Source organism: Ruegeria sp. G2, from assembly GCF_056533505.1.
The window spans coordinates 1-110,945 of sequence record NZ_JBQFON010000010.1; the positions used below are offsets into that span (position 1 = coordinate 1).

Consider the following 110,945-nt stretch of genomic DNA (forward strand, 5'->3'; position numbering starts at 1 on the left):
CCGCGCATTTGGCGCGGCGCCAGGCCCAAGTCTGTAAAGCGTCCTTTGGAAAAGGACGCTTTCAGAGGTGGAAGTGCTCTTAGTTTAGCAGAGTTGTCGGATCGACAGAGTCGATGTTGAGGGCGGTGCCTACCGCTTCGTAAGTCAGCTTGCCGGCGTGGACGTTCAGACCTGCCAGCAGGTGTGCGTCGTCCTTGCAGGCCTGCTTCCAGCCCTTGCTTGCCAGCGACAGCATGAACGGCATGGTTGCGTTGCCCAGTGCGATAGTTGAGGTTCGGGCAACCGCGCCGGGCATGTTGGCGACGCAGTAGTGCATGATGCCGTCAACTTCGTAAACCGGATCTGCGTGGGTGGTGGCTTTCGAGGTTTCGAAGCAGCCGCCCTGGTCAATCGCAACGTCTACCAGAGCCGCGCCGGGCTTCATGGTCGACAGCTGTTCGCGCGAGATCAGCTTCGGAGCTGCTGCACCCGGGATCAGAACCGCACCGATGACAAGGTCGGCATCCTGAATCAGCTCGGCTGTCGCACCGGCAGTCGAATACTGGTTCTTGAAAGTTCCGCCGAATACATCGTCCAGATACCGAAGACGCGGCAACGAGCGGTCCAGCACGGTGACATCTGCGCCCATACCCGCCGCGATTTTGGCGGCGTGAGTACCGACAACACCGCCACCAATGACGATTACCTTTGCAGGGCCAACACCCGGAACGCCGCCCATCAGAACGCCGCGGCCACCGTTGGCCTTCTGCAAAGTCCAGGACCCGACTTGCGGTGCCAAACGACCGGCAACTTCCGACATCGGGGCCAGCAGAGGCAGGCCGCCATTTGAGTCAGTAACAGTCTCATAGGCAATCGCAGTACAGCCGGATTCCAGCAGGTCGTGGGTCTGATCTGGGTCGGGCGCCAGGTGCAGATAGGTGAACAGCAACTGACCTTCGCGCAGCATTTTACGCTCGACCGCCTGAGGTTCCTTGACCTTGACGATCATGTCGGCGGTGGCGAACACCTCTTCTGCAGTGTCGACGATGCGAGCTCCTGCCGCGACGTAGGCATCATTGTCAAAGCCCGAGCCCATCCCGGCACCGGTTTCGATGATGACTTCGTGACCACGGGCCACAGCCTCGCCAGCCGCGTTCGGGGTCATCCCGACGCGGAACTCCTGGGGTTTGATTTCCTTGGGGCAGCCGATTTTCATGTGAGACTCCATTCATAAACTGCCTAAATTATGGGCATTATGCTGTGCAATTTTTGTGAAACCCTGCTTGCCAAATGGTGGAATTGTAGGAAATTATCCGAAGATAGTTAAATACTACGCAATGGATGTGCGCCGATGATGATAGATGCGACCGATCGAAAGATTCTGGCAGCCCTTCAGCGCAAAGGTCGGATGTCTAATTCAGAGCTATCCGAACAGGCCAACCTGTCACCATCGGCGTGCCACCGCCGTGTTCAACGGCTTGAGGCAGAAGGTTATATCAAAGATTACGTCGCATTGCTGGATGCACGTAAAATGAATGTGCCAACAACTGTGTTTGTCGAGATTACTTTGCAGGGACAAGCGGAAGAGGTGCTTGAATCCTTCGAAAAGGCAGTAGCCCGAATTCCCGATGTACTAGAATGTCATCTGATGGCCGGAACAGCGGATTATATTCTGAAGGTGGTTGCTGAAAATACCGAAGATTTCGCGCGCATACATCGGCAGTACCTGTCTCGCTTGCCCGGCGTGGCGCAGATGCAAAGCTCTTTTGCTTTGCGCACGGTTTTCAAAACGACGGCCCTGCCAGTTTGAACTCTTCCGCACCCGATGGCCGCGTTTCATCCTGACCGCTTGTATCTGCCTTCAGACCGGTTCAAAATCTATAGTTCCGACCATAAGTGAAACATTGGCAATGCGCGCTGACATCCGATGGTTACACTGGCCCTGTATGGTCCGAACCCGAAGACGATAAGGAGCAGACTTTGGTTTACGAACATGACAGCACCCCTAAAGATTGGCTGGAAGCCGAACTGGAAGATTCGCTGGATGAAGATTTCGAGATCGAATTCAGCGAACCAATGCTCTCGGTCGAGGTGCGTAAGATCTACAAGGATCAGCATCCTGATATGCTGGATCGCAAGGTCTATTTTCGTAACCTTTTGCGTCTGCAGGCCGAACTAATCAGGGTACAGGATTGGGTGGTTCACACCGGGGCCAAGGTTTGCATCCTGTTCGAAGGCCGCGACAGTGCTGGCAAGGGTGGGGTGATCAAACGCATAACACAGCGCTTGAACCCGCGGGTCGCGCGCGTGGTCGCCTTGCCTGCGCCTAGCAGACGGGAACAAAGCCAGTGGTATTTTCAGCGCTATGTGCCCCATTTGCCTGCGGCGGGTGAGATCGTGTTCTTCGATCGGTCCTGGTACAACCGAGCGGGTGTGGAACGCGTGATGGGGTTTGCCGACGAAGATCAGGTTGAACAGTTTTTTCAGGACGTTCCCGAATTCGAGCGGATGCTGGTGCGGTCGGGGATTATTCTGCTTAAGTACTGGTTCTCGATTACAGACGAAGAACAGCAACTGCGATTCCTGATGCGCATTCACGACCCAATGAAGCAGTGGAAGCTGTCGCCCATGGATCTGGAATCCCGCATCCGGTGGGAGGCATACACCAAGGCCAAAGAGGATATGTTCTTTCGCACCAACATATCCGAGGCGCCATGGTATATCGTTGAAGGCAATGACAAAAAGCGCGAACGGCTTAATTGTATCGAGCACCTGTTGACCAAGATCCCCTATGAGGATGTGCCGCAAGAAAAGGTCAACTTGCCGGATCGGCGCTATAATCCCGAATACGAACGGCGTATTCTGCCGGATGAGCTACACGTGCCAAAAATCTACTGATTTGGCTGGCATGTGGTGCGGGAGAGTGATCCCCCGCACCTGAACGGTTTGATTAGCCCCAATCAAATCCGCAGTTCATTTCAAATACAAACATGCCGCACATATCGTCATTCGTGTCTTCGATTGTGGTTTCAACGGTTTCAATCATGTCGTCAGCGACGTCGGTGTCGAACACAAGATCGAAATCATCCATTTCCGGGGTCGTATCGGCCTGCTGCACCGGAGACCAATCGAACTGGTCAAAATGGGCCTGCAGTGCGTTAACAAACGCTTCGATCCCGGCAAGGAAGGCCTGAACGTCAAAGCAGTCCGCGCCCGGTGCACCATTGTCAACGACAACCTCAGGTAATTCTGGCTCTTCGACCTCGGTGACGTCGGTATCCGGCACTTCAGGTTCCGGGTCTTCAACTTCAGTCACGTCGGTATCAGGCGTTTCCGGCTCTTCAGTTTCGGTGACATCAGTTTCCGGTGTCTCCTCGACTGGGTCGTCGGTCTCAGTGACGTCAGTGTCCGGCGTTTCGTCCGCAGGTCCCTCGGTCTCTGTCACATCGGTGTCCGGAGTTTCGTCCGTTGGTTCTTCGGTTTCAGTAACGTCCTCGTCTGGGGTCTCTTCAGCCGGTTCTTCGGTTTCAGGAACTTCCGCCACCGGTGTTTCGTCAACTGGTTCCTCAGTCTCGGTGACGTCGGTATCCGGCGCTTCAGGTTCGGTAGGAGTGGTGACCTCTTCTTCCTCCGGCTCAACAACCTCTTCGGCCGGTGGGGCCACTGGCGGGGTGGTGCCGCCGTTATCAAGATCGACCTCGCCTTGTGTCGCGGCAAAGTTCTGCGTCACCATGACTGCATCGAACCCCTGCATGTCGCCTTCTTCGATCCCGATGCCGATATACTTAAAATCGGGGTTCAGAATGTTGGCTCGGTGGCCGGGACTGTTCATCAGGTTCTGGTGCAATTGCGCGACATCATCGCTGATGCCTGGTGCGCCGCGCTCGGATTGCCAGGCGATGTTTTCTCCGGTGCGCCAACTGCCGGACAGGTCAAACCCTGCGGCTTGCATCCGTTGGGTCGCGGATGAACCACCCTGACCGGTGTGGCTGAACCGGTCGGTGTCCAGCATCCAGCTGCTGTGGTCCTCGGATGATTCATTCAGGTTGCGTTCAAGTTCCAGGGGATCAAGACCGCGGGATGTGCGCTCTTGGTTGATCAGCGCGAGCATTTCGCGCTCAACCGTACTTGCTGTCGACATCAGTGCCTCCGTTTTTGGTTATGTCTGAGTGGACGGCCTCACTTACAGACGATCAAAGAACGCTGAACAGGGTAGGTGCGGCGTTGGGCGATTTTCGGCGGCAGAATGCAACCGAGCGGCGATTCGCTGCGCTGTAAAATGCCGACATAGGCGATTGCATCAAAATCGGCAGGTTGCCGCGAGGGTAAAGCCGGGAATGGGCGAGAATATCCGCCCTAAAAAACGACAAACCCCCGGGCGGGGCCTCGGGGGTCGTCAAATAGTGTCATCCAAAGCTGGACGAGTCGCGGTAGGCTCTTAGAGCAAACCTTCGCGCTGTGCTTTCTTACGTGCCAGTTTACGGGCACGGCGGATCGCTTCAGCTTTCTCGCGCGCTTTTTTCTCGGACGGTTTCTCGAAATGTTGCTTCAGCTTCATTTCACGGAACACGCCTTCGCGCTGCAGCTTTTTCTTCAGGGCACGAAGCGCCTGATCGACGTTATTGTCGCGAACACTAACCTGCATGTGGTTGTCACCACCTTTCTAGATAGAGTTGCAAGGAAATTGCAGGAGGTGGCCGTATAGCAAAGCGCGCCTAACTTGTCTAGTACTGGACCCGCAGCCTCGGAGAGCCGAAATGACCGCTACCTATGAAGATACCAAAGAACAACTTCTGAACGCGATTCTCGACCATGTGCCCTTTGACGGTTGGTCGGAAACAAGTTTTCGTGCAGCGATTTCCGATTGCGGTCTGGGTGCTGGACTGGCCCGTGCCATCTGCCCGCGCGGTGCTGTCGATCTGGCACTGGCCTTCCATGCGCGCGGTGATGCGGCAATGCTGGATCGTGTCAATACTGAGGATCTAAGTGGGCTGAAGTTTCGTGACAAGATCGCCGCCGCTGTCCGCTTTCGTTTACAGGCAGTCGAAGACAAAGAGGCCGTGCGCCGGGGTGTGACTCTGTTCGCGTTGCCAATCTATGCCGCAGATGGGGCCAAGGCGGTCTGGGGCACCTGTGACCAGATCTGGACAGCGCTTGGCGATACTTCGGATGACGTGAACTGGTACACCAAACGTGCCACTCTGTCGGGCGTCTATTCTTCAACACTATTGTATTGGCTGGGCGATGACAGTCCGGATTATCAGGCGACATGGGAATTCCTCGATCGCCGGATCGAGGGCGTGATGCAGTTCGAAAAGCTCAAGGCGCAGGTGAATGACAATCCGCTGCTGAAGCCGTTTCTGGCTGTGCCCAACTGGCTTGCGGGTCAGGTGAAGGCTCCGGTGAAGATGCCAGACAACTTGCCCGGTTCGCTGTCATCGGGGAAATAGTCGCAACGTTTCCACTTGTTGCTGGGCCTCTACGCTACTGACTGCTAGGCAAGAGGCAAAGGAGATATGCCCATGACCCAGACGATGCGCGCTGTTGAGATTACCGAAGCGGGTGGCCCGGACGTTCTGCAATTGACCGAACGCCCGATGCCGGAACCGGCGGAGGGTCAGGTGGTTCTGAAAGTAGCCTATGCCGGGGTGAACCGTCCTGATGCGCTGCAACGGGCGGGGGCGTATGATCCGCCTCCGGGTGCGAGCGATCTGCCGGGTTTGGAAGCCTCAGGAGAGGTTGTCGCGATTGGCACGGGTGTTGAGGGGCTGGCGACTGGCGATCAGGTCTGCGCCCTGCTGCCAGGTGGCGGTTATGCCGAATATGTAGCCGCTCCTGCCGCGCATTGCTTGCCTGTTCCTACGGGCATGGGTTTGAAAGAAGCTGCCTGCTTGCCAGAGACCTTCTTTACCGTCTGGTCCAATGTATTTACGCGGGGTGGCCTGAAAGCGGGGGAACGTTTTCTGGTCCATGGTGGTTCAAGCGGGATTGGCACGACCGCGATCCAGTTGGCCAATGCATTTGGCGCTCGGGTTTTTGCCACGGCCGGATCGGCTGAGAAATGTGCGGCTTGTGTCGAATTGGGGGCTGAGAAGGCGATCAATTATCGCGATGAAGACTTCGTGGCTGCGATGCGTGCGGAGGGTGGCGCAAACCTAATCCTCGATATGGTGGGCGGCGATTACATCCCGCGCAACGTCAAAGCGCTGGCCGAAGATGGTCGTTTGGTTCAAATCGCATTCCTGCAAGGTCCGGTGGTCGAACTGAACTTTGCGCTGATGATGGTCAAGCGTCTAACCCTGACCGGCAGTACTCTGCGTCCGCAAAGCGATCTGGCGAAGGCACGCATTGCGCAAGACTTGCGTGAAGCCGTCTGGCCCTTGCTTGAGGCCGGGAAGGTTGCGCCTGTGATGGATTCCGAATTCGATTTGGCTGAAGCCGCCGCTGCGCACGCGCGGATGGAAGGATCGGGCCATATCGGCAAGATCGTTCTTAAAGTCTCCGGCTAAGCTGACGCCGCGCGGTCAGGCGACCGCCCGGCGATACAGATGCCAAGTGGCGTGACCCAGAATGGGCATCACTACGATCAAGCCCAGCAGAATCGGTATGGCGCCCAATATCAGAAGCGTCGCCACGATCGCACCCCAAGTCAGGATCACGCCCGGGTTTTGACGCAAGACCCGAACCGAGGTCACCACGGCCACTGGAACGCCCACTTTGCGATCAAGCAATAATGGAAAGCTGACCACGCTCAGCGCCAACGCGACCAGTGCGAACAGGAAGCCGATGGCGGTGCCGATGATGATCATGCTCCAGCCAGCTCCGGTGGTAAATACCTCGGTGATAAAGGCTGTTGCCGAGGCTGGGGGCTCTGGCCCAAGTGTCTGCGCGTAGATTCCTTGCGCTACCATCAGCCAGATCAACAACAGCATGACCAGATAAAAGCCCAGTGCCAATATCGCGCCGAAGGAAGGCGAGCGGAACACGCCAAACGCATCCAGCCAATGGACGTCTCCGCCCTGTTCCCGCTTGCGACTGATCTCATAAAGCCCAACCGCGGCGACAGGTCCGATCAGGGCAAAGCCCATGACCAGCGGGGCCAGCAAAGGCACCATGTCTTTGTTGAGCCCAATACCGAACATCAGCAGGCCTGCGATCGGATAGATCAGAACGATAAAGATCGCATCGGCTCGAGTTTCGAGAAAATCGTTATATCCGGCTTTCAGGCATTCGCGCAGATCCTGCAGGGTCAGCGTGTGCACTGTTGGCAGGGTGCGGACATCCGCGCTGCCGATTTCGGATACTGATTCCGACACATGATCGCTGGTCGCCCGCAGATTACGGGCGACCCAGGTAATTGGGTTACCGATTGTCTTGTCCATGTTCATCCCCTTCTCTGGCGTGGGTGCGCCGCGGGATGCATCCGGTACGGCAAATTCGTGTGACCGGATCAGCCGGCAACGTCTGCCCATTTACAACGTCCACCCGCATTATAGCACATATTGCAAAATCTTGCCCGAACATGCTTGAGGGATAACAACGATTGCCCTGTCGAACAGGCATGTTAGCTTTGTTTCAACAGGCAACGGAGGGTATCATGCAGCAAACAGCGCGCACTGTCGTCATTCACGAACACGGCGGGCCAGAGGCCCTGCGGATTGAGGATCGTCCGCTTGGGGATCCGGGGCCGGGAGAAGTACGCATTCGCCACCATGCCTGCGGATTGAATTTCATTGATGTGTATCAGCGCACCGGTCTCTATCCGCTTGAATTGCCTCACGCATTGGGGATGGAGGCAGCCGGCGTGATTGAGGCTGTGGGCGAAGGTGTCACGCACCTTTCCACTGGCCAACGCGCGGCCTACGCTGCAGGCCCGTCCGGGGCCTATTCCGAAGCGCGTGTGATGCCTGCCGCACAGGTATGTCCGCTGCCCGAAAGTATCTCGTTCCGTACCGCTGCGGCCATGATGCTGAAAGGCATGACGGTCGAGTACCTGTTTCACCGCACAACGCCTTTGCGTCGGGGGGACACCGTTTTGTTTCACGCCGCCGCTGGAGGCGTCGGCCTGATTGCCTGCCAATGGGCGAAATCCGAAGGCATCAAGCTGATTGGCACCGCGGGAACGGATGAAAAATGCAGCCTGGCGCAGTTCAACGGCGCGTCGCATTGCATCAACTACCGAACCGAGAACTTTGTCGAACGTGTCGCCGAGATCACCGGCGGCAAAGGTGTAGATGTGGTGATGGATTCCATTGGCGCAGACACGTTCGAAGGGTCGCTGGATTGCCTGAAACCCTTGGGTATGATGATTTCATTTGGCAATGCGTCGGGACCAGTACCACCGGTTGACTTAGGCATGCTTGCGCAACGAGGATCCTTGAAGATCACCCGCCCAACCCTGTTCACCCATATCTCGGATCACGCTACTTGTCAGGCAATGGCGCGGCGTCTGTTTGGCAAAGTGGATGGGCGCGAGGTTAAGATCCACGTCGATCAGGAGTTTCCGCTGGATCAGGTTGCTGATGCACATCGCGTATTGGAAGCGCGTCAGACCACCGGCAGTACAATCCTGGTGCCCTAACAGGAGAGGCCCGGCAATGACCGCCGGACCCGTACATTTGTTTAGAACCGGTACGCGACACGCAACTGGAGCGTCGTGGCATCAACATCGACGCCCGATGAATTGAAATCATCAAACTCATGATACAAAAGTTCGCCGCCTACGCTGATGTTGGGGGCGACGATCTGTTCATAGCCAGCACCAATAAACCAGCCATTGTCGCTGCCCAGATTATTTGTGTCCGCGTCGGCATAACCAGCGGTTCCGTATAGCAGACCCTGTGGGTTCACCTTGTAGCCAGCGCGCGCTTTGATGCGCCAGACTTTCTCGACCGTGGTAGCGCTGCCCAGGTCGATGTCGCTCCAGTCATAGTCAAAGCCACCGCCAACTACCCAGTCGCCCAGATCATAGTCATATCCAAGGATGATACCACCAATGGCACCATCGCCATCAACGCCTGAGATGTTGGTGTCGATATCCGCATAGCCGATCTGCGCGCCGCCATAGAAGCCAGTCCAACTGCCCGAGGATTGAGCCATCGCTGAACCCGCCGCTAGCGTCACGATAGAGGTGAACAGTGCAAGTTTACCCGTCATCTTCTGTTTCCTTTCGCTCGAAATCTGCTGACCGGTAATCGGCTGGCAGCCTTATGCCCAGCACTACGAACCAGCCCAAAAGCCGGATCAGTGATGCTTTGTCTATTCCGAACCATCCTGATGGCTAGCCGGTGTCCCCGGCGCGGGCCCATTTGATCTGGGCGCTTGTCTTTGATTCTAAATAGGCCGCGGCACGGCGCCTTCAAACGAAGATCGGCGGCAGATACGATCTGCCGCCGATATACAAAGGTCTTGTCAGCGAATTATTGCTGCAGTTCAGCCGGGTCTTTGTCGGCGATGTCTTCCCAGTTTGCGCTAGCCTGCTCAACAAAGCCCGGAATGTCGCCTTCCCAACGCTCCTGAATGTCCTGCGACAGGTTCAGGTACAGCTTGTTGTCGACGATTTTCCAGTAATTCGGGTCACCGTCAAACTTGAAGCCCATTGCGGTGCCAAATGCGCAGTAGCCACCGTAAGCGGGCAGGTATGCCTCAGGGTTGGCTTCAAAGGCGGCTTTGTTCTCTTCCGATGCGAAACGGTACAGCGCGTCGTTGTGCAGGGTGGAAATGCGGTAGTCGCCCTTGGTGGCTTCACCAACGGTGAAATAGGCAACTGGGTCATAGCCCTGCATTGCCAAGCCGGTTGAGCTTGCATTGATTTCAACACCTGCGGCCATGGCCGAGCTTGCAATGGCAACAGACAGCGCGACTCCGCTGATTATGGATTTGAACTTGTTCATGACTTCACCTTTCGTGAATAGGCTCGCTTAAGAGCACGGTAATTTTGCCCGGGCGATCCGGATTTGATTGTCGCGACGCCGGTAATTGGTCGTCACAAAATCCCAGTTGGGGAATGGCCTGTTCACGTTCAAAGCAATCAATTGTGATTGTGCGATCACAAAGACCTGTTGTTCATTCCTGCACGTCAGGCACGAGCGCCAGAACAAAGGCAACCACTTTCTCAGCGGGCATCTCACAGGGGCGCAGCAGCGCACCGCTCTTGCGGGTGAGATAAAGGTTTAAGCTGATATAGTCCGGTCCGCCCAGTTGATAGGCCACTAGCTTGTGCGATTTCCCACCTGCCATGATCTGATGCGAAACCAAATATCTACGCGGGCCAGCGGCCCCCGTGAATGTGCCGATGGGCAGATCATCGATCGCCTTCAGGAAAGCGATGGACGCCGTCACGATTTTCCGATTTTTGGCTCGGTGCCCGCCTTAATCCGCGCGAGGTTGGCGCTGTGCCGCCAGTAGACCAGTAATGTCAGAGCAATCCCGAGGAAAAACGTACTGCCATCAGTCAGGACCATAATCCATGTTGTGGACAGAGCGGCGGCGGCCAGCGCCCCAACAGATGAAATACGCCAGATCAGCACTGCAACCAGCCATGTCAAACAACAGGCGACACCCACGCGCCAGTCAAGCGCGAGCCAAAGGCCCAGAAAGGTTGCTACGCCTTTGCCGCCTTTGAAGCCCAGCCAGACCGGGAAGCAATGACCAAGAAATGCGGCAAGCGCTGCGATTTGCGCAGCGTCTTCACCGGCCAATACGCGCGCCAGCAAAACGGCAGCGGCGCCTTTGGCCGCATCAAACAACAATGTCAGCGCCGCCGCTCCCTTGTTGCCGGTGCGCAGAACGTTGGTTGCCCCGATATTACCCGACCCGATTTGCCGCAGGTTTCCCAGACCCATCACGCGCGCGACGATCATGCCAAACGGGATTGACCCAAGCAGGTATCCCAACGCGGCCCACAGGATGAGCTGAGTTATTGTGCTATCGATCAAGGGCATCAGGCTCTCCGGTACACTTCTTGTCCAGCGACATAGGTTGCGGTGACCTTACCCTGCATCCGCTGGCCGTCAAACGGTGTGTTCTGCGATTTCGATTTCAGCGTAAAGCGGTCCAGAACAAAGGGAACATCCGGGTCGAACAGGACCAGATCAGCGGGCGCGCCTTGGGACAGGCGACCACTCTCCAAGCTCAGCCGTTTGGCCGGGTTCAGGGCCATGGCGCGGAACAGGGTCGGCAAGTCCAGCTGTTCGGAATGGTATAGGCGCAGCGCCGCAGGCAGCAGCGTTTCCAGCGCCACCGCGCCCGAGGCCGCCTCTTCAAACGGCAGGCGCTTGCTTTCCTCATCCTGCGGGGTGTGCATGGAGCTGATCGTGTCTATCAGACCGGTTCGCACTGCTTCGATCACGGCTTGCCGGTCATCTTCGGATCGCAGTGGGGGCTTGATTTTGAAGAAGGTGCGATAATCGGACACGTCCAATTCGTTCAGTGTCAAATGGTGGATCGACGTGCCTGCCGTGATGTCCAGCCCGTTGCGCTTGGCGCGTTCCAGTGCGGGCAGGGCGCGGGTCGTGGTGATCTGATCGGCGTGATAGGCGGCTCCGGTCATTTCAAGCAAGGCGATGTCACGATCCAGTCCCATCCGCTCAGCCATAGGCGCTACGGCGGGCAAGCCTCGCAGAGCGGCGAACTTGCCGCTGGTGGCTGCAGCTCCAGCGCTGAGCCCCGGCTCCTGCGGATGCGCAATGACCAGTGCGCCGCAGGATTTAGTGTAAGTCAGAGCACGAGAAAACACCTTGGTGTTGGTCACGACATGATCGCAATCGGTAAACGCCACGGCGCCTGCGTCCTGCAGGAACCCGATCTCGGTCATCTCACGCCCTTCGCGTCCTTTGGTCAGGGCGGCCATCGGCAGGACGTTGACCGGAGCGTCCGCTTGCGCGCGGCGGGTGGCAAACTCCAGCGTCTCGGGTGTGTCGACGGCAGGTAGGGTATCAGGGCGCGTGACGATGGTTGTCACACCCCCCGCGGCTGCTGCAAGACCTGCAGATTTATAGCTTTCCTTGTGCCGTTCACCGGGTTCGCACACCTTGACGCCAATGTCGACAATGCCGGGGGCAAGGCATTGCCCACCGCAATCGACCACCTGCGCGTCAGCGTCTGGGGCCGCGCCTTCACCAAGCGCCGCGATCCTACCGTCGGCAACCTTCAGCCAGCCGATGCTATCTGTGTCCGCTTCGGGGTTGATCAGGCGGGCATTGGTGAAAATCAGATTGCTCATGCCATGGCCCTTTCGATTGCGGCTTTGGTGGCGGCGGGGTCCGCCTGGTATTTGATAAGGTGTTTGTCGCCGCCTTTGGTGACGATCTGGACAAAGCTGCCAATCGTGTTGACCGCCTGAATCTGGTTCAGCGCCACCTTGCGCGAACCGGGACCGGTGAGGGTGGTGTCTGTCATTTCCCACGTGGCGACCAGTTCTTCCGAGGCCAAATACCACGCGCGGATCCCGATGGCAGCCAACCCGGCAGGCGCGCCGGTCCAGACGTAGGGATTGCCGATCGACCATAGCACGACCATCGCGGCCGCCATTGCAAAGGCGGCGAGCCATGCATTGGTGCGGACATAAGCGCCCTTGTCCGAGGAGAATGTCACAGGATCAGCCACAAGGCACCTCCGATGGCGATCAGAATCAGCAAGGCAATGACCGCTGATCCGATGCGGCTTGGATTGGTATCCGCTGGCGGGCTTTGCGGGGCCGAGTATGGCTTTGCGCTTTCCGTCTCGATCACGTCGCCGGTCCAGTTCGTGGCCTCTTCAGTGTACAGGCCAATCAGATGCAGGCGGGGATCGGGTGAAAGGGTTACTGATTGACCGCCGAAAGCTGCACTGCGCAGGACCATCACCCAGCCTTCAATGGCGTCCAACTTCGCGCGATCCAACTGGTCTTCCGAGACACCACAGCCTTCGCTGAGATAGCCATAAAGCCCAAGGTCTTCGAGGTCGGATACCGGAAAAATGTCGATCTGTTCTGGATCCAGCCCCTCGACACCCAACACCTGATCAACAGCCCCCGGTTCGCGCAGGAATTTCACCTCTTCCGGGCGCATATCCAGCGAGAACAGGCGGATCACGCCGCGCTCATGGGGGGCGATGATCAGATCGTTCATGCGGCTTCTCGCACGTTGCGCGCCAGCAGGTCCATGGCGGCCATGCGGACGGCAACGCCCATCTCGACCTGTTCCTGAATGACGGACCGGTTGATGTCATCGGCCAGAGTGCCGTCGATCTCGACCCCTCGGTTCATGGGGCCGGGGTGCATGACGATGGCGTCGGACTTTGCCAGCGCGAGTTTCGCGGCATCCAGCCCATAGCGGTGGTAGTATTCGCGCTCTGAGGGGATGAAACCGCCGTCCATGCGTTCTTTCTGAAGGCGCAGCATCATGACTACGTCGACGTCTTTCAGGCCTTCGTTCATGTCGTCATAGATTTCGGCCCCGAATTCGGCGAACTGAGACGGTACCAGCGTCGGCGGGCCGATCAGGCGGATGCGGTTCTCCATCTTGCCCAGCAGGATCAGGTTCGAACGCGCGACGCGCGAATGCGCCACGTCTCCGCAGATCGCGATGTTCAGCCGGTGCAGTCGGCCTTTGGCCCGGCGGATGGTTAGCGCGTCCAGAAGGGCTTGCGTCGGGTGCTCATGCCGCCCGTCACCCGCATTCAGCACGGCGCAGTTTACTTTCTGCGCCAGCAGGTCCACCGCGCCGGAATGAGGATGCCGTACTACAAGCAGATCGGGATGCATCGCGTTCAACGTCATCGCCGTATCGATCAGTGTCTCACCCTTTTTGATCGAACTGGCCTGCATTGCCATGTTCATCACGTCAGCCCCCAACCGCTTGCCCGCCAGTTCAAAACTGGCCTGCGTGCGGGTTGAGTTCTCGAAGAACATGTTGATCTGGGTCAGGCCTGACAGCACATCGGAATGCTTCGTCGATTGCCGGTTCAGATCGACATAGGTTTCGGCCAGATCGAGGATAGCGGTGATATCGGATTGCGACAGATGCTCGATGCCAAGAAGGTGACGATGGGCGAAACGCATTGGGCGGGCTCCTGTCTGACAATCGGACCGCTTATAGGAAGCCATGCAGGCCAAGGCAACCTAAGGTTCCGACCCTTCAAGCAGTTTCTCGCATCCGCCTTCGGGCAGGCATTGTTCGCCGGGTTTGCACCACTTGCCATAGCCGCAATCGATAGCCTTGATCGGCACGCAGCCCTGATGAGCCGAGCATTTAAAGCCGGGTCGGCATTGCGAACCGGTTTCTTCACACAGAAACCAGCCGGGGCGTGAGCATCCGCCGCCCGGCAAGCAGGATGAGCCGGCTCCGCAGGTCCGGCCATCCGCGCAAGTTGTGGATGGAGCTGGAACCAAATCTGGTCCGGTGCGCTCGCATTCACCGCGTCCGTTGCAGAAGCTGTCACTGGGGCAATCCAAGCGTGAGATACATTTATTTAAACCCGCAGGGGCGCAGCGCGTGCCGCCTGCGACGCAGCGTTCAAACGGGCCGCAGGTGCGTCCGCCGCCGCAATATGTGTGTCCCGGAGGGATACAACGGCCATCAAAGCTACAGCGTTGGCCAGCGGGACAACAACTGCGACCGCATTGCAATTGACCGGGGCGGCATTGAGTATTCCGGTCAAACAGCTGCGCGCTCGCCGAACCGCCAGAGGTTGCTAGCAATAGAGCAATCAGAAGGAATCGCAGAAATGACAGCATGACCCCGCCATGGTCAGTGCGACCCTATGCCATGGCAAGGTCTATTCGCTTTCCCTCGGTCAAAAGCTGGTTAGATTGAGGGTTATGGAATCGGGCTTGGACCATCATACCGCGCGGGCGCTGCTGGAATGGCAGATCGAGCTGGGCGCAACCGAGGCGATCGGCGATGCGCCGGTGGATCGCTATGCGTTGCCGGACAAAGCGTCCAAGGCGAAGAAACCCGCTGCGATTGAACCTGCAAAAAAGCCTGAACCCGTCGATGCCGCAGCTGTTGCAATACAGGCGGCAAAGACCGCCGGATCGCTCGTCGATTTGCGTGCGGCGATGGAGGCGTTTGATCTTTGCGACCTCAAACGCGGCGCACGGCAGTTGGTGTTTGCCGACGGCACTCCCGGCGCACGGGTCATGATCATCGGCGAAGCGCCCGGTCGTGATGAGGATCGCGAAGGCAAACCCTTTGTCGGGCGCGCCGGGCAATTGCTAGACCGGATGCTGGCCGCGATTGATCTGGATCGGCGCGAGAATGTCTACATCACCAATGTGCTTCCATGGCGGCCACCGCAAAACCGCGATCCCAAGCCGGAAGAGATCGGCATGATGAAGCCGTTTCTGGAACGGCATGTGGCCTTGGCCAAGCCCGAGGTGCTGGTGGTGATGGGCAATATCAGCTGTCAGGCCGTGCTGGGCAAACGCGGTATCACGCGGCTGCGAGGGAAATGGGATCAGGCGCTGAACCTGCCGGTCATCCCGATGTTTCACCCGGCCTACCTGCTGCGTCAACCGCAGATGAAGCGACAGGCCTGGGCCGATCTGCTGGACCTGCAAGCGCGGCTGAGGGGCGGGGCATGAGGGTGCTGGCGTTCTCTGACCTGCACATGGCGCGCAACCGCGCCTCCGACTTGGTGGCCGCCAGTGCCGAGGCTGATCTGGTCATTGGGGCCGGAGACTTTTGCAATGCGCGACGGGGATTGAATGAAGCGATGCAGATGCTTTCGGGCATTGCGGCTCCGCTGGTTCTGGTGCCGGGCAATGCGGAAAGCGCCGAGGAACTGACAGAAGCCGCGCCTGATGGTGCACATGTTTTGCACGGGACAGGTATGACGCTGGACGGTCTGCGCCTGTTCGGGCTGGGCTATGGCGTGCCGGTCACGCCCTTCGGCAGTTGGTCCTGCGACCTGACCGAGCCTGAGGCCGCAGAACTGCTGGATCGGTGCGAGGCCGCAGATATCCTGATCGTGCATTCTCCACCGAAAGGGCATGGCGATACTACCTCGCAAGGCCAATCGGTTGGCTCAGTCGCCGTTCGAGACGCAGTCGAACGGCTTCAGCCCAAATTTGTCTTTTGCGGGCATATCCATGACAGCTGGGGTTACCGAGGCACCATTGGCCGTACACAGATAGCGAATCTGGGGCCCAAAGTGCATTGGTTCGAGGTGAGTTTATGATCGACACGGTAACGCTGCTGGCTTTTATCCCGGCAGCGCTGGCGCTGAATTTCACACCCGGCGCGGATATGATGTTCTGTTTTGGTCAAGGCTTGCGCGCAGGTCCGCGCCCTGCGATTGCCGCAAGTGCCGGGGTCTCTGCAGGCGGTATGGTGCACGTTCTGATTGCCGGTCTCGGCCTTGGCGCGGCGGTCGCTACCCTGCCGTGGCTGTTCGATGTGATCCGCTGGGTCGGGGTGGGTTATCTGCTTTATCTCGCGTGGGGTGCGATCAGGAATGGTGCAGTCGCCGCCGACGTACCGAACAGACCCACCCGTTACGCGTTTCGGGACGGGATGCTAGTCAACCTGACCAATCCCAAAGTCATTCTGTTCGTGCTCGCCTTCATCCCGCAATTTATCGATCCAGGGAAGGGTTCGGTATTGGCGCAGTTCCTGATCTATGGCGCAATTCTTGGTGTCGGCGGGTTTGTTGTGAATGGGCTGGTCGGCATTTTCGCTGGCGGCGCAGGTCGGATACTAATCGGCAACCCGCGTGCCTCGCGTATTCTAGGTTGGGTGTCAGGGGGGATCTTCACCGCTTTGGCCCTCCGGCTTGCTATTATGGAAAGGGCCTGACACCGCATGTCACGCATTGACGAAAGCAAGAAGTTCATTCCCGTCCGGATCGCTGTCCTGACTGTTTCTGACACGCGGTCTCTGGACGAGGATCGCTCGGGCCAGACGTTGGTGGATCGGATCGAAAAAGCGGGCCACTCAGTGGCGGATCGCAAGATTATACAAGATGAGCGCGCTGAGATAGCAAAACAATTGCGTGCTTGGATCGCTGATCCTGAGATCGACGTTGTGATCTCGACCGGCGGCACAGGTCTGACGGGTCGCGATGTGACAGTCGAGGCACATCGGGATGTTTATGAAAAAGAGATTGAGGCGTTTGGCACCGTGTTCACCATCGTGTCGATGGAAAAGATAGGTACTTCTGCCGTGCAGTCCCGCGCCACAGGCGGTGTAGCGGGCGGAACCTATCTGTTTGCGCTGCCGGGCAGCCCGGGCGCGTGTAAAGACGCGTGGGATGCGATTTTGGAGAAACAGTTCGATTATCGCCACCGCCCCTGCAATTTCGTGGAAATAATGCCCAGATTGGACGAACATCTGCGACGGAAGTAGACTGGTCCTGCGTTTAACGCATCATAACCGCTTTGTGGCTTGGCATTTTTTGCGACCCGGCTACCTTTGCGGAAGGCAGCATGTGCGACCAAAGGTGAGTGACCGATGCGATTTCTGCGGCAAAGCCTTGTAGGTGTGTTCCTGGCGTTTCTGACGCTGGGCCTGTTGATCGTGGCTGTACAGATGATCTCGGGTGCGGTGCAGGATGTGCTGACGCGGGACAATCAGACCCCCGAGGTGCGGGAACGCATTTTCGCCGTCAGTGTCCGCGCCGCCGAACCAGAAACCGTTACGCCCTATCTGGAGGCATTTGGTCAGATCCAAAGTCGCCGTCGGCTGGAGCTGCGCGCAGCCTTGGGTGGGCGCGTTGTGTCGCTGGCGGATGATTTCGAAGATGGTGGCTCCGTGACGGCTGGTGAGTTGCTGGTTGAGTTGGATCCAGCTGATATGCAGTCAGCCTTAGACCGCGCCAAATCCGATCTTCTGGATGCCCAGTTTGAAGAACGAGATGCAGAACGCTCGCTGCTGCTGGCGCAGGATGAATTGAAATCAGCCGAAGCGCAGGCCGAGCTACGCGACCGGGCTCTTCAGCGTCAACAAGACCTACAGACACGAGGCGTTGGTGCGGCTGCCAGTGTTGAAGAGGCGGAACTGTCTGCAACATCTGCTCATCAGGCAGTTCTGGCGCGCAGGATTGCGTTGGCGCAGGCTGAGTCTCGGGTTGATCAGGCTACCACACTGTTTGCCCGCGCCCGCATCGCGCTGGAAGGGGCCGAGCGTGATCTGGAAGACATGACGATCCACGCCGGATTTGACGGGACGTTGACTGAGGTCACTTTGGTTGAAGGCCGGTTGGTTGCGGCCAATGAAAAGCTGGCTGAACTTGTGGACCCCAACGCGCTAGAGGTCGCGTTCCGGGTCTCGACCGCGCAATATGTGCGATTGTTGGACGCTCAAGGCGGCTTGATTTCCGCATCAGTCACCGTATCGCTAGAGGTCACTGGGACCGATCTGATCGCCAAGGGCCAAATCAGCCGCGACAGCGGGGCTGCGGGTGAAGGGCAGACCGGGCGTCTGATCTATGCCCGCCTTGATGACGCGCCAGGTTTCAAACCAGGGGATTTCGTCACCGTTTCGGTTGAGGAACAACCGCTGGAGAATGTTGTGCGTCTGCCGTCCTCTGTTCTGGATGCAGCGGGCAACGTGCTGGTGCTTGGTCCGGACGATCGGTTGGAGCCTTTGGCGGTACAACTGATCCGTCGTCAAGGAGATGAAGTATTGCTGCGCGGTGAAGGTCTGGAGGGTCGAGAAGTAGTGATCGGACGGACGCCTCTGTTGGGTTCGGGCGTTCGTGTCCGGCCTCTGCGGGTTGAAGCCAGCACCGAAATTGATCCCGGCATGGTAGAACTCTCCGACGAAAAGCGGGCTCAACTTGTCGCACAGGTCGAGGCCAGCGATGGGATGTCACAGGCGGATAAGGACCAGGTATTGGGTCAACTGAGCGAGGCAATGGTACCTGCCGCTCTTGTACGCCGTCTTGATGACAATCGGGCCGGGGGTTAGGCGCCATGATCCGCGAAATTCCCAGCGCGGCAGGCGGTATCCTGAGTTATTTTACCAGGCATCGGACAGCGGCCAATCTGTTGCTGCTGGTCATGTTGGTGTTGGGCATCGCGGCGATCCCCAACATGCGGGCGCAGTTCTTTCCTGATGTGATCCTTGAACGCGTCGATGTGAATGTCGAATGGGAGGGCGCCGGCCCCGAGGATGTCGACAATGGCATAATCCAACTGCTCGAACCTGCGCTTTTGGCTGTCGAGGGTGTGGCCAGTACCGAATCAACTTCGCGGGAAGGATCGGCACAGGTCCGGCTTGAGTTCGAACCCAACTGGGATATGTCCCGCGCAGTCGAAGAGGTTAGGACGGCAGTCGACAGTGTCACCAACCTGCCCGAAGACGCCGAGGAGCCGACAATTCGGCGCGGGGCCTGGCGTGATCGTGTCACGGATGTGGTCATCACTGGCCCCATCGAGGCCGAGCAATTGGCTAAGTTCACCGATGAACTGATCAGCCGCCTCTTTGCCGCCGGGGTCACGCGCACTACGATCCGCGGCTTGGCCGCACCGCGCGTGGTGGTCGAGGTGCCCACAGTGCAGCTGATCGCCAATGACATTTCACTCTCGGATATCGCGGCGGCCATCGCTGCCGAAGTCACGGCTAACCCTGCAGGCGATGTCTCGGGCGCCAACGCGCGCATCCGAACGGGGGTAGAAAAACGCACCCCGGAAGAAATTGAGGGCATCGCCCTACGCAATTTCGCAGACGGCTCAAAGCTTGTTGTAGGCGATGTGGCTGAAATCAGGGTCGAGGGCGTTACTCGCAATCGCAGCTATTTTGTGGGTGAAAATCCTGCAATGTCGATCCGCGTAGATCGTTCCAATCTTGGCGACGCCATTGGCATCCAGCGCGATGTTGAGGATGTAGTGGCCCAGATGCAGGCGAGCTTGCCCGAAGGCATCACGATCGAGCTGATCCGCACTAGGGCGCAAGCCATCACCGACCGTCTGGATATTCTGGTGGACAACGGCCTGTTGGGCCTAGGACTGGTGGTGTGCCTGCTCTTCCTGTTCCTCAACGCGAGGATCGCTTTTTGGGTGGCCGCCGGCATTCCGGTTGCAATGTCAGCGGCTATTGCTCTGATGTATCTGGGTGGGCTGTCACTGAACATGGTGTCTCTGTTTGGCCTCATCATCACGCTGGGCATTGTGGTCGATGACGCCATTGTGGTGGGCGAACATGCCGATTTTCGTGCTCGCCGGCTGGGCGAAGCACCGATGGTTGCCGCCGAACGCGCAGCCCGGCGCATGGCGATGCCGGTGTTTGCCGCAACCGTCACAACCGTCATCGCATTCTTTGGGTTAACCGCGATCGGTGGCCGGTTCGGAGAGTTGATCCGCGACATTCCGTTCACCGTTATTGCGGTCCTGATTGCCTCGTTAATCGAGTGTTTTCTGATCCTGCCGAACCACATGGCGCATGCCATCGCACATTCGGCCAAGGAACATTGGTATGACTGGCCAAACCGGTTCGTGAATAGAGGTTTCCGCTGGGTGCGCGATCACCTGTTCCGCCCGCTAGTCGCGTGGGTGATCTGGGCGCGCTATGTGGTGGTTGCGCTGATGGTTGTCGTTCTGGCCAGCCAGATCGCTCTGTTCATACGGGGGGACGTGAATTGGCGTTTCTTCAATGCGCCGGAACGCGGTTCGGTCACCGGCAATTTCATCATGGTCGAAGGTGCCACACGCGCCGAGACGCTTGAAATGATGCACATGGTCCAGCGGGCAACCGAAGAACTGGGCCAGATCTACGAAGAGCGTCATGGCCGCAATCCCATTGAATATGTTCTGGCGGAAGTTGGTGGATCGGCCGGATGGGGGTTGCGTGCGGCGGATGGGAAGGACAGCGATCTGCTGGGCGGTATCTCGATTGAGTTGATTGATGCCGACCTGCGCCCCTATTCCAGTTTTGAGTTTGTGGGTGAGCTACAGGACTTTGTCCCCCGCCATCCGAAGGTCGAATTGCTCAGTTTCCGCGGCTGGCGCTCGGGCCCCGGTGGCGATGCAATTGACGTGCAATTCTACGGCGCCGATGTGAACACGTTGAAATCCGCGTCCGAAGATTTGCAGGTGGCGCTGTCGAAATACACTGAAGTTTCGGCGCTTGAGGATAATCTGGCGTATGACAAGGAAGAGTTCATTCTGGATCTGACGGCACAGGGCCAGGCGCTGGGCTTCCGCATCGAAACACTTGGCCGCGTATTGCGAAACCGACTGAACGGTATCGAGGCCGCTACTTTCCCGGATGGACCGCGCAGCACCGAGATTCGGATCGAACTGCCCCAGGGCGAACTGACAGCTGATTTTTTGGAACGCACGCTGATGCGGACGCCCGATGGTGTCTACGTTCCGCTGGCCGATATCGTCTCGGTCGAGCGAAAGTCGGGGTTCTCGACGGTCCGGCGCGAAAATGGCCTGCGCGTGATCTCGGTGAACGGCGACATTTCCGAGGATGATCCGGCGCAAGCCGCCGAGATTGCTCGTGCGATGCAGGAGGAAATCCTGCCCAACATTGCCTCCGAACGTCAGGTTGAATGGCGCATGGCAGGTCTGAGCGAACAGGAGGACGAGTTCCTCTCAGAGGCGCGCACTGGGCTGATCCTGTGTCTGACCGGGATTTATCTGGTTCTGGCATGGGTCTTTGCCAGCTGGACGCGGCCTTTGGTGGTCATGGCGATCATACCCTTCGGCCTCGTGGGTGCGATCTGGGGGCATTACCTTTGGGATGTGCCGCTGAGCATGTTCACCGTTGTTGGCCTGCTGGGTATGACCGGGATCATCATCAACGACTCGATTGTGCTGGTGACCACAATTGATGGGTACCAACAAGAGCGTGGCTTGGTACCGTCGATTGTTGAAGGCACCGCAGACCGGCTGCGACCGGTGATGCTGACCACTTTGACCACTGTGCTGGGCCTGACGCCTTTGATGTACGAAAGCTCACAACAGGCACAGTTCTTGAAGCCAACTGTGATCACGCTGGTCTACGGGCTGGGCTTCGGGATGGTGCTGATCCTGTTGCTGGTACCCGCGCTGCTGGCGATCCTGAACGATGTCTCACGTCCGATGACTGCGATGCGGCGTGCCTTACGAGCGCCGGATAGAGTGGTGCGCATAGCCGTTCGCGCAACAGGCGCAGCGCTGGCGGTTTGGTTAGGGGTATCAATGATCTGGCCCGCCGTTACGGGTGAACCGATGGTGCTGCTTTCAGACTTCTACCCAGCCCCGGATGGGCCAATTGTGTTGCAATTGGGCTTTGGCGTCTTTGCCGCCGGAGCGACGGTGATCCTGTTGTTGGGAGTGCTGCTGTCGAGCTTGCTATACGCACGATTGTCAGGTCGCGCCGAGGCTTGATCGCAAGATCGCAAGCTGCAGAAGATCGGGTACGCGGCTACTCATGGGAAGGTCACGGGCTTTGATCTGATCGACGGGGAACCACTGCGCGTCCCGCGCGTCATCTGCAGCAACCGGCGTACCCGAAGTGTAGCGACACGCGACACCAACCAACAGATAATGCGCCCGGATGAGCCCTTCGCCGTCGCGCAGAAGCAAATCCAGATTATCGAGATACTCCATCGGTTCGGCAATCACGCTCGTCTCTTCCCGCAGCTCACGGGCAGCGGCGGCCAAAACGGTTTCACCCCATTCCACATGGCCACCGGGAAAACCCCACAACCCTGCGTCGGGTTGCTTGTTGCGCTGAACCAACAGCACCTGATTTTCATGAACAACTACGGCCAACGCGCCAATCTTAGGAGTTTGACTCATCCGATCAGCCTGCGCTGCATCCCTGTATGTCTACAGCGTGGTTCGCCCCGAGCACAGTGATTCGCACTTCAGACCGATCCAGCGCAAACGGCACACCCGAGGCGCTGATGACCTCGGAACTGGTGATTAAGGTTTTGCCCTGGCGATGTGTTTCGGGTTGCGAAGCCCAGAGCATCGGGTTTCCCGGTTCGATTATGGCGAATTCGGACCCGCCTGCAGAGGGCATGGTGATATGCGCTTCGATCCGCATTCCATCCGAAGTGGGTGTCAGGTGGCAGGTTGCGTTCACCACGCCAGCCTCACGTTCGGAAAACGGGCGCTGGGCAAGGGCTGCTGCTATAGCCGGATTGCGACCGGCTTTTGCATCCAGTGTGTGGTCAAAATCCAGCTTACCCGGTACACAGACATCTTTGCAGACACCCAAATCCATCTCACCGCGCAAACGAACGGGTTTTGCAGGGTTCTTGGGCGTGATTTCAACGGGAAGTACCAGTTGATCCTCATACCCGACCGAGCGCAGCCCATTTTGATCGAACACATGCGGTGCGGGCCACGTGATCGCGATATCCGCTATGTTGCCAGAGCCTGTCCAATTGAACTGCGGCGGAATGCCCGCATCACCCGGCGCACGCCAATAGGTTTTCCAGCCTTCCTTCAGCGTCAGATGCAAAGCGCCTTGATAGGTGCCCTTGGCGGTCCGGCCACCGTCCAGAACCTCAAGCTGCACCAGGCTACCAACCCCTTGAGCCATCGCAGGCAAGCCAAAGCAAAGAGTGGCCGTCAGACCGGCTGCGGCGGATTTCGAAAGCAGTTTCATGTGCAGAACATGCGCATTCTGAGCTTAAATGCCAAGTCACGTTCCGGTCACTTAGGTGAAATGCCCAGAAATCCCAGCTGGTCCCTTGCCATTCCCCGGCATGCGGGTTCATTCTGGTGTCATCCTATGGCGCAAGAGAAGTTTGCTGATGGACCTTACGGGAAAACTGTTGATTGCTATGCCCGGCATGGGCGACCCACGATTCGAACATTCGGTCGTCTATATCTGCAGCCATGGCGAAGATGGCGCGATGGGTTTGATTGTCAACAAGCCTTCAGATTTGCGGATCAAGACCTTGCTGGAACAGCTCAACATCCCGTGCCGCATTCCGGTTATCGGGGAGCGTCTGGTTCAATTCGGCGGCCCGGTCGAGATGTCGCGTGGCTTTGTGCTGCACAGCGCGGACTACGATGCGAATCTGCATTCGATGCAAATTGCGGAAGATTTCAGCATGACCGCAACGCTCGATGTGCTTGAAGATCTGGCATCAGGCAAGGGGCCGCTGAATTCGATGCTGACTCTGGGCTATTCTGGTTGGGGGCCGGATCAGCTTGAGGATGAGATCGCCATGAATGGCTGGTTGACGACCGAAGCGTCCTCGAAACTTGTTTTCGATGTTCCGGATGACGAGAAATGGGAGGCCGCTTTGGCCACGCTGGGGGTTGATCCACTGACACTCTCTGCCAGCGCAGGCCGCGCCTAATCGCGGGGGGCCGCCGCGCGGCGAAGGCGGTCGTTGATGGCTGTACCCAACCCATGATCTGGGATCGGTGAAACAGCAATCGGTCGGCCTGTTTCATTCAGCTTGTGTAGCGCCGCGAACAGGTTGGCGGCGGCTTCGGCAAGATCGCTGCTATCTGAAAGGTTCAGATCACAGGAGACATCTCCGAAGCCCAACAAAACTTCGGCGCCTTGTGTGGCTTGTGCGTTCAGGCGAACGGGCGCATCCGGCGCGTAGTGGGATTGCAGTTGCCCCGGCGCAGTCAGCAGATCGCCCGGCTGGTGATGATGCAATTCCGTTTGCAAAACTTCTTCGATTCGTTCCAGCGCCACACCACCTGGCCGCATCAGAGCAGGGGCTCCGGCCAGACCGACAATGGTGGATTCAAGCCCAACACCGCAGGGACCATCGTCCAGAATGGCAGCGATCCGCCCCTCGAGCCCGGTTCGGACATGGGCCGCTGTGGTCGGACTGATCTGACCAGACGGATTAGCCGAGGGGGCCGCCACTGGGCCATCAAATGAGGCCAGCAAGGTGCGTGCGGTGGGATGGGCGGGCACCCGAACGGCCAGAGTATCCAGCCCCGCCGTGACGAGTGATGAAATCCCGTGATCATCCCGCAAGGGGAGAACCATTGTGAGTGGCCCGGGCCAGAAAGCCTGCGCCAGTTGCTCGGCCTGATCGGTCCATTCAACGAACCTTTTTGCTGTTTCGGTTGAGGCTACATGGGCGATCAGGGGGTTGAAGCTGGGCCGCCCCTTGGCCTCATAGATCGCGGCCACGGCCTCTCCGTTCCGTGCGTCACCGCCCAGGCCATAGACGGTCTCGGTCGGGAAGGCGACCAACAGCCCATGCCGCAACAGGTCGGCGGCCTTGGCGATGCCGTCGGCTTCTGCTGATAAGTCTTGAGTGCCGAGAAGGGTCATAGGTCGTGACGCCGCGTTTTGGTTGCTTGCAGTTCAGGTCACGGTAGGTAATCGTGCCAGCCCAGATGAATACCGGCGTGGGGCCGGGATTCCAACCCCACGCTGAAAACCTGCCAGACTCAGAGGGAAACCATGCCCTATCGTGCCCCGATCTCAGACTATGAATTTCTGTTTCGCAACGTGATCGGTTTTGACCAGATCGCTGCGACGGAGAAATTCTCGGAAGCCAGCGATGACGTTGTGAGCGCAATTCTGACCGAAGCCGGGAAGATGTGCGAAGAGATCATGGCCCCGCTTCAACGTCCCGGCGATCTGGAACCCGCGCGGTTGGAGAACGGCGTATTGCGTACGCCTCCGGGTTACGCAGAAGGGTGGAAAGCGATTGCCGAAGGCGGATGGATCGGGATGAGCGGCGATCCCGAATATGGTGGTATGGGCCTGCCCATGACCATGACCACCGCCGTGAATGAGATGATGAGCGCGGCCTGCCTGTCGTTGCAACTAGCACCCCTGATGACTCAGGGCCAGATCGAGGCGCTGGAGCACCACGCGAGCGACGCGTTGAAAGCGCTCTATCTGCCCAAGATGATGGCGGGCGAATGGTCGGGCACCATGAACCTGACGGAACCGCAGGCCGGATCGGATGTGGGGGCGCTGACCTCGAAAGCCGAGGATAACGGCGACGGCACATATTCGGTGACCGGCCAGAAAATCTATATCTCATGGGGCGATAACGACTTTACCGAGAATGTCTGCCATCTGGTTCTGGCCCGTCTGCCCGATGGTGTGCCGGGGACCAAGGGGATTTCGCTGTTTCTGGTGCCGAAATACATCCCCGATGAAAATGGCAATCCTGGCGTTGCCAACGATTTGAAAGTTGTCTCGCTGGAACACAAGATGGGCCTGCACGGGTCGCCCACCTGCGTGATGCAGTATGACGGTGCCAGAGGCTGGCTGGTCGGCAAAGAACATGGCGGGATGGCCGCGATGTTCACCATGATGAACAACGCACGTTTGGGCGTTGGTGGTGAGGGTGTCGGTGTGGCCGAAGGGGCCTATCAGCACGCGCTTGCCTATGCGTTGGAACGCAAGCAAGGCAGGACGCCCTCGGGCACGATCATCGACCACGCGGATGTACGGCGGATGCTGATGTCCATGCGCGCGGATGTATTTGCGGCACGAGCAATCATGCTGGCCAATGCAGCTGCGATCGACATGGCGCAGGCCACGGGTGAGGCCGATTGGGCTGCACGGGCTGCTTTGCTGACACCAATATGCAAGGCCTTCGGGACGGAAACCGGAATGCGCGTGTCCGAGACCGGCGTTCAAGTGCATGGCGGCATGGGCTTCATCGAAGAAACCGGCGCTGCGCAGTATTACCGCGATGTCCGGGTGACGGCGATCTATGAGGGCACCAACGGCATTCAGGCCATGGACCTTGTGGCGCGCAAGATGATGGACGGGGGCGAGGCGGCTTCGAACCTGCTGGATGAGATCGAGGATCAGGCCGAGAAAGCCCGCGCCACGATGCCCGAGCTTGCCGGTCCTGTGTGGGAGGCATCTGAGTCACTGCGTGAAGCCACCGAGTGGATCGTCGCGCAATCAGACATGAATAACCGCTTTGCCGGGGCGTCAGCCTATCTCAAGGCCTTTGCGCGGGTGCTGGGCGGGCATTACCACCTGTCGGCGGCTTTGGCCGACCCCGACGGACCGCGCGCAAAACTGGCGCGCTACTATATCAACGCGCTGTTGCCCGAGCATTCAGGCTTGCTGGCACAGGCGCAGAACGGGGCTGATGACCTTTATGCGCTCAGCGCTGAGGAGTTGGCGGTTTGATGGATGGCGAGGGGCCTCAGGTGATGCGTTATCCGTGGGCTGAACCGCCTGCACCCGGCGAATGGGTCGAGGTTGCAGAAGGTGTTCTGTGGATCAGGCTGCCTTTGCCCATGGCGCTGGATCATGTGAATGTATATGCGCTGGATGATGGCGACGGCTGGACAATCGTCGACACCGGGCTTTCTTCGAAGAAAACACGTGCCATCTGGCAGACCCTGATCGAAGGGCCTCTGGCCGGAAAGCCCGTCCACCGGGTTGTGGTCACGCATCATCATCCTGACCATGTCGGCAATGCGGGCTGGTTCCAGTCCGAACATGGCGCCGAGCTTGTGACCAGCCGCACTGCTTGGTTGTTCGCCCGCATGCTGACGCTGGATGTGCAGGAGAACTGGCCGAAGGAAACGCTCGACTACTACCGCAGCGCCGGGATGGATGCGGATGTGCTGGCGGGCCGGATGGCTGAACGTCCCTTCAACTTTGCCGACACCGTCTACCCCATGCCGCTGGGCTTTACCCGTGTCAAACAAGGCGACTTGATCCGCATGGGCGCGCGAGACTGGGACGTCCACATGGGCAACGGCCACGCACCTGAACACTGTACCTTTTGGAGCCGCGACGACAATCTGGTGTTGACCGGAGATCAGATTCTCAGCTCGATCAGTTCGAACCTGGGTGTCTATGCGACCGAACCGATGGCCGACCCGGTTGCCGATTGGCTGGAAGCCTGTGAACGCCTGCAACCTTTGGCTCGTCCCGATCATCTGGTTCTGGGCGGGCACAAGCTGCCCTTCACGGGATTGCCGATCCGGATGCATCAGCTTATCGAAAACCATCACGGCGCGCTCGAACGTTTGCTAAGCGATCTAGATCAGCCCAAGACCGCAGCCGAGTGCTTTGCCCCGCTGTTCAAACGTCAGATCAAAGGCGGCGAATACGGCCTCGCGCTGGTCGAGGCGGTTGCACATATGAACCATCTCTACCACATTGGAACCGTCACCCGGACGCGCCGCGCGGACGGGGCGTGGGAATATCAGCGCAAAGGGTAAAGCAATGGACAAGATCGAAACATCGGCGGAAGCCGCCGAATCCGCAGCATTACCCCGTTGCTATGAGGTACATGCCAACCCCGATGCGGCATCGGGTAACAAAGATTTGCCTAAGCCGTTGCAAAAGCCGGTCGAAACCAAGAGCCCTGCTCAATGGGCCTATGAGAGGCTGATCATGTATATCCAGAATTTCGAAAAGACATTGGATGGCGATCACGAGGTTGCCATGGGCTTTACCGGGGGTGACGCGGGTGTCATGCGGATCGAGGGCATGGGCTACTTTGATCCCGATATCATCACCTTTTATGGCTCGGACGGCGGCGGGGCCAAAACCCAGCTGGTTCAGCATGTCAGCCAGTTGAATGTGATGCTGCGCGCATTGCCCAAGACGGTCGAAGACAAACCGGCCAATCGCATCGGATTCCGGCTGGCGGCTGATCTGGAAGACAGCTAACGCGCACCCTTGCAATTCACGCTTTCGCAGCCTTGAATGAGTTCACCATTCAGGAGGGCGCCGCGTGACCAATTTCTCAGCCGTAACAACCGCCTATCGCGGTGCTTGGGCCCAGCGGCGTGTTTTTGTGCCTGTCTATGTTGCTGTGCGGTTGTTGCTGGTTGCATTGATCGCCCCCGGCGTTGCCATTGCCGTCAATCTGGCCGTTTCACTGTCGGATCAATCCGCATTGACAGATCAGGACATTGCTATGTTCTTGCTGTCGCCTGCAGGGTTCATCGCGGCGGTTGCGGTGCTCAGCCTGTTCCTGCTTGCTGAAGTCTTTGTTTTCTCTGTCATGGCAGGATCGCTGCGAATGGGTGAGAACGACCCCTGGCGCGCGGGCAGCGCTTCGATCCGCCTGATCTTGACGCGCGTACCTGCGCTTTTCGGATTTGCTGCGCGGTTTATTCTGAGGGTGCTCTTATTGGCTTTGCCGTTTGTAGTTGTGGCCGGTGTGATCGCGTGGTGGACGCTGACGGAATACGACATCAACTATTACCTCACCTTCCATCCGCCTTCGTTCTGGGTGGCGGTGGTTCTGATCGGCTTTGTGGTGCTCTGCCTGGCCTGGGTTCTGATCCGCAGGCTTTCGGCCTGGGCGCTGGCTCTGCATCTTGTGTTGTTTGAAGATTGCGAACCTGCCGAGGCTTTCTCAGTTAGTACTGATCGGATGGAGGGTAAACGCGGCCGCCTTAAGATTGAACTGGCCCTGTGGCTTGCGATTCGTCTGTTCATTGCGGCGCTCATCGCGGGTGCCGCCGGGGTGCTGTTTGATCTGGTGCCGTTGCAAGAAAGCGCGAACCTGCGTTTTGCGCTGATTTTCAGTTTTATTGTCGCGGGCTTATGGTCATTGGCAGGGCTTGTGCTCGCTGCAATAGCACTGGGTGCACTGGCGGTATTGTTGGATGGGTTCTTCGAAACGCAAGCCAACGAGGTTCCCCACCCGGAGCCGGGCAACCTACGCGCGCCGCTCTATGCGGTTGTGGGTGGCGCAACTATTGCTTTGCTGATCGGCCTATGGTCCGGGCAGGAATTGCTCGAGCGAATTCAAGCGCCCGACCATGCCGATGTCATCGGGCATCGGGGCGCGGCGGCGATACGGCCGGAAAACACCATGGCTGCGGTGTTGAAGGCGATCGAAGATGGCGCCGACTGGGTCGAGATCGATGTTCAGGAAACAGCAGACGGTGTGGTTATCATCGCGCATGACAGTGATTTCATGAAATTGGCCGGTGTGCCGCTCAAGGTCTGGGATGCGACGATGGAGGATGTGGCCGAGATCGATGTCGGCAGTTGGTTCGGCCCGGAATACGCCTCGGAACGGACGCCGACGCTGTATGATGTGCTTGAGGCTGCCAAAGGTAAGTCCAAAGTCATTATCGAGCTGAAATACTACGGCCATGACGTCGATCTGGAAAACCGCGTCGCTGCGATTGTCGAAGAACTTGAGATGCAGGACGATATCGCCACCATGTCCCTGAAGTATCCTGCGGTGCAGAAAATGAAAGCGCTGCGCCCGGATTGGCGCGCAGGAGTATTGGCCGCCACCGCGATTGGCAATTTGTCGGGGCTTGAGGGCGATTTTGTAGCTGTGAACGCAGCAACGGTTTCGCCGGGTCTGATCCGATCGGTCCACGATGCGGGCAAGGATATCTATGTCTGGACGGTGAACGACCCATTGCAAATGTCGGCCATGGCCTCGATGGGGGTCGACGGGCTGATTACCGACCGTCCCGCGATGGCCCGCGAAGTGTTGCGCGTCCGCGCTGAAATGGGACCGGGGGAGCGGTTGATGTTGTGGCTGGCAACGACCTTTGGCCTGTCGATCGAAACCTCCGAGATGCGCGATGCAAACCCATAGACTCGCCGCCCTTTTGGCCTGCTGCGTGCTTCCCGCCAATGCGCAGGACTTGATGCGCAGCGTTGAAATGCCCGCGCACAGGGCGTTAGTCGAGTCGATGGAAGGCGCTGAGTTGACCCCGTTTGAAACCGATGGCTGCTCGGGTGGATTATCGTCAAGTTGGCGACTAGTCGCTGAGACCTTCCCCAAGTTCAGCTTGCTGTACGAAGAGCATCCCCCGTGGGAGTATTGCTGCGTCACACATGATCGCGCCTATCATAACGCGGGTGGTGCGTCACAGGCCGAAGCCAGTTTTGATGCGCGTCTTGCTGCTGATGAAGGACTGCGCCTTTGCGTCGAAGCCCACGGTGATACCCATGCCGAGGACTATGCTGCGCGCTATGATATGACGCCGGATCAGATTCGCTCGGTCCATTCGATTACATCCGAGGCAATGTTCCTTGCGGTACGCTTTGGTGGTGGTCCGTGCAGCGGTCTGCCCTGGCGCTGGGGGTTTGGTTATCTCGGCTGCACGATCTTTGGCCCAACTGCGCGCGAATGACGTCGTGACAGGCCCTGATTTTTACATTATTCAGCATTCCAAACACGCGAATTGGGATTCTTTGAAACATGGCTGAACATAAGCACGGCGAGATGGACATCACCGTTCAAACCAAAACCTTCGACGGGTTCATCAAATTCACCACCTGGTTTGTGGTGGCAAGTATCTTCCTTTGCATTTTCCTGGCGGTATTTGCTGCCTGATCATTTTCTGCGGCGTACCACCCATGTTCAGGATTTTAATAGCCTGTCTGCTGGCGGCGACAGTTGCTGGGTGCGCTGGTTCACAGCGCCCGCAGGCTGAGTCCTCTGAAATCGCATCCCGGTCCTATCGTGATCCGGGGCCGTCGACACTGACGCTCTATACAATGATCAGCACGCGCACCGGGTCGGGGGCGCATACGTCGCTGATGATCAGTGGTAGCGAGAGGGTGATTTTTGATCCTGCGGGATCCTTTCGTGCCGACGTAGTACCGATAAAGAACGATGTGCTTTATGGCATTACGCCAAATGTCGAGCGTGCCTATCGCAGCAGTCACGCGCGCGAGACGCATTATGCCCGTATCCAAACTATCCAAGTGACGCCGCAACAAGCGGAAATCGCGCTTCAACTGGCCAAACAGATGGGTCCAGTTGCCGGGGCATTCTGCGCGAATTCAACGGCACAGCTTTTGCAGCAGGTTCCAGGGTTCGAGCAAATCAGAACCACATTCTATCCGGTGAAACTGTCCGACCAGTTTGGTCAGATATCGGGTGTTGTCACGACGGAGTATCGCGAAAGTGACTCGGCCGATCTGCAGCAGGGTCTGGCCGAAAACAACGCGCGCCTGAACCAGATTGAAGCAGCCTCAACCAACTAGGTAGAGCAAACCATAAAGCGTGGCGGCGCCCGTAAAAATCGCCGCCAGAACGTTCTTTGTGACGTACCCGACTGTTAACGCAACAGCAGCAGCTGACATGCGCGGCAAATCAGGCTGGCCGTCGGTGGCGGATGGCCAGACCACAAGTGGCGCGATCAGGGCAGGAATAATCGCGACTGCCGTATAGCGCAGGTGGCGCAGCAGCCAGGGCGGCATCGGGCGATCCCCAACCAGACCGATAAATGTGAATCTTAGAAGGTAGCTGCCAATCGCAAGGCCGATGATTATGATCCAGATGGTGGTGCTATCGATCTGCGTCATGACTTATTCCGTTCCAGCATCAGTTCGACCTGTGCACCGGCGGCCATTCCTGCGGCACCTGCGATTAGAAGGCCTAGATTGAAGGGCACAGCAACCGTCAGCAAGGCCACCACGATCGCAACCAATGCCGCCACCACATGGGCCAACGTGCGCATCATTGGCCCGATCATGGCTAGAAAGGTGATTGGCAATGCGAAATCCAAGGCCCAACTTTCTGGTATCTGCGTTCCCAGAACCGCGCCCAGATACGTGCCCAAGACCCAAAGCGGCGTAATCGGTGTGACCGAGCCAAAGAAATAGATCATGCGCTGTGGCACGGTCATATCGGGTTCTTTTTCAAACCGGATCATCGAGCAGGCATAGGATTGATCGACGATCAGATAGGCCGCGCAGGCGCGCTGCCACAGTGGCGCTGCGCCCAGATAGGGCGTTAGCGAGGCCGAATACATTGCAACCCTCAAATTCACCGCCAGTGCAGAAATCAGGACGATCACGGTGGGCGTATTGTCCTGCAGCAATTGCAACGCGGTGAATTGCGCAGCACCCGCAAATACGGTGGCGGAAAAGGCCATGGTCTGAATGATGTTCAACCCCGCCTCGGTTGCAAAGACTCCGAACAGCAGGCCGAACGGCATGGCAACGAAGACGAATGGTGCCCCGTCGCGAAAACCTTTCCAGAAGTATGACTTGGGTGTGGCAGAGGCCATGGCTAAATCCTATGGTGTTGCGAGCAGCAGTAGCCGTCTTGGGAAGGGGTTGCAATTGGCCAAGGAATTCGACCTGTCAGACTACCTAATTGCCCCTGATCCGGGCGCGGCGCGACTGACCCGCGCGGTTGAAGGCGTAGATCAGAATGGAGAGGTCAGCCAGATCTCGGTAGTCGAGGAGCGCCCGTTGACGATCTTTCTGAATTCGCAGGAAATCGTGACCGCGATGACCATTGGTGACTACCCCGAATATCTCGCACTGGGGTTTCTGCGTAATCAGGGCATGCTGCTGGCCGATGATCAGATCACGCGGGTCGATTACGACGATGATCTGGAAACCGTTGTCGTGCGTACCGAGCGTGAGACTTCGTATGAGGACAAGCTGAAGAAGAAGACGCGGACAAGTGGCTGCGCAGTGGGTACCGTTTTTGGCGACATGATGGAGGGGTTGGAGGACGTGCTTTTGCCGCAGGCCTCGGTGCGCACCTCGTGGCTCTATGATCTGGCAGCCAAGATCAATCGCACACCGTCGCTGTATCTTGAGGCCGGGGCGATCCATGGCACCGTGCTGTGCCGTGAGAGCCGCCCGCTGGTCTATATGGAGGATGTGGGCCGTCACAACGCCGTCGACAAGATCGCGGGCTGGATGTTGTCCGAGGGAGAGGGAGCCGCAGACAAGATCCTCTATACAACCGGTCGCCTGACCTCGGAGATGGTGATCAAAACGGCAATGATGGGGATCCCGGTACTCGCTTCGCGGTCGGGCTTCACCGCCTGGGGCGTTGAAATCGCGCGAGAGGTCGGCCTGACGCTGATCGGTCGCATGCGCGGGCAGCGGTTTGTATGTTTGTCTGGCGAAGACCGTTTGGTACGTGACGTTGATCCCGCATCCGTGGCTGCCGAGGACACGAAGCATCGCAGGAAAAGTGCCAATGGCTGAACGGACACCAAAACTGTTGGGCGTTATTTTGGCAGGTGGCCTGGCGACCCGCATGGGGGGAGGCGACAAGGGGTTGTTGCAGATCGGTGGGGTTAGCCTGCTGGATCGTGTGATCAATAGGCTCTCGCCTCAGGTCGAGGCTCTGGCTCTGAATGCCAACGGGGATGCATTGCGATTTAATGAACTGGGATTGCCTGTGATTGCGGATTCGATCGATGGCTTTGCGGGACCACTTGCCGGTGTTCTCGCTGGACTTGATTGGGCTGCAGAACAGGGTGCCCAATTCATTGTGACAGTCGCCGCTGATACACCGTTCTTTCCGCGAGATCTGGTGGCGCAACTGGTGCGGGCTTCCGAAGGGCAAAAGCACCCTCTTGTTTTGGCAACCACTTCGCGAACCGGCGAAGAGGCTTTGAAATCCGGCGGGTCCAGGCGAGTGAACAGACACCCGACATTTGGTCTCTGGCCTGTTGCGTTGCGCGATGATCTGCGGGCGGCACTTGAGGGTGGTTTGCGCAAGGTCGTCCTTTGGACTGACCAGCATGACGGGCGAGAAGCGCTGTTTTCGGCCCAGCCGTTTGATCCCTTCTTCAACGTCAACACACCTGATGATCTGGCCCGCGCTGAAACTCTGTTGGAGCTGGCATGAGACTCTACGGCGTCATCGGTTGGAAAAACGCGGGCAAAACCGGGCTTGTGGAGCGACTGGTGGCCGAAATCACTGGACGTGGGTTTACCGTCTCTACCATTAAACATGCCCACCACAGTGTCGATGTCGACCAGCCGGGAACAGACAGTTACCGGCATCGCGTGGCTGGGGCGTCCGAAGTGCTTTTGGCATCGGGTCAGCGTGTTGCTCTGATGCAGGAATTGCGCGGAGCACCAGAGCCAAAACTGGATATCTTGTTGGCACGCTTGTCTCCGGTTGATCTGGTGCTGATTGAAGGGTTCAAGCGTGAACACCACCCCAAAGTGGAGGCATTTCGTACAGCGCCTGGAAACCCGCTGATCGCGACGGAAGATGACTCGATCCGTGCGGTTGCCAGTGATACGCCATTGAAGCTGGATCGCCCTGTTTTTGATTTGAACGATACGGCGGCAATTGCTGATTTCATTCTTGGGGAGGTCGGACTTTGAGCAAGCCGGACATATCGCCTCCACCCCTGCGCAATGATTGCTTTGCCTTGCCCGCCGGGGTGAGTTGGACGCCGGTCGACGACGCACTGGCATTGCTACGGGACAGATTGACCGTGGTAACAGGGGTCGAAAGCGCACCGCTGATGCAGGCCGCCGGTCGCATTCTGGCAGAAGATGTGCAGGCCAAACGGTCAAACCCACCACAGCCCAACACCGCTGTTGATGGATACGGATTTGCCGGACCAGTGGCGGATGGCCCTTGTGTCTTGCCCTTGGTTGAAGGTCGCGCAGCGGCCGGTGTTCCGTTTGGCGGTAAGGTTCCCTCGGGCCATGCCGTACGCGTGTTGACCGGGGCTGCGCTTCCTGAGGGTGTTGATACGGTTATTCTGGAAGAGGATGTGACCCTCGATCAGGGTCACATTGCGTTCCGAGGTCCATTGAAAAAAGGTGCAAACGCACGAAAAGCTGGCGAAGACGTGGTCGAAGGTGCGCTGGCCTTGCCTGCAGGGCGACGGCTGACACCCGCTGATTTGGCACTTTTGTCGGCAATTGGGTTGGCCGAAGTGTCGGTGTACAAAGTGCTGCGCGTCGGGGTGCTGTCGACCGGGGACGAATTGGTCGAGCCCGGTGACATTGCCGCACCAGGGCAAATCTACGACGCCAACCGTCCGATGCTGTTATCGCTGGTCGAACGAATGAGGTTTGAACCGGTTGATCTTGGCAGCGCCGAGGACAGCCGGGAGGCGTTGGAGGATCATCTGGATCAAGCCGCTCGGCGGGTGGATGTGATCCTGACCAGCGGTGGGGCCTCTGCCGGGGATGAAGATCACGTCTCAGCCCTGTTGCAAGAGGCCGGGGCGATGCAGGAATGGCGCATCGCGCTGAAACCCGGACGGCCTTTGGCGTTGGGCATGTGGGATCAAACGCCGGTGTTCGGCCTGCCCGGCAATCCGGTGGCCGCAATGGTCTGCACGTTGGTATTCGCCCGCCCCGCGCTGAGCTTGATGGCCGGAGCAGGTTGGCAGGAACCGCAAGGGTTCGACGTGCCTGCCGCATTTGAAAAGCGCAAGAAACCGGGTCGCCGCGAATATCTGCGCGCCCGCATCCGTGAGGGACGGGCCGAGGTGTTTCATTCAGAAGGGTCCGGCCGGATAAGCGGGCTGAGCTGGGCCGAAGGGCTGGTTGAAATCGAGGACGGTGCGCGTGATATTCAGCCGGGCGATCCAGTACGATTTATCCCCTACGGAAGCTTTGGGCTCTAATCAGTCGAACGTCCCTGCAACCCGTCCCAGCAGCATAAAAGCGCGCGCGGTACGCGTCTCACCCAATGCGTTCAGTTCGGCGTCGCTGGCGTCGGGTTCGAACTCAACGATCATGTGATCGAAGCGCCGCAGGAAATGGTGTGCCGCATCGCGAAAGATCGGATCCTGTTTCATCCGCGCCGCCGTCAGCGCCAGCGAAGACCGGTCCCGGATACCGCCCAACGCAGCCACCGAACGCCCGCGGGCGCCTTGCGCAAACTGCCGCCAGATCTCGGGCCGGGCCATATCGGGGCGCAGGTCATCCATATAGATGCCTTCCTGACTAAGCAGGGTCAGAACATCCTGTGAGGCCTGAACAAGTTGCGATGCCTTGCGATCCTTCAACGCAAGACGCAGCGCGTCGAAACCCGCCTCGTCGCTCTGCGTTTCGGGGAAGTTCAGGGCGCGGATGAAGATGTTGGTTGGCAACGGGGCCGCAATCTCTTCCGCAGGCGTGCCAAGTTCCAAGGTGGTTTGATTTGCAGGTTCGGATGCAGGCTTGCTGGCGCGTGCAGGTTCGCTGCGATTGGTTGAGAATGTGGCTAATGCGCTCTCGGTCTTTTTGGCACTTTCGGCGATCTCATCCAGTTTCTTGCCGACCGTCGGTTCATAGGTGCTGGTCGCGCGCTGTTGTTGCACCACATAGCTGTTGCGGATTGCGTCGATAGCGGTTTGCAGACGCGCGCTTTCTTCGCGCATAACGCGACTGGCGCGCATCGCCAACGCTGCAACCCAGATCATCGCCACCGGCATAAACACTGCCAGAAATGTGACGATAAATCCGCCTTCCTGTGCCCCGGGTAGCACCAGAAATACTACTGACACCACCAGCCAGATCAGGCTGAGCACAACAGCCGCGATCTCGATCTCGGTAATCGAGGGATGCGCGGGCCGATCGTAGATTCCCAGCGAGGTCGGTTTCTCGGGTTCTTGCTCGGGCTCAGACCCTGACATGATAAATGCTCCGGTCAGGCGTATTCGATACTCAGAACTTCGTAAGAGCGTACACCGCCGGGGGTGCGAACCTCGACACTGTCGCCTTCTTCTTTGCCGATCAGGGCGCGGGCGATCGGGGATTTGATGTTCAGGAGGCCATTTTCAATATTGGCTTCATACTCACCGACGATCTGCCAGGTCTTTTCTTCGTCGGTATCTTCATCAACCAATGTCACCTTGGCGCCAAACTTGATCGCCCCCGACAGCTTGGCGGGATCGATGACGTCGGCAAGCGACAGGATGCCCTCAAGCTCTTTGATGCGGCCCTCGATAAAGCCCTGCTTTTCACGAGCGGAATGGTATTCCGCGTTCTCTTTCAGGTCACCGAGTTCGCGGGCTGAGGCAATCGCCTCGATGATCGCCGGGCGCTCGACGGATTTCAGGTTTTTCAGCTCTGCCTCGAGCGCGGCATTGCCCGAAGGCGTCATGGGGATCTTTTCCATAGTCTTGTCGTCCACGCATAAATGTTACGCCCCGCCGCACAAAAGCGTCGGGGCGAAGGATGGGTTGGCAATTACCTGACCCAAATGGAGCGTGAATTGCAAGAGGGGAGGCGCGGGTTGTCAGTAAACTCGCAACTTAGCGCCGCCGTTTAGGAGGTTGATTGCGCCGGTGGCGCTGCCCCAACAGCTCCCCGCGTCGCCAACGGCTGGCATCGTGCCCAAGCCACAACATCTCAATCATACTGAACCACCTCGAATTCGATGCCGTTGTCGTCGCGGAAATAGAAGCGCCGCCCGGGCTCATAATCAGCGTGGTTGTGAGGTTTGAACCCTGCTTTGCGGACCTTTTCTTCGGTGGCGTCGATATCTTCGACCAGCACGCCCACATGGTTCAATCCGCCCACGATATCATAGCTGCTTTCACTTAATGGCTTAGGATCATCGGGGGCGTAGAGTGCCAGATAGGTGTGAGCGCTGCCCACATGCACTGTGTAGCCACCGGCAATGGCCGGGCCTTCCCAGCGTGTTTTCCAGTCAAAGACTTTCTGCATCCACGCCGCAGATGCCTTTGGGTCGCGGACCGTGAAGTTGGTATGTTCCAGAGTCGCCATCATAGGATCTCCTTCCTGATTTAAGGCTTGTCCCGACTCACCGTAGTTTCTAAACCTAACTTTAGGTCAAGGGATTTTATTGGAGAATGTTATGGCTGTTTCCGAAGGATTAGCGATTGGTGCTTTGGCTCGACGGACGGGGTTAGCTGTGTCGGCGATCCGGTACTATGAAGCGCAGGGTTTGATATCTCCGTGGCGAAACGCGGGTGGGCAGCGACGGTATCAGCGTGCCGATATTCGACGGCTAAGTTTTGTGATGATCGCACAGCAGTTCGGCTTGACCCTGCCAGAAATACGAGAAGTGCTTTTGGAACTGCCCGGTAATCGAACACCGACACCGCAGGACTGGAAAAACATCAGTGAAGGGTTGCGCACCCGGCTGGATCAGCGAATCGATACGCTGATGCGGTTGCGCGACAATCTGGACGGCTGTATCGGCTGCGGCTGTCTCAGCTTGCCTAAATGTAAGCTCTACAACCCCGATGACAGGGCAAAATACCATGGTAGCGGTCCCAGATACCTGATGGGCGATGCGCCAGAGGCTTGATGTGTCGAATAGCGTCATTGTTACGCCGTGTTTCGATTGACCAAAGTCTTTCCGACCATGTAATCAGCCGTGAAACAATATTGCGCCGACCAAGCGGTGAAAGCGCCAATTCGGAAAGTTAGCTAAGGAGCCCGCGATGGCCGAGATTGAACGCGAAGCGATGGAATACGACGTGGTGATCGTGGGTGCAGGCCCCGCGGGCCTGTCAGCGGCCATCCGTCTGAAACAGCTGGATGCCGAACTGAATGTCGTGGTTCTCGAGAAGGGCTCGGAAGTGGGTGCACATATCCTTTCGGGTGCTGTGCTGGACCCTTGTGGTCTGGACGCGCTGATCCCGGACTGGAAAGAAAAAGGCGCGCCGTTGAACGTACCTGTGCACGAAGACAACTTCTTCATGCTGGGTGAGGCGGGTCAGATCCGTATCCCCAACTTCCCGATGCCGCCGCTGATGAACAACCACGGCAACTACATCGTTTCGATGGGCAATGTCTGCCGCTGGATGGCGGAACAGGCTGAAGAGTTGGGCGTCGAAATCTTCCCCGGAATGGCCTGTTCCGAGCTGGTCTACGGTGAAAACGGTGAAGTCAAAGGCGTCGTGGCCGGTGTTTTTGGTCTAGAGGCCGACGGTTCTTACGGTCCGAGCACCGAACCGGGCATGGAGCTGCACGGTAAATACGTCTTCCTGTCGGAAGGCGTGCGCGGTTCACTGTCCAAGGAAGTCATCGCCAAATACGACCTGTCTGCCGGTAAAGAGCCGCAGAAATACGGCGTTGGCATGAAAGAGATCTGGGAGATCGACCCGGCCAAGCACAAGGAAGGCAGCGTCACGCATACGATGGGCTGGCCGCTGGGCAGCAACGCGGGTGGCGGGTCGTTCATCTATCACCTTGAAAACAATCAGGTCTATGTCGGCTTTGTGGTGCACCTGAACTACAAGAACCCGCACCTGTACCCCTATATGGAATTCCAGCGCTTCAAGCATCACCCGATGGTGGCTGAACTACTGAAAGGCGGCAAGCGTGTGGCTTACGGTGCCCGCGCGATCACCGAAGGCGGCTATCAGTCGATGCCGAAACTGGTGGCTCCGGGCGTGGCGCTGCTGGGCTGTTCGGCGGGCATGGTCAACGTGCCGCGTATCAAAGGCAACCATAACGCGATGTTGTCCGGCAAGGCGGCGGCCGAGGCCGCTTTTGACGCCATCAAGGCCGAGCGTTCGGGCGATGAACTGACCGCCTATGAGGTCGACGTTCGCGATGGTGCCATCGGTGCGGATCTGAAGAAGGTGCGCAACGTCAAGCCGCTATGGTCGAAATACGGCCTGACCGCCTCACTGGTGCTGGGTGGCATGGACATGTGGACCAACACGCTGGGCTTCTCGCTGCTGGGCACGCTGGGCCACGGCAAGAACGACGCGGAATCGACGGAAGATGCCAGCAAACACCAACCGATCGACTACCCGAAACCCGATGGCACGCTGTCCTTTGATCGCCTGACGAACGTATCGTTTGCGGCCACCAATCACGAGGAAAGCCAGCCTTGCCATCTGAAACTGGCCGACCCGGAGATTCCGGTGAAGGTCAACCTGCCCAAATTCGACGAACCTGCGCAGCGTTATTGCCCCGCGGGCGTCTATGAGATGGTTGAGGATGAAGAAGGTCCGCGATTCGTCATCAACTTCCAGAACTGCGTCCACTGCAAGACCTGCGACATCAAGGACCCCAGCCAGAACATCACCTGGACCACGCCGCAGGGCGGCGACGGACCGAACTACCCCAATATGTAGGCAAGAACATGGGCGTTGGCAGGGTCGTGAAGGCTCTGCCATTGCCCTTCGCCCACCAAAGCCCTAGCTTATCCTTCAGTCAACGACAGTAAGGCAGGCAATCGGTGGTTTCCCTGGTAAGACGTACGGCACTGGCCGTCATTCTCAGCTCAGCAATAACGCTCCCGGCGGTAGCCGATACCGGGTCGGGGTCGTATTTGGCGGGGCGGCAGGCGATTTATCAAAGCGACTATCCGGCCGCCGAGCGGTATTATTCACAGGCGCTTCAAGCAGATCCTAAAAACGCAAAACTGTTAGAAAACGTTGTTGTAGCGCGGTTGGCTCTGGGTGAAATCGAGCGTGCCTTGCCGGTTGCGAATGCCATCGAAGAACAGGATTTACCCAGCCAGGCTGCCCGGATGGTGATCTCGGCGAATTTGCTTGCAAGCGGAGAGCTGGATGAATTTCTGGCCCGTGACCCTGAGACTCAGGGGGTTGGTCCTTTGGTCGATGGTCTGTTGATCGCTTGGACACACATGGCGCAGGGTGCCATGTCCAAGGCGATGGAAGAATTTGATGCGGTTTCTACGCAGGAAGGGCTTAAAGAATTTGCGCTCTACCATAAGGCTATGGCCTTGGCATCGGTCGGGGATTTCGAAGGGTCCGAAGCGATTTTTGAGGCCGAGAACGGTGCTGTTGCCCGCTTCTCGCGCCGCGCGGCGTTGTCACGAACCGAAGTTTTGTCGCAACTCGACCGCAACGAAGATGCGCTTCAATTCCTTGATGATGTGTTCGCTGCAGGAAGTGACCCGACCATTGAAGGGTATGTAAGTCGCCTGACTAACGGCGAAACGTTGCCGTTTACACATGTGCGATCTGCACAGGACGGCATGGCCGAAGTGTTCTATTCAGTGGGTGCGGCACTGAGCGCCGAGGCCGCGCCTGACTATGTGCTCCTCTATATTAGGGCCGCGACGTTCCTGCGCTCAGACCACATCGACGCGATCCTGTTGAGCGCGGAGCTGCTGGACGGGCTGGAGCAATATGATCTCGCCGTCGATGTCTATCGGCAGGTGCCGCCGACAAGCAGCGACTATCACGCTGCCGAGTTGGGGCGCGCCGAAGTGCTCAGCCGTTCCGATCGCAAAGATGCGGCCGCTGAAGTGTTGCAAAACCTCGCAGCGCAGAGCCCCGATTTGCCGGGCGTACATGTGGCTTTGGCAGATCTCCGGCGTCAGCAGGAAAATTATACAGCAGCAGTCACGTCATATGACAAGGCCATTGCTCTGACCGAAGAAGGCGCGGGCAGCAACTGGTTCCTGCACTATGCACGCGGGATATCCCATGAACGTCTCAAGAACTGGGAGATGGCCGAGGCCGATTTCCGACGCGCGCTTGAGTTAAATCCGGATCAACCGCAGGTGCTGAATTACTTGGGGTATTCGTTGGTTGAACGAAAAGAGAAGCTGGATGAAGCGCTTGAGATGATTGAACGCGCCGTCGCTGCGCGACCGGACAGCGGCTATATTGTCGACAGTCTTGGGTGGGTGCTATTCCGCCTTGGCCGCTATGACGAAGCGGTTGATCATATGGAGCGGGCTGTTGAGCTGATGCCTGTCGATCCGGTGGTGAATGATCATCTGGGCGATGTTTATTGGGCTGTCGGTCGTGCTCGCGAGGCGGAGTTTCAGTGGAAACGTGCCCTGTCCTTCATCGACCCCGAAGACACCGATGGAGAGGCCGATCCTGAGCGTATTCGTCGTAAGATTGAGGTAGGGCTGGATACTGTCTTGCACGAAGAGGGCGCTGAGCCATTGAAGGTCGCCAATGAAGGCTGAGGCATTTGCCCCTGCCAAAATCAACCTGACACTGCATGTAATCGGCCAGCGAGATGATGGCTATCATCTGCTGGATTCGATGGTTGCCTTCGCAGATGTCGGGGATCGACTTAGCTTTTCTTCGGGACCCAAGCTGGCGTTGTCGGTAGAAGGCGAGTTCTCGAGCGGTGTGCCAATCAACCATAGCAATCTGGTCTGGCAGGCTGCGGAGGCGGCAGGCTGGGCCGGCAGCATTCTTCTAGACAAGCAACTGCCCCATGGCGGCGGTATCGGAGGCGGGTCTTCGGACGCAGCCGCGGTCCTACGCGCGGCGACCGCTCAGGGGTTCAATAACGCCAATGATATTGCGTTGTCGCTGGGGGCAGATGTCCCGGCATGCCTATACGCTGCCGCGGCGCGAATGCGAGGTATTGGTGAGCAGATCGAACCGATTAATTTGCCGCCATTGCCAGCTCTTCTTGTTAATCCGGGGATCGCAGTTCCAACCGGGCCGGTGTTCTCTGCGCTTCAAAGTCGAGAGAACGCGCCTATGCCAGCGAGAATTCCTACGTTCAAAACGCCAGTAGATTGTGCGGCGTGGCTACGGAATCAGCGCAATGACCTTGAAGCACCAGCGATGACGGTAGCCCCGGGAATTGCAGCTGTCCTTGATGCACTGAGGGATACACGCGACGTGTTACTGACCCGCATGTCAGGTTCAGGCTCTACCTGTATGGCGCTTTATCCAACCCTGAAAGCGGCCCATTTCGCCGCCTACGAGATCGGAGCCGCGCAACCCAACTGGTGGTGCCGCGCGACAATGCTTAGTTGAGGCGCGAAACAACATAGTCCGCCAGATCGCCTAGCAATGTGCGGATTTCGTGATCAGGAACGGCTTCCAATGACGCCTTCGCCTTGGCTGCCCAGCCGAACGCATCTGCGCGGGTAGCTTCCAGCGTGCGGTATTTGGCCATCAGCGATAGGGCGTAGTCCAGATCGCCTTCTTCCTGACGTCCGCGCCCTATCGTGCGTTCCCAGAAAGCATGTTCATCCGCTGTGGCTTGCGCCACAGCTTTGATGACGGGCAGTGTTAGCTTTCGCTCGCGGAAGTCATCACCGACATTCTTGCCGGTGACCGCGCTATCACCTTGATAATCCAAAAGATCATCAGCGATCTGGAAGGCAACCCCAAGCGCATCACCATAATCATATAGCGCTTTGACTTGAGCATCGTTTGCGCCGGCAATGACACCACCAACCTCGGTTGCAGCCGAGAAAAGCGCGGCAGTCTTCCCACGCACGACTTGCAGATAGACACCCTCATCCGTGCCCAGATCGGTGGCTGCTGTCATCTGCAGCACTTCACCTTCCGCGATTGTGGCCGACGCGTTAGCCAGAATATCCAGAACCCGTAGCGAGCCTGTTTCAACCATCAGCTGGAAACTGCGGGAAAACAGATAGTCGCCAACCAGAACGCTGGATTTATTGTCCCATAGCAAGTTTGCGGTGGGCCGCCCACGCCGCTGCCCGCTTTCGTCCACGACGTCGTCATGCAAAAGGGTCGCGGTGTGGATGAATTCGACAGTCGCGGCCAGCTTAACGTGATGGTCGCCGGAATAGCCAAATAACTGTGCAGCAGCCAGCGTCAGCATTGGGCGCAGGCGTTTGCCACCTGCCTCAACCAGATGTGCAGTCACTTCGGGGATACGTGGAGCATGTTCCGACGCCATTCGGGTCCGAATCAGCGTATTCACCGCTGCCATTTCACCCGCCAACATCTCAGCCAGACGCTCATGCGGTTTCGAGATCGTGCTGACGCTCATCACACTCCTGATACAAGGCTCGACATCCCAGTCACCTTGCCCTTACATCCATCCCCATGAAAGAACTATTGCGCAGCACCGATCCGACAATCCTGGCTTTTGCAACGGCTCTCCTTGAGGGCGAGGATATAGACTGCTTTCAGATGGACGTAAATATGAGCATCCTCGAAGGGGGCATAGGAATTTTCCCTCGTCGCTTGATGGTGCGCGCCGATGACCTGACCCGCGCCGAGCGTGTTATGCGTGATAACGAGATACCGCTGGGGCGATGAGCTTGTTTTTCGACAATGAGCTGACGCTGAATGATTTTCTGGGTGGTCGTGTGCGATTATGGCAACCAAAGACAGGGTATCGCGCTGGCGTTGATCCTGTCTTGCTGGCCGCTTCGGTTCCTGCCCTCAAGGGTCAGTCGGTGTTAGAGCTCGGATGTGGCGCGGGAGCCGCTATTTTGTGTTTGTTGGCACGTGTTCCGCAATTGCAGGCGACAGGGGTCGAACTGCAACCCGCTTATGCGGAACTGGCGCGTCGAAATGCCACTCAGAACGCTATGGACCTGTCGGTGGTCGAGGCTGATCTGAGCGCGCTACCCAGAGACCTGAAACAAGCACAGTTTGATCACGTCATCGCTAATCCGCCTTATTACAGGCCGGGTGCACATAGCCCATCGACTGATCCGGGACGGCAGATTGCTTTAGGTGAAAACACCCCACTAACGGAGTGGATAGATGTCGCGGCCCGGCGGTTAGCACCACGAGGATACTTGCACATGATCCAGAAAGCGGATCGCTTGCCAGACATGCTGGCTGCCTGCAGTGGCCGCTTGGGGTCGGCCGAAGTGTTGCCGCTTTCTGCACGCGTGGGCCGCCCGGCCGAGTTGGTGATTCTACGAGCTCGTAAGGGAGGTCGTGCCAGCTTTCGGTTACAATCTCCGCTGATAATGCATCAGGGGGATCGGCACCTTAAAGATGGTGAAAGCTATACTCCCGAGGTTTCGGCGGTGCTGCGCGATGGCGCCGCATTGGCCGGATTCGCTTCAGATCGGCAATGACCAGCCGAATTTGTCGGATTTATTACAGATTCTGTGCGTCTGCAGCGTGACAGCCTGGAAATGATGTGATCAACTTCTTACGTCATACTTACCAAACCAGAGAAGGAGGACCGCCATGAGCGTGAGCGCGCATCTGACGGAGTTGAAGAAAAAACACGAAATTCTCGGTCTTGAAGTAGAAGAAGCTCAACGCTCACCTGGTATTGACGATCTCCATATTGCACAGCTCAAGAAGCAGAAACTGAAGCTGAAAGAAGAGATCGAGCGCCTGTCGGCCTAAGCCTTCAGGCTGGCGCGGGCAGCGATTGCAGCGCCACCGGTGACAAGCAAGGCCGCGATCGCCAATCCCCACGACGGGGCGGCGATCCCGGCCAGAACCAATACCAGCGTCGATAGCAAAGGTGCCGCGTATGAAGCGGTGCCGAGGATTTGAATATCCCCGCGTTTAACTCCGATATCCCAAACATAGAACGCCAGCCCGACCGGGCCCAAACCCAAGGCGAGGGTTGAGGCCCAGCCTATTGCGCCCTTCGGCCAGACTGTTTCTTCAATTGCAAAATGCAGCGCCCAAGAGGCTATTGCAGTGATGATGCAGAACACCGCAACCGAACTTGTCGGTACATCGCCCAACCTTCGCGACAGTACCGAATAGCCTGACCAAGTCAGCGCACACAAAAGGGCCAGCCCATAACCGGGCAGATGTTGCGCCTGAAACCCTGCACTGCTGCCACCTGTAATGATCACTGCAGCCCCGGCAAAGCCAAAGCTAGCGCCGATCAGGTGGCCAGGTTTCAGGTGTTCGCCGGGGAGCAGGCCGGACAGCAAAACAATGAGCAAGGGCCAGAGATAAGCAATCAGCCCCGCCTCAGCGGCGGGTGCCATACGCAGGGCTGAGAAATACAGAGCGTGATATCCGAAAAGCCCAATTGCACCGAACAGATACGTGGTCCATGCGATCTGGCCCAACTGCTTCAGACCGCCATTTGCTATAGTCCAGATCAGGCCCAAAGTTCCACCGATCGTAAAACAAATTGCGTTCAGCAACAGAGGTGGTGTGGGGGCTGAGCCCACGGTAAACAAGGCCAGCAGGGACCACAGCAAGACGGCGACAAAGCCGATTGCGGTCGCACGGGAACGAGTCATGGGCGTCCAAGTTCCTTTTCTGGGATGATCTCAAAGTCGTCCCACATATGCGCGGTTTTTTCGATCTCTGCAAAGAACCATTCTCGGAAAGCAGCGATTTGTGGACGGTCTTTGGCTTCGGGCAGGCAAATGAATCGGAACCGCGCTTCGGTCTGCACCGCCACTTTGAACGGGGCGACAAGTCGGCCTTCGCTCACATCCTTGATGATTAAAGGCCGCCGCCCCAGTGCAACCCCCAACCCGGCGCAGGCTGCATCTATCGCGTGATCAGGTTGAGAAAAATGGGTGCCAGTTGCAGGTGAATACGACATGCCAACGGCGCGGAACCAGGACGGCCAATCGCAACCAGGGGCGACCTTGAAGAGGGAATCATCAAATATCAGCGGTGCGTCACGCAGCGATTCCGGTGTCTGGAACCTCTCATGCAGTTCAGGTGTCATGATCGGCGTCACCCAATCTGGTCTGGCGGCGTAAGAAGCCAAGTCTGCGTCGTCAGATATTCCAAATCGGATCGCCGCGTCCACATCATCGCGCCGCAAATCGACAACCTTTAGTGATGCGGATAGCCGCAGTTCGATGTCTGGATGGAGTCGTGCAAACTCGAACAAGCGGGGGGCCAACCACTTCGCGGTCAAGGCTGGTCCGGCAGTGAGAGTCAGCGTCCCGCTGCTTTGCAACCTTCGTGTTGCAGCCCATGCTGTCTGTAGTGTCGTAAATCCCTCTGCTGCGCCGGGTGCTAAAGTGCGCCCTGCCTCGGTTAGTTCAACGGCGCGGTTCAGGCGGCGAAACAGCGGTTGCCCGAGGTGCTCCTCAAGCGATTTGATCTGAAAGGACAGTGCAGCGGGGGTGACGTGTAGCTCTTCCGCGGCCTTGGCAAAAGACATGTGCCGCGCGGCTGCATCAAAGGCACGCAATGCGGTCAATGGTGGCAGGCGGTCGCTCATTCAGTTAAAAATTCCTTAACTGATTATACGAAAAAGCTCGTTTGTAGGCCAGAGAAATATGCCTCATCATCGGAGTAAGTCAAATGAAACTGATCTGAGAAAGAGGCAAACATGATTGAGATGACAACCCATCCTTCGGTTCAGCGTGCCTTTCAAAAGGCGCATTGCGAGCGCGGTAAAGCGGTCAGGAGCATCTGGCGAATGATTTTTGGTTCCCGCTGACCGCAGCGCGCGCGGACTTACGGGATAAAAGAAGGGCCGGTCCTTGATGGACCGGCCCGCTTTCGTTCCAATGCCGTCGGTTCAGACGAAGAACTGTGCACCGTTGGCCGAAATGGTCGAGCCGTTGATGAACTGCGAATCGTCCGAGGCAAGAAAGGCGACGCAACGCGCAATCTCTTCCGGCTCACCCAGGCGACCTGCGGGGATCTGGCCAATGATCGATTCGCGCACTTTTTCCGGCACTGCCATGACCATCTCGGTCGCGATATAGCCGGGGCAGATTGCATTGGCGGTGATACCGGCCCGCGCGCCTTCCTGTGCCAGCGATTTTACAATACCCAGATCGCCTGCTTTTGTTGCGGCATAGTTCACCTGGGCAAACTGACCTTTCTGGCCGTTGATTGAGCTGATCACGATGATCCGGCCAAATTTACGCTCGCGCATGCCCGGCCATACAGGGTGAACAGTGTTGAAGACACCCGTCAGGTTCGTGTCGATCACCTGATGCCACTGCTCGGGCGTCATCTTGTGGAATGGCGCGTCACGGGTGATGCCTGCGTTGGCGACCACAATGTCGATCGGGCCGAGCTCGGCCTCGACTTTTTCGATGCCCGCTTTGGATTCGTCGTAATCCGCAACATTCCATTTATAGGTCTTGATACCGGTTTCTTCGGTGAACTTTGCGGCGGCTTCGTCATTGCCTGCATAAGTGGCGGCAACATTATATCCTTCGGCCTTCAACGCCTTGGAAATTGCTGCGCCGATGCCGCGGGAACCGCCGGTTACGAGTGCTGTACGTGCCATTTAGGACTCCTCCAAATTTAGTCGTCTTGGTAATTCTGTTACTCTGAGAGTTACGGGTGCGCAATATCGTTTCGTGATCGAATTAATCTTTCTGTCCGGCGATATTGTCGCATCTAAGGGATGTGATCCGATTGTAACAAAAAAGGGCGCCCTGTGGACGCCCTTTTGTAATTAGTTTTCAGCGCAATTAGTCGCGCTCCACGCACAATGCGACACCCATGCCACCACCAATGCAAAGGGTCGCAAGACCCTTCTTCGCGTCGCGGCGTTTCATTTCGAATAGCAGGGTGTTCAGAACCCGACAGCCCGAGGCACCGATCGGATGACCGATGGCAATTGCACCGCCGTTCACATTTACGATCGACGGATCCCAACCCATGTCTTTGTTCACAGCGCAGGCCTGTGCAGCAAATGCTTCGTTGGCCTCGACCAGATCCAGATCGTCAACCGACCAGCCTGCTTTCTCCAGCGCTTTGCGCGAAGCGTAGATCGGGCCGACACCCATGATTGACGGGTCCAAGCCGGCGGTCGCGTATGAGGCGATACGGGCCAGAGGCTCAATTCCGCGCTTTTCGGCGTTCTCGGCCGACATCAGCAGGGTGGCTGCGGCACCATCGTTCAGGCCCGAAGCATTTGCCGCCGTGACCGAGCCATCCTTGGTGAAAGCTGGGCGCAGTTTGGCCATCGCCTCCATGGTCGCGCCATGGCGGATGTATTCGTCCTTGTCCATCACGATGTCGCCCTTGCGGGTCTTGATGGTGAAGGGCACGATCTCGTCGGCGAATTTTCCAGCGTTTTGGGCTGCTTCGGCCTTGTTCTGCGAAGCAACAGCGAATTCATCCTGCATGTCGCGGCTAATCTGCCATTTCTCGGCCACGTTTTCGGCGGTCTGACCCATGTGATAGCCGTTGAAGGCATCCCACAAACCATCGCGGATCATAGTGTCGATGTATTTCATGTCACCCATCTTGTGACCGGCGCGTAGGGCGGCGGCGTGAGGTGATAGGGTCATGTTCTCTTGTCCACCTGCAGCCACGATCTCGGCGTCGCCCAACTGGATGTGCTGAGCGCCCAGAGCGACAGCGCGCAGACCCGAACCGCAAACCTGATTGATGCCCCATGCCGCGCTTTCCTGCGGCAGACCTGCATTGATATGCGCCTGACGGGCGGGGTTCTGCCCTTGTGCGGCGGTCAGGACCTGACCCATGATGGTTTCGCTTACCTCACCCTTGTCGACCCCGGCGCGCTCGACAACGGCCTCCAGGACGGCAGCGCCCAAATCATGTGCGGGGGTGTTCGCAAACGAACCGCTAAAGCTACCGACGCCCGTACGTGCGGCGGATGCGATTACTACGTTGGTCATACAGTCAATCCTTTACCGTCATGGTCTTGTGGGAAATCTGACGGCGCAGGTCGTGGAGAGGCTTTCTCCGGATACAAGAGCGCCTCGGGTTCCCCGCTCCAGCACCTTCTGCAATACCGCAATGCTGCATCTGCAGCAACGGGCAGCTTGTCTCAGAGTTGACTGCGGTGTATCTTTGCGCGGCTTCTTTCTATCAACTGCCTGTTTTTGAGGATTTTTCTTTGACCCAAGGTGGGGAGACCGAAGGTGCGCCGTACAAGAAGCCCTGCAGGCAATCGACCCCATTTTCGATCAGAAAAGCAGCATCTTCAGCGATCTCGACCGATTCGGCGGTCACGAGAATTTCAAATTCACGTGCCACGGCGATCAGCGCGCGCACCAGCGCCTGATTGTCAGAGTTCTTACTGACGCCACGTATGAACTGCCCGTCGATCTTGGCGGCGTCGAACAGAAACTCGCGAAAATGGCGAAAGCTGAAGTTGCTGGCTCCGAAGTCATCCAGCGCGAAGGCGATCCCGCGGGCTTGTTGCTGATCCATGAAGTCAACCACCAGCTCGGGCACCTGCATGGCTGACGCTTCGGAGATTTCCAGAATCAACCTCTCGCCCAGGCTTGCGTCTTGTTTCAGGAACCTATCCAGTACACGCGACCAGTTGGAATAACCGATGGATCGGGCGGACATGTTGATGGACAAGCGAATGCCGGGATTTCGGATCAGGGTGCGCAATCCCATCTCGAGCGCTATGCAATCCAGATCACGACCGATGGGCGTGTTTTCAACCTGTGGCATGAACTCGCGTGCGGGTATGACGCGACCGGTTTCATCTAATACGCGGATGAACCCTTCGTAAAAGGCGATCCCTTGCGGGGGGTGAGCCTGAATAACGGGTTGAAACGCCAGCCTGCATTGCTTGTGCTTTACCGCTTCAGTGGCCATCTGAACGACGGATTGGTCCCGAGAGGTGACGGCAGCGCTCAACGGGTTGCCCGACCCTTCAGGCAGGTCCGCGCGCTTCCTGTTTCCCATGTTCTACCATTCCTCTGATCCCGACGATTACGGTCCGGACAACAGTTTCAGGTAAGACAGGTAAAACCGGAGTTAACGAGCGTGTATTTATCTGTAGGTGTTGGGCCGGTGATCAGTTTGTGGACTGCCGGGCGTGCCGCAGCGAAGCCGCCGCGCCAACCAGTGCTCCGAACAGTCCAAGCGCAGCCATAACAAACCCGAGACCCAAAATTGTCGGGACAGCTCCGTTGAGCGCAGCGGCCATGGTTATGACAAGACCCAGCAAACCAGTAACGGTAGAAATTCTCAGCAATTTTGACATGCGGGTCTCCGGAGAATACTTACTTAAATCACCTCTCGGATATGGAGCACCTGTGCCAAAAATCAAGCAGAGAAAAGGTCTTTTTGAGACTTAAGCCCGCTTTGGCGCGGTGGCGGACGCCTGCGGGTCGAATTGCTCAAACCCCGGTGTTCCGCAATCTTCCGGATGGCGGACAAGATGTTTGGCCTTGATCTGCTCGGAATTGTCTCGGCTACCATCATGGCTGTAGCCCGGAGGCGCAAAACAATAGGCTAATCGTTGGCGCAATGTCAGCCCAGGCTGGGTCGCATCCTTCCAAATTTCGACCCATTCATGAAACGCCACGCGCAGTGGATTGAAGGTGCCGATATTGTGTACGAGGCCATAGTCGACCTTGTCATCCTCTTGCTCGGGAACGAACGTGCCGAACAGCTTATCCCAGATGATGAACACACCGGCATAATTGCAATCCAGATAGCGTGCATTGCGTCCGTGATGGGCGCGGTGGTGGCTGGGGGTGTTCATCACGGCCTCGAACCAGCGGGGCAATTTGCCAATCGCTTCGGTGTGAATCCAGAATTGATAGATGAGGTTCAGGCCGCCGACAAACAGCACCATTGCGGGATGAAAGCCCAGCAGGATCAGCGGCGCGCGCACCACCATCATGAAGGTGAAAGTATAGGTCCAGGTCTGACGCAACGCAGTGGTCAAATTATAGTGCTGCGAGCTGTGGTGGTTCACGTGGCTGGCCCAGACCCAGCGGATACGGTGCCCGAACCGGTGCACCCAATAATAGCGCAGATCATCCAGCACAAAGCAGAGGATGATGACCGGGATCGAAGTGCCCAGGTTCAGCGGCGTGATTTGCCAAAGCCACATGAAAAACGCATACGCGATGAAGCCCAGCAAAAAGCCTGAGGCAATGTTGCCCGCCCCCATGATCAACGAAGTCACGGCATCGCGCGTCTCATACCGACCGCCCCGACCTTTGACGGCGATCCATAGAAATTCCGCCAGAATGGCGGCGATGAAGAACGGTACGGCCCATTGCACCGCGTCGGGAAAGCTTACGTGATCAGTCATGCGGGTTCCATCAGAGGTTGCCAGTGGCGGCACTCGGTTTCGTCGAGATGGATAAGTACGCGCGGAGTGCTGAAATCGTGAAATTGAACCTCAAACCCATCGGGATGGTCGATCCTGTCGAAATCCAGCAGGTGCCGGGCTACGGTGTCAGCCCCGAAGGACCACAGCAACCCGGCGCCTGTCTCGGTTCGTACAAGGGCGGCATGACCGTCATGGGCGACCGTGACATCAATGACTATGTCATCAGGGAAGTGTCGAAGCCATTGGATTTGTGCGGTTTCAGGCGTCAGTAGGCGCAAACGAGATCTACCCGTCAGATGCAACAATAGCGTGATCCCGGCAATGCCGCCGACGACAAGTCCCAACAGAATTTCCAGCGGCATCCGATCCTCCTGCGGACAAACTGCAAGAGGTCGAATTGCCTGTCAAAGGTGGCGTGGCGTCAGCCGTGCTCCAGGCCGTCCAGAACTTCGTGTTGCACCACCCGTTCGACAAAGGGCACCAAACCCTCGGGGCCCGATGTGCGATCTTTTAAATGGATGCAGATATCGGGACGGCGCGCGGCAATGATGCCGACCATTTCACCGCGAATGTTGTCATCCAGACCGGCGCCCATGATGGCGCAGGCGATGCGGGGTTCGGTGTCCAGTTGTCGCCGGACCTCATTCTGATCATGTGCGCCTAGCCATTGGATAGGCAAATGATCCAACTGCCGTGCAACGTCACCGATTACATTCGGCAAACGGCCGATCAGTAATACTACTGGTTTCATATGGCCTCCATTTTGCTGATCACAAACGAAAACCGGCCCAACGGGGCCGGCTACAGTCTAACACAAAATGAAGCAGGCGGCTTTAGCTATTGCCGTCAACCAGAGTCGAAATGATTGACTTCGCGCTTTCTGAGTTCCATTCCGCATCGCCGATCAGGCGTGCAATTTCCTGTCCTTCGGGGTTAAGAATGACGGTAATCGGCAGAGCGATGACACCGAATTCGCGTGCGGCAGCAGAGTTGGGGTCCTGATGGCGTGGCAGGTTGTCGATGCCGTTCTCGTCAAAGAACTTCTTGATCCCGGCGGGCGTGTTACGGCCAGTGGCCAATGTCAGCACCTGGAACTTGTCGCCGCCAAATTCTTTCTGAAGCTCGGCAATCTGCGGCATTTCCTTGCGGCAGGGGGCACACCATGTGGCCCAGAAGTTCACCAACACGTATTTGCCGGCATAATCTTCCAGCGTGCCGACACCGCCATCATCTTCCAACTGGAACTCGATCATTTTGGCCTCTTTCGGTTCCTTGTGCAAGATCAACCGCTTCAGGGTTCCGTCACGCAGCGGACCCAGCGTCTCGGCATCCGTTGCCAAAGCGGCGTTTGCACCCAGCGCAAGGGCCATATAAAGGGGGATCAGACGAAATAGGCGCATATCAACTCCGGGTTTTCTTACATGACCGATCAATCTTCGAACCAGATGTGGGGCGGCCGCTTTGCCGCCGGTCCAGACGCGATCATGGAGGCAATCAATGCCTCGATCGGGTTCGATCAGCGGATGGCAGCCCAGGACATTGCAGGCTCGCGCGCCCATGCCGCCATGCTGGCTGCCACAGGCGTTATAACTGATAGTGATGCGCAGGCTATTCGGGAAGGGCTGCTCACCGTTTTGTCAGAAATCCAGAACGGTACGTTTCAGTTTTCGACCGCGCTGGAAGACATTCATATGAATGTCGAGGCGCGGTTGAAAGAGGTGATCGGAGAGCCAGCAGGCCGATTACACACGGGTCGCAGCCGGAATGATCAGGTCGCGACCGATTTCAAACTCTGGGTCCGCGATCAGCTGGACGCGGCAGAAACCGGTCTTCTGGCCTTGATCCGCGCGCTTTTGGCGCAGGCCGAGGCTGGTGCCGATTGGGTCATGCCAGGCTTTACCCATCTGCAAACCGCGCAGCCAGTGACTTGGGGCCACCATATGATGGCCTATGTCGAGATGTTTGGCCGCGACCTGTCCCGCGTCCGCGATGCGCGTGCGCGGATGAACGAATCCCCCTTGGGCGCTGCTGCGCTAGCGGGGACTTCTTTCCCAATCGATCGACATATGACCGCTGAAGCACTGGGCTTTGATCGCCCCACAGCCAACTCGCTGGATGCTGTCAGCGACCGCGATTTCGCGCTGGAGTTCCTGTCGACCGCTTCGATCTGTGCGGTCCACCTGTCGCGCTTCGCCGAGGAACTGGTGATCTGGTCTTCGGCCCAATTCCGTTTTGTCACTTTGTCCGACCGGTTCTCGACCGGCTCGTCAATCATGCCGCAGAAAAAGAACCCCGATGCCGCGGAATTGATCCGCGCCAAAGTGGGTCGCATTTACGGCGCCAATACAGCGTTGATGATGGTGATGAAGGGCTTGCCGCTGGCCTATTCCAAGGACATGCAGGAAGACAAGGAACAGGTCTTTGATGCCGCCGACAACTGGATGCTGGCGCTTGCCGCAATGGAAGGGATGGTCAAGGACATGACCGCCAACCGCGACAGCCTTGCAGCTGCTGCAGGGTCCGGTTTCTCAACTGCAACCGATCTGGCCGACTGGCTTGTCCGTGTGCTAGGCCTGCCGTTCCGCGATGCGCACCACGTAACCGGTTCGCTGGTTGCCATGGCCGAGAGCAAAGGCTGCGACCTGCCTGACTTGACGCTTGAGGACATGCAGTCGGTTCATGCTGACATCATTGATGATGTCTATTCTGTTCTTACGGTCGAAAATTCGGTAAACTCGCGCCAGTCCTATGGAGGCACCGCACCGGATCAGGTGCGAGCCCAAATCAAGCGATGGAAGGCGCTGGTGTAATGCATATACGACGCGTGGTGCTGTTGATTGCGGTTGCAGCGGCTCTGGCTGGCTGCGGCGCTGACGGCGAACCCATCCAACCCACCATGAGCGCAAGTGTTGGCGTTGGCAGCAGCGGCACTTATGGCGGTGTCGGGGTTGGTGTGCGTCGCGGTGGTCTGGGCGTATTTCTGGGGCTCTGAGACATTGCCATTCGTATTTGTCATTCCCATGTGAGCAGAACAACCGGCTGCACGCTGCTCCTCTGGACGTAAGGTGGCAACATGAAGTTCTTTGGCCTGATCTTGGCACTTGTCGTTCTTGCAGCTTGCGAGCCGGCATACAAACCACAACCCAAACCTGAGCCCGAAGCCCGCTCGACAGGAATTTCGGTATCTGGATATGCGCGGATCGGTGCATCGAAGACCTTCTAGATAGCGATGGGATTTCTGCAGTTGGCTGGAATCATTTGATCCACATACCTCTTTTGGTCTAAGCGCGCGGTATGGATCATTTTCTCTACCGCGACGGCGCGCTTTTCGCCGAGGATGTGCCAATCTCCGAAATCGCAGCCGCGGTCGGAACCCCGTTTTATGTTTATTCGACGGCTACTTTGCTGCGGCATTTCAAGCTGTTCGATGACGCGCTTGAGGGCACCGACCACCTTGTCTGCTACGCGATGAAAGCGGCCAGCAATCAGGCAATCCTGAAGACGTTGGCTCAGGCAGGTGCGGGGATGGATGTGGTTTCTGGCGGAGAATACCGGCGTGCCAAGGCTGCAGGCGTGCCCGGCGACAAGATCGTCTTCTCGGGCGTTGGCAAAACTGCAGATGAGATTCGCACGGCATTGACTGGCGGAATTCGGCAATTCAACGTCGAATCAGAGCCTGAAATGCAGGTGATCAGTGCGGTCGCGCTAGAATTGGGCGTGAATGCGCCGATCACCGTTCGGGTGAACCCGGATGTCGATGCCAAGACCCATGCCAAGATTGCTACTGGAAAGTCCGAGAATAAGTTTGGCATCCCAATCTCGCGCGCTTCCGAGGTTTATGCGTTGGCTGCAAGCCTGCCGGGCCTCGAAGTGATCGGGATTGACGTCCATATCGGCTCGCAACTGACCGAATTGGAGCCGTTCGAGTTGGCATATAAAAAGGTCGCGGAACTCACTGAGCGTTTGCGCTCCGAAGGGCACAATATTCGGCGCCTTGATCTTGGGGGTGGATTGGGCATTCCCTATACGCGTTCCAATGACGCGCCGCCCTTGCCAGTTGAATATGGCGCGATGATCAAGAAAACGCTGGGCCATCTGGGCTGTGAGATCGAGATCGAGCCCGGCCGACTGATTGCGGGTAATGCGGGTCTGATGGTGTCCAAGGTCATCTACGTCAAATCCGGTGAGGACCGCGATTTCCTGATCCTTGACGGGGCGATGAACGACCTGATCCGCCCCGCTATGTATGAAGCGCATCATGATATAGTCGCCGTCGACGAACCTGCTGCAGGGGTCGAACAAAGGCCCTATGACATTGTCGGTCCTGTTTGCGAATCCGGCGATACATTTGCCAAGCAGCGCAACATGCCGCCGCTGAAATCAGGTGATCTGATCGCTTTCCGCAGCGCGGGGGCCTATGGCGCGGTCATGTCCAGCGAGTACAATACGCGCCCCCTGATCCCAGAAGTTCTGGTGAACGGGGATCAATTTGCCGTAATTCGTGAACGCCCAAGCTTTGACGAAATCATAAACCGCGATACCATGCCAGAGTGGCTCTGACGCGATAGGCGCGCGGGCCGGATCAGGAGGCCCGCCTTGCGCGAGAACCAGACCCTGCCGATTCCAAGACTGTCCCTGTGGCTGACGCATGGGGGCATGCTGGCCGAACAGGTGATGCGCGCCTTCTGGCCGCTCTTTTCTATTCTCATGGCGCTGCTGGCGGCCCTGATGCTGGGGCTGCACGATCTTGTGCCCATCGAAACCGTTTGGATTTCTGCGGCTGTCGGATTGGTTGCGTTGATTGCGACCGCGATCTTGGGGATCAGGCGGTTTCACCTGCCGACCCGGTCTGAGGCGTTGGTTCGGCTGGATGAGACCCTGCCCGGTCGCCCGATTCAGGCATTGATGGATGATCAGGCAATCGGTGCGATGGATGCGGATTCGGTGGGGCTGTGGCAAGCACACCAGGCGCGCATGGCAGACCGTGCTTCAAATGCCGATCCGGTGAAACCCGACTTGCGGCTGGCCTCTCGCGATCCCTATGCGCTTCGCTATGCTGCATTGTTGGCGCTCGTCGTTGCAGCTCTGTTTGGTTCGTTCTGGCGGATTGGCTCGGTGGCGGACATGACGCCGGGGACCGCTCAGGCGGGGCTGGGACCGACCTGGGAAGGCTGGGTCGAACCGCCACGCTATACGGGCTTGCCGACGCTTTACCTTGCTGATCAAACCGATCCAACACTTACGGTGCCCAAAGGCAGCCGCATCACGCTGCGGTTCTACGGGGAGATTGGTGCACACAGCTTGACCGAGACGACGACGCCGCTTGGAACCGAGGCCGCAACCGAGGCAGAGCAGGACTTTGTTGCCGATCGCTCGGGCCAGTTGCGGATCGAAGGTCCGGCTGGACGCGATTGGGCGCTGGACATACTCGCGGACACTAAACCACAGATCGAGGTGGCGGGCGCTGCTGAGGCCGAAGCTGGCGGACAGATGAAACTACCGTTCGCGGCGTCCGACGACTATGGCATCATTTCAGGCACGGCTCGGATCGAGTTGAATCTGCCTGCTGTGAATCGCGAATTTGGCCTGGCGACTGAACCGGAGCCGCGCGAGATCATCACGGTCGAGCTTCCGATGCCGATCACCGGCGACAGGACGGATTTTGCCGAAGACCTGATCGAGGATTTCTCGCAGCACCCCTGGGCGCATTTGCCGGTGAAAATTACCCTCTTGGCCGTTGATGCGGCAGATCAGGAATCGGTGGCCGAGCCTTATTTGGCCGATCTGCCTGCCCGGCGTTTCTTTGATCCACTGGCTGCCGCGGTCGCTGAACAACGGCGCGATTTACTCTGGTCGCGCGACAATTCGCTGCGCGTTGCACAATTGTTGCGTGCCGTCTCGCATCTGCCCGAAGATTTGTTCCGCTCGGACACCGCCTACTTGCGCCTGAGGGTGATCTTGCGTCGGTTGGAAACCTTTGATCGGCACGGTGCGCTAAACCTCAAACAGCAGGAAGAGATCGCGCAGGCGCTATGGGATCTCGCTGTTCTGATCGAGGACGGAACACTGGCTGACGCTTTGGAGCGGATGCGCCGCGCGCAAGAGCGTTTGACCGAAGCAATGCAGAACGGTGCCAGCGATGAAGAAATCGCTGAGTTGATGCAAGAGCTGCGCGAAGCAACGCAGGATTATATGCGACAGCTTCAGCGTCTCGCCCAAGAAAACGGCGAAGATGGTCAGAACCAACAAGGTCAGAACGGCGAAACGCTGCAGATGACGCAAGATGACCTGCAGCGGATGATGGATCGCATTCAGGAGCTGATGGAACAGGGCCGCATGGCCGAAGCGCAGCAGGCGCTGGAAGAGTTCCAACAGATGATGGAAAACATGCGCGTCACACAAGGGCAAGGCCAGGGTGGCCAATCCGAAGGTCAGCAGGCCATGGAGGGGCTGGCGGAAACTCTGCGGGAACAGCAAGGGTTGAGCGATCAGGCCTTCAGAGATCTACAGGAACAGTTCAATCCAGGAGCCCAATCCGGCGAAAGTCAGGGCAATGAAGGCAGCAGCGGCGGGCTCGGGCGTGGACAAAGCCACGAAGGTCAGGGCGGACAGGGCCAGGGTCAGGATCAGGCAGGTGAGGGGCAGCAAGGTCAGGGATCTCTGGCGGATCGGCAACAAGCGCTGCGAGATGAACTGGGACGGCAGGAACAAAGCCTGCCGGGTGGCGGCACGCCTGAAGGTGATGCCGCACGTGAGGCGCTGGGCCGTGCAGGGCGAGCGATGGACGAGGCCGAAGACGCCTTGCGCAGCGATGATCTGGCCGAGGCGATCGACCGGCAGTCCGAAGCGATGGAAGCGCTGCGCGAGGGGATGCGATCACTGGGTGAGGCCATGGCGCAGAACCAGCAAAACCAGCCGGGGCAGGGTACGGAAGCGGGTGATATGCAAGCCAACAACCGCGACCCGTTGGGCCGCGCGCCGGGATCGGCAGGGTCGATCTCGACCGATGATAACCTGTTGCAGGGCGAAGACGTCTATCGCCGAGCGCGCGAGCTGCTGGATGAAATCCGTCGCCGCACTGGCGAACAGGATCGGCCTCAGATTGAGCTGGAGTACCTCAAGCGCTTGCTCGAAAGGTTTTAGTTCTGTCCTGCGCCACCGGTCTGTGATTCTAACCACAAACGCGCCTGATCGACCATTGATACATAAGATTTCAGCACCGGATCAGCTTGCGGTACCGCTTCGCTGATCTGGCTAGCATTGCCATAGATCAGAAACAGAATAACGCCGATGATCAGTATCAGCGCGAAGCCACGTAAAAATCCACCGGATTTGCGAGTCGGTGCATCTGTTTCAGCCTCGTCCGAGCTGAGATCGCTGCGCAGGCCGGAATTGATTGCCTCAACATCAGGTAGTTCATCGCGCTGACCTGCATCGGCTGCTGATTCAGTGGCGGAAGGTCGATTGGGTTTGACCTTTGGCTCTTCGGGTGGGTCAAGGGCCAGATCAGGCTGGCTTTCTAGACTACTGCCTTCACGCTCTCGCAGATCAGCCTCGCGCGCGGCTTCTTCCTTTAGGATGTTAGAAACCGCGGGATCTATGTTGCTGGCGCTCTCATCATGAGACGCTTCAGCCGCTGTTTTGACCTCTTCAGGATCTGGCGAGTCTAATTCCTGCGTTGCCTCGGCCTCTGTTTCGACGGTGGCAGGGTGTTTTTCCTGAAACCAGGTCTTTTCGCAATTGGAGCATTGCACTTCGCGCCCGTCTTCTGGGATCACCTCGTCCGGGACTTCGTACTGGGCGCTGCAATTCGGACACGTTAAACGCATTCTGCCTCCTGGCCTTCAAGGCTGGCCTGATAATAGTTTTTTCAGGGATGATATTCCGTTAAGACCCAACAGCAAAGCGTGTTTTCGGTTTCGCGGGCCAAGTGTCGCCAATTGGCCCCGCCCGAGGCATTGAATCCAGCGCTGCGCTCGGGCAAGAGGTGAGCAGAACAATGGGGGCAGGCGTGATTGAGCTGGACAATATCAGCTATACCTACGGCGGCGGCGAATTGCTGAGCGATGTTTCGCTGCAGTTGCAGCCGGGTTCGTTCCACTTCCTGACCGGCCCTTCCGGCGCGGGCAAGACCACATTGCTGAAACTCTGCTATGGCGCGTTGCTGCCAACCTCGGGCAAGTTGATGGCCTTTGGCGAAGATATCGCCAGCATGGACCGTGACCAGATGGCGCTGCTGCGCCGTCGGATCGGCGTGGTGCATCAGGATTGCCGCTTTCTGGATCACATGACCCTGGCCGAAAATGTCGCGCTGCCGCTTATGGTCTCGGGGCGCTCAGAAAATGGACAGCAAGACGACCTGACCGAGCTGCTGAGCTGGGTCGGACTTGGAAGCAGACTCGAAGCACACCCGCCCGAATTGTCGGGTGGGGAACGCCAGCGTGCCGCCTTGGCCCGCGCGGTCATTTTGTCGCCTGACTTGGTGCTTGCGGATGAGCCCACCGGCAACGTGGATTGGGAGATGTCTCAACGTCTGCTGCGCCTGCTGATCGAACTGAACCGGATGGGTAAAACCGTGCTGATCGCCACCCATGACCTAAGCCTGATCCGCGCCGCGAAAAGCCAGGTTCAGGCCCGTGTTCTGCGCATCGCGCAGCGCCGGGTGCAACTTGCGGGGGCGGATCTATGAGCAAGGGCATGATCCGAAATTTGCTGCGCCGCGACACTCGCGCTGATCGCGTTGTGCCACCTACTGGTTTCACTGCTCAGCTGACCCTGTTTGTCTCGGGCGCGATGGCATTTCTCGCAGTATTTGCACTGGCCCTGTCGCTGGCCTCGGGCCGTGTGGCGGATCGCTGGGCCTCGGAACTGGCAGGGGCTGCGACATTGCGGATCAATGCCCCTGCGGATCAACGTGCGGCGCAAACCGAGGCAGCTTTGAACGTTCTCCAACAGACGCCGGGGGTCGCTTCGGCCCGCGCGTTGACGAGCGAAGAACAGGCCACACTGCTGTCGCCCTGGTTCGGACCGGACTTGCCTCTGGACACATTGCCAATCCCGCAGCTGATCGAGATTGTCGAAGGGGAGCCCGGCCTGGATGCGGCTGGTCTGCGCCTGAGATTGGGGGCAGAAGTGCCGGGCGCGGTGCTGGATGATCACACCCGCTGGCGCGAGCCGTTGGTTGATGCGGCCAATTCACTGCGGCGTCTGGGCTGGATTTCGATCCTGCTGATTGGTGGCGCTACTGCCGCCATGATCACCCTTGCCGCCAACGCCTCACTTGCCGCCAACGCGCAGATTATCGAGGTTCTGCGTCAGGTCGGCGCGCGGGATCGGTTCATCGCCGGAGCGTTCGTGCGGCGCTTTACCTTCCGCGCGCTTTTTGGGGCGGCCGTTGGAACCCTGTTAGGTATGTCTGGTGTTTTACTGCTACCCGAGGCCTCAGATACTGGTGGATTTCTTACAGGGCTTGGGTTTCAAGGGATTGGATGGCTACTGCCGGTGCTGATACCAGTGTTGGGTGCCGCCGTTGCATTTCTGGCCACATGGTCGGCAGCACAGCGCAAGTTAAAGGAGCTTTCGTGATGTTCATGGCCATTCAGTGGGTCCGGTCACTGATCTTCATGATCACTATCTACGTCTGGATGCTGATCCTCGGGATCATCTTTGCCCCTTATGCGCTGTTTGCCAAACGTGGCGCTTTGCGCGCCTGCAAGACCTATGCGCGCACAACTAAATGGTTGGCCCGCTGGATGGTTGGCATACGCTGCGAAGTGCGCGGAGAGGTGCCTCATGGCGAGGTCGTGATCGGTGCCAAGCACCAGTCGTTTCTGGACATCATCATAATCTTCGACGCCATCCCGCACGGCAAATTCATCATGAAGCGCGAGCTTTTGTGGACGCCGGTCATTGGCATGTATGCGCGCCGTCTGGGCTGTATCCCGGTCAATCGCGGCAAACGAGGGGCAGCGGTGGCCAAGATGGTCAAAGATGTTGCGCGCGAGTTCAGCGAACCCGGACAGTTGGTGATCTACCCGCAGGGAACGCGCGTCGCGCCGGGTGTGCACAAGCCCTACAAGGTCGGAACGGCGGTTCTGTATGAAGGCCTCGGGTTCCCGTGCGTGCCCGTTGCTACCAATGCAGGCGTATTCTGGCCCAGAACCGGTGTCCTGCGCAAGCCGGGCAACGCGATTGTCGATTTCCTTAATCCAATCGAGCCCGGCGTTGCAAGAAATGACTTTCTTGAGCGGCTGGAATACGTGATTGAGACACGGTCGAACGAATTGATGCAGGAAGTGGGGTTTGATCCGGATGGAGTTCATTAAGGACATCGCTACGCTCGAAGCGCTCTACGGGACGCCCGGTGCGCCATCTATACGCAAGGTGGCGCGGCAACTTACTCCGCTCTATCGCAAGTGGATTATGGCCTCGCGCCTGTGCATTCTTAGCACCGTCGGCCCCGAAGGTGTCGATGGCAGCCCGCGCGGAGACGACGGATCAGTCGTATTGGAACTGAATCCGGGCACTTTGGCCCTACCGGATTGGCGAGGAAACAACCGTCTGGATTCACTGCGAAACATCGTTCGAGACCCCCGAGTGTCGCTGATGTTTTTGGTGCCCGGCTCGAACAACGTGGTTCGGGTAAATGGGAATGCTCAGTTGACCGATGACGACGACCTGCGCGCCCGTTTCGAGAAAAACGGAAAGCGCCCTGCGACCGTGATTTTGATTGAGGTATCCGAGATCTACACCCAATGCGCCCGCGCCCTGATCCGGGCCGGAACCTGGAGCGGTCGTGATGAAACCGATGGCCTTCCGAGTGTTGGCGAGATTTTGTCTGAAATGACATCGGGTGAAGAGGGCGGCGCGCAATATGATCAGGAATGGGGTGCCCGCGCCGCAAAGACTATGTGGTAGCAGCTTTCCCACGTAGTAACTTCAAAGCGCGGCGGCTCCCATTCTGGCCACTTTGCCGATCCAACGTTCAACGCTTCCGGGCTTCGGATAGCTTGCGCTGGCAAAATAGGTAAAGCGGGTAGGCTTGAACCCAACAAAGCCTAGAACCTGATCGCGAAGCTGCCGCAGCAGCGCCTGCCGATAGATTAAACGCATGAACCAGCCTGGCGTATCTGACGTCAGGATCACCCTTGCGGTGCGTCCGCTCAGCATCGGCGCTGGCAAACCGATCTTTGTTGTGTTCCGCGTATCGAACGTCCGTCCTGGGATGAATGTCCGGTCGATCAGGCCCTTCAGCTTGGCTGGCAGACCGCCCCACCACATCGGTGTCGTCAGGACCAGGTGCTCGCTCCACTCGATGTCCTGCAATACCTGTTCAAGCACGGGCTCAAGCGGTTTGAAATCTTCATAATTTCCCTGACCAAAGTCGTGATCGAACTGCAGATCACTCAGATGCACCATGCGAACCTCGTGACCTTTGGCAATGGCTGCGTCTGCGTAGGTTTGTGCAAAGGTGCGCGACAGGCTGCTTTCGGCAGGGTGCCCATTGAGGACGAGTATCTTCCTAGCTGGCATTGCGAATCTCCTAAAATTGACCATGGTCACTTTGTAAGCGAAAAAAATGACCGCGGTCAATAATAAATTTGACCACGGTCAAATAATATGCAAGCAAGCATTATGCAGAGACCAATTCAAAAACGAACCTTTAAAACCCGAGCACGCCTGATCTCAGCCGCCGAGGACGTAATTCAGAAGAGCGGGTACGAAGCTCTGCGCGTGGAAGAGGTGGTTCAGGCTGCAGGCGTGGCCAAGGGAACATTCTTTGCGCATTTTCGCGACAAGGATGCACTGATGGAAATCCTTCTGGCGGAAAAACTGAATGCCTGCCTTGATCAGGCAGAGGCCGGAAAGCCCCCAAAATCAGTGCCACAGATCATCGCGGCCCTAGAACCCGTACACAGTTTCATGACGGTTGAGCGCTATGTATTCGACCTGCTCATAAGGTATTCTGGCGCTACCGCAATCGCCGAAATCGGCCCAATCGCCTATTTCTTTGAACGATACTTCCGCGTTGTGATGATGTGGCTCGAAGATGCGGATGTTCGCCACGACGTTCCTTCAGAGCTTTTGGCCGAAGGAGTGCAGGCATTTGCAATTCAGGCCATGTCGCTGAGGTTTTGCGCGCTGCACGCTTCAACAAGCTTCAACGACAGGCTTAAGGTTTATCTTGAGGCGTGGTTGACCCCGGCGAGATAACCACCGGGGTCGTTTATTCAGCTATGAATTGGTCCGTCGCCACAGGCTAGAGCGGCCTCGCGCACCGCTTCGGAATAGGTCGGGTGCGCATGGCAGGTCAGGGCTAGATCTTCGGCCGAGGCGCCGAACTCCATCGCCACGCAGACCTCGTGGATCAGGTCGCCGGCCGCAGGACCGATGATATGTGCGCCCAGAATTCGATCAGTATCTTTGTCGGCCAGAATCTTGACGAATCCGTCGGCCGCAAAATTCGCCTTGGCTCGGCCATTGCCCATGAACATGAACTTGCCGACCTTGTAGGCGCGGCCCTGTTCCTTGAGTGTCGCTTCGGTCTCACCCACATTGGCCACCTCGGGCCAGGTGTAGATGACCCCTGGAATGACCCCATAGTTTACGTGACCGTGTTTACCCGCGACTTGTTCAGCTGCGGCCATGCCCTCGTCTTCAGCCTTGTGCGCCAGCATCGGGCCTTCGGTCACGTCGCCGATGGCATAGATGCCCGGCACATTGGTCTGCCAATCACTACCGACCTTGATCTGGCCGCGCGGGGTCATCTCGACGCCCAGAGCGTCCAGCCCCAGACCGTCCGAGTACGGCTTGCGCCCGGTTGCCACCAGCACGGTATCGGCGTCGATCACATGCTCGCTGTCATCCTTCAGCAGCTTGTACGTCACCTTGGCTTTGGTCTTGGTCGCTTCGGTCTTTTGCACCGCAGCGCCCATGACGAATTTCAAACCCTGTTTCTTGAGAATACGCTGAAAGGTCTTCTGCACCTCAGGGTCCATGCCCGGCGTGATTTCCTTGAGGAATTCGATCACCGTCACCTCGGCGCCCAAACGGTTGTAGACCGAACCCAACTCAAGCCCGATCACACCGGCACCGATCACAATCATTTTCTTGGGAACTTTGCCCAGAGACAGCGCTCCGGTGGAAGTCACTACGACCTTTTCGTCAACTTCGACGCCGGGCAGCGCCGACGGCTCAGAGCCCGACGCGATGATGATGTTCTTGGCCTCATGTACCTCTTCGCCAACCTTGACCTTGCCCGCAGCGGGGATCGAGCCCCAACCTTTCAGCCAATCGATCTTGTTCTTCTTGAACAAGAACTCGATGCCCTTGGTGTTGCCATCGATGACTTCATCCTTATAGGCCTGCATCTGCTTCCAATCGACCGAAGGCGATTTCCCCTTCAGACCCATCTTGGCAAAGTTATGTTCAGCTTCGTGCAACTGGTGACTGGCATGCAGCAAAGCTTTCGAGGGGATGCAGCCCACGTTAAGGCATGTCCCGCCCAGCGTCTCGCGCCCTTCGACCACAGCGGTCTTTAGACCCAGTTGAGCGCAGCGAATTGCGCAGACATAGCCGCCGGGCCCGGCGCCGATTACGATGACGTCATAATTTGCCATTACATTCTCCTAAATCGACCGGTCGCCCGGCACTTCCCCGACCCGATTTCGTGGGTCAGAAATATCTTTTGTCAAACGGGTTCCAGCAGCTTGATCGAGATATGCGCAATCCCACCACGCTCGTGATGCATCGCCAGTTCCTCGGACCCGAAAAAGGCACGGGCCTTGTCTAGGTTCACGACCTCGAACATTGCAATCGCATGGTCCTTCTGATCGGGATCACGCCAGACATGCAGGTCGCGGATACCCGCGGCCTTACGCATCGGCATATCCTCGCGGAACACTTTTAGCCAGGCGTCGAAATCGGCCACATCGGCCTGCCAGAGTACATGTGTTGCCATCTTATAGATCCATCAACAGGCGGCGCGGGTCTTCAAGCGCTTCTTTCACGCGAACCAGGAAGGTCACCGCACCCTTGCCGTCAACAATACGGTGGTCATAGGACAGAGCCAGATACATCATCGGGCGGATCTTGATCTCGCCATTGATGACCATCGGGCGGTCCTGAATCTTGTGCATTCCCAGAATACCTGATTGCGGCGGGTTCAGGATCGGTGAAGACATCAACGAGCCATAGACGCCACCGTTCGAGATCGTGAACGTACCGCCCTGCATTTCAGCCATCGAAAGCTTGCCGTCGCGGGCGCGCTTGCCCTTTTCAGCAATGGCTTTCTCGATCGCTGCGAAGGACATGCTGTCGGCGTCGCGGATCACCGGAACCACCAGTCCCTGAGGCGTACCAGCGGCGACGCCCATATGCACAAAGTTCTTGTAGACGATGTCATTGCCGTCGATCTCGGCATTCACTTCGGGCACTTCTTTCAGCGCATGACAGCAGGCCTTGGTGAAGAAGGACATAAAGCCCAGACGCACGCCGTGCTTTTTCTCGAACTGGTCTTTGTATTGATTACGCAGGGCCATCACCTCGGTCATGTCCACCTCGTTATAGGTGGTCAGGATGGCCGCTGTGTTCTGCGCGTCCTTCAGGCGCTTGGCGATGGTCTGGCGCAGACGGGTCATGCGCACGCGCTCTTCGCGGCTTGCATCCTCGGCAGCCACAGGAGCGCGTGGAGCTTGGGCAGCGGGGGCGGGCGCAGCCGCCGTAGGCCCTGGGGCTGTAGCTGCTGCAGCAACTGCCTTTGCCACGTCTTCTTTCATGATACGCCCATCGCGACCGGTGCCGGTGACCTGATCGGCGGTCAGACCGGCTTCGGCCATCGCTTTCTCAGCTGATGGTGCGTTGGCCACGTCTTTACCTGTGCTGGCTGCAGTCGGAGCGGCAGCGGCCGCAACCGGAGCGCTTGCCACACCTGCGGCCGAGCCCGAGATCACCGCCAGCTTGGCAGACGCATCGACCGTGCTGCCTTCGGGCGCAACGATCTCAGCCAGAACGCCTGCCGCCGGGGCCGGAACTTCGACCGAGACCTTGTCGGTTTCCAATTCGCACAGCATCTCATCCTGTGCGACGTTGTCGCCAACCTGTTTGAACCATGTCGAAACGGTTGCCTCGGTCACGGATTCGCCCAGCGTCGGCACCATAACGTCCACGCTGCCACCTGCCGCAGCCGCCGCTGCTGCAGCTGGGGCCGGGGCCGCCGCTGCCGGAGCAGGCGCTGCCCCTTCGCCAGCGGTGATGGTGGCCAGCAATGCATCGACACCCACCGCCTCACCTTCGGCAGCGACAATCTCGCCCATCACACCTGCGGTAGGCGAGGGCACTTCGACCGTCACCTTGTCAGTTTCCAGCTCACACAGCATTTCATCAACTGCAACGGCGTCGCCGGGTTTCTTGAACCATGTCGCAACGGTGGCTTCGGTGACAGACTCGCCCAGCGTGGGAACACGAACTTCAATCGTCATCGTTTACTTTCCTTCAATGCTCAGCGCTTCGTTCACCAGCGCTTCTTGTTGGGCTTTGTGTTGGCTGGCCAGACCCGTTGCAGGCGAGGCCGAGGTTGCGCGACCGGCATAGACCGGACGGGTGTGTTTTGCGCCAATGCGGGTCAGAACCCATTCGATATTGGGTTCGATAAAGGTCCAGGCCCCCTGGTTCTTGGGCTCTTCCTGACACCAGACCATCTCGGCACCTTTGAAACGCTCAAGTTCGTTGATCAGCGAATGCGCAGGGAAGGGATAGTATTGCTCGATTCGCATCAGGTAGATGTCATCGATGCCGCGCGCATCGCGTTCTTCCAGCAAGTCAAAGTAAACCTTGCCCGAACACATCACCACACGCTTGATCTTGTCATCCGCCACCAGCTTGGTGTCAGAGTTGCCCTTCTGCGCATCATCCCACAGCACCCGGTGGAAGCTGGAGCCTGTGGTGAAGTCATCCGCCGTGCTGACCGCCAGTTTATGACGCAGCAGCGACTTTGGCGTCACCAGGATCAGAGGCTTGCGGAAAGTCCGGTGCAGCTGACGGCGCAGGATGTGGAAATAGTTCGCAGGTGTTGTACAGTTCGCCACGATCCAGTTGTCCTGACCGCACATCTGCAGGAACCTTTCCAGGCGCGCGGATGAGTGTTCCGGGCCTTGCCCTTCGAACCCGTGCGGCAGCAACGTGACCAGACCGGACATCCGCAGCCACTTGCTTTCACCCGAGCTGATGAACTGGTCGAACATGATCTGCGCGCCGTTGGCGAAATCACCGAACTGTGCTTCCCAAAGGACCAGAGCGTTAGGCTCGGCCAGAGAATATCCGTATTCGAATCCCAAGACCGCATATTCGCTGAGCATCGAGTCAATCACGTCATAATGAGATTGGCCCTTGCGGATGTTGTTCAGCGGGTAGTAGCGCTCTTCGGTTTCCTGATGGACAAATCCGGAATGGCGTTGGCTGAATGTACCTCGCGTCGCGTCCTGTCCGGCCAGTCGCACTGGGTAGCCCTCGGTTAGCAGCGAGCCAAACGCCAGAGCCTCGCCAGTTGCCCAGTCAAAGCCGGTCCCGTTTTCGAACATCTGTTTCTTGTGTTCCAGCAATCGTCCGACGGTTTTATGCATCGCAAAACCTTCGGGTGCTGTGGTCAGGGCGGTCCCGATCTCGGCCAGCGTTTCCGCTGAGATCGCGGTTTCGCCGCGCATGTATTCTTCTTTGTTCTTGTCCAGATGCGACCAGCGCCCATCCAGCCAATCGGCTTTGTTGGGCTTATAGTCCCTCCCGGCGTCGAACTCTTCGTTCAGATGGGCCTGAAAGGCGGCCTTCATATCCTCGATCTCGCCTTCGGGGATCAGGCCGTCTTTGACCAGACGTTCCGTGTACAGCGACAGCGTAGTCTTATGAGTCTTGATCTTCTTGTACATGATCGGGTTGGTGAACATGGGCTCATCGCCCTCGTTATGGCCGAACCGGCGATAGCAGAAGATATCCAGCACCACGTCCTTGTGGAACTTCTGACGGAATTCGGTTGCCACCTTGGCGGCATGCACCACCGCCTCGGGGTCGTCGCCGTTCACATGGAAGATCGGCGCTTCGACCATCAGCGCGATATCCGTTGGATAGGGGCTGGAGCGGCTGAAATGCGGCGCGGTGGTAAAGCCGATCTGGTTATTCACCACAATATGCATAGTGCCACCGGTCTTGTGCCCTTTCAGACCCGACAGGCCGAACCCTTCAGCCACCACACCTTGTCCGGCAAAGGCCGCATCGCCGTGCAGCAGAATGCCCATCACCTTGGTGCGGTCTTCGTCGTTCAGCTGATCCTGCTTGGCGCGAACCTTGCCCAGCACCACCGGGTTCACCGCCTCAAGGTGCGAGGGGTTGGCGGTCAGCGATAGGTGCACTGAGTTGCCGTCAAACTCCCGGTCACTGGATGCACCGAGGTGATACTTTACGTCACCCGATCCATCCACATCCTCAGGCTTGAAGCTGCCGCCCTGGAATTCGTTGAATATGGCGCGATAGGGCTTGCCCATCACATTGGCCAAAATGTTCAGACGCCCCCGGTGCGGCATCCCGATGACGATGTCCTGCAATCCCAGGGCACCGCCGCGCTTGATAATCTGTTCCATTGCAGGGATCAGGCTTTCGCCACCGTCTAAACCGAACCGCTTGGTGCCCATGTACTTGACATGCAGAAATTTCTCGAAGCCTTCGGCCTGGACCATCTTATTCAGGATCGCCTTGCGGCCCTCTTTGGTGAAGGCGATTTCCTTGCCGTACCCTTCGATCCTTTCCTTCAGCCAAGCGGCCTCTTCCGGGTTCGAGATGTGCATATATTGCAGCGCGAAGGTGCCACAGTAAGTCCGCTTCACGATCTCGACGATCTGGCGCATGCTGGCCATCTGCAGGCCCAGAACATTGTCGATAAAGATCGGGCGGTCCATATCCGCATCGGTGAAGCCGTAGGTCTTTGGATCCAGTTCAGGATGCGTGCTTGCGGCGCGCATCCCCAGCGGATCCAGATCCGCGGCCAAGTGGCCCCGGATGCGATAGGCCCGGATCAGCATCAGCGCCCGAAGGCTGTCCAGCACCGCGCGCTTGATCTGGTCGTCGCTGACCTCGACCCCTTTGGCCTCGGCCTTGTCTTTGATCTTCTTGCCCGCCGCCTTCGCGTCAATCTCGGCCCATTCACCAGTCAGCGCCCCGGTCAGATCATCCGCCGGCATCGGAGGCCAATCGCTGCGCGCCCAAGATGGCCCCTCGGCCTCGCGCTGCACATCTGGCGCATCGTCGCCCATGGCCTTGAAAAACTCGACCCAGGCCGCGTCGACCGCGCCGGGGTTCTTGGTGTACTGGGCGTAAAGCTGCTCCAGATATTCGGCATTATGCCCTTGCATGAAGCTTGAGGCATGAAAGGCTGAGTTGGGCGAGTGTTCGGTCATTGGGCTACCTCATATGGGTTGGGACCGTATTGGTTGGTGCCTGGTTCGCTGGGGCGGGACAGCCACCACAGAACCAGGAGGGGCGACACAAACAGGACAAGAAGTGTCGGAATGACGATAAGAAGAGTTGCGCGGGTGAACAGGATATCCAACGTGCCGCCATGGAATTGGCTGGCAAGGCCGATGCCAAAGATCAGAACAGCCAGCGCAGCGAGGATCAGCAAGATCGGCAACAAGGCATAAAGCCCGCTGCGCCCAGTATCATGCATCCGCCGCCACGCGACAGCCAGATGCGGGAGGAAGACAATCAGGCTGACGATGCTTTGGACCGGGCCTGTCGAAGTGGCAGTAACGGATTTGGACGTTTCGGTTTCGGTCACTGCGACCTGAGTGAAGAACTGCCAGTCGATGATCCCAGCAATAATGCTCCAGATCACGATGAACAGGAAAAAAAACCAGTATTCGGGCCGCGAGGCACGGCCCGAAAAGGTGAAAAACTTGGAGAAACAGGTTTTAATGGCTTCGCCGAAAGTCATGTTTACCGCGCCTCCCAAAGCAGTCAAATTCTGGTCAACCAATCGCTTCCAGTACAGCCTCACCCAGCTGCGCCGGGCTTTCGGCTACGACGATACCGGCCGAGCGCATGGCTTCGATCTTGTCCTCGGCACCGCCTTTGCCACCAGCGACAATCGCACCCGCGTGGCCCATGCGGCGGCCCGGAGGGGCCGTGCGGCCCGCGATGAAACCCGCCGTGGGCTTCTTGCGGCCCTTCTTGGCCTCATCCGCCAGGAACTGCGCGGCCTCTTCCTCGGCCGAGCCACCGATCTCACCAATCATGATGATCGACTCGGTTTCGTCATCGGCCAGGAACCATTCCAGCACGTCGATATGCTCGGTGCCCTTGATGGGGTCACCGCCGATGCCCACACAGGTGGACTGGCCCAGACCCACATCGGTGGTCTGTTTGACGGCCTCATAGGTCAGGGTGCCCGAGCGCGACACAACGCCAACCGAACCACGCTTGTGGATGTGGCCGGGCATGATGCCGATCTTGCAGGCGTCCGGCGTGATAACACCGGGGCAGTTCGGGCCGATCAGACGCGAGTTCGAGCCTTCCAGCGCACGTTTGACCTTCATCATGTCCAGAACCGGGATGCCTTCGGTGATGCAGACGATCACTTCCATCTCGGCATCAATCGCCTCAAGGATCGAGTCAGCCGCAAACGGCGGCGGCACATAGATCACCGAGGCGTTGGCTTCTGTCACATGCTTGGCCTCGTGGACCGAGTTAAACACCGGCAGACCCAGATGCTCCATCCCGCCTTTGCCGGGGGTCACGCCGCCGACCATCTTGGTGCCATAAGCAATGGCCTGTTCAGAGTGGAATGTGCCCTGCGAGCCGGTAAAGCCCTGACAGATCACTTTGGTATTTTCGTCGATAAGGACTGCCATCTGGCGTTCTCCTTTGTAGGGCGGGCTTCAGCCCGCCAAAATCTTGGGAAAGGTGGGCTGAAGCCCACCCTACGGGATGACACTCAGCCTTTAACCGCCTTCACGATCTTTTCGGCACCATCTTTCAGGTTGTCCGCCGCGATCACGTCCAGGCCAGAGGTGTTGATAATCTCTTTGCCTTTCTCGACATTGGTGCCTTCCAGACGCACGACCAGTGGAACCTGCAGGCCGACCTCTTTCACGGCGGCAACAACGCCCTCGGCGATGACGTCACAGCGCATGATGCCGCCGAAGATGTTGACCAGGATGCCTTTGACCTGCGGGTCCGAGGTGATGATCTTGAACGCCTCGGTCACTTTCTCTTTGGTGGCACCGCCGCCCACGTCGAGGAAGTTGGCGGGCTCGGCCCCATAGAGCTTGATGATATCCATCGTTGCCATCGCCAGACCGGCGCCATTGACCATGCACCCGATCTCACCATCCAGTGCGATGTAGTTCAGGTCGTATTTGGAGGCTTCCAGTTCCTTAGGGTCTTCCTCGGTGGTGTCGCGCAGCTCGGCAATGTCCGGGTGGCGATAAACCGCGTTGCCGTCAAAGCCGACCTTGGCGTCCAGCACTTTCAGATCGCCGCTGTCGGAGACGATCAGCGGGTTGATCTCCAGCATCTCCATGTCTTTCTCGACGAAGGCGGCGTAAAGCTGGCTCATCAGCTTGACGCATTGCTTGACCTGTGCGCCTTGCAGACCCAGCGAAAACGCGATGCGGCGACCGTGGTAAGGCTGATAGCCCGTCGCAGGGTCAACCGAGAAGGACAGGATTTTCTCGGGCGTGGCAGCGGCCACTTCTTCGATGTCCATACCGCCTTCGGTCGAGCAGACAAACGAGATGCGGCTAGTCTGGCGATCCACCAGCAGGGCCAGATACAGCTCGCGTTCGATGCCGGACCCGGCTTCGATATAGATGCGGTTGACCTGTTTGCCCGCGGGGCCGGTCTGATGTGTGACCAGTGTGCGGCCTAGCATCTTTTTGGCTTCTTCGGCGGCCTCTTCCACCGACTTGGTCAGACGGACACCGCCCTTTTCACCGGCGTCGGCTTCTTTGAAGCTGCCTTTACCGCGCCCACCTGCGTGGATTTGTGCTTTTACAACCCATAAAGGGCCATCCAGTTCACCGGCTGCGGTTTTGGCTTCCTCGGCGCGCAAAACCGCGCGACCGTCGGAGACCGGAGCGCCATAGCTGCGCAAAAGAGCTTTGGCCTGATATTCGTGAATGTTCATCGAAATTGTCCCGTCTGACTACGATTACCCTGTTATAGGCGTGTCTAAGCGCCAAAATTAAAGAGTTTTTTGACGTGTCACGGGAAATTGTCGAAGATTTTCAGTATTTGTGATCACAGGTTTTTGGGGTGTGATCACAAAGCTTGAGCAAAGCGTAAGCTTGATTCGATAATGCAGGCTCGCGCGAAGAAAACACATTCATAAACGTGACTTTCGGCGTTTGCGCCAACATCTCTGACTCATGATGTATGGCTTAAAAGAAAGCCGGCCCACCAAGGGCCGGTTTCAAATTCTTCACTGCTGACGATTAGGCCAGCGAGCTATCGATGCCTTTGCAAGCTTCGATCAGACCTTTCACAGCATTCACCGAGTTGTCGAAACCTGCCTGCTCTTCTTCGTTCAGCTTGATGTTGACGACCCGTTCAACGCCGCCGGCACCGATCACGGTAGGAACGCCGACATACATGCCTTCTACTCCAAGCTCGCCATCGCAATAAGCGGCGCAAGGCAGAACTCGTTTCTGGTCTTTCAGATAGGCCTCGGCCATTTCAATCGCCGAAGTGGCAGGCGCGTAGAAGGCCGAGCCGGTTTTCAGTAGACCGACGATTTCGGCACCGCCGTCGCGGGTGCGCTGAACGATGGCGTCCAGTTTTTCCTGCGTTGTCCAGCCCATTTCGACCAGATCGGGCAGCGGGATACCGGCAACGGTCGAATAACGCACAGACGGCACCATCGTGTCGCCATGGCCGCCCAGAACAAAGGCGGTGACGTCGCGCATCGAGACGTTGAATTCTTCCGACAGGAAATGCGCGAAACGGCCCGAGTCCAGAACGCCTGCCATGCCGCAGACCTTATTGTGCGGCAGGCCCGAGAATTCGCGCAGGGCCCAGACCATCGCGTCCAGCGGGTTGGTGATGCAGATGACGAATGCATCAGGCGCGTTGGCGGCGATGCCTTCGCCGACAGATTTCATGACCTTCAGGTTGATGCCCAGCAGGTCGTCGCGGCTCATGCCCGGTTTACGGGGAACACCAGCGGTCACGATGCAGACGTCGGCACCTGCGATGTCCTCATAGGACTGGGTGCCCTTCAGTTTGGCGTCAAAGCCTTCCGATGGGCCGGATTCGGCAATATCCAGCGCCTTGCCTTCCGGGGTGCCTTCGGCGATGTCGAACAGAACAACGTCACCGAGTTCCTTCATTGCTGCGAGGTGGGCGAGCGTGCCGCCGATCTGACCTGCGCCGATCAGCGCGATCTTGGGTCTGGCCATTTGGAATATCTCCGGTCGGTTTGAAATCGCGGTTTTGCTAGTCGCAAAAACGACTCTGCGCAAGCCTCCTGCGGCGCGGCATGCCACCGCATACCGTTTGCATGTCATATGCCGATTGCGCTAAACCGCCTGTGACTCATGCATATTTCCGGGGCGCCAGATGTTCGAGATGAACCTGATGTTTTTTGCCGTAGCGATCCCGGCGGTGATATTCGCGGGTATCTCGAAAGGTGGGTTCGGCTCGGGCGTGGCCTTTGCGTCCTCGTCGATTCTGGCGCTGATCCTGACGCCTGGGCAGGCGTTGGCGTTGATGCTTCCGATCCTCATGGTGATCGATGTCGCCACGTTAAAGCCCTACTGGAAACGCTGGAGCTGGCCGGATTCGCGTCTGCTGATTCTGGGTGCAGTGCCCGGCATTGCGTTGGGCGCGTGGCTCTATCGTATCACCGATGACGATCTGCTGCGTCTGCTGATTGGTGGGATATCGGTCGGCTTTGTGATCTGGCATGTTGCCCAGACAAGGGGCTGGGTACGCAGCTTTGCCAACCGCCTGCCGCCTTCGGCAGGATTGTTTGCCGGGCTGGTTGCCGGGTTCACCAGCTTTGTCAGCCATGCGGGTGGTCCGCCCGCCGCCGTATATCTGCTGTCCCAACGCCTGACAAAAACCGAATTCCAGGCCTCCACCGTGCTGGTTTTCTGGGTGATCAATGCCGTGAAATTCGTACCGTTCGCCTATCTGGGTCTATTCACATGGCACACGGCACTAGCCGATCTGCTGCTAACCCCGTTTGCGATCCTCGGGGCCTGGCTCGGCGTCCGGGCACATTTCATGCTGTCCGAACGCCTGTTCTTTGGCATCGCCTATGTCCTGCTAACATTGACTGGCAGTAAATTGATCTGGGACGCATTGGTCTAAGCGTTGGGCGGCAATGCCTCAGCTAGCACCTCAAAGGATTGGCCCGAGGCGATCAGGCAGGTCACTCCCTCGGGCAAGGTCACAACAATGGTCCAACTGCCGGTTCGATCCGAGGCAAAAACCTCCATCATCGCCCCTTGACGCGCAATCCCGATGCCGCGCCGGGTTTCGCCATAGGTCTTTGCCAAACGCTTGATCACATCCTCGCGCGGCGCGCAGTTCTGAGCGCTGACCTGTTGCGCAGCCAACACCATGATGCCCAACCCGATCGTCAAATTCAGCATTATCGTCTTCATCAGTCACCCCTTTCGATTCCTTCTTGAAAACAGCGTGCTGCAGGCTGAAAGAAATCGCGTTAAGGCAACGAGCGTTGCGTCACGATGCCAGAATGCTGCGCTGCGGCGATTTTGCCCTTGAACTTTCCGTCAAAAAATGCCCCATTCCGCGCAACATTGTTTCAATGGGAGAGTCCCGTGGACCCGCGCCAACGCCCTTATCGTTCCGTTCTCTATATCCCCGGCTCGCGTGATCGGGCGCTGGATAAAGCACGCACGCTGCCGGTGGATGCCATCATCTTTGATCTTGAAGACGCGGTTGCAGCGGATGAGAAAGAGAACGCGCGCGAGACGCTAAAGGCGGCTTTGGCCGCCGGAGGGTACGGCGCGCGGGTCAAGATCGTGCGGATCAACAGTTTGGATACCGAATGGGGTCGCGCCGATGCCGAAGCTGTGCGTGATATGGATGCTGATGCCGTTCTTCTACCCAAGGTAAACTCGGCCGCGGATGTGGATGCGCTGGCGGCGATCACCGGTGATCTGCCGATCTGGGCCATGATGGAAACCCCGCGCGGCATGTTGAACGCGGCCGAAATTGCCGCACATCCGCTGATGGCGGGCTTCGTCATGGGGACCAACGATCTGGCGAAAGAGCTGCAGACGCGTTTCCGCCCCGACCGGCTGCCGATGATGACCTCGCTGGGCCTGTGCCTGCTGGCCGCAAAGGCCGAAGGGCTGATCATCGTGGATGGCGTTTATAATGCGTTCAAGGACACCGACGGTCTGGCAGTCGAATGTGCCCAGGGCCGCGATATGGGCTTCGATGGCAAGACTCTGATCCACCCCGCGCAAGTCGAGATTGCAAATACTGCCTTTGCGCCTTCGGACACCGAGATCGAATTGGCCCGCCGCCAGATCGCAGCCTTTGAAGAGACCGAGGCACAAGGTCAGGGGGTCGCCGTTGTCGATGGCAAGATTGTCGAAAACCTACACGTTGTAACTGCCCGCGAAACTCTGGCAAAAGCAGAGGCGATAGTAGCTTTGCAAGCGGGGTAAGCCAGCGATGGGCTTTGTTCTTCTGATCCTTGGTGTGGCGCTGTGGTGGGCCGCACATCTGTTCAAACGCCTGATGCCAGAGCGTCGTGCCGCCATGGGCGACGCGGGCAAGGGCGTCGTGGCGCTGGCCTTGGTGGCCTCGATATTGTTGATGATCTTCGGCTATCGCATGACCGATTTCATCTATGTCTGGGCACCGCCGACCTTTCTGATCCACATTAACAACCTGCTGGTGTTGATTGCGTTCTACTTGATGAGCCCGGCAGGAGAGAAAGGCCGTCTGCTGAATAGAGTGCGCCACCCGATGCTGGGCGGCTTCAAGCTTTGGGCCTTTGCGCATTTGCTTGTAAATGGCGATCTGGCCTCAATCGTGCTGTTTGGTGGCCTGCTGGCCTGGGCGATCGTCGAAGTCATCGTGATCAACAAGTCCGAGCCTGACTGGACCCCGGGTGAACCCGGCACCTATGGCAAAGACGTGATGTTTTTTGTGGGATCCATCGTGCTGTTGGGCATTGTTGGCTATATTCACGGGCTGGTTGGCCCATCTCCGTTCGGTGGCTAAGGGACCAATTCAATGGCGAAACTTTATCGTTTGTTGACCGAGGAAGACACGTCAGCCTTCTGCCACAAGGTCTCGGACGCGCTGGCGAAAGGGTGGGAGCTGTATGGCGATCCCTCTTACGCCTTTGACGCAACCAACAACGTGATGCGCTGCGCGCAGGCCGTGACGAAAGAAGTCGACGCCGACTATTCCCCCGAAATGAAACTGGGACAGCAATAATGGCAAAAACAAATCCGGGTAATTTTTTCGAGGACTATTCTGTTGGTCAGGTGCTGGACCACGCCGTACCGCGCACCGTAACAGATGGCGAGCGCGCTTTGTATCATGCGCTTTATCCAGCCCGCCATGCGCTTTATTCCTCGGATGAGTTTGCCCGGAATTGCGGCCTGCCCCAAAGCCCGATTGATGATCTGGCGGCCTTTCATGTGGTGTTCGGCAAAACGGTTCCCGATATCTCGCTGAACGCCGTAGCCAATCTGGGATATGCCGAGGGTCGCTGGCTGCAGCCAGTCTATCCCGGCGATACCCTGCGCGCTGAATCCGAGGTGATCGGCCTTAAGCAGAACTCGAACGGAAAAACCGGGGTGGTCTGGGTTCGTACGCGCGGTTTGAACCAGCGCAATGAGGTGGTGATCGAATATGTGCGCTGGGTGATGGTGCGCAAATCGAACCTTGATGCACCCGCGCCTGAGACGGTGGTGCCCGACCTCAAGAAGGTGCTGGACGTCGGCGATCTGGTGGTGCCGCAGGGCCTCGATTTCTCGAAATACGATTTTGTACAATCCGGCGAAAGCCACCGCTGGGATGCGTACAACACGGGAGAAACGATAGATCATGTCGATGGCGTGACCGTCGAAGAGGCCGAGCACATGCTGGCTACGCGCCTGTGGCAGAACACGGCCAAAGTGCATTTCGATCTCACCTTCCGCCCCGAGGGCCGACTGATCTATGGCGGCCACGTGATCTCGATGGCGCGCGCATTGTCGTTCAACGGTTTGGCGAATGCGCAGATGATCGTCGGCCTGAACGGCGGTGCCCACGCCAACCCCTGTTTTGCGGGCAACACAATCAAGGTCTGGTCCGAGGTTCTGGACAAGGCCGAGACCGGAACACCGGGAATCGGTGCATTGCGGTTACGGCTTGTGGCGACCAAGGGTGGAGAGCCATTTGAGCTGCGCAATGAGGATGGGAAATACCTGCCCAATGTGCTGTTGGATCTGGATTACTGGGCCTTGATGCCCATGTAAGTCGGGCTGCCCGTTTGCTGACATTGAAGTGATCGCGGTCGGTGAAATCCGTGCTAGGCTCGGCGTATGACGATGTTACGCGCACTCATGGTCAGTTTGTTTCTGGCACCGCAAGCATTTGCCTGCGATCTTGCACTTGCTCTGGCCGTCGATGTGTCAGGCTCGGTGGATTCCGAGGAATATCGCATCCAGATGGACGGCCTTGCCGCAGGGCTGCGTGATCCCATCGTTTCCGAGGCGTTGGTGCGTGGGCAGGCCCGGCTTATGCTGGTTCAATGGACTGGTAGTTCGCGCCAAAGGATCACGATCCCATGGACCCGGATCGACAGCTTTGCCACTTTGGACGATTTTGCCGAACAGGTCGCTGCTGATCCGCGTGTCTGGCGTAATTTCTCTACAGCAATCGGTGAGGCGCTTGAGATGACCGTGACAAGCTTCGACGAGGTGCGCGATTGCAAAAGACATCTGATTGATCTTTCAGGTGACGGAATTTCGAATGAAGGTATCGAACCTTCGACGATCCACGCCAAATTGCGTGAGAGTGGAATCACAGTGAACGCGATTGCTATAGAAGAAAGCGAACCGGACCTGACAGCCTATTTCTTCGAGAATGTTATCGTGGGTGAGGGGGCCTTTGTCGTCTCTGCCGCGGGCTTTGCTGACTACCCTGAGCGTATTCGCAAAAAGCTTTTGCGCGAGGTGACGCAGCAGACTGCAGGGCTGTCTCAAACTCAGCCATAGATTCGTGATCACATTGCTTTTCCGTTTAAAACGCTAACATTGGTGGCATCGAATGTATTTTGTGATCACGAGATTATTTTGTGTGATCACAAATACTGCTTATAAGCGATTTTGCGTCAAATTTACTGGATTTTGCACCTGCAGCGCGTGACAGAGTCGTAAAAAACAGTAAAACGTTCGGTAGCCAACCGAAAAGGAGCCAACATGGCCGATGTAAATCGGGGCAAACGCCCGCTCTCTCCGCATTTGACGATCTATCGTCCGCAGATGACGTCCATTTCTTCGATTATGGTGCGCATCACGGGTCTAGCGTCCTTTGGTTTGGCTTTGTTGGTCGTCTGGTGGTTGCTGGCGGCAGCCACATCGGTAGGCGCCTATGACCTGATCAATGGTCTGATGACCAGTTTCCTGGGCGATCTGGTCATGTTCGGAGCAGCGTGGGCAATTTTCTATCACATGCTGGGCCGTTTGCGGCACGTCATCTGGGATCTCGGATATTGCGTGAATGTCGAAGTGTCCGAGAAGATGGGCATTGGCATGTTTGCTCTGGCGACGCTTCTTGCCTTGATCACAGCCGTGGCGCTTTAGAGGGAGGTTGGTATGCAGTTTCTAACAGACCGTAAACGCGCACAGGGCATGGGAGCCGGACGCGCAGGTACACATCATCATTGGCAGATGATGCTCAGCTCAGCGGCGCTGGTCATTCTTGTTCCGCTGTTTGTATTCACCTTCGGGCGCGCGTTGGGTGGCACCTACGAAGAAGCTCTGGCGTATTACAGCCGACCGTTCCCGGCGATTGTCATGGGTCTGACACTTGTCGTCGTCGTCCCGCATCTGTTGCGTGAAGCGCAGGAAGCGATTGAGGACTATGTGCATGGCGTTGCCGAAAAGCTGGCGCTGATGGCCGCGCGGGCTTTTGCATACACATTGATTGCTGCGGGTCTTTTTGCGCTCGCGCGTCTGGCCCTCGGATATGCGCAGTAAGGAACAAGAACGATGACAGCAGCATATGAATACGAAACCCACGAATATGACGTGGTTGTTGTTGGTGCCGGTGGTGCGGGTCTGCGGGCCACATTGGGTATGGCGGAACAGGGTTTGCGTACGGCCTGTGTGACCAAGGTTTTCCCGACCCGTTCGCATACGGTGGCGGCACAGGGCGGTATCGCCGCGTCCTTGTCTAACATGGGGCCGGACCATTGGCAGTGGCATATGTATGACACGGTCAAAGGCTCAGATTGGCTGGGCGATACGGATGCGATGGAATATCTCGCGCGCGAGGCTCCAAAGGCCGTCTATGAGCTGGAACATTATGGTGTGCCATTCAGCCGGACCGAAGAAGGCAAGATCTATCAGCGCCCATTTGGTGGCCACACCACCGAATTTGGCGAAGGCCCGGCCGTGCAGCGGACCTGTGCCGCCGCCGACCGGACGGGCCATGCGATCCTGCATACGCTCTATGGTCAGTCGCTAAAGAACAATGCCGAGTTCTACATCGAGTATTTCGCAATCGACTTGATCATGTCCGAAGACGGGCAATGTCAGGGCGTCGTCTGCTGGAAGCTGGACGATGGTACGATGCACGTCTTTAACGCCAAGATGGTGGTGCTGGCAACCGGTGGCTATGGCCGGGCCTATTTCAGCGCGACGTCGGCCCATACCTGCACCGGTGACGGTGGCGGTATGGTTGCCCGCGCCGGACTGGCGCTGCAGGATATGGAGTTCGTGCAGTTCCACCCGACCGGCATCTATGGCTCGGGCTGCCTGATCACCGAAGGCGCGCGGGGTGAGGGCGGTTACCTGACCAACTCGGAAGGTGAGCGGTTCATGGAGCGCTATGCGCCTCAGTACAAGGATCTCGCACCCCGCGATTATGTCTCGCGCTCGATGACCATGGAAATCCGTGAGGGTCGTGGCCATGGCGAGAATGGCGATCACATCCACCTGAACCTCAGCCACCTGCCCGCCGAAGCTCTGGCCGAACGCCTGCCGGGCATCTCGGAATCCGCGCGCGTATTTGCGGGTGTCGACGTCACCAAAGAGCCGATCCCGGTTCTGCCGACCGTGCATTACAACATGGGTGGTATCCCGACGAACTACTGGGGTGAGGTTCTGAATCCGACAGCCGACAACCCGACCGGTGTGGTTCCGGGGCTGATGGCAGTGGGTGAAGCAGGCTGTGCCTCGGTCCACGGGGCGAACCGCCTGGGGTCTAACTCGCTGATCGACCTCGTGGTCTTTGGCCGTGCAGCCGCGATCCGTGCCGGTAAGGTCGTGGATGCAGACGCACCGAACCCGGTGCTGAACCAGGCATCGGTCGACAAGGCGTTCGATCGGTTCGACGCAATGCGTAACGCGAGCGGGTCGATCCCGACAGCGGACCTGCGGCTAGAGATGCAGAAGACCATGCAAGAGGATGCGGCAGTCTTCCGGACCTCAAAGACCATGGCCGAAGGTGTCGAGAAGATGACCGCAATTGCGGCCAAGATGGATGACCTGAAAGTTTCGGACCGTAGCCTCGTGTGGAACAGTGACCTGATGGAAACTCTGGAATTGACGAACCTGATGCCAAGCGCGCTGGCAACCATCGTCGGCGCCGAAGCGCGCAAGGAATCCCGCGGCGCCCACGCGCACGAGGATTTCACCGAGCGTGATGACGATAACTGGCGCGTTCATACCGTCAGCCGCGTTGACGGCAACAAAGTCGATCTCAGCTATCGCCCGGTCATCGTCGACCCGCTGACCACCGAAGATCAAGGCGGCATCAGCCTCAAGAAAATCGCGCCCAAGGCGCGGACGTTCTAAGGAGAGGAACCCATGGTACAACTGACCCTCCCCAAGAATTCCCGGATCACCACCGGTAAAACCTGGCCCAAGCCCGAAGGCGCGACCAATGTGCGCAAGTTTCAGATCTATCGCTGGAACCCGGATGATGGCCAGAACCCGCGCGTCGATACCTATTTCGTAGATATGGATACTTGCGGCCCGATGGTTCTGGACGCGCTGATCAAGATCAAAAACGAGATCGACCCGACCCTGACTTTCCGCCGGTCCTGCCGTGAGGGCATCTGTGGCTCCTGCGCGATGAACATCGACGGGATCAACACGCTGGCCTGCATCTATGGCATGGATGAGATCAAGGGCGACGTGAAAATCTATCCACTGCCGCATATGCCGGTAGTCAAGGATCTGATCCCGGATCTGACGCATTTCTATGCACAGCACGCCTCGATCATGCCGTGGCTGGAAACCAAGACCAACCGTCCGGCAAAAGAGTGGAAGCAATCCATCGAAGATCGCAAAAAGCTGGATGGCCTATACGAATGCGTGATGTGCGCCAGCTGCTCGACCTCGTGCCCCAGTTACTGGTGGAACGGTGACCGCTATCTTGGCCCTGCAGCGCTGCTGCACGCCTACCGTTGGATCATAGACAGCCGGGATGAGGCAACGGGCGAGCGTTTGGACGAGTTGGAAGATCCGTTCAAACTGTATCGCTGCCACACCATCATGAACTGTGCCAAGACCTGCCCCAAGGGTCTGAATCCGGCCAAGGCGATTGCTGAAATCAAGAAGATGATGATCGATCGCGCGGTCTGATCGCGCAACATACCAAAGCACTTGCCGGTTTGCGGCAAGTGCATGACGCCTCTGCAAAACTATGCGATGCGTTTGCCGCGTAGCGGATTTAAGTTTTGCATAGGGAGGAGTGATGAATCGAATAGAGGTCACTCCAATGAACAAACAAACCCAAAAATGCGATGCAGCCGAAGCACTCAGGTTATTGGAGCAGGCTTGGGCCTATTATTCGCCCGAACCGGTCGTTCCGAACAAAAACGAAACTCCCGAACTGTTTGAGTACGCAAACGCGGCCTGACCGTCTTACACGGGCTTGAAAACTTTGGTGTAATCGGCAAAGCAGAGATATGCCTATTCTCCTGCTTCTGCTTGCCGCTGGTGTGTTCGCCTATTTCCTTTGGCGGTCCCGCACGTCTTCACTGTCGCGAGACTGCAGATGGCGGGAGCACCGAAGCGAGAGTAATTGGCGTTGTGCCTTTTGCGGCGCGGTTTCGCAATCTGATGCCGAACCGAAGAAATGTCTAAAAGGGCAATGATAGAAGTTTGGGGTTTCCCGCCTGAACGAACTGAGCCAGTCTCGGCCCATGACAGAATCCCAGACCACTCCCCGACCTCCCGCTGATGCAGATGCCCGCCGCGCGATTGCGCCAGTGATTTGCTACCCAAACGAAGGGCTGCCCCAACCTAATCTTGAGCTTTATCAAAATGCCCGCGCAGGTGCTCAGAAAACAGGTGAGGTTTTGGTTCTACCGCGCGACGCATGTTGCTTTGAGGTGCCTGCCGGACATTTTTTTCGGATCACGTCTGTCGAGGGGTCTCAGGTTGGTGATCTCAACATGTGGAGCCTCACTGATTTGTCGGAACGGTTTTACTCTGGCAAGACGCGCGCGCTGCACGGTACACACCTCACAACGGGTGAGCGAATGTGGTCGAGCTTTCCACATATGCGGCCCATGGCGACCATCATTGCCGATACGCTGGGCTGGTATGGAATCGATGAATTTGGCGGATCGGTCCATGATGTGATCGGGACGCGTTGCGACCCCTACACCGGCAATCTTCTATCCGGAACGCAGTACCATCACTGTTGTCATTCAAACCTTACACGCGCGTTGGCGGATCATTTAGGCATCTCGTTGGTCGAAGCTGAGCCCGCCGTACATGATGTATTGAATGTGTTCATGTGCACCGGGTTCACGCGGGACACGGGTCAATACTTCATGAAGGCGTCACCCGTGCGACCTGGTGACTATCTTGAGTTTTTTGCCGAGATCGACTTGCTTGGAAATCTCAGCGCGTGCCCCGGAGGTGATTGCTCGTCGGAGCACTCATCGGATACGGCGGCGTGTTATCCCTTGTTGGTGGAGACATTCGCCCCGACCGCGGGTGCCCTGCAAGGATGGAGCAGCCCTGCGCGCAACGGATATGATGGCACGCATGGGCGTTAAGCTCTGGTGTTGTTCAACTGTCTGGAAACGCTGCTTGAAGCGCAATCTCAACCATCTCGCCAAAGTTGCTCTCCCGATCCGAGGAGGGCAGGGCTTCGCCGGTCAGCAAGTGGTCTGAAACTGTGAGCACCGCCAACGCCCGGCATTTGTGACGTGAAGCGAGGATATAAAGCTCAGCCGCTTCCATCTCGACCCCTAAAATGCCGTGGCGAACCATTTGTTCGTTCAGGTCTGGACGCTCATCGTAGAAAACATCTGACGAATAGATGCCGCCCACATGGGTCGGTGTACTTTTGGATTGCGCCGCTTGCGCCGCGGCCTGCAGCAATCCCCAATCGGCGCAAGGGGCGAAGTTCATCTCTTTCATGATGCCGCGCGACGGCGTGCTGAGCGTGGTCGAGGTCATAGCCAGAATGACATCACGCACATTCACGCTTTCCTGCATGCCACCACAAGAACCGATCCGGATCAGTGTTTTTGCACCATAGTCGCGGATTAGTTCGTTCACATAGATTGACAGGGAAGGCATCCCCATGCCGCTGCCTTGAATCGTAACACGGTTTCCTTTCCAGGTGCCGGTAAATCCCAGCATGCCGCGTACTTCGTTGACCAGTTTAACATCATCCAGAAATGTCTCAGCCGCCCATTTCGCGCGATAGGGATCGCCGGGTAGAAGTACGGTTTCGGCAATTTCGCCTATTTTGGCTCCAATATGAATTGTCATTTTGGCATCTCCTCAACTCAGATCTCGAGGTCAGAAATATCGATGCCTGCATTCAGGGCGTCGTGAACCCATTGCGGTTTACGACCGCGCCCTGTCCAGGTTTGTATTGGGTCGTTAGGGTTTTGGTACTTTGGCTTGGCCTGAGAGCCTTTCGCCGGCTTTGAACCATCGCCCGACAATTCAGACAGCGAGAAGCCAAACTCGGCTGCAGCCTCTTGGGCCGCCTTCAACGCCGCTTTTCGCTCTCGCGTTTCAGCGCCCTTGAGTGCCTTTTCGACCTGATCGCGCAATTTGAGCAATTCTTTGCGCGACATTTTCTCTAGATCGATTGCCATTTATCTCTCCAACCCGGTTGTTCCGCTGCAGAACGCAATGGGAATTCAATTCATCCGAATATCTCTATTCCATCCCATTGGGAATTAGAATTGGAAATTCATTTTTTTATTTCTACTCAGCCGCGATTTCCTTGGGGTCAACCAAGGTTACAATATCACCCATGATCAAATTTAATTCGAAGTTCTTTGGGGTATAGATTTTAGCCACGCCCATGGAACGCAATTGCTCTGCATCTTCATCGGGAATAATGCCGCCTACGATGACAGGTATGTCGCTCAGACCCGCTTCGGTCAGACGCGTCATCACATCCTTCACCAGCGGCAGGTGGCTGCCCGAAAGAATGGACAGACCAATCACATGTGCATTTGTCTCTTGGACCGCTGACACGATTTCCTCTGGCGTAAGGCGAATACCTTCATAACTGATATCCATTCCACAATCGCGTGCGCGGAAAGCAATCTGTTCAGCTCCGTTCGAGTGGCCGTCCAAACCGGGCTTGCCGACAAGGAACTTCAAGCGGCGTCCAAGACGGTCGCTGACTGCATCAACGGCGGCGCGCAAATCCTCCAACCCTTCGGTTTTGTTCGAAACCGAACCGGAAACACCTGTCGGCCCACGATAGGTGCCGTATGCTTTGCGCATCTCTTCGGCCCATTCACCGGTTGTAACCCCGGCCTTGGCCGCGGCGATTGAAGGTTCCATCACATTAGCACCTGATTGCGCCGCTTCGCGTAAGGCCTGCAGCGCGGCGCTAACCGCAGCGTTATCCCGCACTGTACGCCAGTCATTGAGCCGCCCGATTTGTTCCTGTTCAACCGCCGGGTCGACAACCATGATGCCGCCATCTTCAGTTTGCAGGGGTGAGGCTTCACCCTCGGTCCATTTATTGACCCCAACAACAACGGTCTCGTTGCGTTCAATCCGGTTCAGGCGTTCGGCGTTGGATTCGACCAGGCGGGATTTCATGTATTCGATCGACGCAACAGCGCCACCCATCGACTCGAGGTTGGCCAATTCGGCCCGCGCACCATTCTTGAGTTCTTCGACTTTGGCATCGACTACCGGGTTGCCGTCAAACAGATCGCCATATTCCAGCAGGTCGGTTTCATAGGCGAGAATCTGTTGCATCCGCATCGACCATTGCTGATCCCAAGGACGCGGCAGACCCAGCGCTTCATTCCAAGCGGGCAATTGAACCGCACGGGCGCGGGCGCGTTTTGACAGGGTGACCGCCAGCATTTCGATCAGAATGCGATAGACGTTGTTTTCCGGCTGCTGTTCAGTCAACCCCAGCGAGTTCACCTGAACGCCGTAGCGAAAGCGGCGGAACTTGGGGTCTTCGACACCATAGCGTCGCTGCAGAATCTCATCCCAAAGATCCACAAATGCGCGCATTTTGCACATTTCGGTGACAAACCGGATGCCCGCATTCACAAAAAACGAAATCCGTCCGCAGAGTGCGGGGAAGTCTTCTGCTGGAACGCGCGGGCGCAGTTCGTCCAGAACCGCGATGGCGGTGGCCAGCGCATAGGCCAGCTCTTGCTCGGGCGTCGCGCCTGCCTCTTGCAGGTGGTACGAGCACACGTTCATCGGGTTCCATTTGGGCACGTTTTCGTAGCAATACTCGGCCACGTCCGCGATCATCTTCAGGGATGGCTTGGGCGGGCATACATAGGTGCCGCGGCTCAAATATTCCTTGATCAGATCATTCTGGACTGTGCCCTGCAGTTTAGAGACATCAGCACCCTGTTCCTCGGCCACCGCGATATAAAGCGCCAAAAGCCATGGGGCTGTGGCATTGATCGTCATCGAGGTGTTCATCTGTTCCAGCGGGATTTGATCGAACAGATTCCGCATATCCCCAAGATGGCAGATCGGCACACCGACCTTACCAACCTCTCCACGCGCCAACGTATGGTCGCTGTCATATCCGGTTTGGGTTGGCAGATCGAAAGCCACAGATAGTCCGGTCTGGCCCTTAGCCAGGTTTGCACGATAAAGCGCGTTTGACGCTTTGGCCGTCGAGTGACCGGCATAGGTACGGATGAGCCAGGGGCGGTCTTTCTGCAACTGCGTCATGGGTCGGGCCTCACGGATCAGTGGGTAACAAAATTACGTTCTATAGGCATAAATCGCAATTTTCAGTATATGTCAATTCGCTGCGTTGCGGCATCGCAAGTTTCTTCAGATTGTGGGTGTTTGCGATTGATGGCACTGTGCCCAAATGATGCAGACTGTGGAAATACCGATTTGGTTGTTTGTACTGATTGTGCTGTTTGCCACGGTCACCTTTGCCTCGCATTTCTTATTTCCTTCAGTGCGGTGGTTTTTCCGCCGCCGCCTTGAACGTGCTGTTGCGCGGCTGAACAAACGCCTGCAGCGTCCGATCCAGCCGTTCAAACTGGCCGGGCGCCACGATATGATTCAGAGGCTTATCTATGACCCTCAAGTCAGCAAGGCCGTACAGAAGCATGCCAAAGAGGAGGGTGTGCCCGATGCCGTCGCCTCGGAACAGGCCCAACGCTATGCACGAGAGATCGCCCCGTCTTTTTCAACAGTTGCGTATTTCAGCATAGCCATTCGATTTGCGCGAATGCTCAGCAACGCGTTCTACAAGGTCCAGTTGGGGTATGAGGACAAGTCGGCCCTAGACAATATCGATCCCGAAGCGACAGTCGTTTACGTCATGAACCACCGCAGCAATATGGACTATGTGCTTGTTACCTATCTGGCGGCGGATCATTCGACACTTTCCTACGCTGTGGGCGAATGGGCCCGTGTTTGGCCGCTGAGTCGTTTGATACGTGCAATGGGGGCCTACTTCATTCGACGTAAATCGGGCAGCGATTTGTATCGTCAGGTGCTGGCAAGCTATGTGCGTCACGCGACCGAAGCGGGTGTTACACAGGCCATGTTCCCAGAGGGCGGGTTGAGCCTGACAGGTAAACTGGGCCGCCCTAAGCTGGGTTTGCTCAAATACATCATTGATGGCGTGGATCCGAAGGGGCGGGATGTTGTATTCGTACCTGTCGCCCTGAATTACGATCGCGTTTTGGAAGATACAGTCCTGACGGCTGCGGCGCAGGACAGTGAACGCCGGTTTCGTGCACGTATTGGGGTCATCACGCGCTGGACACTAAAGCAAATCTGGCGGCGTCTTGTTGGGCGTTACAAAAAGTTTGGGATTGCATCAGTCCAATATGCAACGCCGATATCCTTAAAGGAATTTCGCGCTTCGCATGAACGGGATTTGACGACTGATTTGGCGCGCGAGCTCATGCGTAGAATCGGCGCTGCGATACCCTTTGTGCCGGTCCCTGCAGCGTGTCGGCTGCTGCAGGACGAAGGGCAGATGTCAGAAGAGGACCTGAAATCTCGATTGCTGGAAATGGGTGGTAAAGCCGTCGCCAACGGCGAAGGTGAGGCAATTGATGATGCGATCAACCAGTTAGTTGAGCGCCGGATATTGCGGCGAGAAAATGGAGTGCTGCGCCCTTCAGGCGAGCGGGCCGAGTTGCTTGCATATTATGCGGCTGCGTCCGAACCTGTTGATCGCGCAGGGCATGATGCAGTTGCAGAAAGTAATTCTGCGACTGCTGGGTCATAAAATTACAAAAATACATCAAAAACGGTTGCAATATTACTCAGGGATCAATATTCCATCTGAGGAAAGCCGCGATTCTGCGGCGCGGCAATAGGTAAGAACAAAGGAGGCCAACATGGCTTTGGATGTCGATAGCGGTATCGCGTCGTATGAGGCACCGGAAAAGGACCTCTATGAAATGGGTGAAATCCCTCCGATGGGGTATGTACCCAAGCAAATGTATGCTTGGGCCATCCGGAAAGAGCGTCATGGCGAGCCAGACACGGCGATGCAGCTCGAGGTGGTTGATGTCCCCAAGCTGGACAGCCACGAAGTTCTGGTTCTCGTTATGGCGGCGGGTGTGAACTACAACGGCGTCTGGGCATCGCTTGGCAAACCCATCAGCCCGTTTGACGGACACAAAGCCCCTTACCATATTGCGGGCTCGGATGCTTCGGGCATCGTCTGGGCCGTGGGTGAGAAAGTCACACGCTGGAAGGTCGGCGACGAAGTGGTCATTCATTGCAACCAGGATGATGGCGATGATGAGCACTGTAACGGCGGCGATCCGATGTACTCGGACAGCCAGCGCATTTGGGGATATGAGACACCAGATGGGTCGTTCGCGCAGTTTACAAATGTACAAGCACAGCAGCTGATGCCGCGCCCCAAGCATCTGACTTGGGAAGAAAGCGCCTGCTACACTCTTACACTGGCAACGGCTTATCGGATGCTGTTTGGTCACGAGCCACATGACCTGAAACCTGGCCAGAATGTTCTGGTCTGGGGTGCGTCGGGCGGTCTGGGCTCTTACGCAATCCAGCTGATCAATACGGCGGGAGCTAACGCGATCGGCGTGATCTCGGACGAAAGCAAACGTGACTTTGTTATGGGGCTGGGCGCCAAAGGCGTTCTGAACCGCAAGGACTTCAACTGCTGGGGCCAGTTGCCCACGGTCAATACGCCTGAATATGCCGAATGGTTCAAAGAGGCCCGCAAGTTTGGCAAGGCCATCTGGGACATCACCGGCAAAGGTGTGAACGTCGACATGGTGTTCGAGCATCCGGGTGAAAGCACATTCCCGGTATCGACCTTTGTGGTGAAAAAAGGCGGCATGGTTGTGATTTGTGCCGGGACCACTGGCTATAACCTGACCTTCGATGTGCGCTACATGTGGATGCATCAGAAACGTTTGCAGGGCTCGCACTTTGCCCATCTCAAACAAGCCGCCGCAGCGAATAAGCTGATGGTAGAACGCCGATTGGATCCATGCATGTCCGAGGTGTTTACCTGGAAGGAGCTGCCCGAGGCGCATATGAAGATGATGCGAAATGAACACAAGCCGGGCAATATGTCGGTGTTAGTTCAGGCTCCGTATACGGGTATGCGCACCCTTGAGGAAGTATTAGCCGCCCGCGACTAACGGTCTCAGTTTTTTGAACAGCTTCATCACCCGCAAGGCATAGCTTCGCCCTTGCGGGTGAATTGCGATTCCCGGTTATCAATTTTTTTCAATACGTTAGAAATCCGGCCCCCACTATTTCTGGGGAGTAGAAAGCAGTGAATAGGCCGAAATAGACTGCACATGTTATGGTTGTGTTAACCCTTCGTTAACTATTTCGGAGACACCCTGATGGCGCAAAATGAGTGGATATTGGACGTATTGTCGGATCTCAACGCCTTTGCGGTGGCAAATGGGTTGAGCGCACTTGCCGAGCAGCTTGATGATACAAGGCTAATCGCAGCGGCCGAGATTGCGTCCTCAAAGGATGAGGCTTGCGCGCCCGCGAATGGGAACAAAGTTCGATTTGAGTCAGATCCTCGAGGATTTGGAAAGCACCAGCACGCTTGAAGAGCTTGCGACTATACTCATCCAGCTGCGTGACACGCTGCGCATCGACCATGTAACCTATCACTGGGTCGATGGTGCCGGTGACCAATATGGGTTTACGACATATTCGGACGCTTGGGACAGGCAGTATCGCGACAAAAACTACCACCGGATTGATCCGGTTATCCTGGGTTGTTTTCAGCGCTTCCATGCAGTGGATTGGAAACAATTGAATTGGTCGGGCAAAGCCGTCAGAGCTTTTTTGGAAGACGCGCAAGATCATGGCGTTGGCAATCAGGGATATTCGATCCCATTGCGCGGACCCAGCGGGCAATTCGCGTTGTTCACCGTGAATAACACGTGCGACGATGCGGCCTGGCAGACGTTCAAAGACGCCCATGGTCGCGATCTGATCTTAGTGGCGCATTTTCTAAACCGAAAAGCACTGCAATTTGCCAAAAATCGACAACCGGAAACGACGCGCGGGCTTTCACCTCGCGAGATAGATGCGATGACACTGCTGGCGCTGGGTTACAGTAGGGCGCAAGTGGCACATTCGCTTTCGATCTCGGAGCATACGCTCAGGGCCTACATCGAAAGTGCGCGTTCGAAACTCGGAGCGCAGAACACGACTCATGCAATCGCCACCGCGCTTAGCAGAGGATTAATAGTCGTTTAACCACCGTACGGTGGTCTCATCCAATATTAACCACGTGTTTGTACCCCTTTTGTTCCAGATATGGACGACAAGGGGAATACATCATGTTGCGTTATCTTTATGCTGATGAGCTGCATAAATTTCCGGCATTGGCCGAAGGAATGTTCAGAGATCGCGCCGATCAATTCAAAACCCGGCTTGGTTGGGATGTAAAGCTTAACGAAAGGGGGGAAGAGCGGGATCAATACGATGACCTCAATCCGCTCTATGTGATCTGGGAAGAAGCGGATGGCAGTCACGGAGGGTCGATGCGGATATTGCCGACGACCGGTCCGGTTATGGTGAACGACGTTTTTGGCCATCTCACCGGGGGCAGCCCGATCCGTAGCCCGCTTATTTGGGAGGTCACGCGCTTTTGCCTTTCTCGAACTGCCAGCGCCCATACCGCCGGGGCTATCATGCTAAGTGGGGGCGAGGTTATGGAAGGATTTGGACTAACCCATATCGCTGGCGTTTTTGATGCCCGTATGATCCGAATTTACCGAATGATCGGGTCATCACCCGTGGTTCTGGGATCAGAAGGCAAAGGTCGTGATCAGATTTCGGTAGGCCTATGGCCTTATTCCGCAGAGGATTGCAACCGAGTCGCTGCCCGTGCTGGCATCCCGAGAGAGTTATCGCGCTTGTGGTTCAATACCGCATTTGGGAAGGGGAAGCAGCATCGGTTCGCTCTCTCTGCTTGACAGCGCGGAAATCGTATTCCGCCTCTGGTGGCGCACGGCGCGTCCTTGTAGGGTCGCGCCATGTCTCTGCCTCAAGTCACCTTTTCCGATGATCAAGCCACCGCTTTCGACAACATTGCCGAGATGTTGCGCTCGGCCGGAGTTGATCTTGAGGATGACGCTCTGCTGAAACTTCCCGGAAACGGGAAATCGGGTGTCATGGCTGTGGTTGGCAAGGCAGGATCTGGTAAAACCCTTTTGCTGGCGGAACTTTACAAGGCTCTGGCCGAAACTGGAGTCAACCTGATCTCGGGCGATTTTGAAAGCCGCAAGTCCCGCGACAAACGCAGCCTTGCGATCCTTGCTCCGACGAACAAGGCAGCCAGTGTTTTAAGATTGCGTGGAGTGCCTGCAACGACAATCCACCGTATCCTTTATACACCCGTTTATGACCCGGAATATGAGCGGATTGCCGAATGGCTGGCGGGTAATGACGAACGACCCGAGATCGAAGGGTTGACCGACGAAGCGCTGGACCGGGCGGCTGCGTTTTATGCCAATAACAAATCCATTCCCGGCGCTCTGGCCGCTGCTGGTCTGCGTGGATCTGACTTTATTACTGGCTGGAAACGCCGCGATGAACCCCTCGATATTGGCTTTGTGGACGAAGCCTCGATGCTGGATGACCGGCAATTTGAAGATCTGAAAGAAATCTTCCCGACGCTGCTGCTGTTTGGTGATCCGGCGCAGTTGGCACCAGTCAATCAATCGGGCTCGATGGTTTTTGACGGGTTGCCAGAGCCGCGTAAGCAGATCTTGCATCGTGTACATAGGCAGACGGCTGATAATCCAATACTTGATCTAGCCCACGCTCTTTCCGATCCCGCCATGGGCTTTGAGGATTTTGAGCGTCTGATTGAGGACACCGCCCGCAAGGATGATCGCGTTGTCTGGGGTCAACGGGTCGAAGTCGATCTGATGGCGCGCAGCCCTGTTCTGGTTTGGCGCAACGCGACCCGCATCCGTTTGATACAGGCGTTCCGCAGCGTGCATGGTGCGCCGGAAACTGAGCTGCTAGAAGGTGAACCGCTGATCTGTGACGGCATTGAATTGCCATTGAAGCACCGCAAGAAACGGCTGGATCTTGAAGCGCGCGGGCTAATCAAAGGGGCACAGGTTATCTACCTTGGCCCTGGTCGCAAACCCGGGTTTTCGCGCTTACATGTTATGGGAGCAGAGGACCCGCAGGTCTCGGCTGCATCAATTGTACAAATCGAAAAGCCTGATGAGGAAGAGCCGTTCATTCCCTTTGCCGCGCGGATGGGGGCGACGTTTCTGCACGGTGCTGCGGTGACAATTCACAAGGCGCAGGGCTCTCAATGGGACACCGTGCAGGTGTTCGCACCGGATATTTATGCCGCCGCGCGTATGGGACGGACCGAGGCGGGGCAGCCGCTTTGGAAGCGTCTTGCCTATGTGGCTATTACCCGTGCGCAGGAGCGATTGATCTGGGTGGTGCGGAACAGATTGTCAAAGCCAACACATCCCTTAAGGGTGGATGACCTGCGGGCCGTCGCGGCGCCGTCGCTGACATTGGAGTCGGAAGTGACATGAAGACAATCATCGTAACTGGCGCAAGTTCGGGCATCGGTCGCGCGACCGCCGAGTTGTTTCTGGCAGAAGGTTGGACAGTTGGTCTATTGGCCCGCAGCGCCGACACACTTGAAGCAATGGCACAGGGCAGTGACAAGGCGATCCCGTTGGTTGCTAATGTGACCGACGCAGAAGCGGTCGCTCAAGCGTTCACCAACTTTGTAAAACAAATCGGCCGTCTGGATGTCCTGTTCAACAACGCCGGCATTTTTGCGCCGGGCGGCACGATTGATGAGATCGCGCTTGAGGATTGGTACAACTCGGTCAATGTGAATCTGAACGGGATGTTCCATTGCGCGCGCGCCGCGTTTGCCACGATGCGATCGCAGAAGCCGCAGGGCGGGCGGATCATCAACAATGGGTCAATCGCGGCCCATGTACCACGCCCGAATTCAGTGCACTACTCGGCAACAAAACATGCGATCACGGGCCTGACACGCAGCTTGTCGCTGGATGGGCGGGATTTTGGAATTGCCTGTGGGCAGATTGATATCGGCAACGCCCGCACGCCCATGGTGCAAGAGCTGGTCAAGAACGCCATCGCTGATGGTCGTCAGCCCGATCCGACGATGGCTGTTGGCGATGCCGCCCGGTCTGTGTTGCATATGGCTCAACTGCCGCTAGAAGCAAATGTACAGTTCATGACCGTAATGGCGACATCGATGCCCTATATCGGCCGCGGCTGAGCCTAATTTTCGCGCAACAGTCGGAAAGCGGTCGATGCACCCCATCCAGCCGCAATCGCAATTGCCAGCGACATTAGCCCGTACCAGATCGGCTGTTCGCGGGACATGCTGTAGAGGAACCTTTCCAGCCCGACCTTGCGTACATCAATAGATGTTTCGAAAGTTGAGACAACCATACCACCCCGCGTCAGGAAAATACGGGCGGCATAGCTACCTTCTGTAAGATCTGATGGCATTTCGATCGAAGTTCGGAACAGAGTTTGTTCGTCAACCGCCACAGTGTCTTCACGGATGGAATACAACCCTTCATCCTCTCGGATGCGAATGACGGCTTCGGAAAAGTCCTGAGCGCCCTGAATATTCATATCGGCGCCCACCGAGCGGATGGCGCGTTCGATTGAAACCTTGTACCGCAGATCTTCGGTTTGGGTCAGTACTTCACTAAACGGAGCGCTCGTGGCTACGGCATAAAAACTAGGGGCCAGATCAACAACTAGGCTATCGGTGTTTACCCAGATGCCAAATCGCTTTTCCTTGCGCCGAACGGTGACGGGTTCGGATGGACCAGCGACCGCGACAACGACCTCAAGCGGGGGGCCTTCCGGTATGGGGGCTTCGCGTTTTACAGCTCCGAATACCAGAATCTCGGAGCCGTCGAAATTGGCCGTGATTGATACGCGATCTTGGCTTAACCCCAGAACAACCTGTTCTTCGGCGGCAAAAGCGGGCAGGCAAATCAGAGATAGAAGGACAATCAAACGCAACATCTTAGTGCCCTCCATCCGTGCCCAGCGAGTACAGCTCGGAAGGTTGCAGCAACAAATCAAGCGCCAGCTTGCCGCAGACGACAAGCACAAGCGCGGCAAGCAGAACACGCAGCTGCTCGGCTGGCATCCGGGCCCCAATAACAGTTCCCACCTGAGCCCCGACTACGCCACCGACCAGCAGCAGAACGGCCAGCACGACGTCAACCGTATAGTTGGTCGTGGCATGCAGCATGGTGGTGAAGGCGGTCACAAAGATGATCTGAAACAGGGAAGTTCCTACAACCACCTTGGTTGGCATGCCCAAAAGGTAGATCATCGCAGGCACCATAATAAACCCGCCGCCAACCCCCATAATGGCTGACAAGACACCGACGAACAGACCAACGATCACTGGTGGAATGACCGAGATATACAGACCCGAAGTCCGGAATCGCATCTTGAACGGCATGGCATGAACCCATCCACGCTGGCGCCGCTTCGGTGGAGGTGTACCGCCTTTTCGGGTTTTGCGAATTGCATTCAGGCTTTCGACGAACATCAGGCTGCCGATGATGCCCAGAAAGATAACGTAACAAAGTTTGACCAGCAGATCGACCTGACCAAGACTTTTGAGATAATTAAAGACGACGACGCCCAATGCAGCACCTGCCAACCCGCCAACCAATAGGACTGTCCCCATTCTCAGATCAACGGTTCGGCGTCTGAAATGCGCCAGAACCCCTGAGAAGGAAGAGGCAACAATTTGGTTGGCTTCGGTAGCAACGGCCACGGCGGGAGGAATGCCGATAAAGAACAGCAAAGGGGTCATCAGGAAACCGCCCCCAACACCGAACATCCCCGACAAAATGCCGACCATTCCGCCCAGTCCCAACAACAGGAAGGCGTTTACGGAGACTTCGGCTATGGGCAGGTAAATATGCATGATACCGTCACGTTATTACTGGCGTTACCGGGCTTGGACCGGCCCGTTCTCTTGCGGTCGGGGTGGCTTGCGGGCAGAGCTTGCAACACGGCTAAACTCCTCCGGGTTCTGAGAGGGAAAAATAGTCAGGCGGCGTCAGGAGCAGGTCAAACCCGATTTTTGCAGCAACTGCAATGACCAAAAGAGCCAACAGAATGCGTAATTGCTCGGCCTTCAAACGTGCGCCGATTTGGGTGCCCAATTGTGCGCCTACAACCCCCCCGATCAAAAGAAGAACCGCAAGAAGCACATCGACGCTGTAGTTTGTCGAGGCATGTATCATCGTAGTGAACCCAGCCACAAATATGATCTGAAACAGGGATGTGCCGATTACGACTTTTGTGGGCATACCAAGGATATAGATCATCGCGGGCACCATGATAAACCCGCCGCCAACTCCCATGATCGCTGACAGGATACCAACGCCGAACCCGACCAGTGCGGGTGGGATCACTGAAATATAAAGGCTCGAAGCACGAAAGCGCATTTTGAAGGGTAACGCGTGGACCCATGTCCGTTGCCGGCGCTTGGCGACCGAGTTACTTCCTGACTGCCTTGCGCGACGGATAGCGTTCAGGCTTTCGACAAACATCAAGCTGCCGATCACGCCTAGGAACACGACATAACAAAGCTGCACCGCCAGATCGACTTGGCCGAGATGTTTTAGAAAGTTAAAAACAACCATTCCTAAGGCCGCACCGAGCAGCCCTCCGCCAAGCAGGACGGTGCCCATCTCAAGGTCAACGGTCTTGCGTTTCAGGTGCGCCATCAGCCCAGAGAACGATGAGGCCACAACCTGATTGGCCGATGTGGCCACCGCCACAGCCGGGGGTATGCCGATGAAAAAAAGCATAGGGGTGATCAGGAACCCCCCGCCTACGCCAAACATACCGGACAAAACACCAACCAACCCGCCAATTCCAAGCAGCAGGAAAGGGTTGACCGAAACTTCGGCTATGGGGAGGTATACGTGCATACCCCCTTAGAACGGTTGCGACATACAAAATCAACTCTGTATGCCGCTCTGCAGCAAACAGGACTGAGGGGCAGTCCTGAACTGGCTCTATCAGCGTTCTTTGACGTAGGGTTCACCCCCCGCGCGTGGTGGAATGGCTTTCCCAACAAAGCCTGCAAGAATCACCACGGTCAGAATGTAGGGCAGAGCGTCCATCACCTGGACCGGGATTACGACCCCACCCAGATCGATGTTCTGGAACCGCAGCGCAATCGCCTGCAACAACCCGAACAACAGGCAGGCCCACATCGCGTGCCAAGGGCGCCACTTTGCGAATATTAGCGCAGCCAATGCGATGAATCCGCGACCCGCTGTCATTTCTTTTACGAATCCGGCTTGCAAGGCTGTCGCCAGATACGCACCAGCAATACCGCAGAGAATGCCGCAGATGGCCACGGCCGCAAATCGCAGACCAACGACCGAGACCCCGGCTGTATCAACCGCCGCAGGATTTTCGCCTACTGCACGCAAGCGCAGCCCGAACCTAGTGCGGAACAAGATCCACCAGGTGAGTGGTACGAACAGGAACGCCACATAGACGAGGATTGAATGGCCTGACAGCAGCTCGGAATATATCGGGCCGATGAATGGCACACCTTCCAGCGCTTCTGCGAAGGGGAAGTTGATCGGCTCAAACCGGCCGCCGCCAAACAGAGACGGAGTGCGTCCACCCTGTTGAAACCAGCTTTGCGCGATCAGAACCGTCATACCGGACGCGAGGAAATTGATGGCGACACCCGAGATCAGTTGATTGCCCCGAAACGTGATCGAAGCCAATCCGTGCAGCGCTGATAAAACCAGTGACGCTCCGATTCCAGCCAGAAGCCCTAACCAGACCGAACCCGTTACTGCGGCGATAGCAGCCGAGAAGAAAGCCGCCATAAGCATCTTGCCTTCAAGCCCGATGTCAAAAATGCCAGCGCGTTCGGAATACAAACCTGCCAGACAAGCCAGCAACAGTGGCGTGGCCAGTCGAACTGTAGAATCGAGGACCTGAATGAGGGTAACGAAAAATTCCATCACTCTGCCCCCTTCCGGAAACTCAGGAAGATCTTTTCAAGCGGCATGCGCACCATATTATCGAGCGCACCGGTGAATAGGATGACCAGCGCCTGAATGACCACGATCAGTTCACGTGGGATCGACGTCCACAACGCCAATTCAGCGCCGCCTTGGTACAGAAATCCGAACAGGATCGCAGCAAGGAAAACGCCAAATGGATGGGAACGACCCATAAGAGCCACGGCAATCCCAATAAATCCGGCACCCTCGGTCGAATTGAGGACAAGTCGTTCTGCTTCGCCCATGACATTATTGATAGCCATCATGCCTGCAAGGGCACCCGAGATCAGCATTGCGATGATCGTGATGCGCACGGGTGAGATACCGGCATAGACGGCTCCCGTTTCCGAATGGCCATAGGCGCGGATTTCGTATCCCAGTCGCGTGCGCCAGATCAGGGCCCAAACCACGATGCAGGCAAGTATCGCCACGAAGAACGAGATATTGGCCGGTGCCCCCCGGAAGACGATGTTTTCGGCGCTCGAAAACATCGACTGGAATGTTGGCAGGTGTACCGCCTCGGGGAACCGCGCCGTGGCCGGGTCTTGCGATCCTTGCGGGCGCATCACATTGACCAGCATGTAGTTAAGGAAAGCTGCGGCGATAAAGTTGAACATGATCGTGGTGATCACGATATGACTGCCCCGTTTGGCCTGCAGATAGGCCGGGATCGCGGCCCAGGCCGCGCCAAAGATCATCGAAGCGGCACAGGCGGCCAGTAAGGCGATGGTCCAATGCGGCCAAGGGACCGATAGACAGACGATTGCAACGCCCAGTCCGCCGAGCATGGCCTGACCCTCACCACCAATGTTGAACAGCCGCGCGTGAAAGGCCACGGCAACGGCCAGACCGGTGAAGATGAAATTCGTAGCGTAATAAAGCGTATAGCCCCAGCCATAGGTTGAACCCAAGGCCCCTGTGACCATCAGGTTGACCGCCTCGACCGGGTTTTCCCCAATGGCCAGAATAACGATTGCCGAAAGGATTGTGGCCAACAGCAGGCTGATGATCGGGATCAGCACCACATCGGCCCATTTGGGCATTTTTTCCATGGTTCAGGCGGCCTCTCCTGCAACACCGGCCATCAGCAGGCCCAGTTCTTTTTCATCCGTCTCGGCGGGCAGACGCTCGCCCATTATGTGTCCGTCAAACATCACCGCGATCCGGTCGGACAGCGAGAAGATCTCTTCCAGCTCGACCGAAACCAGCAGGATCGCTTTGCCCTGATCTCTCAGGGCGACGATCTGTTTATGAATGAATTCGATGGCACCGATATCCACACCGCGTGTGGGTTGGCCCACCAGCAGCAGGTCCGGGTTCCGCTCAATCTCGCGCGCGACGACGATCTTCTGCTGGTTGCCACCCGAGAAGCTTTTTGCGGTCAGCCAGCCATTGGGCGGGCGTACGTCGAATTTCTCAATCTTGGCTTCGGTGTCGGCGCGCAGTGCGGCATTGTCCATGAACAGCCCGCGCTTATACGCAGGGTCGCGGTGATAGCCGAAGGCCACATTCTCCCACGCGTAGAAATCCATGATCAAGCCTTCGCGCTGGCGATCCTCGGGCACATGCGCGATGTGTTGCGCGCGCCGTGCCTGACCGTCCGAGCCGGGGCCGTGCAATGGCAGAGGTTCCCCGTTCAGTTTGATTGATCCCTGTCCGGGACGCATTCCGCCCAGAACCTCCAGCAGTTCCGATTGCCCGTTTCCTGCAACGCCAGCAATCCCCACGATTTCACCCGCGCGAACAGTCAGGTCGATGCCTTTGACGCGCTCGACACCTGCCGAATCGGTGACGCTGAGCTTTTCGATCTCCAGAACCGGTTTGCCCGGTTGCGCGGGCACCTTGTCGACCTGGAGCAGAACTTTGCGGCCCACCATAAGTTCGGCCAGTTCCTGTGGGTTGGTCTCAGCAGTTTTGACCGTCGCGGTCATCTCACCGCGGCGCATCACCGAGACGGTATCAGTATTTTCCATGATCTCGCGCAGCTTGTGCGTGATCACGATGATCGTTTTGCCCTCGGACCGCAGCCGGTCAAGTATGCGGAACAATTGATCCGCCTCGGCGGGGGTCAGCACTCCGGTCGGCTCGTCGAGAATTAAAATTTCTGCCTTGCGATAGAGCGCTTTGAGGATCTCAACCCGCTGCTGCATGCCAACGCCAATTTCGTCGATGCGCTTATCGGGGTCCACGAACAGTTCGTATTCTTCTTCAAGCTCTTTCAGCTCTTTGCGGGCTTTCGCCAATGATGGGGCCAGCAGTCCGCCATCCTCGGCACCCAGAACGATGTTTTCTAGTACGGTGAAGTTTTCGACCAGTTTGAAATGCTGGAAAACCATCCCGATGCCTGCTGCAATCGCAGCCTGACTATCGGGGATGTCGGTCTTGGATCCGTTGATCCAGATCTCACCTTTGTCGGCTTTGTAGAAGCCGTAGAGAATGCTCATCAGCGTGGATTTGCCCGCACCGTTTTCTCCGATGATCCCATGGATCGTTCCGGGGGCGACGCTGATGGAAATGTCTTTGTTGGCCTGAACCGGCCCAAAGGCTTTGGAAATCCCTTTGAGCTCAATGGCGGGGACGGTCATGTCTTGTCCTCAATTGCCGAAAGGACCGCGATAAGTATCGCGGCAGAGTGCATTCGGGGCGAAGGTTAACCCTTCGCCCCGTGTGTTATCAGAACTGCAGTGCCGGGCAGCTGTCGTTCTCATAGTAGCTGACAACCGAAACATTGCCGTCGATGATGTCCTGACGAGCTTTGTCAACCGCAGCTTTCATATCGTCGGAAACCAGCGGAGCGTTGTTTTCGTCCATAGCATAGCCAACGCCATCTTCGGACAGGCCCATGACGAATACTCCGGTTTCGACGTCCTCACCCGCTTTCATCGCTTCATATACGGCGACGTCAACGCGCTTGAGCATCGAAGTCAGAACTTTACCCGGGTGCAAGTGGTTCTGGTTGCTGTCAACGCCGATCGACAGGATGCCTTCGTCTGCGGCGGTCTGCAGAACACCAACGCCAGTGCCGCCAGCTGCGGCGTAAACCACGTCAGCACCTTGGCTGATTTGTGCCTTGGTCAGCTCAGAGCCTTTTACCGGGTCGTTCCACGCTGCCGGAGTTGTACCAGTCATGTTGGCAACAACATTGATGTCGGGATTCACGGCTTTGGCACCTTGTGCGTATCCGCAACCAAAGTGGCGGATAAGTGGCACGTCCATACCGCCGATGAAGCCGACAGTGCCGGTCTTCGATGCCATCGCTGCCATCATGCCAACTAGGTATGAGCCTTCATGCTCAGCAAAGCCAACCTGGCGCAGGTTCGGGGCGTCGAGCCATGTCACGTCGACCACCACAAAGGTTGTGTCAGGGTAGTCAGCTGCAACCGCGGCCAGCGGGTCTGCCATGCCAAAGCCCATGGTGATGATCGGGTTCGAACCGGCTTCGGCGAAACGGCGCAGGGCCTGTTCGCGCTGTGCTTCGGACTGCATCTCAATCTCGCGGTATGTGCCGCCCGTTTCTTCGGCCCAGCGAGACGCGCCGTTATGGGCCGCTTCGTTGAATGACTTGTCGAACTTACCGCCCAGATCAAAGATCAGGGCCGGTTCTGCCAGGGCTGCGCCTGCTGTCAGTGCAACCGCAGCGGCTGCGCCCATCAAAGATTTCATAAGGGTCATTTGTTACTCCCGTTGGCTATTATCGGTCCGGGGCTGAATCCCCCGATACCCACTCAGAGCGAGCATACATGTTGTGATGGCGGGAATTGAAGCTGTTTGCAACAGCTTCGGTCAATAGAAATTTGACCATATGGTCTAAAAAAGTGATTAATTGCTGTGAAAACGACATTCCATGACGATTGCGTCGACGTTTGGACCGTTCTCGCGCAGGTAATAGCGCTTGCGTGTACCGCATGCTTCGTATCCACATGCTTCGTAAAGAGCGATTGCCGCATCATTGTCCGAGGCAACATCCAGAAACGCCCGCGATGCCCCAGCCTGATCCGCGTAGGCGTGGAATTCTACCATTATCTTTCGCGCCAATCCCTTCCTTTGGTGATCTGGATGGGTTGCTATCGTCAGTAGTTCCGCTTCGTCGGCAATCACCTGAACCAGCGCAAATGATCTTGTGTCCCCAATTGCATGGATGAAGCGATTTGCCAAAAGCTCGGCAAACTCATCAGCAACCCAGGGGCGGCTCTGATGGAACGCGGCGGCATGGATATGAGCCATTTCCTGTGGCGTCATTCGTCAAGCAAGACCGGAGGTACGTCGCGCGAAGGCGCGGCATCTGCAGGGCGAACATATAAAGGCGCGGGTGGAGTGGGCGTCGAGGCCAAACGCCGCGACGCCAATCGAGCAATAGTGCGAACCTGACGATCAGGCTGATCGCAAAGATATAGTCTGCCCAATGATTCTGCGTCGTGTCGCGTGACCAGTCGCGCTTCTGCCCCATCCGGCATCAAATAAACTTGGTCGCGCGGGGCAGGAATCGCAGGTAAGTGGCCTTTGGGGACCAACTCGGCCAAGGCATCGAAGCCCGATACACCGACCGCGGGAACGTCCAGACCAAGCGCCAGTCCTCGGGCAGCCGAGACCGAGATTCGAATCCCGGTGAAGTTTCCGGGGCCAACCCCGACACCAATCGCATCAAGATCTCGCCAGTTGCATCCGTTCTCTTCCAACAACTCTTCCAGTAAAGGCATCAACCTCTCAGCCTGCCCGCGCGACATGGGCTCAACGCAGGACGCAACAATCACACCGTTTTGCAACAAAGCGGCCGCGCAATGCGCGGCCGATGTGTCGAATGCCAGGATGGTTGGATCAGATCGCAACGGGGCGAACCTCGATCACTTCCGGGATGTAATGCCGTAGCAGGTTTTCGATACCCATTTTCAGAGTGATCGTGGACGATGGACATCCCGCACAGGCCCCTTGCATGTGAAGATAAACAATCCCCTTGTCGAAGCCATGGAATGTTATGTCGCCGCCATCCTGTGCTACAGCAGGTCGCACTCGACTGTCCAACAAATCTTTGATTTGGTGTACAATTTCAGCGTCTTCGCCGGTATGTTCGGCGTGCCCTGCGCCTGCATCAACGTTTGCGCCCATGACGGGCTGACCGGATTGGTAATGCTCCATTACAGCGCCAAGGATGGCGGGTTTGATGTGATCCCATTGGACATCATCGGATTTTGTCACCGTGACAAAATCATTGCCAAAGAACACTCCTGTCACACCCGCGACGCCAAAGATACGAGTGGCGAGCGGAGATTTCTCGGCCGCCTCAGCGTTTGGAAAATCTGCAGTACCCGCTTCCAGAACCGTCTGACCGGGCAAAAACTTCAGAGTTGCCGGGTTGGGTGTGGATTCAGTTTGGATAAACATGGCGCGGCTCCGTTTAAGGTGTATCTGATATGCGCGTCCGGACGGGGGAAGTCAAGATTTGGAATCGTTCTAAATTGATGCGACAAAGGAAATCGCGTCATCCAATCGGTCGTCACCCCAGAACAATTCATCTTTGGCGATAAAGCTTGGTGCGCCGAAGATGTGCAGAGCCTTGGCGCGAGCGACCTGTTCGAACAGCGCGGATTTGATCTGGGGGCTACCAATCTGTTCCATCACATCTTGCGAAACGCCTGAACTGGCAAGGCATTCCGCCAGAACCCTGAGGTCCGAGATGTCTTGTCCCGCTCCGAATTGTGCAGAATAGACAGCGCGTACAAATGCACCACGTTGATTAGTTGATCCGATTGCCAATGCCAGACGCGCCGCTTGCAGGCTGTTTTGCGGAAAATTTTTGGGCTGCTGAAATGGTAGATCGCGCGCTGCACAAAGCCGTTCCATATCCCGCCACATGTACCGGCCCTTTGCGGGATACAGATTGAACGGCGAGTTGTTCCATCCCTGTTCAGCAAAGATCGGGCCCAGAAGAAATGGGTGCCATTCCACGGCGGCTCTCTTTTCTGCGGCCGCCTGTTGGATGCGCATAGCGCTGAGATAGGAATAGGTCGACGCGAAATCGAACCAAAATTGCAATGTTGCTGGCATAATGTGCCTCAGGTGATGGCTTCCAGCTTTTCCTTGCTTAAGTCGCCGGGCACAATAGTGACCGGAATAGGCAGACTGCCAGAGTTCCGGGATAGTTGGGTTACCAATGGTCCGGGGCCCTTCTTGTCAGTGCCAGCGCCCAGCACCAACACGCCAATTTCAGAGTCGGACTGGACGTGTTCGATGATTTGAGGAACCGGGTCGCCTTCGCGAATGGCCAATTCGGGCTCGACACCCTGCTTGTCACGCATCCATTTGGCGAACACTTCGAAATGCGCGTGAATACGCTCGCGTGCTTCTTCACGCATCACCTCAGCGACGCCGATCCAATGGTTGAATTCATCCGGCGGAATTACCGAAAGAACCGTAACCCCACCGCCAGTATGGGCCGCGCGCATTGCGGCAAAGCGCATGGCGTTCAGGCATTCACGGCTGTCGTCCAGAACGACTAGGAACTTGCGCATGTTTGTCCTCGTTTGTTTTCGGGATCATGCCCCACAGGATGCGCAGAGGCAACTGAAACGGGCAGGGAGTCGATCAGCGATTGCTCGCAGCCCAATCCCAGTACATCTCGCGTGCGCGACGGGCAATTGGACCCACCTGATACTGGGTGTCATCCAGCGCGGTGATTGGGGTCACTTTGCTCATGTTGCCGGTCATGAACACTTCGTCAGCATCGTGAAAGTCCTCAAAGCTCAGCACAGATTCATGCACTTTCACCCCATCGGCGCGCAGATTCTTGATGTGTCGCGCCCGGGTGATGCCGGCAAGGAATGTTCCATTGGGAATCGGGGTGAAAACTTCTCCATCGCGAACCATGAAAATATTGGCGGTCGCGGTTTCCGCCACGTGCCCCATCGCATCGGCAACCAACGCGTTTGAGAAACCTTTGCTACGCGCCTCCTGCAACATCCGGGCGTTGTTCGGATAGAGGCAGCCCGCTTTGGCGTTAACCACGGCAGATTCCAGAACGGGGCGACGGAAGCGGGTTGTCGTCAGCGTGGCCGAGGCGGATTCGGGCGCCATCGGGATTTCTTCCAGGCAAATGGCGAAGCCAGTGCTGTCTTCCTGGGGGATGATTGCGGTTGGGTCTCCATCGATGCCCCAATACATAGGACGAATGTAAACTGCAGTATCTGTTGGATAACTTTGTAGCCCCTCCTGAACCAGTTCGACCATCTGTTCCGCAGTCACCGAAGGCGTTAGCATAAGAGCTTCGGCCGAGCGATTGACCCGAGCGCAATGGGCATCGAGATCCGGGGTCATTCCATCAAAGAAGCGGGCGCCGTCAAATACGGATGAGCCAAGCCAAGCGCCATGGTCGGCTGCGCGCATGATAGGGGTGTCCCCATCATGCCATTGACCTTCGAAATAGGTGCGGATGTTTTTGCCGACTGCCATTGCGCCCTCCCTCAAGCTTCGGGAAACCTAGGTTGGGGCCGAGGCAAGGTCCAGCAGATTATCCGCGTTACAGAGGCAGCGACTCACGTTTGACCATGGTGCGCAAGGCAAAGTTTGAACGCAGATTTCTGATGCCTTGTATTTTCATCAGTCGGTTTTCTAAGAAGGCGTCAAATGCGTTGAGGTCTTTGGCCACGACGCGCAGCAAGATGTCACGCGAGCCTGTCATGAGATAGCACTCCATCACCTCATCACACCGCCGAATTGCCTTTTCAAAGGAATCGATGGCGCTGCGATCCTGTTTCTCCAACTCGACAGAGACAAAAATCGTAACACCGAAGCCAAGCTGCTCGGGGTCTACCTGAGCGACGTACCCGGTGATGATCCCATCTCGTTGCAATCGATCCAAGCGCCGCGCGCAAGGTGTCGGGGACAACCCAACATGGTCTGCCAGATCGATAACAGTCATGCGGCCATCATTCTGGAGGGCACGGATTATCTTGGAGTCGATGTCATCCATAGTGAAAAACTCCATCATTTTCGAGTTGGTTGAAGAATATCCCTAAAATACTTCTGCTGGTAGCGATAAATAGGTGAAATTCACTCGTCGACAGATGGCAAACTCCACTGGGTAGCCCGGAGGAGAAGAATGGACATCACCATCATAGACGCGCCAGATTACGAGCGCGTGGTCGAATTCAAGGACAGCGCACTTGGTCTATTGGGCTATATTGCAGTTCACTCGACGCAACGCGGTCCTGCGGCAGGCGGTGTGCGGATGCGCCCCTACGGGCATGCCGCTGAGGCATTGAATGATGCCTTGCAATTGGCGCGGGGCATGACTTTCAAGAACGCTGCAGCTGATCTTCCTCTGGGGGGTGGCAAGGCCGTTATTATTGGTGACCCGCACGTCGATAAATCACCCGATCTTCTGCGTTCCTTCGGTCAAGCGGTGCAAAGCCTGAGCGGCCAGTACTGGACCGCAGAAGACATGGGTATGACGCCCGCTGACATGGCCCATATCGGGTCCCGGACTGACTTTGTGGCAGGGCTGGCAGACGGAGAATTTGCGAGCGGTGATCCATCCCCCATCACGGCACGCGGAATATTCAACGCGATCCGGGTGGCTGCGCAGCACCGTTTTGGGCTAACTGATCTGGATGGCCTGACCGTATCGGTTCAGGGGCTTGGTCATGTAGGCGCGCATTTGTGTCAGTTGCTTCATGATGCAGGCGCACGGCTGATCGTCACAGATATCGATGCCCACCAATCGGCACGTGTTGCTGAACAGTATGCGGCTCAGGCTGTGGCCCCCGATATGATTTATGGTGTTGAGGCCGACATATTTGCCCCCTGCGCCATCGGGGGTATCCTTAACGAAACAAGCATTCCGTTGTTGCAGGTCGGCGCCGTGGCTGGGGGCGCAAACAACCAGTTGGCCAGTGCTGGCGATGCGCGGTTGCTTCACCAGCGCGGCATTCTTTACGCACCCGACTTTGTCGCTAACGGGGGTGGCATCATTAATGTGGCAACAGAAATCCTGCGCGTAGAAGAGCGTGAAGCTTGGGTCGCTGATAGATTAGAGGCGCTTGAGCAGACGATGGATCGCATCCTGACGAGGGCCAAGATCGAAGCGGTTAGCCCGCATGAGGTCGCTGAATCCATTGTGCATGAAATGCTGCGCCCCAAGGCCGCATAATGGGCTGCCAAACAAAAACGCCGCCCGGACTGGGCGGCGTTTCTAGATCGGGTTCTGATCATCAGGACTTGCCTGCACCGACCATGCCCACAATCTCGTAGGTTTTTTGCAAGATCGGGGAGGCAAGCGCACGCGCCCGTTCAGCCCCGCGGGCAAGTATCTGGTCGATCTCAGCCTCTTCTCCCATCAGACGCGCCATCTCGGAGGAGATGGGTGACAGCTTCTCAACCGCCAATTCAGCCAGCATCGGCTTGAACTCACCGAATTGCTTTCCTCCGACCTCTGCCAGAACCTGCTCGGCAGTCTGATCGCTAAGAGCAGCGTAGATGTTCACCAGATTTCGTGCCTCGGGCCGCTCTTCAAGTCCCTTCACTTCCGAGGGCAGTGCATCCGGGTCAGTCTTGGCCTTGCGGATTTTCTTGGCGATGGCGTCGGCATCGTCAGTCATATTGATCCGCGTCATATCGGACGGGTCCGAGGAAGACATCTTACGCGAGCCGTCGCGCAGGTTCATCACGCGTGGCGCTGGGCCACCGATGACCGGTTCGGTCACGGGGAAGAAATCAACGCCATAGTCATGGTTGAACTTGATTGCGATGTCGCGCGTCAGTTCGAGATGCTGCTTCTGGTCTTCACCGACCGGCACATGGGTCGCGTGATACACCAGTATGTCCGCAGCCATCAGTGCGGGATAAGCGAACAGACCCAACGACGCGTTTTGCGCATTCTTCCCGGCCTTGTCCTTGAATTGCGTCATACGCTGCATCCAACCAATCCGGGCGATGCAGTTGAAGATCCAGGCCAACTGCGTGTGCTCGGGCACCTGGCTCTGATTGAACAGGATGGATTTCTCAGGGTCGAGACCGGCGGCAATGAATCCAGCGCAAACTTCACGAGTCTTCTCACGCAGGCGATCCGGGTCTTGCCAGACAGTAATCGCGTGGAGGTCAACCATGCAGTAGACGGTCTCGAAATCCGGCCCCTGCATATCCACGAAACGTTTGAGTGCACCCAGATAGTTACCCAAGTGCAGGTTTCCTGAAGGCTGGATGCCGGAAAACACGCGCGGCGTGAATTGGGTCTCGGTCATCGAAGGAAACTCCTGTCTGGAAAAATCAGCCCCCGTCGCTTACCCATGAGGCAAAGGGACGTCAACAGCCGCGAAAGGCCAGCCCAATGAGCAGTGAGCATTATACACCGCCCGTGAACCCTCTGCCGCCGGTCGTGGTGGCATTAGTTCTGTTCATCATGGGGATCGAGCTGGCTTTTATGCTTGGCGGCCGCGGGCTGGTGGGAGGTCCAACTGCGGTTGGATGGCGGCTGGACGCGTTGCAGCAATACACGTTCTCGCCTGATATCTTCGACTGGATGGTGCAGAACGGGCGTTGGCCGTTCGAACATGTGATCCGCTTTGTGACCTATCCCTTTGTCCAGGCCAATTTTACGCAAGCGATATTTGTTTGCGTGTTTGTACTGGCAATGGGGAAAATGGTTGCCGAGGTGTTTGGCAGCATCGCCATGCTGATCATCTTTGTGGTGTCTGGCGTGGGCGGAGCGCTGGCCTATGCCGTTTTGCTGAACCCGCCCTATCCTCTGGTTGGGGGGTTTCCGCCTGTCTACGGGTTGATCGGTGCGTTCACATGGTTGTTGTGGCGTAAGCTTTCACTGGTCGGCGAAAACCAATCCCGCGCTTTCAGCTTGATTGCGGTTCTTATGGGGATTCAGTTGCTGTTCGGCTTGATCTTCGGCGGCACGTCGGATTGGGTTGCCGATCTAGGTGGATTTGCCACCGGGTTCGGCTTGTCTTTCTTTCTGGCTCCGGGCGGTTGGGCGCGCATTCTCAGCAAAACAAGGCGTGATTAGTACAAATTCAGCCTCGTTTTAGTGCATTTCGGAATTCCGAAAGCCTAAACGCGCCGAAGACGTGGCCCAACAAGAAATAGGCAATTGCTGCGGTAACGATGAGCATCAATAGCGCCAGGTAGCGCCAGCCGGGTATGCCAAACGCCCATCCAAACAAGTGGATCGCAGCAAACAACACAACGCCCATGCCCGCCGAGGCGGCCACGATCCGCCAGATTCTCTGTTTGAATCGATCGTCAAATCGTGCCTCGTCCCCCATCCTCCGTGCGCCGATTGCCAGCAAAGCTACCATCGCCCAACCAGCGGTCGAGGCCGCGATCGCGGGCGCAATCCAACCGGCGAAGGGATACAGGCCAAAGGCAAGTCCGGCATTCACCGCCATCGCAAATACGGCGTATCTAAACGGTGATTTTGTATCCTCGCGAGCGAAAAACAGCGGCTGTAATAGTTTTTGCAACATGAACGCAGGCAACCCGATGCCATAGATAGCGACAGCAAGAGCGGTAGCTGCTGTATCCTCGGCGCTAAACTGGCCGCGTTGGAACAGAACCGAGACCAATGGGCTAGGAATGATGAGAAAGGCAACCGTTGAGGGTAGCGTCAAAAGCAATGTGAACTCACCGGCCCGAGAAAACGCGTTGCGGGCGCCGTCTTTGTCATCTGCACGCAAACGGCGCGATAGATCAGGTAATAATACGATGCCAACTGCGATTCCGACCACTCCCAAAGGCAGCTGATACAAACGATCCGCTGCAAATAACCAACTGATAGCTTTTTCGGTTTTGGAAGCTACAAGCTGCCCCACTACCAAATTGACCTGCGTCACCCCCATGGCCAGCGCCGCTGGCACAGCGATCCGCACCATACGCCGCATTTCTGGGCTAAGCGTCGGCCAACCCGGCCGTATACAAATACCGGCGCGCTCAGTGGCAACCCAGACCAGAGCAAGTTGTGCGACACCAGCGACTGGGATGACTGCGATCAGCCAGCGGATCACGTCCCCTCCCGACATGGCTCCAAAAATCAATGCGAAACAGGCGAAGATGTTCAGCAACACTGGTGCTGCAGCGGCGGCCGCAAATCGGCCAGTCGCGTTTAAAACACCGGAAAACAACGCGGCAAGAGACATGAATAGGATGTAGGGGAACACGACGTATCCATAGTCCACTGCCAGATCAAAGCGCTCGTCTCCGTAAAAACCCTCAGCGGTAATCCAGACCAAGCCGGGCATAAAAACCATCGCTAACCCGACCAAGGCCAGCACAGCCACCGCCAACAGATTGAATGCGTCCTGCGCAAAGCCCTCTGCGTTCTCATCGCCCTCCAGGCGTTTCGAGAACATCGGCACAAAGGCTGCATTAAATGCACCTTCAGCAAAGAAGCGGCGGAACATGTTGGGCAGGCGGAACGCTGCGACAAAGGCATCCATAACCGGGCCCGGGCCGATAAAGGCGGTCAGCAGAATCTCCCTCAGAAAACCCAGAATACGGCTGGCGAGGGTCCAAAAGCCAACGGTGAAAAAGCCCGAGATCAGGCGGATCGGCTTCAT

General features: G+C 57.3%; 123 protein-coding genes (1 of these 123 running past the window's edge). 60 read left to right on the forward strand and 63 right to left on the reverse strand.

All coding sequences use genetic code 11. The features are described from left to right. Positions 1–79 precede the first annotated feature (79 nt). Entirely contained in the window at positions 80–1,195 is a 1,116-nt protein-coding gene (gene ald / locus ACR0DU_RS16885) for an alanine dehydrogenase (RefSeq protein ID WP_170597235.1), read from the reverse strand. 135 nt (positions 1,196–1,330) lie between these two features. On the opposite strand from ald, the gene ACR0DU_RS16890 reads away from it, so the two are divergent. Beyond that, positions 1,331–1,789: an Lrp/AsnC family transcriptional regulator gene (locus ACR0DU_RS16890; protein WP_010443599.1), complete on the forward strand. Its 459-nt coding sequence runs from the start codon at positions 1,331–1,333 to the stop codon at positions 1,787–1,789. A 170-nt stretch (positions 1,790–1,959) separates the two neighbouring features. Then, entirely contained in the window at positions 1,960–2,877 is a 918-nt protein-coding gene (gene ppk2 / locus ACR0DU_RS16895) for a polyphosphate kinase 2 (protein WP_170781317.1), read from the forward strand. 52 nt (positions 2,878–2,929) lie between these two features. On the opposite strand, the gene ACR0DU_RS16900 is transcribed toward ppk2, so the two are convergent. Further along, complete coding sequence (locus tag ACR0DU_RS16900; protein ID WP_170781286.1) at positions 2,930–4,120, reverse strand: CAP domain-containing protein; 1,191 nt, start codon at positions 4,118–4,120, stop codon at positions 2,930–2,932. Positions 4,121–4,417: 297 nt separating this feature from the next. Further along, the gene (gene rpsU / locus ACR0DU_RS16905; protein WP_005614280.1) at positions 4,418–4,624 is read right to left on the reverse strand and encodes a 30S ribosomal protein S21; all 207 of its coding nucleotides are present in this window, start codon (positions 4,622–4,624) and stop codon (positions 4,418–4,420) included. A 112-nt stretch (positions 4,625–4,736) separates the two neighbouring features. On the opposite strand from rpsU, the gene ACR0DU_RS16910 reads away from it, so the two are divergent. Together ACR0DU_RS16910 and ACR0DU_RS16915 are read left to right on the forward strand one after the other, a co-directional pair. Next, entirely contained in the window at positions 4,737–5,429 is a 693-nt protein-coding gene (locus ACR0DU_RS16910) for a COQ9 family protein (RefSeq protein WP_480876112.1), read from the forward strand. A gap of 72 nt (positions 5,430–5,501) precedes the next feature. After that, entirely contained in the window at positions 5,502–6,488 is a 987-nt protein-coding gene (locus tag ACR0DU_RS16915; protein ID WP_480456124.1) for an NAD(P)H-quinone oxidoreductase, read from the forward strand. 15 nt (positions 6,489–6,503) lie between these two features. Here ACR0DU_RS16915 and ACR0DU_RS16920 read toward each other — a convergent pair whose 3' ends face one another. Further along, on the reverse strand, positions 6,504–7,361 hold the full coding sequence (locus ACR0DU_RS16920; RefSeq protein ID WP_029622266.1) for a DUF2189 domain-containing protein: 858 nt from the start codon (positions 7,359–7,361) through the stop codon (positions 6,504–6,506). A 215-nt stretch (positions 7,362–7,576) separates the two neighbouring features. On the opposite strand from ACR0DU_RS16920, the gene ACR0DU_RS16925 reads away from it, so the two are divergent. Then, on the forward strand, positions 7,577–8,560 hold the full coding sequence (locus ACR0DU_RS16925; RefSeq protein ID WP_480456125.1) for a quinone oxidoreductase family protein: 984 nt from the start codon (positions 7,577–7,579) through the stop codon (positions 8,558–8,560). A gap of 41 nt (positions 8,561–8,601) precedes the next feature. Here ACR0DU_RS16925 and ACR0DU_RS16930 read toward each other — a convergent pair whose 3' ends face one another. The 9 genes from ACR0DU_RS16930 to ACR0DU_RS16970 all read right to left on the reverse strand — a co-directional run bounded on the left by ACR0DU_RS16930 (position 8,602) and on the right by ACR0DU_RS16970 (position 14,619). Continuing rightward, entirely contained in the window at positions 8,602–9,135 is a 534-nt protein-coding gene (locus tag ACR0DU_RS16930; protein ID WP_480456126.1) for an outer membrane protein, read from the reverse strand. Positions 9,136–9,398: 263 nt separating this feature from the next. Next, positions 9,399–9,872, reverse strand: coding sequence for a YHS domain-containing (seleno)protein (locus ACR0DU_RS16935; RefSeq protein ID WP_010443607.1), 474 nt, complete (start codon positions 9,870–9,872; stop codon positions 9,399–9,401). 172 nt (positions 9,873–10,044) lie between these two features. Then, positions 10,045–10,320 carry a hypothetical protein gene (locus ACR0DU_RS16940; protein ID WP_010443608.1) on the reverse strand — a complete coding sequence of 92 codons (276 nt, stop codon included), beginning with the start codon at positions 10,318–10,320 and terminating at the stop codon, positions 10,045–10,047. Beyond that, complete coding sequence (gene plsY / locus ACR0DU_RS16945) at positions 10,317–10,922, reverse strand: glycerol-3-phosphate 1-O-acyltransferase PlsY (protein ID WP_480876114.1); 606 nt, start codon at positions 10,920–10,922, stop codon at positions 10,317–10,319. The genes ACR0DU_RS16940 and plsY overlap by 4 nt, the downstream gene beginning before the upstream one ends. After that, complete coding sequence (gene pyrC, locus ACR0DU_RS16950; RefSeq protein ID WP_480876116.1) at positions 10,922–12,202, reverse strand: dihydroorotase; 1,281 nt, start codon at positions 12,200–12,202, stop codon at positions 10,922–10,924. The genes plsY and pyrC overlap by 1 nt, the downstream gene beginning before the upstream one ends. Beyond that, entirely contained in the window at positions 12,199–12,585 is a 387-nt protein-coding gene (locus ACR0DU_RS16955; RefSeq protein ID WP_480876118.1) for a hypothetical protein, read from the reverse strand. The genes pyrC and ACR0DU_RS16955 overlap by 4 nt, the downstream gene beginning before the upstream one ends. Then, entirely contained in the window at positions 12,570–13,088 is a 519-nt protein-coding gene (locus tag ACR0DU_RS16960) for a hypothetical protein (RefSeq protein ID WP_480876120.1), read from the reverse strand. The genes ACR0DU_RS16955 and ACR0DU_RS16960 overlap by 16 nt, the downstream gene beginning before the upstream one ends. After that, positions 13,085–14,020 carry an aspartate carbamoyltransferase catalytic subunit gene (locus tag ACR0DU_RS16965; RefSeq protein WP_010443613.1) on the reverse strand — a complete coding sequence of 312 codons (936 nt, stop codon included), beginning with the start codon at positions 14,018–14,020 and terminating at the stop codon, positions 13,085–13,087. Before ACR0DU_RS16965 ends, ACR0DU_RS16960 begins: the two co-directional genes overlap by 4 nt. Positions 14,021–14,430: 410 nt before the next feature. Further along, complete coding sequence (locus tag ACR0DU_RS16970) at positions 14,431–14,619, reverse strand: hypothetical protein (RefSeq protein WP_480876122.1); 189 nt, start codon at positions 14,617–14,619, stop codon at positions 14,431–14,433. A 160-nt stretch (positions 14,620–14,779) separates the two neighbouring features. On the opposite strand from ACR0DU_RS16970, the gene ACR0DU_RS16975 reads away from it, so the two are divergent. The 6 genes from ACR0DU_RS16975 to ACR0DU_RS17000 all read left to right on the forward strand — a co-directional run bounded on the left by ACR0DU_RS16975 (position 14,780) and on the right by ACR0DU_RS17000 (position 22,276). Then, positions 14,780–15,544 carry a uracil-DNA glycosylase gene (locus ACR0DU_RS16975; RefSeq protein WP_480876123.1) on the forward strand — a complete coding sequence of 255 codons (765 nt, stop codon included), beginning with the start codon at positions 14,780–14,782 and terminating at the stop codon, positions 15,542–15,544. Beyond that, entirely contained in the window at positions 15,541–16,140 is a 600-nt protein-coding gene (locus ACR0DU_RS16980; protein WP_480876125.1) for a metallophosphoesterase family protein, read from the forward strand. Before ACR0DU_RS16975 ends, ACR0DU_RS16980 begins: the two co-directional genes overlap by 4 nt. Next, a complete protein-coding gene (locus tag ACR0DU_RS16985; protein WP_480876127.1) occupies positions 16,137–16,757 on the forward strand; it encodes a LysE family translocator in 621 nt (206 codons plus the stop codon). The genes ACR0DU_RS16980 and ACR0DU_RS16985 overlap by 4 nt, the downstream gene beginning before the upstream one ends. 6 nt (positions 16,758–16,763) lie before the next feature. Beyond that, complete coding sequence (gene moaB / locus ACR0DU_RS16990; protein ID WP_480876129.1) at positions 16,764–17,306, forward strand: molybdenum cofactor biosynthesis protein B; 543 nt, start codon at positions 16,764–16,766, stop codon at positions 17,304–17,306. A gap of 105 nt (positions 17,307–17,411) precedes the next feature. Continuing rightward, a complete protein-coding gene (locus tag ACR0DU_RS16995) occupies positions 17,412–18,869 on the forward strand; it encodes an efflux RND transporter periplasmic adaptor subunit (protein WP_480876131.1) in 1,458 nt (485 codons plus the stop codon). Between the two features lie 5 nt (positions 18,870–18,874). Beyond that, positions 18,875–22,276, forward strand: coding sequence for an efflux RND transporter permease subunit (locus ACR0DU_RS17000; RefSeq protein ID WP_480876133.1), 3,402 nt, complete (start codon positions 18,875–18,877; stop codon positions 22,274–22,276). Here ACR0DU_RS17000 and ACR0DU_RS17005 read toward each other — a convergent pair. Next, positions 22,256–22,690 carry an NUDIX hydrolase gene (locus ACR0DU_RS17005; RefSeq protein WP_170772025.1) on the reverse strand — a complete coding sequence of 145 codons (435 nt, stop codon included), beginning with the start codon at positions 22,688–22,690 and terminating at the stop codon, positions 22,256–22,258. The two genes, ACR0DU_RS17000 and ACR0DU_RS17005, sit on opposite strands and share 21 nt — an antisense overlap. A 4-nt stretch (positions 22,691–22,694) precedes the next feature. Then, complete coding sequence (locus ACR0DU_RS17010; protein WP_480876135.1) at positions 22,695–23,507, reverse strand: protein-disulfide reductase DsbD domain-containing protein; 813 nt, start codon at positions 23,505–23,507, stop codon at positions 22,695–22,697. A gap of 148 nt (positions 23,508–23,655) precedes the next feature. Between ACR0DU_RS17010 and ACR0DU_RS17015 the strand changes: the two genes are divergently transcribed. Further along, complete coding sequence (locus ACR0DU_RS17015) at positions 23,656–24,210, forward strand: YqgE/AlgH family protein (RefSeq protein ID WP_010443623.1); 555 nt, start codon at positions 23,656–23,658, stop codon at positions 24,208–24,210. Here ACR0DU_RS17015 and ACR0DU_RS17020 read toward each other — a convergent pair. Further along, positions 24,207–25,154, reverse strand: a complete 948-nt coding sequence (locus tag ACR0DU_RS17020; protein ID WP_480876137.1) for an L-threonylcarbamoyladenylate synthase — start codon at positions 25,152–25,154, stop codon at positions 24,207–24,209. The genes ACR0DU_RS17015 and ACR0DU_RS17020 overlap by 4 nt on opposite strands. A gap of 132 nt (positions 25,155–25,286) precedes the next feature. On the opposite strand from ACR0DU_RS17020, the gene ACR0DU_RS17025 reads away from it, so the two are divergent. From ACR0DU_RS17025 to ACR0DU_RS17055, 7 genes are all read left to right on the forward strand, one after another. Next, on the forward strand, positions 25,287–26,990 hold the full coding sequence (locus tag ACR0DU_RS17025; protein ID WP_480876139.1) for an acyl-CoA dehydrogenase family protein: 1,704 nt from the start codon (positions 25,287–25,289) through the stop codon (positions 26,988–26,990). Further along, entirely contained in the window at positions 26,990–28,036 is a 1,047-nt protein-coding gene (locus ACR0DU_RS17030) for an MBL fold metallo-hydrolase (protein ID WP_480876327.1), read from the forward strand. Before ACR0DU_RS17025 ends, ACR0DU_RS17030 begins: the two co-directional genes overlap by 1 nt. Positions 28,037–28,040: 4 nt before the next feature. Then, positions 28,041–28,490, forward strand: coding sequence for a DUF6173 family protein (locus ACR0DU_RS17035; RefSeq protein ID WP_170544721.1), 450 nt, complete (start codon positions 28,041–28,043; stop codon positions 28,488–28,490). Between the two features lie 64 nt (positions 28,491–28,554). Next, positions 28,555–30,393 carry a glycerophosphodiester phosphodiesterase family protein gene (locus ACR0DU_RS17040; protein WP_480876141.1) on the forward strand — a complete coding sequence of 613 codons (1,839 nt, stop codon included), beginning with the start codon at positions 28,555–28,557 and terminating at the stop codon, positions 30,391–30,393. Beyond that, on the forward strand, positions 30,380–30,934 hold the full coding sequence (locus tag ACR0DU_RS17045) for a hypothetical protein (RefSeq protein ID WP_480456139.1): 555 nt from the start codon (positions 30,380–30,382) through the stop codon (positions 30,932–30,934). The genes ACR0DU_RS17040 and ACR0DU_RS17045 overlap by 14 nt, the downstream gene beginning before the upstream one ends. A 68-nt stretch (positions 30,935–31,002) precedes the next feature. Continuing rightward, positions 31,003–31,137: an aa3-type cytochrome c oxidase subunit IV gene (locus tag ACR0DU_RS17050; protein WP_480456141.1), complete on the forward strand. Its 135-nt coding sequence runs from the start codon at positions 31,003–31,005 to the stop codon at positions 31,135–31,137. A 23-nt stretch (positions 31,138–31,160) separates the two neighbouring features. Then, a complete protein-coding gene (locus ACR0DU_RS17055; protein ID WP_480876143.1) occupies positions 31,161–31,793 on the forward strand; it encodes a hypothetical protein in 633 nt (210 codons plus the stop codon). Here the strand turns inward: ACR0DU_RS17055 and ACR0DU_RS17060 are convergent. Both ACR0DU_RS17060 and ACR0DU_RS17065 read right to left on the reverse strand, forming a co-directional pair. Continuing rightward, positions 31,782–32,114, reverse strand: coding sequence for an AzlD domain-containing protein (locus ACR0DU_RS17060; protein WP_480456143.1), 333 nt, complete (start codon positions 32,112–32,114; stop codon positions 31,782–31,784). The two genes, ACR0DU_RS17055 and ACR0DU_RS17060, sit on opposite strands and share 12 nt — an antisense overlap. Further along, positions 32,111–32,821 carry an AzlC family ABC transporter permease gene (locus tag ACR0DU_RS17065; RefSeq protein ID WP_480456144.1) on the reverse strand — a complete coding sequence of 237 codons (711 nt, stop codon included), beginning with the start codon at positions 32,819–32,821 and terminating at the stop codon, positions 32,111–32,113. Before ACR0DU_RS17065 ends, ACR0DU_RS17060 begins: the two co-directional genes overlap by 4 nt. Between ACR0DU_RS17065 and ACR0DU_RS17070 the strand changes: the two genes are divergently transcribed. The 4 genes from ACR0DU_RS17070 to ACR0DU_RS17085 are packed head-to-tail and all read left to right on the forward strand — an operon-like array spanning position 32,820 to position 36,160. Then, positions 32,820–33,761, forward strand: coding sequence for a formate dehydrogenase accessory sulfurtransferase FdhD (locus ACR0DU_RS17070; RefSeq protein WP_480876145.1), 942 nt, complete (start codon positions 32,820–32,822; stop codon positions 33,759–33,761). The two genes, ACR0DU_RS17065 and ACR0DU_RS17070, sit on opposite strands and share 2 nt — an antisense overlap. Next, positions 33,754–34,410 (forward strand): molybdenum cofactor guanylyltransferase MobA, encoded by a 657-nt coding sequence (gene mobA / locus ACR0DU_RS17075; RefSeq protein ID WP_480876147.1) that lies wholly within the window; start codon positions 33,754–33,756, stop codon positions 34,408–34,410. Before ACR0DU_RS17070 ends, mobA begins: the two co-directional genes overlap by 8 nt. After that, positions 34,407–34,898, forward strand: coding sequence for a molybdopterin-guanine dinucleotide biosynthesis protein B (mobB, locus tag ACR0DU_RS17080; RefSeq protein ID WP_170474125.1), 492 nt, complete (start codon positions 34,407–34,409; stop codon positions 34,896–34,898). The genes mobA and mobB overlap by 4 nt, the downstream gene beginning before the upstream one ends. Beyond that, the gene (locus tag ACR0DU_RS17085) at positions 34,895–36,160 is read left to right on the forward strand and encodes a molybdopterin-binding protein (RefSeq protein WP_480876149.1); all 1,266 of its coding nucleotides are present in this window, start codon (positions 34,895–34,897) and stop codon (positions 36,158–36,160) included. Before mobB ends, ACR0DU_RS17085 begins: the two co-directional genes overlap by 4 nt. Here ACR0DU_RS17085 and ACR0DU_RS17090 read toward each other — a convergent pair whose 3' ends face one another. From ACR0DU_RS17090 to ACR0DU_RS17100, 3 genes are all read right to left on the reverse strand, one after another. Beyond that, on the reverse strand, positions 36,161–37,153 hold the full coding sequence (locus ACR0DU_RS17090; protein ID WP_170474133.1) for a hypothetical protein: 993 nt from the start codon (positions 37,151–37,153) through the stop codon (positions 36,161–36,163). It lies immediately after the preceding gene. A gap of 14 nt (positions 37,154–37,167) precedes the next feature. Beyond that, on the reverse strand, positions 37,168–37,638 hold the full coding sequence (greA, locus tag ACR0DU_RS17095) for a transcription elongation factor GreA (protein WP_039540543.1): 471 nt from the start codon (positions 37,636–37,638) through the stop codon (positions 37,168–37,170). A gap of 233 nt (positions 37,639–37,871) precedes the next feature. Continuing rightward, positions 37,872–38,252 (reverse strand): VOC family protein, encoded by a 381-nt coding sequence (locus ACR0DU_RS17100; protein WP_010443640.1) that lies wholly within the window; start codon positions 38,250–38,252, stop codon positions 37,872–37,874. A gap of 88 nt (positions 38,253–38,340) precedes the next feature. Here ACR0DU_RS17100 and soxR point away from each other — a divergent pair, with 88 nt between their 5' ends. The 4 genes from soxR to ACR0DU_RS17120 all read left to right on the forward strand — a co-directional run bounded on the left by soxR (position 38,341) and on the right by ACR0DU_RS17120 (position 43,207). Next, positions 38,341–38,796, forward strand: a complete 456-nt coding sequence (soxR, locus tag ACR0DU_RS17105) for a redox-sensitive transcriptional activator SoxR (RefSeq protein ID WP_480876151.1) — start codon at positions 38,341–38,343, stop codon at positions 38,794–38,796. 136 nt (positions 38,797–38,932) lie between these two features. After that, positions 38,933–40,579 (forward strand): electron transfer flavoprotein-ubiquinone oxidoreductase, encoded by a 1,647-nt coding sequence (locus ACR0DU_RS17110; RefSeq protein WP_480876153.1) that lies wholly within the window; start codon positions 38,933–38,935, stop codon positions 40,577–40,579. A 104-nt stretch (positions 40,580–40,683) separates the two neighbouring features. Continuing rightward, on the forward strand, positions 40,684–42,396 hold the full coding sequence (locus ACR0DU_RS17115; RefSeq protein ID WP_480876154.1) for a tetratricopeptide repeat protein: 1,713 nt from the start codon (positions 40,684–40,686) through the stop codon (positions 42,394–42,396). Further along, entirely contained in the window at positions 42,386–43,207 is an 822-nt protein-coding gene (locus ACR0DU_RS17120) for a 4-(cytidine 5'-diphospho)-2-C-methyl-D-erythritol kinase (RefSeq protein WP_480876156.1), read from the forward strand. Before ACR0DU_RS17115 ends, ACR0DU_RS17120 begins: the two co-directional genes overlap by 11 nt. On the opposite strand, the gene ACR0DU_RS17125 is transcribed toward ACR0DU_RS17120, so the two are convergent. Then, complete coding sequence (locus ACR0DU_RS17125; protein WP_170771988.1) at positions 43,200–44,198, reverse strand: polyprenyl synthetase family protein; 999 nt, start codon at positions 44,196–44,198, stop codon at positions 43,200–43,202. The genes ACR0DU_RS17120 and ACR0DU_RS17125 overlap by 8 nt on opposite strands. Before the next feature lie 56 nt (positions 44,199–44,254). Here ACR0DU_RS17125 and ACR0DU_RS17130 point away from each other — a divergent pair, with 56 nt between their 5' ends. The 3 genes from ACR0DU_RS17130 (at position 44,255) to ACR0DU_RS17140 (ending at position 45,526) form a co-directional block, all read left to right on the forward strand. Beyond that, positions 44,255–44,470, forward strand: coding sequence for a putative signal transducing protein (locus ACR0DU_RS17130; RefSeq protein WP_008755664.1), 216 nt, complete (start codon positions 44,255–44,257; stop codon positions 44,468–44,470). Beyond that, positions 44,467–45,246 carry a tRNA1(Val) (adenine(37)-N6)-methyltransferase gene (locus tag ACR0DU_RS17135; RefSeq protein ID WP_319546123.1) on the forward strand — a complete coding sequence of 260 codons (780 nt, stop codon included), beginning with the start codon at positions 44,467–44,469 and terminating at the stop codon, positions 45,244–45,246. Before ACR0DU_RS17130 ends, ACR0DU_RS17135 begins: the two co-directional genes overlap by 4 nt. A 115-nt stretch (positions 45,247–45,361) precedes the next feature. Next, positions 45,362–45,526 (forward strand): YdcH family protein, encoded by a 165-nt coding sequence (locus ACR0DU_RS17140; protein WP_010443648.1) that lies wholly within the window; start codon positions 45,362–45,364, stop codon positions 45,524–45,526. Here the strand turns inward: ACR0DU_RS17140 and yddG are convergent. The 10 genes from yddG to ACR0DU_RS17190 form a co-directional block, all read right to left on the reverse strand. After that, a complete protein-coding gene (gene yddG / locus ACR0DU_RS17145) occupies positions 45,523–46,389 on the reverse strand; it encodes an aromatic amino acid exporter YddG (RefSeq protein ID WP_319546124.1) in 867 nt (288 codons plus the stop codon). The two genes, ACR0DU_RS17140 and yddG, sit on opposite strands and share 4 nt — an antisense overlap. After that, complete coding sequence (locus ACR0DU_RS17150; protein WP_170474163.1) at positions 46,386–47,333, reverse strand: transcriptional regulator GcvA; 948 nt, start codon at positions 47,331–47,333, stop codon at positions 46,386–46,388. The genes yddG and ACR0DU_RS17150 overlap by 4 nt, the downstream gene beginning before the upstream one ends. A gap of 303 nt (positions 47,334–47,636) precedes the next feature. Continuing rightward, positions 47,637–48,359 (reverse strand): acetoacetyl-CoA reductase, encoded by a 723-nt coding sequence (phbB, locus tag ACR0DU_RS17155; RefSeq protein WP_170781253.1) that lies wholly within the window; start codon positions 48,357–48,359, stop codon positions 47,637–47,639. 187 nt (positions 48,360–48,546) lie between these two features. Continuing rightward, positions 48,547–49,722 (reverse strand): acetyl-CoA C-acetyltransferase, encoded by a 1,176-nt coding sequence (locus ACR0DU_RS17160; RefSeq protein WP_170771978.1) that lies wholly within the window; start codon positions 49,720–49,722, stop codon positions 48,547–48,549. Between the two features lie 193 nt (positions 49,723–49,915). Continuing rightward, complete coding sequence (locus ACR0DU_RS17165) at positions 49,916–50,749, reverse strand: EAL domain-containing protein (protein WP_480876160.1); 834 nt, start codon at positions 50,747–50,749, stop codon at positions 49,916–49,918. Positions 50,750–50,861: 112 nt separating this feature from the next. Then, entirely contained in the window at positions 50,862–51,050 is a 189-nt protein-coding gene (locus ACR0DU_RS17170) for a hypothetical protein (protein ID WP_319546126.1), read from the reverse strand. Positions 51,051–51,140: 90 nt separating this feature from the next. Beyond that, complete coding sequence (locus ACR0DU_RS17175) at positions 51,141–52,112, reverse strand: sterol desaturase family protein (RefSeq protein WP_480876162.1); 972 nt, start codon at positions 52,110–52,112, stop codon at positions 51,141–51,143. After that, the gene (locus tag ACR0DU_RS17180; protein WP_480876164.1) at positions 52,109–52,495 is read right to left on the reverse strand and encodes a hypothetical protein; all 387 of its coding nucleotides are present in this window, start codon (positions 52,493–52,495) and stop codon (positions 52,109–52,111) included. Before ACR0DU_RS17180 ends, ACR0DU_RS17175 begins: the two co-directional genes overlap by 4 nt. A 59-nt stretch (positions 52,496–52,554) precedes the next feature. After that, positions 52,555–52,884: a hypothetical protein gene (locus tag ACR0DU_RS17185; RefSeq protein ID WP_170474183.1), complete on the reverse strand. Its 330-nt coding sequence runs from the start codon at positions 52,882–52,884 to the stop codon at positions 52,555–52,557. 82 nt (positions 52,885–52,966) lie between these two features. Next, positions 52,967–53,533, reverse strand: coding sequence for a TlpA disulfide reductase family protein (locus ACR0DU_RS17190; RefSeq protein WP_319546128.1), 567 nt, complete (start codon positions 53,531–53,533; stop codon positions 52,967–52,969). Between the two features lie 21 nt (positions 53,534–53,554). Here ACR0DU_RS17190 and argH point away from each other — a divergent pair, with 21 nt between their 5' ends. From argH to ACR0DU_RS17215, 5 genes are all read left to right on the forward strand, one after another. Beyond that, positions 53,555–54,943 carry an argininosuccinate lyase gene (gene argH / locus ACR0DU_RS17195; protein WP_480876166.1) on the forward strand — a complete coding sequence of 463 codons (1,389 nt, stop codon included), beginning with the start codon at positions 53,555–53,557 and terminating at the stop codon, positions 54,941–54,943. Next, the gene (locus ACR0DU_RS17200; RefSeq protein WP_010443668.1) at positions 54,943–55,125 is read left to right on the forward strand and encodes a hypothetical protein; all 183 of its coding nucleotides are present in this window, start codon (positions 54,943–54,945) and stop codon (positions 55,123–55,125) included. The genes argH and ACR0DU_RS17200 overlap by 1 nt, the downstream gene beginning before the upstream one ends. Positions 55,126–55,206: 81 nt before the next feature. Further along, a complete protein-coding gene (locus ACR0DU_RS17205; RefSeq protein ID WP_480876168.1) occupies positions 55,207–55,356 on the forward strand; it encodes a hypothetical protein in 150 nt (49 codons plus the stop codon). Between the two features lie 71 nt (positions 55,357–55,427). Continuing rightward, entirely contained in the window at positions 55,428–56,693 is a 1,266-nt protein-coding gene (gene lysA / locus ACR0DU_RS17210) for a diaminopimelate decarboxylase (protein ID WP_480876170.1), read from the forward strand. A 96-nt stretch (positions 56,694–56,789) separates the two neighbouring features. Continuing rightward, complete coding sequence (locus ACR0DU_RS17215; protein ID WP_480876329.1) at positions 56,790–59,276, forward strand: TIGR02302 family protein; 2,487 nt, start codon at positions 56,790–56,792, stop codon at positions 59,274–59,276. On the opposite strand, the gene ACR0DU_RS17220 is transcribed toward ACR0DU_RS17215, so the two are convergent. Continuing rightward, positions 59,273–59,962 carry a zinc-ribbon domain-containing protein gene (locus ACR0DU_RS17220; protein ID WP_480876172.1) on the reverse strand — a complete coding sequence of 230 codons (690 nt, stop codon included), beginning with the start codon at positions 59,960–59,962 and terminating at the stop codon, positions 59,273–59,275. The genes ACR0DU_RS17215 and ACR0DU_RS17220 overlap by 4 nt on opposite strands. A 182-nt stretch (positions 59,963–60,144) precedes the next feature. Between ACR0DU_RS17220 and ACR0DU_RS17225 the strand changes: the two genes are divergently transcribed. The 4 genes from ACR0DU_RS17225 to ACR0DU_RS17240 are packed head-to-tail and all read left to right on the forward strand — an operon-like array spanning position 60,145 to position 63,050. After that, entirely contained in the window at positions 60,145–60,822 is a 678-nt protein-coding gene (locus ACR0DU_RS17225; protein WP_480876331.1) for a cell division ATP-binding protein FtsE, read from the forward strand. Further along, entirely contained in the window at positions 60,819–61,718 is a 900-nt protein-coding gene (locus ACR0DU_RS17230) for a cell division protein FtsX (RefSeq protein WP_480876174.1), read from the forward strand. Before ACR0DU_RS17225 ends, ACR0DU_RS17230 begins: the two co-directional genes overlap by 4 nt. Then, positions 61,718–62,458 carry a lysophospholipid acyltransferase family protein gene (locus ACR0DU_RS17235; protein ID WP_170781241.1) on the forward strand — a complete coding sequence of 247 codons (741 nt, stop codon included), beginning with the start codon at positions 61,718–61,720 and terminating at the stop codon, positions 62,456–62,458. Before ACR0DU_RS17230 ends, ACR0DU_RS17235 begins: the two co-directional genes overlap by 1 nt. Further along, on the forward strand, positions 62,445–63,050 hold the full coding sequence (locus ACR0DU_RS17240; protein ID WP_480876176.1) for a pyridoxamine 5'-phosphate oxidase family protein: 606 nt from the start codon (positions 62,445–62,447) through the stop codon (positions 63,048–63,050). Before ACR0DU_RS17235 ends, ACR0DU_RS17240 begins: the two co-directional genes overlap by 14 nt. Before the next feature lie 21 nt (positions 63,051–63,071). Here ACR0DU_RS17240 and ACR0DU_RS17245 read toward each other — a convergent pair whose 3' ends face one another. After that, entirely contained in the window at positions 63,072–63,665 is a 594-nt protein-coding gene (locus ACR0DU_RS17245; protein WP_480876178.1) for an NAD(P)H-dependent oxidoreductase, read from the reverse strand. Positions 63,666–63,767: 102 nt separating this feature from the next. Between ACR0DU_RS17245 and ACR0DU_RS17250 the strand changes: the two genes are divergently transcribed. Beyond that, entirely contained in the window at positions 63,768–64,346 is a 579-nt protein-coding gene (locus tag ACR0DU_RS17250; RefSeq protein ID WP_480876180.1) for a TetR/AcrR family transcriptional regulator, read from the forward strand. Between the two features lie 17 nt (positions 64,347–64,363). Here the strand turns inward: ACR0DU_RS17250 and lpdA are convergent, their stop codons facing one another. From lpdA to mdh, 8 genes are all read right to left on the reverse strand, one after another. Further along, a complete protein-coding gene (gene lpdA, locus ACR0DU_RS17255; RefSeq protein ID WP_480876182.1) occupies positions 64,364–65,752 on the reverse strand; it encodes a dihydrolipoyl dehydrogenase in 1,389 nt (462 codons plus the stop codon). 71 nt (positions 65,753–65,823) lie between these two features. Beyond that, the gene (locus ACR0DU_RS17260; RefSeq protein WP_010443693.1) at positions 65,824–66,093 is read right to left on the reverse strand and encodes a hypothetical protein; all 270 of its coding nucleotides are present in this window, start codon (positions 66,091–66,093) and stop codon (positions 65,824–65,826) included. Position 66,094: 1 nt separating this feature from the next. Then, a complete protein-coding gene (gene odhB, locus ACR0DU_RS17265; RefSeq protein WP_480876184.1) occupies positions 66,095–67,612 on the reverse strand; it encodes a 2-oxoglutarate dehydrogenase complex dihydrolipoyllysine-residue succinyltransferase in 1,518 nt (505 codons plus the stop codon). Positions 67,613–67,615: 3 nt separating this feature from the next. Next, the gene (locus ACR0DU_RS17270; RefSeq protein ID WP_480876186.1) at positions 67,616–70,573 is read right to left on the reverse strand and encodes a 2-oxoglutarate dehydrogenase E1 component; all 2,958 of its coding nucleotides are present in this window, start codon (positions 70,571–70,573) and stop codon (positions 67,616–67,618) included. Further along, a complete protein-coding gene (locus ACR0DU_RS17275; RefSeq protein WP_480876187.1) occupies positions 70,570–71,109 on the reverse strand; it encodes a DUF805 domain-containing protein in 540 nt (179 codons plus the stop codon). Before ACR0DU_RS17275 ends, ACR0DU_RS17270 begins: the two co-directional genes overlap by 4 nt. 34 nt (positions 71,110–71,143) lie before the next feature. Then, a complete protein-coding gene (sucD, locus tag ACR0DU_RS17280; RefSeq protein ID WP_170522246.1) occupies positions 71,144–72,025 on the reverse strand; it encodes a succinate--CoA ligase subunit alpha in 882 nt (293 codons plus the stop codon). 83 nt (positions 72,026–72,108) lie between these two features. Then, positions 72,109–73,302 (reverse strand): ADP-forming succinate--CoA ligase subunit beta, encoded by a 1,194-nt coding sequence (gene sucC, locus ACR0DU_RS17285; protein ID WP_120981256.1) that lies wholly within the window; start codon positions 73,300–73,302, stop codon positions 72,109–72,111. Between the two features lie 307 nt (positions 73,303–73,609). Further along, positions 73,610–74,572 (reverse strand): malate dehydrogenase, encoded by a 963-nt coding sequence (gene mdh, locus ACR0DU_RS17290; RefSeq protein WP_010442827.1) that lies wholly within the window; start codon positions 74,570–74,572, stop codon positions 73,610–73,612. 160 nt (positions 74,573–74,732) lie between these two features. On the opposite strand from mdh, the gene ACR0DU_RS17295 reads away from it, so the two are divergent. Continuing rightward, a complete protein-coding gene (locus tag ACR0DU_RS17295) occupies positions 74,733–75,488 on the forward strand; it encodes a sulfite exporter TauE/SafE family protein (protein ID WP_480876189.1) in 756 nt (251 codons plus the stop codon). Here the strand turns inward: ACR0DU_RS17295 and ACR0DU_RS17300 are convergent. After that, on the reverse strand, positions 75,485–75,784 hold the full coding sequence (locus ACR0DU_RS17300) for a hypothetical protein (RefSeq protein ID WP_480876191.1): 300 nt from the start codon (positions 75,782–75,784) through the stop codon (positions 75,485–75,487). The genes ACR0DU_RS17295 and ACR0DU_RS17300 overlap by 4 nt on opposite strands. A 177-nt stretch (positions 75,785–75,961) precedes the next feature. On the opposite strand from ACR0DU_RS17300, the gene ACR0DU_RS17305 reads away from it, so the two are divergent. The 11 genes from ACR0DU_RS17305 to ACR0DU_RS17355 all read left to right on the forward strand — a co-directional run bounded on the left by ACR0DU_RS17305 (position 75,962) and on the right by ACR0DU_RS17355 (position 84,393). Continuing rightward, complete coding sequence (locus ACR0DU_RS17305; protein ID WP_170781233.1) at positions 75,962–76,819, forward strand: HpcH/HpaI aldolase/citrate lyase family protein; 858 nt, start codon at positions 75,962–75,964, stop codon at positions 76,817–76,819. A gap of 7 nt (positions 76,820–76,826) precedes the next feature. Next, positions 76,827–77,381 (forward strand): NnrU family protein, encoded by a 555-nt coding sequence (locus ACR0DU_RS17310; RefSeq protein ID WP_170781232.1) that lies wholly within the window; start codon positions 76,827–76,829, stop codon positions 77,379–77,381. 12 nt (positions 77,382–77,393) lie between these two features. Further along, the gene (locus ACR0DU_RS17315; RefSeq protein WP_480876193.1) at positions 77,394–77,600 is read left to right on the forward strand and encodes a DUF1737 domain-containing protein; all 207 of its coding nucleotides are present in this window, start codon (positions 77,394–77,396) and stop codon (positions 77,598–77,600) included. Beyond that, positions 77,600–78,628: a MaoC family dehydratase gene (locus ACR0DU_RS17320; RefSeq protein ID WP_480876195.1), complete on the forward strand. Its 1,029-nt coding sequence runs from the start codon at positions 77,600–77,602 to the stop codon at positions 78,626–78,628. Before ACR0DU_RS17315 ends, ACR0DU_RS17320 begins: the two co-directional genes overlap by 1 nt. A gap of 66 nt (positions 78,629–78,694) precedes the next feature. Next, positions 78,695–79,369, forward strand: coding sequence for a DUF1194 domain-containing protein (locus ACR0DU_RS17325; RefSeq protein WP_170781229.1), 675 nt, complete (start codon positions 78,695–78,697; stop codon positions 79,367–79,369). A gap of 204 nt (positions 79,370–79,573) precedes the next feature. Further along, positions 79,574–79,957 carry a succinate dehydrogenase, cytochrome b556 subunit gene (gene sdhC / locus ACR0DU_RS17330; RefSeq protein ID WP_480876197.1) on the forward strand — a complete coding sequence of 128 codons (384 nt, stop codon included), beginning with the start codon at positions 79,574–79,576 and terminating at the stop codon, positions 79,955–79,957. Between the two features lie 12 nt (positions 79,958–79,969). Beyond that, positions 79,970–80,353: a succinate dehydrogenase, hydrophobic membrane anchor protein gene (locus tag ACR0DU_RS17335; protein WP_170474256.1), complete on the forward strand. Its 384-nt coding sequence runs from the start codon at positions 79,970–79,972 to the stop codon at positions 80,351–80,353. A gap of 12 nt (positions 80,354–80,365) precedes the next feature. After that, positions 80,366–82,174 (forward strand): succinate dehydrogenase flavoprotein subunit, encoded by a 1,809-nt coding sequence (sdhA, locus tag ACR0DU_RS17340; RefSeq protein ID WP_480876199.1) that lies wholly within the window; start codon positions 80,366–80,368, stop codon positions 82,172–82,174. A gap of 12 nt (positions 82,175–82,186) precedes the next feature. Further along, positions 82,187–82,966, forward strand: coding sequence for a succinate dehydrogenase iron-sulfur subunit (locus tag ACR0DU_RS17345; RefSeq protein WP_480876201.1), 780 nt, complete (start codon positions 82,187–82,189; stop codon positions 82,964–82,966). 136 nt (positions 82,967–83,102) lie between these two features. Next, positions 83,103–83,243, forward strand: a complete 141-nt coding sequence (locus ACR0DU_RS17350) for a hypothetical protein (protein ID WP_170474265.1) — start codon at positions 83,103–83,105, stop codon at positions 83,241–83,243. Positions 83,244–83,529: 286 nt separating this feature from the next. Continuing rightward, positions 83,530–84,393, forward strand: coding sequence for an urea carboxylase-associated family protein (locus ACR0DU_RS17355; RefSeq protein ID WP_480876203.1), 864 nt, complete (start codon positions 83,530–83,532; stop codon positions 84,391–84,393). A 13-nt stretch (positions 84,394–84,406) separates the two neighbouring features. On the opposite strand, the gene deoD is transcribed toward ACR0DU_RS17355, so the two are convergent. The 3 genes from deoD to ACR0DU_RS17370 all read right to left on the reverse strand — a co-directional run bounded on the left by deoD (position 84,407) and on the right by ACR0DU_RS17370 (position 87,532). After that, positions 84,407–85,117, reverse strand: a complete 711-nt coding sequence (gene deoD / locus ACR0DU_RS17360; RefSeq protein WP_480876205.1) for a purine-nucleoside phosphorylase — start codon at positions 85,115–85,117, stop codon at positions 84,407–84,409. Between the two features lie 17 nt (positions 85,118–85,134). Next, complete coding sequence (locus tag ACR0DU_RS17365) at positions 85,135–85,452, reverse strand: H-NS histone family protein (protein ID WP_480876206.1); 318 nt, start codon at positions 85,450–85,452, stop codon at positions 85,135–85,137. A gap of 112 nt (positions 85,453–85,564) precedes the next feature. Continuing rightward, positions 85,565–87,532, reverse strand: a complete 1,968-nt coding sequence (locus ACR0DU_RS17370; protein WP_480716598.1) for a methylmalonyl-CoA mutase family protein — start codon at positions 87,530–87,532, stop codon at positions 85,565–85,567. A gap of 145 nt (positions 87,533–87,677) precedes the next feature. Between ACR0DU_RS17370 and ACR0DU_RS17375 the strand changes: the two genes are divergently transcribed. From ACR0DU_RS17375 to ACR0DU_RS17400, 6 genes are all read left to right on the forward strand, one after another. Then, complete coding sequence (locus tag ACR0DU_RS17375; RefSeq protein ID WP_480876208.1) at positions 87,678–89,060, forward strand: 1-acyl-sn-glycerol-3-phosphate acyltransferase; 1,383 nt, start codon at positions 87,678–87,680, stop codon at positions 89,058–89,060. Positions 89,061–89,172: 112 nt separating this feature from the next. After that, positions 89,173–90,459, forward strand: coding sequence for a crotonyl-CoA carboxylase/reductase (gene ccrA / locus ACR0DU_RS17380; protein ID WP_010442845.1), 1,287 nt, complete (start codon positions 89,173–89,175; stop codon positions 90,457–90,459). Between the two features lie 367 nt (positions 90,460–90,826). Next, entirely contained in the window at positions 90,827–91,546 is a 720-nt protein-coding gene (locus ACR0DU_RS17385) for a helix-turn-helix transcriptional regulator (protein WP_480876210.1), read from the forward strand. Positions 91,547–91,629: 83 nt separating this feature from the next. Continuing rightward, positions 91,630–92,268 (forward strand): acyl-homoserine-lactone synthase, encoded by a 639-nt coding sequence (locus ACR0DU_RS17390; RefSeq protein WP_480876211.1) that lies wholly within the window; start codon positions 91,630–91,632, stop codon positions 92,266–92,268. A 60-nt stretch (positions 92,269–92,328) separates the two neighbouring features. Next, the gene (locus ACR0DU_RS17395; RefSeq protein ID WP_480876213.1) at positions 92,329–93,861 is read left to right on the forward strand and encodes an ATP-dependent DNA helicase; all 1,533 of its coding nucleotides are present in this window, start codon (positions 92,329–92,331) and stop codon (positions 93,859–93,861) included. Beyond that, positions 93,858–94,586: an SDR family oxidoreductase gene (locus tag ACR0DU_RS17400; protein ID WP_480876215.1), complete on the forward strand. Its 729-nt coding sequence runs from the start codon at positions 93,858–93,860 to the stop codon at positions 94,584–94,586. The genes ACR0DU_RS17395 and ACR0DU_RS17400 overlap by 4 nt, the downstream gene beginning before the upstream one ends. Positions 94,587–94,588: 2 nt before the next feature. On the opposite strand, the gene ACR0DU_RS17405 is transcribed toward ACR0DU_RS17400, so the two are convergent. From ACR0DU_RS17405 to ACR0DU_RS17470, 14 genes are all read right to left on the reverse strand, one after another. Next, positions 94,589–95,353 carry a TIGR02186 family protein gene (locus ACR0DU_RS17405; RefSeq protein WP_010442850.1) on the reverse strand — a complete coding sequence of 255 codons (765 nt, stop codon included), beginning with the start codon at positions 95,351–95,353 and terminating at the stop codon, positions 94,589–94,591. A gap of 1 nt (position 95,354) precedes the next feature. After that, on the reverse strand, positions 95,355–96,275 hold the full coding sequence (locus ACR0DU_RS17410; protein ID WP_010442851.1) for a sulfite exporter TauE/SafE family protein: 921 nt from the start codon (positions 96,273–96,275) through the stop codon (positions 95,355–95,357). A 91-nt stretch (positions 96,276–96,366) separates the two neighbouring features. Beyond that, entirely contained in the window at positions 96,367–97,290 is a 924-nt protein-coding gene (locus ACR0DU_RS17415; RefSeq protein WP_170781217.1) for a sulfite exporter TauE/SafE family protein, read from the reverse strand. Between the two features lie 90 nt (positions 97,291–97,380). Then, a complete protein-coding gene (locus tag ACR0DU_RS17420; protein ID WP_010442853.1) occupies positions 97,381–98,349 on the reverse strand; it encodes an ABC transporter permease in 969 nt (322 codons plus the stop codon). Next, the gene (locus tag ACR0DU_RS17425) at positions 98,349–99,443 is read right to left on the reverse strand and encodes an ABC transporter permease (protein WP_010442854.1); all 1,095 of its coding nucleotides are present in this window, start codon (positions 99,441–99,443) and stop codon (positions 98,349–98,351) included. The genes ACR0DU_RS17420 and ACR0DU_RS17425 overlap by 1 nt, the downstream gene beginning before the upstream one ends. Before the next feature lie 3 nt (positions 99,444–99,446). Next, positions 99,447–100,976, reverse strand: coding sequence for an ABC transporter ATP-binding protein (locus ACR0DU_RS17430; protein ID WP_170474311.1), 1,530 nt, complete (start codon positions 100,974–100,976; stop codon positions 99,447–99,449). Between the two features lie 88 nt (positions 100,977–101,064). Continuing rightward, complete coding sequence (locus ACR0DU_RS17435) at positions 101,065–102,063, reverse strand: BMP family lipoprotein (protein ID WP_010442856.1); 999 nt, start codon at positions 102,061–102,063, stop codon at positions 101,065–101,067. A gap of 147 nt (positions 102,064–102,210) precedes the next feature. Further along, a complete protein-coding gene (locus ACR0DU_RS17440) occupies positions 102,211–102,630 on the reverse strand; it encodes a GNAT family N-acetyltransferase (RefSeq protein ID WP_480456197.1) in 420 nt (139 codons plus the stop codon). Then, positions 102,627–103,217, reverse strand: coding sequence for a tRNA (adenosine(37)-N6)-threonylcarbamoyltransferase complex dimerization subunit type 1 TsaB (gene tsaB / locus ACR0DU_RS17445; protein ID WP_480456198.1), 591 nt, complete (start codon positions 103,215–103,217; stop codon positions 102,627–102,629). Before tsaB ends, ACR0DU_RS17440 begins: the two co-directional genes overlap by 4 nt. Continuing rightward, complete coding sequence (locus ACR0DU_RS17450; protein ID WP_170474317.1) at positions 103,207–103,770, reverse strand: NifU family protein; 564 nt, start codon at positions 103,768–103,770, stop codon at positions 103,207–103,209. Before ACR0DU_RS17450 ends, tsaB begins: the two co-directional genes overlap by 11 nt. Positions 103,771–103,839: 69 nt before the next feature. Further along, on the reverse strand, positions 103,840–104,433 hold the full coding sequence (locus tag ACR0DU_RS17455) for a DsbA family protein (protein WP_480876219.1): 594 nt from the start codon (positions 104,431–104,433) through the stop codon (positions 103,840–103,842). 8 nt (positions 104,434–104,441) lie between these two features. After that, the gene (locus ACR0DU_RS17460; RefSeq protein WP_480876221.1) at positions 104,442–104,897 is read right to left on the reverse strand and encodes a universal stress protein; all 456 of its coding nucleotides are present in this window, start codon (positions 104,895–104,897) and stop codon (positions 104,442–104,444) included. Between the two features lie 73 nt (positions 104,898–104,970). Then, positions 104,971–105,834 (reverse strand): branched-chain amino acid aminotransferase, encoded by an 864-nt coding sequence (locus ACR0DU_RS17465; protein WP_319546167.1) that lies wholly within the window; start codon positions 105,832–105,834, stop codon positions 104,971–104,973. Between the two features lie 67 nt (positions 105,835–105,901). After that, positions 105,902–106,354: an Lrp/AsnC family transcriptional regulator gene (locus tag ACR0DU_RS17470; protein ID WP_480876223.1), complete on the reverse strand. Its 453-nt coding sequence runs from the start codon at positions 106,352–106,354 to the stop codon at positions 105,902–105,904. Between the two features lie 129 nt (positions 106,355–106,483). On the opposite strand from ACR0DU_RS17470, the gene ACR0DU_RS17475 reads away from it, so the two are divergent. After that, complete coding sequence (locus ACR0DU_RS17475) at positions 106,484–107,533, forward strand: Glu/Leu/Phe/Val family dehydrogenase (RefSeq protein ID WP_480876225.1); 1,050 nt, start codon at positions 106,484–106,486, stop codon at positions 107,531–107,533. Positions 107,534–107,594: 61 nt separating this feature from the next. Here ACR0DU_RS17475 and trpS read toward each other — a convergent pair whose 3' ends face one another. Further along, the gene (gene trpS, locus ACR0DU_RS17480; protein WP_010442865.1) at positions 107,595–108,623 is read right to left on the reverse strand and encodes a tryptophan--tRNA ligase; all 1,029 of its coding nucleotides are present in this window, start codon (positions 108,621–108,623) and stop codon (positions 107,595–107,597) included. Between the two features lie 86 nt (positions 108,624–108,709). Here trpS and ACR0DU_RS17485 point away from each other — a divergent pair, with 86 nt between their 5' ends. Then, a complete protein-coding gene (locus ACR0DU_RS17485) occupies positions 108,710–109,396 on the forward strand; it encodes a rhomboid family intramembrane serine protease (protein WP_170474333.1) in 687 nt (228 codons plus the stop codon). 7 nt (positions 109,397–109,403) lie between these two features. Here ACR0DU_RS17485 and murJ read toward each other — a convergent pair whose 3' ends face one another. Next, on the reverse strand, positions 109,404–110,945 hold the full coding sequence (gene murJ / locus ACR0DU_RS17490) for a murein biosynthesis integral membrane protein MurJ (protein ID WP_480876226.1): 1,542 nt from the start codon (positions 110,943–110,945) through the stop codon (positions 109,404–109,406). Then, a protein-coding gene (locus ACR0DU_RS17495) for a [protein-PII] uridylyltransferase (protein ID WP_480876227.1) crosses the window boundary here: on the reverse strand, positions 110,942–110,945 show its 3' end. 2,816 nt of this gene lie beyond the right edge of the window; 4 of the gene's 2,820 nt are visible here — the last part of the coding sequence; its start codon lies beyond the right edge, outside the window — the gene reads right to left on this strand; its stop codon occupies positions 110,942–110,944. The genes murJ and ACR0DU_RS17495 overlap by 4 nt, the downstream gene beginning before the upstream one ends.

Coding starts and splice junctions, on each gene's coding strand:
- ACR0DU_RS17270 (WP_480876186.1), bottom strand. CDS start 70,573: ATGACCGAACACTCGCCCAACTCAGCCTTTCATGCCTCAAGCTTCATG.
- ACR0DU_RS17120 (WP_480876156.1), top strand. CDS start 42,386: ATGAAGGCTGAGGCATTTGCCCCTGCCAAAATCAACCTGACACTGCAT.
- ACR0DU_RS17070 (WP_480876145.1), top strand. CDS start 32,820: ATGGCTAAATCCTATGGTGTTGCGAGCAGCAGTAGCCGTCTTGGGAAG.
- ACR0DU_RS17205 (WP_480876168.1), top strand. CDS start 55,207: ATGAAGTTCTTTGGCCTGATCTTGGCACTTGTCGTTCTTGCAGCTTGC.
- ACR0DU_RS16960 (WP_480876120.1), bottom strand. CDS start 13,088: ATGAACGATCTGATCATCGCCCCCCATGAGCGCGGCGTGATCCGCCTG.
- ACR0DU_RS16995 (WP_480876131.1), top strand. CDS start 17,412: ATGCGATTTCTGCGGCAAAGCCTTGTAGGTGTGTTCCTGGCGTTTCTG.
- sdhC (WP_480876197.1), top strand. CDS start 79,574: ATGGCCGATGTAAATCGGGGCAAACGCCCGCTCTCTCCGCATTTGACG.
- ACR0DU_RS17325 (WP_170781229.1), top strand. CDS start 78,695: ATGACGATGTTACGCGCACTCATGGTCAGTTTGTTTCTGGCACCGCAA.
- ACR0DU_RS17310 (WP_170781232.1), top strand. CDS start 76,827: ATGGGCTTTGTTCTTCTGATCCTTGGTGTGGCGCTGTGGTGGGCCGCA.
- ACR0DU_RS17475 (WP_480876225.1), top strand. CDS start 106,484: ATGGACATCACCATCATAGACGCGCCAGATTACGAGCGCGTGGTCGAA.
- ACR0DU_RS17350 (WP_170474265.1), top strand. CDS start 83,103: ATGAACAAACAAACCCAAAAATGCGATGCAGCCGAAGCACTCAGGTTA.
- ACR0DU_RS17295 (WP_480876189.1), top strand. CDS start 74,733: ATGTTCGAGATGAACCTGATGTTTTTTGCCGTAGCGATCCCGGCGGTG.
- ACR0DU_RS17065 (WP_480456144.1), bottom strand. CDS start 32,821: ATGGCCTCTGCCACACCCAAGTCATACTTCTGGAAAGGTTTTCGCGAC.
- ACR0DU_RS17245 (WP_480876178.1), bottom strand. CDS start 63,665: ATGCCAGCTAGGAAGATACTCGTCCTCAATGGGCACCCTGCCGAAAGC.
- ACR0DU_RS17055 (WP_480876143.1), top strand. CDS start 31,161: ATGTTCAGGATTTTAATAGCCTGTCTGCTGGCGGCGACAGTTGCTGGG.
- ACR0DU_RS17405 (WP_010442850.1), bottom strand. CDS start 95,353: ATGTTGCGTTTGATTGTCCTTCTATCTCTGATTTGCCTGCCCGCTTTT.
- ACR0DU_RS17130 (WP_008755664.1), top strand. CDS start 44,255: ATGAAAGAACTATTGCGCAGCACCGATCCGACAATCCTGGCTTTTGCA.
- phbB (WP_170781253.1), bottom strand. CDS start 48,359: ATGGCACGTACAGCACTCGTAACCGGCGGTTCCCGCGGCATCGGCGCA.
- sucC (WP_120981256.1), bottom strand. CDS start 73,302: ATGAACATTCACGAATATCAGGCCAAAGCTCTTTTGCGCAGCTATGGC.
- ACR0DU_RS17430 (WP_170474311.1), bottom strand. CDS start 100,976: ATGACCGTCCCCGCCATTGAGCTCAAAGGGATTTCCAAAGCCTTTGGG.
- ACR0DU_RS17355 (WP_480876203.1), top strand. CDS start 83,530: ATGACAGAATCCCAGACCACTCCCCGACCTCCCGCTGATGCAGATGCC.
- ccrA (WP_010442845.1), top strand. CDS start 89,173: ATGGCTTTGGATGTCGATAGCGGTATCGCGTCGTATGAGGCACCGGAA.
- odhB (WP_480876184.1), bottom strand. CDS start 67,612: ATGACGATTGAAGTTCGTGTTCCCACGCTGGGCGAGTCTGTCACCGAA.
- ACR0DU_RS17415 (WP_170781217.1), bottom strand. CDS start 97,290: ATGCACGTATACCTCCCCATAGCCGAAGTTTCGGTCAACCCTTTCCTG.
- ACR0DU_RS17140 (WP_010443648.1), top strand. CDS start 45,362: ATGAGCGTGAGCGCGCATCTGACGGAGTTGAAGAAAAAACACGAAATT.
- ACR0DU_RS17460 (WP_480876221.1), bottom strand. CDS start 104,897: ATGCGCAAGTTCCTAGTCGTTCTGGACGACAGCCGTGAATGCCTGAAC.
- ACR0DU_RS17160 (WP_170771978.1), bottom strand. CDS start 49,722: ATGACCAACGTAGTAATCGCATCCGCCGCACGTACGGGCGTCGGTAGC.
- ACR0DU_RS17240 (WP_480876176.1), top strand. CDS start 62,445: ATGGAGTTCATTAAGGACATCGCTACGCTCGAAGCGCTCTACGGGACG.
- ACR0DU_RS17035 (WP_170544721.1), top strand. CDS start 28,041: ATGGACAAGATCGAAACATCGGCGGAAGCCGCCGAATCCGCAGCATTA.
- ACR0DU_RS16935 (WP_010443607.1), bottom strand. CDS start 9,872: ATGAACAAGTTCAAATCCATAATCAGCGGAGTCGCGCTGTCTGTTGCC.
- ACR0DU_RS17300 (WP_480876191.1), bottom strand. CDS start 75,784: ATGAAGACGATAATGCTGAATTTGACGATCGGGTTGGGCATCATGGTG.
- ACR0DU_RS16930 (WP_480456126.1), bottom strand. CDS start 9,135: ATGACGGGTAAACTTGCACTGTTCACCTCTATCGTGACGCTAGCGGCG.
- ACR0DU_RS17215 (WP_480876329.1), top strand. CDS start 56,790: ATGCTGGCCGAACAGGTGATGCGCGCCTTCTGGCCGCTCTTTTCTATT.
- ACR0DU_RS17200 (WP_010443668.1), top strand. CDS start 54,943: ATGCATATACGACGCGTGGTGCTGTTGATTGCGGTTGCAGCGGCTCTG.
- ACR0DU_RS17410 (WP_010442851.1), bottom strand. CDS start 96,275: ATGCATATTTACCTGCCCATAGCCGAAGTCTCCGTAAACGCCTTCCTG.
- ACR0DU_RS16975 (WP_480876123.1), top strand. CDS start 14,780: ATGGAATCGGGCTTGGACCATCATACCGCGCGGGCGCTGCTGGAATGG.
- lpdA (WP_480876182.1), bottom strand. CDS start 65,752: ATGGCAAATTATGACGTCATCGTAATCGGCGCCGGGCCCGGCGGCTAT.
- ACR0DU_RS16965 (WP_010443613.1), bottom strand. CDS start 14,020: ATGCGTTTCGCCCATCGTCACCTTCTTGGCATCGAGCATCTGTCGCAA.
- ACR0DU_RS17435 (WP_010442856.1), bottom strand. CDS start 102,063: ATGACCCTTATGAAATCTTTGATGGGCGCAGCCGCTGCGGTTGCACTG.
- soxR (WP_480876151.1), top strand. CDS start 38,341: ATGGCTGTTTCCGAAGGATTAGCGATTGGTGCTTTGGCTCGACGGACG.
- ACR0DU_RS17135 (WP_319546123.1), top strand. CDS start 44,467: ATGAGCTTGTTTTTCGACAATGAGCTGACGCTGAATGATTTTCTGGGT.
- deoD (WP_480876205.1), bottom strand. CDS start 85,117: ATGACAATTCATATTGGAGCCAAAATAGGCGAAATTGCCGAAACCGTA.
- ACR0DU_RS17260 (WP_010443693.1), bottom strand. CDS start 66,093: ATGGCAACACATGTACTCTGGCAGGCCGATGTGGCCGATTTCGACGCC.
- ACR0DU_RS17220 (WP_480876172.1), bottom strand. CDS start 59,962: ATGCGTTTAACGTGTCCGAATTGCAGCGCCCAGTACGAAGTCCCGGAC.
- ACR0DU_RS17100 (WP_010443640.1), bottom strand. CDS start 38,252: ATGATGGCGACTCTGGAACATACCAACTTCACGGTCCGCGACCCAAAG.
- ACR0DU_RS17050 (WP_480456141.1), top strand. CDS start 31,003: ATGGCTGAACATAAGCACGGCGAGATGGACATCACCGTTCAAACCAAA.
- ACR0DU_RS16980 (WP_480876125.1), top strand. CDS start 15,541: ATGAGGGTGCTGGCGTTCTCTGACCTGCACATGGCGCGCAACCGCGCC.
- ACR0DU_RS17420 (WP_010442853.1), bottom strand. CDS start 98,349: ATGGAATTTTTCGTTACCCTCATTCAGGTCCTCGATTCTACAGTTCGA.
- ACR0DU_RS17175 (WP_480876162.1), bottom strand. CDS start 52,112: ATGACTGATCACGTAAGCTTTCCCGACGCGGTGCAATGGGCCGTACCG.
- ald (WP_170597235.1), bottom strand. CDS start 1,195: ATGAAAATCGGCTGCCCCAAGGAAATCAAACCCCAGGAGTTCCGCGTC.
- yddG (WP_319546124.1), bottom strand. CDS start 46,389: ATGACTCGTTCCCGTGCGACCGCAATCGGCTTTGTCGCCGTCTTGCTG.
- ACR0DU_RS17465 (WP_319546167.1), bottom strand. CDS start 105,834: ATGGCAGTCGGCAAAAACATCCGCACCTATTTCGAAGGTCAATGGCAT.
- ACR0DU_RS17315 (WP_480876193.1), top strand. CDS start 77,394: ATGGCGAAACTTTATCGTTTGTTGACCGAGGAAGACACGTCAGCCTTC.
- ACR0DU_RS17370 (WP_480716598.1), bottom strand. CDS start 87,532: ATGACGCAGTTGCAGAAAGACCGCCCCTGGCTCATCCGTACCTATGCC.
- ACR0DU_RS17385 (WP_480876210.1), top strand. CDS start 90,827: ATGGGAACAAAGTTCGATTTGAGTCAGATCCTCGAGGATTTGGAAAGC.
- ACR0DU_RS17170 (WP_319546126.1), bottom strand. CDS start 51,050: ATGTCAAAATTGCTGAGAATTTCTACCGTTACTGGTTTGCTGGGTCTT.
- ACR0DU_RS17470 (WP_480876223.1), bottom strand. CDS start 106,354: ATGGATGACATCGACTCCAAGATAATCCGTGCCCTCCAGAATGATGGC.
- ACR0DU_RS17365 (WP_480876206.1), bottom strand. CDS start 85,452: ATGGCAATCGATCTAGAGAAAATGTCGCGCAAAGAATTGCTCAAATTG.
- ACR0DU_RS17390 (WP_480876211.1), top strand. CDS start 91,630: ATGTTGCGTTATCTTTATGCTGATGAGCTGCATAAATTTCCGGCATTG.
- ACR0DU_RS16925 (WP_480456125.1), top strand. CDS start 7,577: ATGCAGCAAACAGCGCGCACTGTCGTCATTCACGAACACGGCGGGCCA.
- ACR0DU_RS17425 (WP_010442854.1), bottom strand. CDS start 99,443: ATGGAAAAAATGCCCAAATGGGCCGATGTGGTGCTGATCCCGATCATC.
- plsY (WP_480876114.1), bottom strand. CDS start 10,922: ATGCCCTTGATCGATAGCACAATAACTCAGCTCATCCTGTGGGCCGCG.
- ACR0DU_RS16920 (WP_029622266.1), bottom strand. CDS start 7,361: ATGGACAAGACAATCGGTAACCCAATTACCTGGGTCGCCCGTAATCTG.
- ACR0DU_RS16900 (WP_170781286.1), bottom strand. CDS start 4,120: ATGTCGACAGCAAGTACGGTTGAGCGCGAAATGCTCGCGCTGATCAAC.
- ACR0DU_RS17440 (WP_480456197.1), bottom strand. CDS start 102,630: ATGACGCCACAGGAAATGGCTCATATCCATGCCGCCGCGTTCCATCAG.
- ACR0DU_RS17030 (WP_480876327.1), top strand. CDS start 26,990: ATGGATGGCGAGGGGCCTCAGGTGATGCGTTATCCGTGGGCTGAACCG.
- ACR0DU_RS17025 (WP_480876139.1), top strand. CDS start 25,287: ATGCCCTATCGTGCCCCGATCTCAGACTATGAATTTCTGTTTCGCAAC.
- greA (WP_039540543.1), bottom strand. CDS start 37,638: ATGGAAAAGATCCCCATGACGCCTTCGGGCAATGCCGCGCTCGAGGCA.
- ACR0DU_RS17250 (WP_480876180.1), top strand. CDS start 63,768: ATGCAGAGACCAATTCAAAAACGAACCTTTAAAACCCGAGCACGCCTG.
- ACR0DU_RS17395 (WP_480876213.1), top strand. CDS start 92,329: ATGTCTCTGCCTCAAGTCACCTTTTCCGATGATCAAGCCACCGCTTTC.
- rpsU (WP_005614280.1), bottom strand. CDS start 4,624: ATGCAGGTTAGTGTTCGCGACAATAACGTCGATCAGGCGCTTCGTGCC.
- ACR0DU_RS17000 (WP_480876133.1), top strand. CDS start 18,875: ATGATCCGCGAAATTCCCAGCGCGGCAGGCGGTATCCTGAGTTATTTT.
- ACR0DU_RS17235 (WP_170781241.1), top strand. CDS start 61,718: ATGTTCATGGCCATTCAGTGGGTCCGGTCACTGATCTTCATGATCACT.
- ACR0DU_RS17335 (WP_170474256.1), top strand. CDS start 79,970: ATGCAGTTTCTAACAGACCGTAAACGCGCACAGGGCATGGGAGCCGGA.
- ACR0DU_RS17185 (WP_170474183.1), bottom strand. CDS start 52,884: ATGAAACCAGTAGTATTACTGATCGGCCGTTTGCCGAATGTAATCGGT.
- pyrC (WP_480876116.1), bottom strand. CDS start 12,202: ATGAGCAATCTGATTTTCACCAATGCCCGCCTGATCAACCCCGAAGCG.
- ACR0DU_RS17020 (WP_480876137.1), bottom strand. CDS start 25,154: ATGACCCTTCTCGGCACTCAAGACTTATCAGCAGAAGCCGACGGCATC.
- ACR0DU_RS17045 (WP_480456139.1), top strand. CDS start 30,380: ATGCAAACCCATAGACTCGCCGCCCTTTTGGCCTGCTGCGTGCTTCCC.
- ACR0DU_RS17345 (WP_480876201.1), top strand. CDS start 82,187: ATGGTACAACTGACCCTCCCCAAGAATTCCCGGATCACCACCGGTAAA.
- ACR0DU_RS17375 (WP_480876208.1), top strand. CDS start 87,678: ATGATGCAGACTGTGGAAATACCGATTTGGTTGTTTGTACTGATTGTG.
- murJ (WP_480876226.1), bottom strand. CDS start 110,945: ATGAAGCCGATCCGCCTGATCTCGGGCTTTTTCACCGTTGGCTTTTGG.
- ACR0DU_RS17150 (WP_170474163.1), bottom strand. CDS start 47,333: ATGAGCGACCGCCTGCCACCATTGACCGCATTGCGTGCCTTTGATGCA.
- ACR0DU_RS17180 (WP_480876164.1), bottom strand. CDS start 52,495: ATGCCGCTGGAAATTCTGTTGGGACTTGTCGTCGGCGGCATTGCCGGG.
- ACR0DU_RS17005 (WP_170772025.1), bottom strand. CDS start 22,690: ATGAGTCAAACTCCTAAGATTGGCGCGTTGGCCGTAGTTGTTCATGAA.
- ACR0DU_RS16910 (WP_480876112.1), top strand. CDS start 4,737: ATGACCGCTACCTATGAAGATACCAAAGAACAACTTCTGAACGCGATT.
- ACR0DU_RS17320 (WP_480876195.1), top strand. CDS start 77,600: ATGGCAAAAACAAATCCGGGTAATTTTTTCGAGGACTATTCTGTTGGT.
- ACR0DU_RS16985 (WP_480876127.1), top strand. CDS start 16,137: ATGATCGACACGGTAACGCTGCTGGCTTTTATCCCGGCAGCGCTGGCG.
- sucD (WP_170522246.1), bottom strand. CDS start 72,025: ATGGCAGTCCTTATCGACGAAAATACCAAAGTGATCTGTCAGGGCTTT.
- ACR0DU_RS17455 (WP_480876219.1), bottom strand. CDS start 104,433: ATGCCAGCAACATTGCAATTTTGGTTCGATTTCGCGTCGACCTATTCC.
- lysA (WP_480876170.1), top strand. CDS start 55,428: ATGGATCATTTTCTCTACCGCGACGGCGCGCTTTTCGCCGAGGATGTG.
- ACR0DU_RS17015 (WP_010443623.1), top strand. CDS start 23,656: ATGGACCTTACGGGAAAACTGTTGATTGCTATGCCCGGCATGGGCGAC.
- mdh (WP_010442827.1), bottom strand. CDS start 74,572: ATGGCCAGACCCAAGATCGCGCTGATCGGCGCAGGTCAGATCGGCGGC.
- ACR0DU_RS17485 (WP_170474333.1), top strand. CDS start 108,710: ATGAGCAGTGAGCATTATACACCGCCCGTGAACCCTCTGCCGCCGGTC.
- ACR0DU_RS17230 (WP_480876174.1), top strand. CDS start 60,819: ATGAGCAAGGGCATGATCCGAAATTTGCTGCGCCGCGACACTCGCGCT.
- trpS (WP_010442865.1), bottom strand. CDS start 108,623: ATGACCGAGACCCAATTCACGCCGCGCGTGTTTTCCGGCATCCAGCCT.
- sdhA (WP_480876199.1), top strand. CDS start 80,366: ATGACAGCAGCATATGAATACGAAACCCACGAATATGACGTGGTTGTT.
- ACR0DU_RS17400 (WP_480876215.1), top strand. CDS start 93,858: ATGAAGACAATCATCGTAACTGGCGCAAGTTCGGGCATCGGTCGCGCG.
- ACR0DU_RS16890 (WP_010443599.1), top strand. CDS start 1,331: ATGATGATAGATGCGACCGATCGAAAGATTCTGGCAGCCCTTCAGCGC.
- ACR0DU_RS16915 (WP_480456124.1), top strand. CDS start 5,502: ATGACCCAGACGATGCGCGCTGTTGAGATTACCGAAGCGGGTGGCCCG.
- mobA (WP_480876147.1), top strand. CDS start 33,754: ATGGCTGAACGGACACCAAAACTGTTGGGCGTTATTTTGGCAGGTGGC.
- ACR0DU_RS17125 (WP_170771988.1), bottom strand. CDS start 44,198: ATGAGCGTCAGCACGATCTCGAAACCGCATGAGCGTCTGGCTGAGATG.
- argH (WP_480876166.1), top strand. CDS start 53,555: ATGACCGATCAATCTTCGAACCAGATGTGGGGCGGCCGCTTTGCCGCC.
- moaB (WP_480876129.1), top strand. CDS start 16,764: ATGTCACGCATTGACGAAAGCAAGAAGTTCATTCCCGTCCGGATCGCT.
- ACR0DU_RS17275 (WP_480876187.1), bottom strand. CDS start 71,109: ATGACTTTCGGCGAAGCCATTAAAACCTGTTTCTCCAAGTTTTTCACC.
- ACR0DU_RS17190 (WP_319546128.1), bottom strand. CDS start 53,533: ATGCGCCTATTTCGTCTGATCCCCCTTTATATGGCCCTTGCGCTGGGT.
- ACR0DU_RS17450 (WP_170474317.1), bottom strand. CDS start 103,770: ATGTTTATCCAAACTGAATCCACACCCAACCCGGCAACTCTGAAGTTT.
- ACR0DU_RS17060 (WP_480456143.1), bottom strand. CDS start 32,114: ATGACGCAGATCGATAGCACCACCATCTGGATCATAATCATCGGCCTT.
- ACR0DU_RS17090 (WP_170474133.1), bottom strand. CDS start 37,153: ATGTCAGGGTCTGAGCCCGAGCAAGAACCCGAGAAACCGACCTCGCTG.
- ACR0DU_RS17110 (WP_480876153.1), top strand. CDS start 38,933: ATGGCCGAGATTGAACGCGAAGCGATGGAATACGACGTGGTGATCGTG.
- mobB (WP_170474125.1), top strand. CDS start 34,407: ATGAGACTCTACGGCGTCATCGGTTGGAAAAACGCGGGCAAAACCGGG.
- ACR0DU_RS17165 (WP_480876160.1), bottom strand. CDS start 50,749: ATGGGAAACAGGAAGCGCGCGGACCTGCCTGAAGGGTCGGGCAACCCG.
- ACR0DU_RS17010 (WP_480876135.1), bottom strand. CDS start 23,507: ATGAAACTGCTTTCGAAATCCGCCGCAGCCGGTCTGACGGCCACTCTT.